The organism is Nakamurella multipartita DSM 44233 (assembly GCF_000024365.1).
GTDB lineage: Bacteria > Actinomycetota > Actinomycetes > Mycobacteriales > Nakamurellaceae > Nakamurella > Nakamurella multipartita.
Map to the genome: position 1 here is coordinate 4,757,069 of NC_013235.1, position 112,610 is coordinate 4,869,678.

A 112,610-nucleotide genomic window follows, 5' to 3' on the forward strand; every position below is an offset into this window, starting at 1 on the left:
GCCAGCTCGACGTCCGCGGCCGGGGCGGTCCAGAAACCGCCCGCCTTGGTCTCCATCGAGCGCATCGCCTTGCCCAGCGACTCGGCGAACGAGCGGCCGATGGCCATGGCCTCGCCGACCGACTTCATGGTCGTGGTCAGCGTGGGGTCGGCGCCCGGGAACTTCTCGAAGGCAAAGCGCGGGATCTTGGTGACCACGTAGTCCAGCGTCGGCTCGAACGCGGCCGGGGTGGCCCTGGTGATGTCGTTGGCGATCTCGTCCAGGGTGTAGCCGATGGCCAGCTTGGCGGCGATCTTGGCGATCGGGAAGCCGGTGGCCTTGGAGGCCAGTGCCGACGAGCGGGAGACCCGGGGGTTCATCTCGATGACGATGATCCGCCCGTTCTCCGGGTTGACCGCGAACTGGATGTTGCAGCCGCCGGTGGCCACGCCGACCGCGCGCAGGATGGCCAGGCCCAGGTCACGCATCCGCTGATACTCGCGGTCGGTCAGCGTCATCGACGGGGCGACGGTGATCGAGTCACCGGTGTGCACGCCCATCGGGTCCAGGTTCTCGATGGAGCAGACGACGACCGCGTTGTCGTGGCCGTCGCGCATCAGCTCCAGCTCGAACTCCTTCCAGCCCAGCACGCTCTCCTCGATCAGCACCGAGGCGTGCACGTTCTGGTTGCCGTCCCCGGGACCGAAGGAGGCCTGCGAGGCGGCCAGCCCGCCGCCCGCGATCCGCTCGACATCGGCGTCGGTGTAGGCCATCCCGGAACCCAGGCCGCCCATGGTGAAGGACGGCCGGACGACCACCGGCAGGCCGAGCTCGGCGACCGCGGCCCGGACCTCGTCCATCGTGTGGCAGACCGCGGAGCGCGGCACGTCGCCGCCGACGGCCCGGACCACGTCCTTGAAGATCTGCCGGTCCTCACCCCGGTTGATGGCCGGGATGTCGGCGCCGATCAGCTCGACCCCGTACTTGTCCAGCACGCCCCGCTCGTCCAGCGCGATCGCGGTGTTCAGCGCGGTCTGCCCGCCCAGGGTGGCCAGCACGGCGTCGATCCGGTGCCCGCGGGCCTGCTGGTCGGCCAGCAGCTTTTCCACGAACTCGGCGTTGATCGGCTCGATGTAGGTGGCGTCGGCGAACTCCGGATCGGTCATGATCGTGGCCGGATTGGAGTTGATCAGTGAGACCCGGATGCCCTCCTCCCGCAGCACCCGGCAGGCCTGGGTGCCCGAGTAGTCGAACTCGCAGGCCTGCCCGATGACGATCGGGCCGGAGCCGATCACCAGGACGTGATTGATGTCGGTACGGCGAGGCATCAGGCAGAAACCTTCCCAGTGGCGGACTTCGTGCTCGCGGCTGGGCCGGCCGCCGCTCCGGTGGCCATCAGCTCGACGAACCGGTCGAACAGGTAGCCGGCGTCGTGCGGGCCGGCTGCCGCCTCCGGATGGAACTGCACCGAGAAGGCCTGCCGATCAAGGCATTCCAACCCCTCGACGACGCCGTCGTTCAGGCAGCTGAAGGCGACCTGGACCCGGCCGAACTCGGTGTCGCTGACCCGGTCGATCGGCGCGTCCACCGCGAAGCCGTGGTTGTGCGCGGTGACCAGCACCCGGCCGGTCGCGTGGTCGCGCACCGGCTGGTTGATGCCGCGGTGCCCGAACTTGAGCTTGAACGTGCCGAAACCCAGGGCCCGGCCCAGGATCTGGTTGCCGAAGCAGATGCCGAACAGCGGGATCCCGGCGGTCAGGACGTCCCGGGTCAGCGCGACCATGGCGTCGGCGGTGGCCGGGTCGCCCGGGCCGTTGGACAGGAACACCCCGTCCACGCCGAGCGCGCGGATCTGCTCGATGGTGGTGGTCGCGGGCAGCACGTGCGTGCGGATGCCGCGCGCGGCCAGCATTCTCGGCGTGTTCGCCTTGATGCCCAGGTCGATCGCGGCGACCGCGAAGCGCTCGGTCCCGTCGGCCGGGATGACGTGGCCCGCCTCGGTGCTGACCTCGCCGGTCAGGTCGGCGCCGGCCATCGACGGCTGGGCCCGCACCTGCTCGAGCATGGCCGCCACCGTCAGCTCCGGGGTGCCGACCTGGTCACCGGCGAAGATGCCGCAGCGCATGGCGCCCGCGGTGCGCAGCCGGCGGGTGAGCGCCCGGGTGTCCACCCCGGCGATGCCGACGATGCCCTGCCGGGCCATCTCTTCCGGCAGCGAGGAGGTCGCGCGCCAGTTCGACGGCCGCGGGGCCAGGTCGCGGACCACGAACCCGGCCACCCAGATGGCGCCGGACTCGTCGTCGGACACCCCGTACCCGGCGCCGTCGGCCGATCCGGAGCCGGCCACCCAGCCGGTGTTGCCGATCTGCGGTGCGGTGGCCACCACGACCTGGCGGCGGTAGGACGGGTCGGTCAGCGTCTCCTGGTAGCCGGTCATCCCGGTGGTGAACACCGCCTCGCCGAAGGCGGTCCCCGACGCGCCGAAACCCTCGCCGTGGTAGACGGTGCCGTCTTCCAGGACCAGTACGGCCGGTGCGCTCATGTGGTCGCCTCCTCGCTCTTGCCGGGGTTGCCGGCCAGCAGATCCTTGGCCGCGACCAGGAACTCGGCCTGGCTGTCGCGGTCGTCGGCCCGCAGGCCGCTGTCCAGTTCGCTGGACCCGAGCCGCCAGCGGATGATCAGGATGCCGTCGGCCTGGGCCATCACCTTGCCGGCGATGCCGGGCGCGGTGGTGACCTCGATCAGGTCCTGGACGGGCACGAAGATCGGGTCGGCGCCGTCCCGGTCGATCAGGATGCCGTCGTCGGTCAGCCGGACCAGGGCGTCGGCCCGCACGCCCAGCCCGCGGGCGACGATCCGGTCCTGCCAGTGGCCGGCGGTCGTGGTCGAGACGTACAGCCCGGTCAGCGGCGGGGTCCGCACCTCGCCGAGCGTGTTGGGCACGGTCGGCAGCTCGGGCAGGCTGGACTGCCGCCCGCCGCGGTGCCGCCAGCCGACCCACATGCCCCAGGCGGCCAGCACGCAGACCAGGGCCAGACCCACGACCCACAGGGTGCGTTCCATCAGCTCTCCGCTCCCAGGGCCACGCCGGCCGACGCGGTCCGCCGGCCCCGCAGGTAGGTGGCGACGACCCGGCCGGGCAGCTCCATCCCCTCGAAGGGGGTGTTGCGGGACAGCGAGGCGAAGTCCGCGCCGCGCACCGTCCAGCTCGCCTGCGGGTCCAGGAGCACCAGGTTGGCCGGCTCGCCGGCGGCGATCGGCCGGCCCTGGTCGGTCAGGCCGCCGATCCGGGCCGGCGCCTCGGCCATCACCCGGGCCACCCCGCGCCAGTCCAGCAGGCCGGTGCGGACCATCGTGGCGATGACCACCGAGAGCGCGGTCTGCAGCCCGAGCATGCCGGGACTGGCGTTGTCCCACTCGGTTTCCTTGTCCTGGCTGGCGTGCGGGGCGTGGTCGGTGGCCACGATGTCGATCACGCCGGTGGCCAGCCCCGTCCGCAGAGCGCGCACGTCGGCCTCGGTCCGCAGCGGCGGGTTCACCTTGAACACCGGGTCGTAGCCCTGCGCCCGCTCGTCGGTGAGCAGCAGGTGGTGCGGGGTCACCTCGGCGGTGACGTTCGTGCCGCGCTTCTTGGCCGCGGCCACCACCTCCACACTGCCCGCGGTGGACAGGTGGCACACGTGCAGCCGGGAGCCGACGTGGTCGGTGAGCAGGCAGTCGCGGGCGATGATCGCCTCTTCGGCCACCGCCGGCCAGCCGGTCAGACCGAGCCGGGCGGACACCTCCCCCTCGTGCATCTGCGCGCCCTGGGTCAGACGCGGTTCCTGCGCGTGCTGGGCGATCACCCCGCCGAACGCCTTGACGTACTCCAGGGCCCGGCGCATCAGCAGCGGGTCGGAGACGCAGTCACCGTCGTCGGAGAACACCCGCACCCGCGCCGCCGAGGTGGCCATCGCGGCCAGCTCGGCCAGCTTCTGGCCCTTGCGGCCGACGGTGACCGCGCCGATCGGGTGCACGTCGACCAGTCCGGTCTGCTCGCCGAGCCGCAGCACCTGCTCGACGACCCCGGCGGTGTCCGCGGTCGGGTCGGTGTTGGGCATGGCGAACACCGCGGTGTAGCCGCCGAGCGCGGCCGCGGCCGACCCGGTGGCCACCGTCTCGGCGTCCTCCCGGCCCGGCTCGCGCAGGTGGGTGTGCAGGTCGACCAGGCCGGGCAGCACGACCAGCCCGGCCGCGTCCACCACCTCGGCGTCCCGGGCCCGCGGGTCGGCGGCGGCGTCGGCCCCGACGGCGGCGATCACCCCGTCCACCACCAGGATGTCGGCGGGCTGTTCCCCGTACGGGGCCCCACCGGTGATCAACACGCTCACAGCGCCGCCCTCCCGGGGCACCTCGCAGGCTCGGTCGCCCCGAGGGCGCCGCTCCTGTGCCTATGGTTCGCTCGGCCAGCCTCGCTCACAATCCACCATCCATCTCGCCGGAGAGCAGCAGATACAGCACGGCCATCCGCACGGTCACCCCGTTGGCGACCTGCTCGACGATCACCGAGTTGACCCCGTCGGCCACGCCCGGGGTGATCTCCATGCCCCGGTTCATCGGGCCGGGGTGCATGACGATTGCGTCGTCGGCCAGCAGCGCGCGGCGCCGTTCGTCCAGCCCGTACCCGCGGCTGTACTCGCGCTCGGTCGGGAAGAACGCGCCGCTCATCCGCTCCCGCTGCACCCGCAGCATCATCACGGCATCGGCCCCGGTCAGCGCGCCGTCCAGGTCGTAGGACACCTGCGCGGGCCAGGCGTCCACCCCGACCGGGACCAGGGTGGGCGGCGCAACCAGGGTGACCTGCGCGCCCAGGGTGGACAGCAGCAGCACGTTGGACCGGGCCACCCGCGAGTGCAGCACGTCGCCGACCACCACGATCCGCCGGCCGTCCAGCCGGCCCAGGTGCCGGCGCAGGGTGAAGGCGTCCAGCAACGCCTGGGTGGGGTGCTCGTGGGTGCCGTCGCCGGCGTTGATCACGTGCCCGTCCACCCAGCCGGAGAGCTGCTGCGGCGCCCCGGAGGCCGAGTGCCGGCAGACGACGGCGTCGGCGCCCATGGCCTGCAGGGTCCAGGCGGTGTCCTTGAGCGACTCGCCCTTGGACACCGACGAACCCTTGGCCGAGAAGTTGATGACGTCGGCGGACAGGCGCTTGGCGGCCAGCTCGAACGAGATCCGGGTCCGGGTGGAGTCCTCGAAGAACAGGTTGACCACGGTGCGCCCGCGCAGGGTGGGCAGCTTGCGCACCTCCCGGCCGGCCATCGCCTGGTCGATCCGCTCGGCGGTGTCCAGGATCAGCTCGGCCGAGCCGCGGGTCAGGTCGCCGGCCGAGAGCAGGTGCCGCGGCATGGTCGGCACGACGGGCTCGTTCGACCCGGTCGGGGCGGCCGCCGCGCCCGGCGCCCCGGTCGGGGCGGTCGAGGTCGGGGTCGGGCGAGCGGTGGGCACGTGCGCAGCGGTCGTCGTCATGACGTCCCTTCCCCGGGCAGTCCGGTGATCTCCTCGCGGGTGGGCACGGCGCGGGCCAGCTCGACGCTGTCCAGCCCGTCGATCTCGACCAGGTGCACAGCAACGTCGTCGCCGAAGGCGGTCGGGATGTTCTTGCCCACGTAGTCGGCCCGGATCGGCAGCTGCCGGTGGCCGCGGTCGACCAGGACGGCGAGCTGCACGACCGCCGGCCGGCCGTGATCGCGCAGCGCGTCCAGGGCGGCCCGGATGGTGCGCCCGGAGTACAGGACGTCGTCGACCAGGACGACGGTGGCGTTGTCCAGCCCGCCGGCCGGGATCCGCGTCTCCTCCAGCGCCCGGGGCGGGCGGCGGCGCAGGTCGTCGCGGTAGAGAGTGATGTCCAGGGAACCGACCGGGATCGGGCGGCCGGTGAAGGCGGTGAGCCGGTCGGCCAGGCGCTTGGCCAGGTGGACCCCGCGGGTCGGGATGCCGAGCAGGACGATGGGCTGCTCGCCGTTGCGTTCGAGGATCTGGTGGGCGATCCGGTCGATGGTCCGGGCGATCTGGGCGCCGCCCAGAATCTCGGTGAGGATCTCGGGTGCGCCGGCCACGGGCTGGGCCACCGACTGGGCCACGGACCGAGCGCTGGACGTGCTGGCCTGAGCAGGACGCGCGTGCACCTGGTGCAGACCTCCTTTCCCGCCTCACTGGACGGTCCTTAAAGGGTGGTCGACGGGCAATGCTACCAACGGATTCCGGGGCGCCCGAGCCATCGCGCAACGGTGCCGAGGAATCCGGACGAACGGGATGTCACTGGCATGCTGGACGTGAGTGCGACTACTCTGCGTATACACTTCCAAGTTGCGTCACCGTACTCGCACCATCCAGCTTCAGGGAGCCGTCAATGACCCAGGACTACGCCCACGCCCTGGGCGCCCGTTTGCGCGCGATCCGGGCCCAGCAGGGCCTGAGCCTGCACGGGGTCGAGGAGAAGTCAGAGGGTCGTTGGAAGGCCGTCGTGGTCGGCTCCTACGAGCGGGGCGACCGGGCCGTCACCGTGGCCAAGTTGGCCGAACTGGCGGAGTTCTACGGGGTGCCGGTGGCCGAACTGCTGCCCGACGCGCGGGCCACCCGGCGCGGCGCGCCGAGCCCCAAGCTGGTCATCGACCTGCAGCGGCTGGCCGAACTGCCCACCCATCAGGCGGGCCCGCTGGCCCGGTACGCGGCCGCCATCCAGTCCCAGCGCGGCGACTACAACGGCAAGGTGCTGACCATCAGGTCCGAGGATTTGCGATCACTGGCCGTGATCTATGACATGACCGCGGAGGACCTGACCGACCAGTTGGTCTCCTGGGGCGTGCTGCCGGCCGGCACCGAGCTGAGCGACTGAGTCCGGCCGTCGGACCTGACCCGGCCGCGTGGCCCGGCCGGGTCAGGCGCCGCGCAGCTGCGGCGTGATCGCCGCGATCTGCCCGAGCACCCCGTTGACGAAGCGCGGCGAATCGTCGGTGGACAGGATCTTGGCCGAGTCCACCGCCTCGTTGACCACGACCGCCGGCGGCACCTCGGTGGAGTAGAGCAACTCGTAGACCGCGATCCGCAGGATCGCCCGGTCCACCGCCGGCATCCGATCGACGGTCCAGCCGCGGGAATGTTCGGCCAGCAGCGTGTCCACCCGGTCCTGGTGCTCGACGAAGCCGCGCACCAGGCCCTCGGCGTAGTCGCCGATCGGCGTCCAGGAATGCCGGTCCGGGCCGGTCGGCTCCTCCATCCGCTCGCTCAGGACGACCAGCGGGTCGACTCCACGGGCCTCGGCGGCGAACAGCACGTCGAGGGCGCGCTTGCGGGACTTGCTGCGGGCTGACATCAGGCGATCAGATCTCAGCTGTTGACGCGGCCGAGGTACCGGCCGTCGCGGGTGTCGACCTTGATCTTGTCGCCGGTGTTGAGGAACAGCGGCACCGCGATCTCCGCCCCGGTCTCCAGAGTGGCCGGCTTGGTACCGCCGGTCGACCGGTCGCCCTGCAGGCCCGGGTCGGTGTGCGAGACGACGAGCTCGACCGAGGCCGGCAGCTCGACGTAGAGCACCACGCCCTCGTTCTGCGCGATCAGCGCTTCCTGGTTCTCCAGCAGGTAGTCGGCGGCGGAGCCCACCGTCGCGGCCGGGATGTGGATCTGGTCGTAGGTGTCGCCGTCCATGAAGACGTACTCGGAGCCGTCCTTGTACAGGTAGGTCATGTCCCGCTTGTCCACGGTCGCGGTCTCGACCTTGACGCCGGCGTTGAAAGTCTTGTCCACGACCTTGCCGGAGAGCACGTTCTTCAGGGTGGTCCGCACGAACGCCGGCCCCTTGCCCGGCTTGACGTGCTGGAACTCGGTGATGGTCCACAGCTGGCCCTCGAGGTTGAGGACGAGCCCGTTCTTGAAATCACTGGTGCTGGCCATAGTGCGGGTGCTGCGCCTTTCGCTGTTCGACCGATCCTCGGCAGACCGGGCCGGGCCCGGTTCGGCGGCTCAGAGCACGCCGAGATCCTTGGAGGTCTGGGTGAGGACGTGATACCCGTCGGGGCGGATCACGCCACTGTCCTCGATGCGCACCCCGCCCCGCCCCGGCAGGTACACCCCGGGCTCGACGGTCACGCACATGTCGGAGGCCATGATACTGGCCGCACCGCGAGCCAGAGCCGGTGCTTCGTGGATCTGCAGGCCGACCCCGTGCCCCAGGCCGTGGGCGAACTGCGGTCCGTACCCGGCGTCCTCGATGACGCCGCGGGACGCCGCGTCCACCGCGTCGCCGCTGGCCCCGATCACGCAGGCCGCGCGGCCGGCCGCCTGGGCCGCGTGCACCAGGTCGTAGATCTCCCGCTGCCAGGCCTGCGGCTCGCCCAGCACGAAGGTGCGGGTCATGTCCGAGTGGTAGCAGTCGACCTCGGCGCCGAAATCCAGCTTGACGAAGTCGCCGCGCTGCAGGACCGCGGTGGTGGGCCGGTGGTGCGGGATGGCGCTGTGCGGGCCGGCGGCCACGATCGTCTCGAAGGCCGGGTCCTGCGCCCCGAGCTCGCGCATCCGCTGGTCCAGCTCCAGGCCGACCGCCCGTTCGGTGCGGCCCGGGCGCAGGCCGCCGGCCGCGATCAGGTCGGCCAGGGCCTGGTCGGCGACCTGGCAGGCCCGGCTCAGGGCGTCGATCTCGGTCGGGTCCTTGATCACCCGGGCCGCCTCGACCACGTCCAGCGTGGTGCGCAGGCTGACCGGCCGGGGCCGCTCGCGGGCCACCGCCGCGAGCACGTCGTAGGCCGCGACCGGGAGCGAGCGGGCCTCGAAACCGACGCTGCCGGCCGGCGCGCCCCGCAGCAGGGCCACGTCACAGGGCCGGGCGATCAGCCGGGGCAGGTCGGGCACCTGCTCCTGCGATTGCAGGGTGTACCGGCCGTCGGTGCAGAACCGGGTGCGCGGATCGGCCTCATCGGTGGTCCGTTCCGTGTGGCCGTGCGCCTGCTCGGGCTCCTCGTCGTCCGCCGCGACCAGCAGCAGCGCGGCGTTGGAGCCGGTGAAGCCGGTCAGGTAGCGCACGTTGATCAGGTCGGTGACCAGCAGGGCGTCGATGCCGTCGGCGACGAGCGCGGCGCGGACGGTGGACCGGCGGGTGCGGTGCAAGGACGTCACGAGCGTCGATGGTAGGCCGACCGCGGCCGGCACGGCCCGGCCCGGGCCGCTCTTCTGGCAACTCTTGACAAGCTTGCGCAAGCTTGTCATTGTTTGTCAGTCACCGCACTGCGGCGGTGACCGCGAACTCCAGGAGGTGGCCCCATGGCGGCAACCCTCACCGATGTGGCGAAGCGGGCCGGCGTGGCCCTGTCCACCGCGTCCCGCGCCTTTTCCGACCCCGATCGGCTCGGGCCGGCAACGTTGCGCAAGATTCTGGCCGTCGCCCAGGACCTCGGTTACCAGGCCCCGGCCGCCCGGCTGGTCGACCCCGCCACCGACGACGACACCACCACCGTGGCCGTGGTCGTGCCCGACATCGGCAACCCGGTGTTCGCCGCGTTCGTCAAGGCGGCCCAGTCGCAGGGCTGGTTCCGCCGGCAGACCGTCGTGCTGGCCGACACCGACCTGAACCCCGACCGCGAGCGGGACGTGCTCAGCCACCTGCGGGACAAGGTCGACGGCATCATCATCAGCTCGCCGCGGCTGGAGGCCGAGCAGATCCTGGCCCTGTGCCCGCGCATCCCGGTGGTGCTGGTGAACCGGCAGACCCCGGGCACCGACTGCGTCATCGCCGATGCGACCGACGGCCTGCGGCAGACCATCGACTACCTGCGCGCACTGGGCCACCACCGCATCGCCTACGTGCAGGGCTCGCCACAGTCCTGGTCCAACGACCATCGCGTCACCCTGGTCCGCGAGTTGACCGCCGAGGCCGGGATGGACCTGCAGGTCCTGGGCTGGCAGGCGGAGACCGTGGCCGGCGGCACGGCCGCCGCGGCCAGCGTGGTGGCCACCGGAGCCTCCGCCGTCATCACCCACAACGACCTGATGGCCCTGGGCGTGATGGCCGGCGCCCGCGCCCTGGGCGTGCGGGTGCCGGAGGACCTGAGCGTGGTGGGCATCGACGACATCCCGGTGGCCGCGATCACCCACCCCAGCCTGACCAGCGTGTCGGTGCCGATGGCCCGCATGGGGGTGGCGGCGATGGAATCGCTCGAGCGCAATCTCGTCGAGCGGCAGACCCCGCGCCTGGTGCGGATGCCCACCCAGCTCGTCGTCCGCCAGTCCACCGGTCCGGCCGCCACCGCCGCGGCCACCAGCACGGGAGCCTCCGCATGAACCCCGACCTGAACGTGGTCGTCCTGGACGACAACATCGCCCGCTTCCGCGACGATTTCGAGTCCCGGCTGCCGGCCGGCGCCCACGCGAGCTTCCCCGACCGGACCGACGAGACGGCCGTGCAGGATTCGCTGCGCGACGCGCACGTGCTGGTCAGCGCGGCCTTCACCGCCGACACCGCGGCCATGGCCAAGGATTTGCTGCTGCTGCTGGTGCCCGGGGCCGGCCTGAACGGGGTCGACCGGGCCGCGCTGCCGGCGGATGTGCCGGTCTGCAACACCTTCCACCACGAGGATTCGATCGCCGAGTACGTGGTGGCGGCCAGCGTGCTGCTGCGCCGCGGCTTCCTGACCCAGGACGCCGCGCTGCGCACCGGCCGGTGGCACAGCCCGGTGTACCGGCCCGAGCTGCCGTACTCCCGCGCCCTGGTCGGCGCGACCGTCGGCTTCGTCGGCTTCGGCCACATCGGGCAACGCACCTGGGAGCTGTTCCGGGCATTCCGGGCGCGCGGGGTGGCCGTCACCCGGCGCGGCGACATCGACGCGGCCGCCGCCGGTCTGGAGTGGTCGGGCACCATCGCCGACCTGGACGACCTGCTCGCCGCCGCCGACGTGGTCGTGCTGTCCGCCCCGCTCACCCCGCAGACCACCGGCCTGATCGGCGCGGCCCAGCTGGCCGCGATGAAGACCGACGCGATCCTGGTCAACGTCGGCCGCGGCCCGCTGGTCGATGCCGCGTCCCTGGCGAACGCGTTGCGGGACAACGCCATCGGTGGCGCCGCGATCGACGTGTGGTGGACCTACCCGACCTCGGGCGACACCGCCGCGCCCACCGAATACCCGTTGCCGGAGTCGGCCAACGTGCTGATGACGCCGCATTCGTCCGGCCTGTCCGAGCAGACCTTCGCCGGCCGGATCGCCGACATGACCGACAACATCGCACGGCTGGCCGTCGGCCGGCCCCTGCTGAACGTGGTCGGCTGATGGCCGACAAGATCATCGCCGCGGACGTCGTCGTCACCAGTCCGGGTCGCAACTTCGTCACCCTGAAGATCACCACCGCGGACGGCGTCGTCGGCTACGGCGACGCCACCCTCAACGGCCGCGAACTGTCGGTGGCCAGCTACCTGCGCGACCACGTCGCCCCGCTGCTGGTCGGCCGCGACCCGGCCCGCATCGAGGACGCCTGGCAGTACCTGTACCGCGGCGTGTACTGGCGCCGCGGACCGGTCACCATGGCCGCGATCGGCGCGGTCGACGTGGCCCTGTGGGACATCAAGGGCCAGGTCACCGGAGTGCCGGTGTACCAGCTGCTGGGCGGCTCGGTCCGCGACCGCATCCTGTCCTACACCCACGCCACCGGCTGGGACGTCCCGGCCCTGCTGGAGAGCATCGATGCCCAGCTGGCCCGTGGGTTTCAGGCCGTCCGGGCACAGACGGGGGTGCCCGGACTCGACATCGTGTACGGGGTGACCCGCAGCGGGGCGGCTTACGAGCCGGCCGGCCGCGGGGCCGCCCCGACCGAGGAGATCTGGGACACCGACGCGTACCTGCGGTACGCCCCCACCGCCCTGGCCGCCGCCCGCGACCACGTCGGCCCGGACGTCAAGCTGCTGCACGACGCGCACCACCGGCTCACCCCGAACCAGGCCGCCCGGTTGGGCCGGGCCCTGGAGCCGGTCGACCTGTTCTGGCTGGAGGACGTCACGCCGGCGGAGAACCAGGAGGTGCTGCGCCGGGTCCGGGCGGCGACCACCGTGCCGCTGGCCATCGGCGAGGTGTTCACCACGGTGTGGGAGTTCCAGACGCTGATCACCGAGCAACTCATCGACTTCGTCCGGGCGGCGGTCTCGCACGCCGGCGGGATCAGCCCGCTGCGCCGCATCGCCGCGCTGGCCGACGTGTGGCAGATCCGGCTGGCCCCGCACGGCCCGTCGGACGTCTCGCCGATCAGCCTGGGCGCCAGCACCCATCTGGGCCTGGCCACGCCGAACTTCGCGATCCAGGAGTACATGGGCTATTCGGACCTGGTGCACGAGGTGTTCCCGCACGCCTGGACCTACGCCGACGGGCACCTGCACCCGGGCGAGCAGCCCGGCATCGGCGTCCGGCTCGACGAGAAGCTCGCCGCGCGTTTCCCCTACCAACCTGCCTACCTGCCGGTCGCCCGCCGGCGGGACGGCTCGATGACGGACTGGTGAGGACCATGACGCTCCCCCGGCTGACCGCCGCCAGCACACCCCCGGCCGCGCTGATGCACCACCGCGGCCCGCTCGAGACCGGCATCGTGCACCTGGGTCTGGGCAACTTCCACCGCGCCCACCAGGCCGTCTACACCGCCGCCGCGCTGGCCGCCCAGGACGGGCCCTGGGGCATCGCCGGCGTGGCCAGCCGCTCGGCGCGCATCGCGGATTCGTTGCGCGAGCAGGACTTCCGTTACGGCACCGTGCAGATCTCGCCGGCCGGAACCACCGTCGAGGTCCCCGCCGTGCACACCGCCGCACTCGTGGCGGCGACCCAGCCCGACGCGGTGCTGGACGCGATCGCCGCCCCCGGCACCAGGATCGTCACCCTGACCGTCACCGAGCACGGCTACACCTACTCCCCGGTCACCCACCGCCTCGACCTGGACCACCCCGGCGTGCGCGGCGACCTGGCCGGGGCCCCGCCGAGCACCACCATCGGGCAGATCGCCCGCGGCCTGCAGCGCCGGGTGCGCGCCGGCGGCGCGCCCATCACCGTGCTGTCCTGCGACAACCTGACCGCCAACGGCGAGCACACCGGCCGGCTGGTCCGGGAGTTCGTCGCCGCCCTGCCGGCCGCCGAAAGTGCCGAGCTGAGCTCCTACCTCGACACCGCCGTGCGGTTCCCGAACTGCATGGTCGATCGGATCGTGCCGGCGACCACCGACCGGTACCGCCAGGACGTCGCCCGCGCCCTGGGCGTGCGCGACGAGATCCCGGTCCCGGCCGAGCCGTTCACCATGTGGGTGCTGGAGGACGACTTCATCGCCGGCCGGCCCGCCTGGGAGCACGGGGGCGCCGTCTTCAGCGACGACGTCGAGGCCTACGAGCTGCTCAAGCTGCGCCTGCTGAACGGAACCCATTCCCTGATCGCCTATCTCGGCGCCCTGGACGAGCGCGCGATCATCCCCGACGCGGTCGCCCAGCCGTTCGTCGAGCAGGCCGCCCGCAGCGTGCTGGTCGAGGACTACCTGCCCTCGGTCCGGGTCCCGGCCGACGTCGACCTGGACGGCTACGTCGCCCAGCTGTTCCAGCGGTGGTCGAACACCGCGCTGGGCCACGGCACCCACCAGGTCGGCTCCGACGGTTCGGTCAAACTCGCCCAGCGGATCCCGGAACCGGCCCGGCTGCACCTGGACCGGGGCCGGATGCCGCACCACCTGGCCCTGACCGTGGCCGCCTACCTGCAGTGCATCGCCCCGCCGGCCGGGTTCGAGCCGGGCCGCTACGCCGCCGCGATGAGCGATCCGGCCCGCCCCGCACTGGCCGACCTGGCCGCGGCCCAGCCGGCGCCGCAGCCGTTCGTGCAGGCGGTACTGGACACCGGCCTGCTCGGCACCGACCTGGCCGGCCACCGGGAATTCGTCGACCGGGTCGCCGAGTTCCGCACGATCCTGACCACCCACGGGTCGTCCGCCGCGGCGGCCGAGGCCGCGTCGGCCGGGCTGGCCGTCTCCGCCTGACCGGCCACGAAACAAAGGGGTTTCCGCCATGACCAGCACCACCCTGCCGACCAGCACGCCCACCGGACCGGTTTCCGCCCCGGCTCCCCGGCCGACCACCACCCGGGCCGCCGTGCTGCACGGCGCCGGTGACCTGCGCACCACCGAGCTGCCGATCCCCGCTCTGGGACCGGACGACGTCCTGATCCAGGTGGCCGCGGTCGGGGTGTGCGGATCGGACATGCACTACTTCGCGCACGGCCGCAACGGCACCAATGTGTTGCGCCAGCCGACCGTGCTGGGGCACGAGGCCGCCGGCACCGTGGTCGCCGCCGGCGCCGCCGCCCCGGTCGCGGTCGGCACGGCGGTGGCGGTCGAGCCTGCCGTCGGCTGCGGCACCTGCCGCACCTGCCGGGAGGGCGACTACAACGTGTGCCCGACCGGACGGTGCTTCGGCTCCCCGCCCACCCACGGGGTGATGACCCAGTACCTGCTGGCCCCGGCCCGGGCCGTGCACCCGCTGCCCGACCAGATCGACCTGGTCACCGGCGCCCTGATCGAACCCCTGGCCGTCGCGGTCTGGGCCGTGCGGCGGGCCCAGGTGGGCCTGGGCCACCGGGTGCTGGTCACCGGAGCCGGCCCGATCGGCCTGCTGGTCGCCCAGGTGGCCCGGGCCGCCGGCGCCGCTGAGGTCACCGTGACCGACGTCAACGACGACCGGCTGGCCGTCGCCGCCGCCCTGGGCGCCACCCACACCCGCAACACCCGCACCGCCCCGCTGGTCGAGGAACCCACCTACGACCGGGTGCTGGACTGCACCGGGGTGCCGGCGGTGGTGTGGTCGGCCATCCGCACGGTGCGGCCGCACGGCCGGGTCACCGTCGTCGGTCAGGCGGCGCCCACCGTCGACGGCCTGCCGCTGGGCTACCTGCAGCGCTACGAGATCGACCTGGTCACCGCCTTCCGCTACGCCCACGCCTTCCCCACCGCGATCGCCCTGGCCGCCTCCGGCGCGGTCGACATCACCCGCCTGATCACCGGCCGCTTCCCGCTCGACCAGGCCGCTCTGGCCGTGCAGGCCCCCGGCACCGATCCCCGGCACCTCAAGGTCCTGGTCCTGCCCCAGTCCTGAACAGCGAGTCCTGAACCGCCCGTCCTGACGGCCCCGCACCGCCCGCCGGCCTCCGCCGGCTCCCCGCACTCCCATCCCGGCCTCTGCGCATCCGAATGCGCCTGTCCCCGAAGGATTCCCATGACCGAGATCGCACCCCGGGTCGGCAAGCCCGGCGAAGTGGCGCACGCCGATCCCAAGAACGTCCGGCGGGCCGCCTGGGCCGGCCTGGTCGGCACCGCCCTGGAGCAGTACGACTTCATCATCTACGGCACCGCCTCCGCGCTGATCTTCAGCAAGCTGTTCTTCCCGAGCATCTCGCCGGTCGCCGGGATGATCGCCGCGTTCTCGGCCTACGCGATCGGCTTCCTGGCCCGCCCGCTGGGCGGCCTGTTCTTCTCCCACTTCGGGGAGCGGTACGGCCGCAAGTGGGTGCTGGTCAGCACCCTGTTCCTGATGGGCGCGGCCACCTTCCTGATCGGCTGCCTGCCCACCTACGAGACGGCCGGGGTGCTGGCCCCGATCCTGCTGGTGCTGCTGCGCTTCCTGCAGGGCTTCGGCGCCGGCGCCGAGCAGGCCGGTGGCGCCACCCTGCTCACCGAGACCGCACCGCTGGGCAAGCGCGGCCGGCTGGCCTCGTTCGTCATGGTCGGCGCCGCATTCGGCACCGTGCTGGGCGCCCTGGCCTGGGTGCTCGCGCAGCTGCTGCCGGACGACGTCCTGCTGTCCTGGGGCTGGCGAATGATCTTCTGGGCCAGCCTGTTCGTCACCGTGGGCGCCTGGATCATCCGGATGAAGATGGCCGAGAGCCCGATCTTCGTCGAGCTGAAGAAGTCGGTCGACGTCGAGCACGCGGCCCCGCTGAAGGAGGTCGCCAAGCACGGCACCAAGAACGTGCTCAAGGTCATCTTCATGAACTGGGGCATCAGCACGCAGTCCTACACCTACCAGGTCTTCATGGCCTCCTACCTGATCACCTTCGTCGGGGTGGACAAGCATTTCGTGCCCAACGTGCTGCTCTACGGCGCGCTGTTCGGCTCGGCCGCGGCCTACCTGATGGGTCTGCTGTCGGACCGGTTCGGCCGCCGGCGGATGTTCCTGGTGCTGGCCGGCGCGGCCATCCTGATCCAGTTCCCGGCGTTCATGGCGGTCAACACCGGCTCGCACTTCTGGATCATCGTGGTGATGGCGCTGGGCTTCATCACGGCCGCCCAGGGCATCACCGCGGTCACCATGAGCTTCTTCCCGGAGATGTTCGGCGCCCGCTACCGCTACGCCGGGGTCACCCTGGGCCGCGAGTTCTCCTCGATCATCGGCGGCGGCATCGCCCCGTTGGTCGCCGCCGGCCTGATGGCCTGGTTCTTCAACTCCTGGATCCCGGTCGCCGGCTACATGGTGCTGACCATGGTGGTCAGCTTCCTGGTCGCCCGCACCGTCCCCGAGACGGTCAACCGCGACCTGCAGATCCTGACCGACGCCCGGCCCGGCGAGGCCCGCCCGGGCCTGACCGCGGCGAACGACGCGGCCGCCAGCCGGGTCGCCGCCTGAACCACACCCGTCCGGATCCGAAACATCAAGGAGGAAAAATGGTCTCGTCGTCGAACCCGTCGGTGGTGACCTTCGGCGAGACCATGGTCCGCCTGTCGTTGCCCGGCCACGCCCACCCCGCCCTGGGGGCGCCCGCGCTGGGCATCGGCGGCGCCGAATCGAACGTGGCCATCGCCGCCGCCCGCCTCGGGGTGGACAGCACCTGGCTCAGCGTGCTCGGGGATGACGACTTCGGCGACCTGGTCGAGCGCGAGATCCGCGGCCAGGGTGTGCGTGTCCTCGCCCGCCGGGACCCGGTCGCCCCGACCGGCCTGCTGGTCAAGGAGTTTCGGGGCGGGTGGCCGTCCCGGGTGCGCTATTACCGGGCCGGTAGCGCGGCCGCCGGGATGACCGCGGCCGACGTCGACGACACGGCCGCCGCGGCGATCGCGGCCGCCGGGGTGCTGCACCTGACCGGGATCACCCCGGCCTTGGGTCCCGGGCCGACCGCCGCCGCCCATCGGGCGATCGAGATCGCCCGCGCGGCCGGCGTTCTGGTCTCCGTCGACGTCAACTACCGGTCGTCGCTGTGGTCCGCCGACCGGGCCCGCCCGGCCCTGCTGGCGCTCATCCGGCGGGCCGACGTGCTGTTCGCTGGGTCCGACGAGGCCGCCCTGATCCTGGACCGGCCCGAACCGGTCGACGACATCTTCCGCGCGGCAGCCGATCTCGCCGCCGAGCTGACCCGGCTCGGCCCCGGCCAGGTGGTGCTCAAGCTCGGCCGGCACGGCGCGCTGGCCCGGCGGGACGGTGCCATCGACGAGGTGCCGGCCTACCCAGTGACCGTCGTCGACACCGTCGGCGCCGGCGACGCCTTCGTCGGGGCCTACCTGGCCACGCTGGTCCGCGGGCAGGACGTCAAGGCGTGTCTGGACGCCGGGGCCCGGATGGGCGCGCTGGTCTGTGCGGCCCCCGGTGACTGGGAGGGCGTCCTGGACTGGCCCGGCTCGTTCGGCCCCCCTCCCGACCCCGACCGGCCCGACCTCGGCCGCGCCGCCCATCCCCACGCCGACGACGTGCGGCGCTGACCCGAGAGGGACCCTGATGAGCACTCTCACCGAGCCGGCGGCCACCCGGCCGTCGCTGCTGACCCGGTGCCCGGTGGTGCCGGTCGTCGTGCTGGACACCGCCGACCAGGCCCGCCCGCTGGCCGCGGCGCTGCTGGCCGGCGGCATCGACGTCATCGAGGTGACGCTGCGCACCCCGGCCGGGCTGGCCGGCATCACGGCGATCGCCGACCTCCCCGGCCTGCACGTCGGCGCCGGATCGGTCCTCACGGCCACCCAGGTGGATCAGGTCGTGGACGCCGGCGCCCGGTTCGTGGTCAGCCCGGGCCTGTCCGCGGCCGTCGTCGAGCGGGCCCATGAGCGGGGCGTGCCCGCGCTGCCCGGGATCGCCACCGCCTCGGACCTGATGGCCGCGGTCGCTCTCGGCCTGGACGAGGTCAAGATCTTCCCGGCCGGGTTGCTGGGCGGCCCGGCCATGATCACGGCGCTGGCCGCCCCGTTCCCGCAGCTGCGGTTCATGCCCTCGGGCGGAGTGTCGGCGGCCACGATGACCGATTACCTGTCCCTGCCGATGGTGCCGGCGGTCAGCGGCAGCTGGATGGTCGATCGGGAACTGCTGCGCCGCAACCGGTTCGACGAGGTCACCCGGCTGTCGGCGGCCGCGATCAGCCAGGCTCGGTGAGCGCGGCCAGCTGGCCCTGCAACAGCTGCGCCACCCGCGGCCCGTCCGGGCACCGGGTGGCGTCGGCCACGACCGTGATGGTCAGCCGGCCGGCGTAGCTCAGCACCGAGAACGCGACCCCGACGTTGCCGCTGATCGGCGCCACCGGGATCAACTCGAGCACCCGAAGCGAGCCGATCGTCAGCGGCCGGCTCGGGCCGCGGACGTTGGTGACGAACGTGTTCACCAGCCGTTGGTGCTCGATGAACGGCCCGAAGGCACCGACGGCGGCCAGCAGCCGGACGAACGGGCTCCACAGCACGGTGGAGGCGCCCGGCATCGCGGTCTTGCGCGCCCGGGTCACCGCGACCACCACCGGCAGCCGGTCGCCCGGCGCCCCGGCCAGCGGCACGCTCACCGGCAGCACTCCGACCCGGTTACCCAGCTCACCGGTGCCGGCGCGGACCCGGGCGGAGATCGGTACCGATACGACCAGCCGGTCCAGCACCTCCCCGCGCTCGGCCAGCGCGGCGCCCAGCGCCCCGGTCACCGCGGTGAGCACCACGTCGTTGACAGTGCCGCCGGCCGCCCGGGCGGCGGTGACGACCGCGGCCAGGTCGGCCTGGGCCACCGCCAGCGTCCGGTGCGGCCCGCCGACGTCGACCGGACCGGCGTTGATGCTGCACCGCGGCGCGGTTTGCAGGCCGTTGCCCAGCAGTTCGGCAGCGGCCGCCCGCAGCCGGCTCAGCCCAGGCGGTCCGCGCCGGGCCGGATCCGGCGCGGACGGCGCCGGTGCCGGTCCGTCCACCAGCGCGGCCAGCACGGCCAACCCGGCCAGGCCGTCGGCGAGCACGTGATGCAGCACGATCACCAACGCGGATCGCCCGCCGGCCAGACCGCTGACCAGGGTGACCCGCCAGGGCGGCCGGGCCAGGCTCAGCCGCTGCGGCACGATCCGGGCGGCCACGGCCAGCAGCGCGGACCGATCCCCCGGCTCCGGACAGGGCACCTCGTCGACCTGCCGGGCCAGGTCCACGTCCGGCACCGGCACCCAGACCGGCCGGCCGCGAGGCCGCCGGATCAACCGTTGCCGCAACCGAGGGACCGCCGCCAATCGCGCGGCCAGCACGGCACGGACCGTGGCCAGCGTCGGCGCGCCGTCGAGCACGATGACCGCGGCGAACTGCATCCGCGCTCCGGCCGCTTCGGCGTCGAGCTGCATCATGTCCTGCGCCGTGATCGGCTGCGGCTGCGCCTGGGCCATGTGTCGATGATGGCCGGGCTGGGCACTGGTCTCCCAGGGCCGAACGACCCGTCGGGCGCGCCGCACCTCGTACGCTCGAATCGCCCGTTCGATCCGCTCACTCGATCAGCTCACTCGATCAGCTCGGAGGCACCACCATGGCCGACCCACGCGTCCTGCTTGTCCTGACCAGCCACGACGACCTCGGCGGGGTCCGCAAGACCGGCTACTACGTCGGTGAGGCGGCCCACCCGTGGAAGGAGTTCATCGACGCCGGTTTCGACGTGGACCTGGCCTCCATCGCCGGTGGCACCCCGCCGCAGGACGGCTACGACGAGTCCGACGACGTCCAGCGGGCGTTCCTGGCCGACTCCAAGGTCAGCGCTCAGCTCGCCGACACCGCTCGGCTCGATGACGTCGACCCCGAGGCCTACGACGCGGTGCTGCTGGTCGGTGGCCACGGCACCATGTGGGACTTCCCGTCCAGCACGGCGTTGGCCGCGGTCGGCCGCGACATCTACGAGTCCGGCGGCGTGCTCGCCGCGGTCTGTCACGGCCCGTCCGGCCTGGTCAACATGAAGCTGGCCGACGGCACCCCGTTGATCGCCGGCAAGACCGTGGCCGGCTTCACCAACGAGGAGGAGGCGGCCGTCGGCCTCACCGAGGCCGTGCCGTTCCTGCTCGCCGACAAGCTCACCGAGCAGGGCGCCACCCACGTCCCGGCGCCGGCCTGGTCCGAGCACGTCGAGGTGGACGGCCGGCTGGTCACCGGGCAGAACCCGCAGTCGGCCGCCGCCGTCGGCCGCGAGGTGGTCAAGCTGCTCAAGGGCTGACCCCGTCCGCCCGGCGGTACCGTGGCCCGGTGCCCGTCGACCCGTTCTGGACCTCCGCCTTTCTCGACTTCGCCCCCGGTTCGTTCGAGGCGGGGGTGCGCTTCTGGGCGGACGTGACCGGCTACGCCCTCTCGCCCGCCCGCGGCGAGCACGACGAGTTCGCCTCGCTGACCGCGTCGGAGGGCGACGAGTACCTCAAGGTGCAGCGCCTGGACGACGGTCCCGGCCGGGTGCACCTGGACCTGCACGTCGCCGATCCGGACGCCGCCGCCCGGTTGGCCGTCGAGCTGGGCGCCACGCTCGTGCACGCCTCCCCGCACGGCTATGTGGTGCTGACCTCTCCCGCCGGCGTGACGTTCTGCCTGGTCAGCCACCCGGGCCGGCTTCGGCCCCGGCCCGCCGGCTGGGACACCCACACCTCGCTGATCGACCAGCTGACCCTGGACGTGCGGGCGGCCGACGCCGACCGGGAGACCGCATTCTGGTCCGAGCTCACCGGTTGGCCGCCCTCCCCGTCGACCGCACCGTTCCGACCGCTGCGGCGACCGGCCGGGATGCCCTTGCGGCTGATGGTGCAGGCCGTCGAGGACGACCGGTCACCCGCTACCGCCCACCTCGACCTGGCCTGTGACGACCGGTCCGCGGAGACCGAACGGCACCAGGTGCTCGGCGCGGCCGTGCGCCGGGTCGACAAGCACTTCACCGTGCTCACCGATCCCACCGGCGCGGCCTACTGCATCACCGATCGCGATCCGGTCACCGGTCGGCTAGCACCCTGACCGGCCCGGGCCCACCCCCCGGCGCCGAGTGTGCAGAAACCGCCCCTATTTCCGAGAATGAGGGCGGTTTCTGCACACTCGACGCGGTTCGGGGGCGGTTCGGGCGGCGGCTCAGCCCAGGTCGATCGTCGAGGACCGCCGCCCCTGCCCGGCGATCACCGAGTAGGCGGCGGCTAGCAGCGACGGGTCCGGGCCGACCAGCCGGGCCGGCTTGGCCAGGCCGTCGAGCACCACGAAGCGCAGCGTGCCGGCGCGGGTCTTCTTGTCCGAGCCCATGATCCGCACCAGCTCGCCCAGCGCGTCCGGGTCGTAGGTGGTGGGCAGGCCCAGGGTGTGCAGCACGGTCAGGTGCCGGTCCGCCGTCTCGTCGTCGAGCCGGCCGGCCGCCCGGGCCAGCTCCGCCGCGAAGACCAGGCCGACCGAGACCGCGGCTCCGTGCCGCCACCGGTAGCGTTCCCGCTTCTCGATCGCATGCGCGAGAGTGTGGCCGTAGTTGAGGATCTCGCGCAGCTCGGACTCGCGCAGATCGGCCGCCACGACGGCCGCCTTGACCGCGACGGAGCGCTGCACCAGCTCGGCCAGCACCGGCGACGAGGGGTCGGACGCCGCCTCGGGGTCGGCCTCGATGAGCCGCAGGATCTCCGGGTCGGCGATGAAGCCGCACTTGACCACCTCGGCCAGCCCGGCCACCAGCTCGTGCCTGGGCAGCGTCTCCAGGGTGGCCAGGTCGCAGATCACCGCGCTGGGCTCGTAGAACGAGCCGACCATGTTCTTGCCGGCGTCGGTGTTGATGCCGGTCTTGCCGCCGACCGCGGCGTCCACCATGCCCAGCAGCGTGGTCGGCACCTGGATCAACGGCACCCCGCGCATCCAGGTGGCGGCGGCGAACCCGGCCAGGTCGGTGACCGATCCCCCGCCCAGCCCGATGACGACGTCGCGGCGGTCCAGCCCGATCTGCCCGAAGACGTTCCAGCAGAACCCCAGCACGGTCAGGTTCTTGGCGTCCTCGGCGTCGGGCACCTCGAGCAGCTGCGCGTCCAGGCCGCCGTCGCGCAACGCGTCCCGCACGGTCTCGGCGGTCAGCAGCAGGGTGTGCGGGTGGACCAGGGCCGCGCGGGTGGCTCCGGTGGCCTTGGCCGCGGCCACCAGCTCGTCCAGCAGGCCCCGCCCGATGGTCACGTCGTACGGCGCCCCCGAGGGGACCGGCACGATCACGGGTGCGCTCACGACAGCTTCAGCTCCTGGATGATGACCGCGGCGACCTGCTCGACGGTCAGCTCGTCGGTGGCCACCTCCAGGGTCGCCACCTCCCGGTACAGGTGCAGCCGGGCGTCCAGCAGCGCCTTGTAGGTGGCCCGCGGGTTCACCCCGGTCAGCAGCGGGCGGTTGGTGGCCAGCCCGGTGCGCCGCACCCCGGTGGGCATGGTGACCGACAGGAACACCACGGTCTGGTCCTTGAGCAACACCCGGGTCGACTCGGCCAGCACGGACCCGCCGCCCAGCGACAGCACCCCGTCGTGCTCGGTCAGGGCGGCGGCCACGGCCGCCCGCTCCATCGCCCGGAACACCGGCTCGCCGTCGGTGAGGAAGATGTCCGGGATCGGGCGCCCGGCGGAGGTCTCGATGTCCTTGTCGGTGTCCCGCAGCTGCCGGCCGGTGAGCCGGGCCAGGGCCGCGCCGACGGAGGTCTTGCCGGACCCGGGCGGGCCGACCAGCACCACGATCGGCCGCACCTCCCCCGCTGGGCTCCCCGGGGCGGTCACCGGTCCGCCGCGGCCGGAGCCGCCGGCCGGGTCGCCGCGATCGCGGCCAGGTAGGACTGCACGTTGCGGACCGTCTCGGCCACCGAGTCGCCACCGAACTTCTCGGTGACCGCGTCGGCGACGACCAGCGCGACCATCGCCTCGGCGACCACCCCGGCGGCCGGCACGGCACACACGTCGCTGCGCTGATGGATGGCCTGCGCGCGTTCCCCGGTGGACACGTCGACGGTGGCCAGCGCCCGGGGCACGGTGGAGATCGGCTTCATCGCCGCCCGCACCCGCAGCACCTCACCGTTGGTCATGCCGCCCTCGATGCCACCCGCGCGGTTGGACCGGCGGGAGACGCCGTTCTCGGTCGGGTCGATCTCGTCGTGCGCGGCGCTGCCCCGGCGACGGGCGGTCAGGAAGCCGTCACCGACCTCGACCCCCTTGATCGCCTGGATGCTCATCAGCGAACCGGCCAGCCGGGCGTCGAGCTTGCGGTCGGCGTGCACGAACGAGCCCAGGCCCGGCGGCAACCCGTAGACCAGCACCTCGACGACACCGCCCAGGGTGTCGCCGTCGGCCTTGGCCGCCTCGATCTCGGCGACCATCCGTTCGGTGGACTGCGCGTCGTAGGCGCGCACCGGCGATTCATCGATGGCGTCACGGTCGGCCGGCGTGGGCAGCGGACCGGCAACGGCCTGCGCCTCACCGATGGACACCACGTGCGAGACGACCTCGGCGCCCAGCACCGCGCGCAGGTACTGCTGGGCGACCGTGCCCAGGGCGACCCGGGCCGCGGTCTCGCGGGCCGAGGCCCGTTCCAGGATCGGCCGGGCGTCGGCGAAGCCGTACTTCTGCATGCCGGCCAGGTCGGCGTGGCCGGGACGGGGCCGGGTCAGCGGGGCGTTGCGGGCCAGCCCGGCCAGCACGTCCTCGTCGATCGGATCGGCCGACATGATCTGTTCCCACTTGGGCCATTCGGTGTTGCCCACCTCGATGGCCACCGGTCCGCCGAGGCTGAGCCCGTGCCGGATGCCGCCCAGGATCGAGACTTTGTCCTGCTCGAACTTCATCCGGGCACCGCGGCCATAGCCGAGGCGGCGCCGGGCCAGTTGGGTGGCGATGTCCGAGGACGTCACCGGCACCCCGGCCGGGAGCCCTTCGAGGACAGCCACCAGGGCGGGGCCATGGGATTCACCTGCGGTCAGCCAGCGCAACACGGGCGCCATCCTCCCACGAGCGCCGACCTGCTCGGCCCACCCACCGCCCCGGGGCCCGAGGCCGGGCCGCCGGCCACTAGTCCTCGGCGTCCGGGGGCGCCAGGATCGCCAGGTCGTCCAGGGCGGGCACGAAGTAATAGGCGCCGGTCAGCGGGGTCGTGTACCGGGTCAATTCGTCGCGCAGACCACCGCGCACGCCGGCCATGCTTTCGAGCATGTCGGCCAGCGGCGTCCGGCGGTTGCAGAAGCCGACGAACATGGTGCCGTGCTCGCGGGCGTCGCCGAAGGCGGTGTTGCGCCGGAAGATCTTGCCGAAGTCGTCCTGGTCGGTGCGGGCCGCGTGCGAGGTCTCCGGGCGATCGGTCAGCTCGACGCTGTCCGGCTTGGTCCGGCCGATCGCCTGCTCCTGGTCGGCCACCGGCAACGCGTTCCAGCGCGCGGCCTCGTGCCGCCACTTCTGCACCAGCAGCACCGAGCCGCCCCCGCCGGGCCGGCCGAACGGCACCAGGACCCGGCGGGCCGCCTCCGACAGGTGCGGGTTCTCGGTGCCGTCGATGAACCCGGTCAGGTCCCGGTCGCGGTGATAGGTCCAGCCGGATACCTCATCGGTCACCGTGGCCAGGCCGGCCAGCGCCTCGATGACGGCGGTGACGGTGTCGAAGACGACGTCGCGCGAGCCCCCGGCCGTCCACAGGAAGAGGTCGCGTTGGGTGGCCGGCATGGTGAAGCCGTCGGGCCCGGTGACCGGCGCGGTGAAACCGGTGAGCCCGGCCGGGGCGTGGCCGGGCAGGACCGATTCCCACAGCTCCGGGCGAAAGCCCACCACCAGGTTGACTCCGCCCATGGTGGTCCGCGGCTCGCTCAACCCGGCCACGACGGCCACCGCCTGCCGCGGGTCCGCTCCCGGCTCCAGGGTCAGCTCCAGGTAGGAATGGGCGTGCGTGCCCAGGGCGAAGATGCCGGTCTGCGGGGTGGTCATCGGCTCACTCGGTTCACGGACTCGATCGGGGCACGGCGCTGCGGCCAGGGGCGGGGACGGCGGCGCGGTGGCGGCGGGGACCGGGGAATCGTACGCAGGACCCCGCCGCCAGGGCGGTCAGTGGGCGGCTTCCCAGGCCGCATAGGCGTCGTGCACGACCCGGATGGCGTCGTCCACGTCGTCGGTGACGTGCAGCAGGTTCAGGTCGGGGGGTGAGATGTTGCCGGCCTCGGCCACCGAGGTGCGGATCCACTCGGCCAGGCCGCCCCAGTACTCCGACCCGAACAGCACCACCGGGAACTTGGTGACCTTCTTGGTCTGCACCAGGGTCAGCGCCTCGAACAGCTCGTCCAGGGTGCCGAACCCGCCGGGCAGGCAGATGTAGGCCTGCGAGTACTTGACGAACATCGTCTTGCGGGCGAAGAAGTAGCGAAAGTTGATGCCCAGATCGACATACCGGTTGAGCCCCTGCTCGAACGGCAGCTCGATGCCCAGCCCGACCGACAGGCCGCCGGCCTTCTTGGCGCCCTTGTTCGCGGCCTCCATGATCCCGGGGCCGCCGCCGGTGATGACGGCGAAGCCCTCCTCGGCCAGCGCGGCGCCGATCTCCTCGGCCTTCTGGTAGTACTTCGTGCCCCGTTTGGTGCGGGCGCTGCCGAACACCGACACCGCCCGGGGCAACCCGGCCAGCGCGCCGAACCCCTCGACGAACTCCGCCTGGATGCGCAGGACCCGCCAGGGGTCGGTATGCACCCAGTCGCTGGGCCCGCGCGAATCCAGCAGACGCTGGTCGGTGGTGCTGGTGGTCTGGTATCGCTGGTCGCCCCGCAGCCGGACCGGTCCCTTGAACCTCTCCGGTTCCTGGCCGTCCGGCGTGGGCGCCGGTGGATCCTCGAATTCAGTCACCCGTGCCACAGTAGTGACGCCCCGCGTCCGTCGCGGGCGCCCCGCCCACCGGCGGTGATCGTTGGCCCCCGGTTCACCGGTGCGTCACCGCCCGCCCGCCGCACCGTCCGCCCGGCCGGCCCGGTCAGCCGGCCAGGAACCGCCGCAACACGTCGGTCATCTCGCGGATCTGGCTCATGCTGACGTGCTCCTCGCGGGTGTGCGCCAGGGACGGGTCGCCGGGTCCGTAGTTGACCGCCGGGATGCCCAGCGCGGCGAACCGGGCGACGTCGGTCCAGCCGAACTTGGCCTGGGCCCGGCCGCCGGCGGCGACGACGAACTCGGCGGCGGCCGGCGCCGACAGACCTGGCAGGGCCCCCGCGGCCACGTCCAGCACGGTCACCTCGAACTCGGGGAACAGCTCGACCAGGGTGGTGGCCGCCTCGTCCGGGCTGCGGTCGGGCGCGAACCGGAAATTGACCCGGACCGTGCACTCGTCGGGGATGACGTTGCCGGCCACACCGCCGGTGATGCCGACCGCGTTCAGGCCCTCCCGGTACTGGCAGCCGTCGATGTCCACGATGCGGGCGTCCCAGGCGGCGAGCCGGTCCATCACGACACCGGTCTTGTGGATGGCGTTGTCGCCCAGCCACGACCGGGCCGAGTGGGACCGGCGACCGCGGACCGTCACGGTCGCGGACAGCGTGCCCTGGCAGCCGGCCTCGACGTTGCCGTTGGTCGGCTCGGCCAGGATGGCCAGGTCGGCGGCCAGCCACTGCGGCTGCTCGGCCTGGATCCGGGTCAGGCCGTTGCGGTCGTACTCGATCTCCTCGCACTCGTAGAACACGAAGGTCAGATCGCGGGCCGGGTCCGGCAGCGTGGCCGCCAGGTGCAGCAGCATCGCGTCGCCGGACTTCATGTCCGTGGTCCCGCAGCCGTGCAGGATGTCGCCGTCCCGCCGGGAAGGCACGTTGTCGGCGATCGGCACCGTGTCCAGGTGGCCGGCCAGCATGATCCGGGTCGGCCGGCCCAGGTCGGTCCGGGCCAGCACGCTGTTGCCGAGCCGCTGCACCTGCAGGTGCGGCAGCGCCCGCAACGCGGCCTCGACGGCGTCGGCGATCGGCCCCTCGGTGCCGGACACCGACGGGATGTCGACCAGGGTCGCGGTCAGCTGGGCCGGGTCGGACCGAAGGTCCAAGCGGGCGGCGGGCACGGTCGGGGTGGAGGCGGGGACGGACACATCCGGCACAGTACCGTCGGGGTTGATGCGTAAGTCCGTGAAGTACAGCCTGATCATCGGCGTCGTGATCGTCCTGCTCGCGGTGGCGATCACGGCCGGGGTGGTGCTCTGGCGCCAGAACGACGCCGCCGGCGGCGCCGAGTGCACCGTCCCCGGGGTGAGCGTCGACGGGGCGTCCTCGCCGGCCGTCGAGCTGACGGTGGCCCAGCTGCACCACGCCTCCACCATCAACGCGGTCGGGCTGTCCCGCGGCATCTCCGAGCGCGGCCGGATCATCGCGGTGGCCACCGCCTACCAGGAATCCAGCCTGCGCAACCGGGACGACGGGGATCGGGATTCGGTCGGCCTGTTCCAGCAGCGGCCCTCGCAGGGGTGGGGCACCAAGGAGCAGATCCTGGACCCGATCTACGCGGCCGGGAAGTTCTACGACGCGTTGCTCGAGGTCGACGGCTGGCCGTCCCTGCCGCTGACCGAGGCCGCGCAGAAGGTGCAGCAGTCGGCCCATCCGGATGCCTACGCCAAGTGGGAGCCGCAGGCCACGACGCTGGTGCGCAGCCTGTCCGGGGCCAGTCCGTTGGCGCTGAACTGCGCCGCCGGCGGCCGCCGGCCCACCGCGCTGGCCCCCGACCGCACGGCCCCGCCCGGTACCGAGGACGCCTCGCCCCAGCTGACCGCGGCGCTGGCCGCGGCCGCGGCCGAACTGGGCGGCATCACCGTGCGCGAGGTCGACGACGAGGGCCGCACCGCCAGCGTGGCGATCGCGCTGACCGGGTTGCCCGACGACCAGGCCGGGCGGGCCCTGGCGGCCTGGGCCGTCGCCCACGCCACCGGCATGGGCATCTCCGACGTCAGCGTCGACCAGCAGACCTGGACCGACCACGCCTGGCACTCCGACGACCAGGCCCAGCCGGCCGGCGTCGTCGAGATCACCGTCGCTCCCTGACCTCGGGCCGCTCACGGCGCCACCCGCGCCAACTCCAGGCGCAATCGGTGCACCCACGGCTCGGGCGAGCGCAGCTCCGGCCAGGACCATCGCACCAGCCGCCAGCCGGCCGCCCGCACGGCCAGCTCGGTCTCCTCCGGCCCCGAGCCAGTGCCGGCGCTGGAATCGGGGGCTTGCTCGAGGAACTCACCCACCACCCGGTGGCCGGCGAACCGGAAGGCGAACACGCCGACCGGCCGACCGCGCTGGTCCGGCACCGGCACGGCCAGGTCCGCGACGGCAAACCCCCACCGGTGCAGCAGCACCCGGCTGAACGATTCGCCGGGCCCGCGGCTGCGGGGGTCGGCGAAGGCCAGCACCGCCCCGGCCCGCCGCCGGCCGGGAACCCGATCCCGGCGGGCCAGTTGGTCCTGCAGGGAGCGGCGGGTGACCAGGCCGCGGCGCAGGGCCGCGTCGGCCACCACCACCGCATGGTCGAACGGCAGGCTCAGGGCGCAGTCCACGACCGTCCGTTCGGGGGAGGTGACCCGCACCCCGCCCAGATCGACCACCTCGGCCGGCTCCAGCGCCGCCCGATGGACCCGCACGGGGGCGCCCGGCCGGGCCCGGCCCGGCTCCCACCGGGTGACGTGCAGCGGCGGAATCTCGCTGTGACCGAAGGGCAGTCCGTGCACGATCGCGGCCGAGACGTGGCTGACCACCGGTTCCCCGGCCAGGCAGGCGATCACGGTCGTCAACCGCGCCCGGTGGCGGCTCGCCGGGTCCAGTCGCACCGGTCCCTCGCCCCGCAGGTACAGGCCCGGCAGCAACGCGACCAGCTCACCCCGTTCGCGGGCCCGGCGGATCTGGCCGTCCGACAGGCCCCGATCCAGCAGCGCCGTCCGGCTCACGATCTCGCCGTCGTCCTCGGTGCGATGGGTCATCCGGTCACGGTGGTCCCGGCCGGGCCGCCGGGCAACGGGGCCGGCGCAAATGTGGACAACTGGCCGGTCGATCGCCACCGGGAGCCGGCAACCCACCCAGTTGTCCACCGATATCGGGCACCGCCTTGACAGCGGCGGATCGGGCCGCTCAGGATGCGTGACCAGCCGGCCGGACCGAACCCGGTTCGCCGGCCGATAGGCTCCTGCCCATGACCGCTGCACCCGCGATCTCCGATTCGAATCCCCAGCCGAGCACCGTCCAGGGCGGCGCCTTCGGCACCGGCCTGGCCACCGTGACCGCCGACGGCACCGTGCTGGACGTCTGGTACCCGGCTCCCGGCCTGCTCGTCACCGAGCCCGGCGCGCCCCTGACCGAGCAGCCCGAGCTCCGGTTGGCCGAGCGGACCGACGACCTGCGGGACGTCACGCTGCAGGTCGTGCAGACCCGGATCGCCTCGCTGGCCGACGCGCCGACCGACACCGCCGACGCCTACCTGCGGCTGCACCTGCTCTCGGCCCGGCTGGTCCGGCCCCGCACCATCAACCTGGACGGCATCTTCGCCGTCCTGCCGAACAACGCGTGGACCTCGCTGGGCCCGGTGCCGCCGGAGGACGTCGAACGCGTCCGGCTCCGGGCACTGGAGGCCGGGCTGCGGCTGTCGGTGTTCGGGGTGGACAAGTTCCCGCGGATGACCGACTACGTGGTGCCCGCCGGCGTGCGGATCGCCCACGCGGACCGGGTGCGGCTGGGCGCCCACCTGGCCGCCGGGACCACCGTCATGCACGAGGGTTTCTGCAACTTCAACGCCGGCACCATCGGCACCTCGATGGTCGAGGGACGGATCTCGCAGGGCGTGCTGGTCGGCGACGGCAGCGACGTCGGCGGCGGCGCGTCGATCATGGGCACCCTGTCCGGCGGCGGCAAGGAGCAGGTCACCATCGGTGCGCACTGCCTGCTCGGCGCGAACTCCGGGGTCGGCATCTCCCTGGGCGACGAGTGCGTGGTCGAGGCCGGGCTCTACCTGACCGCGGGCACCAAGCTCACCCTGATCGCCGAGGGCGAGCAGCGGACGGTCAAGGCCCGGGAGCTCTCCGGCGCGTCCGGCCTGCTGTTCCGGCGCAACTCGCTGACCGGTGGCGTCGAGGCCGTGCCGCGGGCGGGGTCCTGGGGCGGGCTCAACGCCAGCCTGCACGCCCAGTAGTGGCCGGGTCCCGATCGGGCCGTCCGGCGGGTCAGGGCCGTGGTCCCGCCGCCGTGCGCGATAATTCCTCGGTGCCTCCCCGAACTCGCGCAGTGCCGCGGCCGGCACCGATCGTGCACCAGGACATGTTCACCGACGCCGCGCTGCACGACAGCCCCAAGCGAAACGGCAAGGGCCGGGCCAAGAAGGGGCCGGCCAAGGCCGCCACCGCGAACCCGCCGCCCGCCCCGCCGGCCGATGCTACGGCGCCGGCCCTCGGCGACGGTGGCACCGACCTGGACGGTCTGGAGCATCCGGTCACCGCGCCCCCGCCCCGGCCGGCGCCCCGCCGCCCGGGCCTGATCCCGACCGAGATCGCCGACTCGATCGGACCGGTGCTGGGCAAGGCGGTCGCCGACATCAAGGCGCACGAGGACGGCAGCCGCCGCGGCGGCGACATCGAGGACGTGCACAAGATGCGGGTCGCCACCCGCCGGGTGCGCGCCTACCTCAAAGCCGCCCGACCGGCGCTGGACCGGGTGGCCACCGACCGGCTGCGCAACGATGTGCGCGAGCTGGCCGGCACCCTGGGCGTCATCCGCGATCACGACGTGATGATCGACCGGCTGCACCAGGAGGCCGCGCTGCTCGGCGACCCCGACACCGGCGCCCTGGAACACCTGATCAGCCGGCTGGAGACCGAACGCATCGCCGGCCGGGACCGGCTGGTCACCGAGCTGGACGACCCGTCCTACCAGGCCCTGCTCACCGAACTGCAGGAGGCGGCCGCCCAGCCGCCCGTCGCCGATCCCTGGGCCGACCTGCACGAGCTGGCCGCCGGCGAATGGCGCACCCTGCGCAAGGCCCGCACCAAGCTGCACCGGACCTTCGGCAAGAACCCGCCCAACGACGAGCTGCACGAGCTGCGGATCTACGGCAAGCGCTCCCGCTACGCGGCCGAGTTGCTGCCCAGCAAGGGCGACATCAGCGCGTTCCTGGAGGCCCTGGCCGGGCTGCAGGAGGTGCTGGGCGACCATCAGGACGCCTGCGTGCTGGAGGATCGGCTGCGGGAGCTGGTCGACGAGGTCGGCGATCCACACGCCGGCATCGCCGCCGGCCGGGTGATCCAGGGCTGCCGCGAACGTCGGGTGGCCGCCCGCGCCGCCTACCCGGCGGCCTGGAAGCGCGCCGAAGAGGCCGCCCGCAAAGCCTTCCCGGACTGACCTGGCTCATCCTGGGGCAACCGCGCCCGGCGCGGGCCCACCTTGCGTCGACTGGCCTCACCCGCACCGCTGGACCGCGTTCGGCGGTGCGTTTGAGGCAAGTCGGCGGCCGGACCAGGGCTCGGGTGCGGACCTCCCGTACGGCGTGGGGCCGGGTTAGCGGCGGCCGCGACGCTCCAGGCGCTCGGCAACGGCGGCGACGTGGTCGTCCGGCGCGGTCAGCGCGACCCGGACGTGGTTCATCCCGGCGTGCCCGTAGACGGTGCCCGGGCCGACCAGGATGCCGCGCTCGGCGAACCAGTCGACGGTGCGCATCGCCGGCTCGCCCCGGGTGCACCACAGGTACAGGCCGGCCTCGGAGGCGACCTGGAAGCCGGCCCGGTCCAGCGCCTCGCGCAGGATCTCCCGGCGGTGCCCGTAACGGCTGCGCTGGGCCAGCACGTGCGCGTCGTCGTCCAACGCGGCCTGCGCGGCGGCCTGCACGGGGGCCGGCACCATCGCCCCGAGATGCCGACGCGCGGCGACCAGCGAGGCGACGATGGTCGGGTCACCGGAGACGAAACCGGCCCGGTAGCCGGCCATGTTGGACCGTTTGGACAGCGAGTGCACCGCGAGCAGACCGGTGTGGTCTCCCCCGCTGACCTCCGGGTGCAGGATCGAGACCGGCGTGGACTCCCAGCCCAGGTCGATGTAGCACTCGTCGGAGGCGACGACGGTGCCCCGGGAGCGGGCCCAGGCCACGACCTTGGCCAGGTGCTCGACCGGCAGGACCTTGCCGGTCGGATTGGACGGCGAGTTCAGCCACAGCAGGGCGACCCGCTCCGGTCCGAGTGCGGTGAGCGAGTCGGACCGCAGCACGGTGGCGCCGGCCATGATGGCGCCGATCTCGTACGTCGGGTAGGCCAGTTCCGGGATGACCACGGTGTCGCCGGAGCGCAGGCCCAACAGGGTGGGCAGGGCGGCGACGAACTCCTTGGACCCGATGGTCGGCATCACGTCGGCCGGGTCCAGCCCGCTCACCCCGTGCGCCCGCTCCAGCCAGCCGGTGTAGGCCGTGCGGACGGCGGCCGTGCCGTGCACGGTGGGGTACCCGGGAGCCTCGGAGCCGTCGGCCAATGCTCGCCGGATCGGCAGCGGGACCCGGTCCACCGGGGTGCCGATCGACAGGTCGACCATGCCGTCCGGATGCTCGGCGGCCCGTCGGCGGGCCGGCAACAAGCTGTCCCAGGGGAACTCGGGCAGCCGGTTGACCGGGGCCGGCTGGCGCAGACCCGAGGACGTGCTTGATGCGGCGGACGACGCCGAGCCGGCGGCCGGGCGATCGTCCGACCCGCTCAGTGGTCCTCCCCCATGGGCGGCAGGGCCGCGACCATCGGATCGTCCTTGGCCACCTTGCCGGTCTTGGACGCGCCGCCGGGCGAGCCCAGGTCGTCGAAGAAGTCCACGTTGGCCCGGGTGTAGTCGGCCCACTCGGCGGGGACGTCGTCCTCGTAGAAGATGGCCTCGACCGGACAGACCGGTTCGCACGCGCCGCAGTCCACGCACTCGTCCGGGTGGATGTACAACATCCGGCCGCCCTCGTAGATGCAGTCGACCGGACACTCCTCGACGCAGGCGCGGTCAAGCACGTCGACACAGGGCTCGGCGATCACATAGGTCACTTCGGTTCTCCAGCTCAGTCTCAGCGGGCGCGGTAGCCGCCGATGGGCACCGACAAGTATCACCCCCGCACGGGCGTGCCATGTACGCGGCCGGGCTCGACGCGCGGCCTTACCGCGGGCGGGCGGGCGGTTCGTCCGGTTCAACCGATCCCGACCCGGCGCCGGTCGGCGGCGCGGGGGCGTCCGGTCCGGCTCGCCGGGCGGCGTAGCGGGCCTGGGTGCGATCGGCCCACAGCAGCGTGAGCGTGGCCGCCCCGGCCAGCGAGCCGAGCCCCAGCAGCACCATCACCCGCCACTGCCCCTGCACCACGCTCACCGCCTGCGTGGGCATCATCGGATTGCGCAGCAGGACCAGCCAGACCGACACCAGGAACCACGACGCCACCGGCAGCGCGGCGGCGACCAACGACCCGGTCAGGGCGTAGGCCGCCCGTGGACCCAGGATCATCGCGGCCACCCCGAGCAGGGCGCTCACCGGCATCGGCACGGCGCCCAGATGCCAGGGCAGGAACGCCACCCCGACCACCGCCGTCCAGCCGGCCAGCAGTGTGATCAAGGCCACCAGCACCCAGTCGATCAGCTCGCCGCGGCGCACCGACCGCGCTGATCCAAGTGCCGGATCCGCGCCGGATTTGTCGGTTTCAACCGTCCTTGGATCAGCGCGGTGATCCGGGGCGCCCGGCGTCACCGGTCCAGGTCCAGCCCGGCGGCCACGTCGGCCGGCACCGTCCAGTCCGGCCCGACCGGGACCGGCGAGCCGGCCAGCACCCGGAAGTACTCGGCCGCGGGCAGCGGCTGGGCAATCCGATTGGACAGGGCGAACACCTCGCCGGGCAGCAGCTCGACCTGGGTGGCGTGCGCGGCCAGCGCGGCGCGACGCCGCGCGGCGGCCGCGGTGACGGGCACGGCCACCGCGACCGAGTCGTCGGCCGCCAGGAACCCGACCTCGTCGGCCGCCGCGGCCAGATACCCGGGCGGGGTCGTCAGCGCTGCGAAATCGGCCTGGGTGACCGTCCGGGGGCGGATCACCGCCAGCACCCGGGGCACCGGCCAGGCGGCCAACGGCAGCGCGGCCAGCACGACCTGATGCACGGCCACGTGGTCGGGATGGCCGTAGCCGCCGTCCTCGTCGTAGGTGAGCAGCACATGTGGGCGGACCCGGTCGATCTCCCGGGCCAGCGCCCGGGCCGCCCGATCATGGTCGGGGCCGCCGCGCTGCGCCCGGATGAACGCCCGCGGATGCTCGGCCGACGGTGTGCCGGCCATGCCGGAGTCCCGGAACGCGCCCAGCCCACCGAGCATGACCCGTTCCCGCACGCCCAGCGCCGCGCCGGCGGCCGCCAGCTCGGTCAGCCGGTACCCGCCGAGCTGGTCGGCCCGGGCGGCGATCAGGCCCTGCAGCTCGTCGCCGATCACCTCCCCCTCCTCGCCGAGGGTGGCGGTGACCAGAGTGACCTCGGCACCGGCCAGGGCCGCCCCGGCCAGCGTGCCGGCCATGGTCAGCGACTCGTCGTCGGGATGCGCGTGGACGGCAAGCAGGCGGGCAGGCACGTCGGCAACGTACACGCGGGACCCCGTCCGGGCGGGCAGGGCGTGCGGTCAGGCCGCCGATCCGGCGACGTGCCGAGCCGCATTCGCCGTCTCCGCCGCCGGGTCGGTCACCGGGAAGTGGCAGGCCACCAAATGCCCGGACCCGTGGTCGACCGGCAGCGGTTCCTCGGCGGCGCAGATCTCCTGAGCCTTCCAACAGCGGGTGCGGAACCGGCAGCCGGAAGGCGGATTGAGCGGGCTCGGCACGTCCCCGGTCAGCATGATGCGCTCGCGGACCCGCTCGGAGTTCGGGTCGGCCTCGGGCGCCGCGGACAGCAGCGCCACCGTGTACGGGTGGGTCGGCCGCTGGTAGACGTCGTCGCGCGACCCGGTCTCCACGATCTTGCCCAGGTACATCACCGCGATCCGGTCCGAGATGTGCCGGACGATCGACAGATCGTGCGCGACGAAGAAGTAGGCCAGGCCCAGGGTGTCCTGCAGGTCCTCCAGCAGGTTGACCACCCCGGCCTGCACCGAGACGTCCAGCGCGGAGACCGGCTCGTCCAGGATCAGCACGTCCGGCTCCAGCGCGAGGGCTCGGGCAATGCCGATGCGCTGCCGCTGGCCGCCGGAGAACTCATGCGGGTAGCGGTTGCCGTGCTCGGGCGACAGGCCGACCAACCGCAGCAGCTCACCCACCCGGGCCAGGCCGTCCTTGCTCCACATCCCGTGAATCTTGTAGGCCTCGGCGATGATGTCGTTGACCGGCATCTTGGGGTTCAGCGAGGCGTACGGGTCCTGAAAGACGATCTGCAGATCGCGCCGGACGACGCGCAGCTCCTCCGCGCCCATCGTGGTCAGTTCCTTGCCGCGAAAGCGCACCGAGCCGGACGTCGGCTTGTGCAGCTGCAGGATGGCCCGACCGGTGGTCGACTTGCCGCACCCGGATTCGCCGACCACACCCAGCGTTTCGCCGGCATCCAGGTGCAGCGACACCGACGAGACGGCCTGCACCTTGCCGACCACCCGGCGGATCACGCCGCCGCCCTTGATCGGAAATTCCTTGACCAGGTCGGTGACCTGCAGCAGGTGCTCGTCGGCCGGGGCGGCCGCCGGCGGGGTCGTGCTCATCGCCGGGCCTCGCTCTCGGTGTGGAAGAACGCCGTGGCATCGGGCGCCGCCGCCAACTGATCCCAGTGATGGCAGGCCGCGTCGTGATCCTCGGTGTCGGTCGGGGCCAGGGTGGGCTCGACCTCATGGCAGACATCGGTGGCCAGCGGGCACCGCGGCGAGAACGGGCACCCGGTCGGCAGGTTGATCAGGGACGGCGGCGCGCCGGTAATCGGTCGTAGCCGTCCGGTGTCCCCGGCCGTCGGGATCGATCCGAGAAGCCCGGCGGTGTAGGGCATCCGGGGGTGGTAGAAGACGGTGTCGGTGGCCCCGAGCTCGACCGGACGTCCGGCATACATCACCAGCGTGCGATGGGTCATGCCGGCGACGACACCCAGGTCGTGGGTGATCAGGATGATCGCCGCGTTGAACGCGTCCTTGACCTCCATCAGCTTTTCCAGGATCTGCGCCTGCACGGTGACGTCCAGCGCGGTGGTCGGCTCGTCGGCGATGATCACGTCGGGATTGTTGATGACGGCCATGGCGATCATCGCCCGCTGCCGCATGCCGCCGGAGAACTCGTGCGGGTAGGAGTTGAGCCGCTCCTTGGGCTGCGGGATGCCGACCAGCGCGAGCATCTCCTCCGCCCGGGCCATCGCGTTCTTCTTGGACATCATCTCGTGCGACAGCACGGCCTCGGCGAGCTGGAACCCGATGGTGTAGACGGGGTTCATCGCCGTCATCGGGTCCTGGAAGATCATCGCGATCTTGCGCCCGCGCAGCGAGCGCTGCTGCGCCTTGCTCATCGAGAGCACGTCCTGCCCCCGGAAGGAGATCGTGCCGGTGATCCGCGCGCTCTTGGGCAGCAGCCCCATCACCGCCATGGACGAGACCGACTTGCCGGAGCCGGACTCGCCGACGATGCCGAGCACCTCCCGCTCGTGCAGCCGGTAGGAGACCCCGCGGACGGCCTGGACCAGCCCGTCGTCGGTCGGGAACCCGACCGTCAGGTTGTCCACCCGGAGCACCTCGGTCGAGCCGACCTCACCCAGATGGGCGGCATGCCGGGGTTGGACCTCGGCCCCGGTCGAGGGTTCGTAGACCTCGTACAGCTCGGGCGCCTCGAGGGCGGCCGGGCCGTACAGGCTGCCACCGGGCGTCTGGTTCGGCGGGGTGGTCGGAGGAACGGTCATCAGGCACGCACCCGGTTCTGCCGCGGGTCGAACGCATCCCGCAAGCCGTCGCCGATGAAGTTGATGGACAAGGCGATGATGATGATGAACAGGCCGGGCCACCAGAACAGCCACGGCCGGGTGGCGAACGCATTCTGGTAGGTCGAGACCAGCAGGCCCAGGGAGGTGTCCGGCGCACGGACGCCGAAACCAAGGTAGGACAGCGAGGTCTCCAGCAGGATCGCGGTCGCGATGGCCAGCGTGGCGGCCACCGTGATCACCCCGACCGTGTTCGGCAGAATGTGCTTGAAGATGATCCGCCGGGGCTTGGCGCCCAGGGCCCGGGCCGCCTCGACGAATTCCTTCTCCCGCAACGAGAGGAACTCGCCGCGGACCAGGCGGGCCAGCGAGGTCCACAGCACGCAGCCCAGCACGATGGCCAGCACCAGCGGACCCGAGCCACCGAACCGCTGGCCCAGCACCGCGGCGATCACCAGCACCGGGATGGTGATCATGACGTCGGTGAAGCGCATCAGCGTGCCCTCGACCCAGCGGCCGTAGTAGCCGGAGATCGCCCCGATGGCCACGCCGATGACCGTGCTCACGATACCGACGACGAACGCGATCATGATCGAGATCTGGGCCCCGCGCATGGTCAGGGCGAAGTAGTCGCGACCCAGGTCGTCCTGGCCGAACGGGTGCAGGCCGATATGGAACCCCTCGCCGCCCAGGAATGTCGGCAGCAGGCTGAGCGTGGGGGCGCCTCGATTCACCACCACCCCGGGTGTCGTGTAGTCGTAGATCCACCAGCCCGGGATGCCGGCGATGCCGATCGAGGTGAAGGCCAGCAGAATCACCAGGATCAGCAGGGTCAGCGAAATCATCGCGGCCTTGTGCCGGAAGAATCGGCGCCGGACCAGCTGCCCCTGGGTGCGGGCCACGATCGCCATGCCCTGCGCGGCCGTGCCGGTGGCGTCCGGCTTGCGCGGCGGTGTGGGCGGAACCGGGGAGGAAACGGGTTCGGAGGCCGGTACCGGCTCGTCGACCGGCTTGGAATCGGTGCTGCTCATGAGAGTCGAATCCTTGGATCGAGGAACCCGTAGGCGATGTCGGCGCACATGTTGGCCAGCACGATCGCGATCCCGGTGACCAGGAAGAAGCCCATCACCGCGTTCGCATCGGGAATCTTGAGCGCGTCGTTGAAGTACTTGCCCATGCCGGACCAGCCGAACACCGTCTCAGTGATGATCGCGCCGCCGATCAGGCCGCCGATATCCAGCGCCACGATGGTCGTGATCGGAATCATTGCGTTGCGGAAACCGTGCCGCACCACCACAGTTCGCTCGGTCAGCCCCTTGGCTCGGGCGGTCCGGATGTAGTCCGCATTCATCACCTCGAGCATCGAGGAGCGGGTGTACCGGGTGTAGGACGCGATCGAGATGAGCACGATCGCCACGGTCGGCAGAATCAGGTGACCCAGCTGATCGAGCGTGGTCTCCCAGAAGTCACCCTGGAAGTTCGGGGTGGTCGCGCCGATGGTCGCGATGACCACGCCGTTCACCTTCGCCGAGTAGGCCGGCACGGCGTCCAACAGGTGGCTGGTGAACACCAGCAGGGAGCACCCGAAGGCAGTCAGCATCGAGGCGCGGATCGCCTGCGAGCGCCACAGCCCGCCCACTCCGGCGCCGATCGCCGCTCCGATCACCAGGGCCAGCACGAGCAGGCCGAGCAGCAACGTCAGGCTCGGGTCGGCCAGCAGCGAGTCCAGCGCGAAATAGCTGATCACGCCGACCAGGGCGGTGATTCCGGTCGACAGCAACACCAGGCGCGAGCGCAGACCGGAGATCAGGGCGGTCGAGGCCAGCGCGGTCAGGGCCGACATGATGATCATCAGCACCGGCCCGATGCCCGGCGCGGCGAACCAGTCGGTCACGCTCAGGCCGATCATGATCACCGCCACGACAGCGGCCCCGATGGCGGCCGAAAGCAACCGCTGGCGACGGTCGCCGCCGACGATGCCGGCCGCCAGCAGACCGGCCACCACCGCGCTGACCACGATCACCCAGGGTGGGATCGATGGATCCTGCAGCCAGCTGTTGAACTTGATCGCCAGGAACTGCTTCATCAGCACGGCGATCCAGAAGACCGGGAGCGAGAAGAACAGGAAGGCCAGGAAGGTGACCGAGTAGTCCAGGCCGGAGTACTGGCGCAGGGCGGTGACCATGCCGACGGCCACGCCCAGCACGACGGCGATGACCAGGGCGAAGACCACCAGGCGCAGCGTTGAGCCGATCGCCACGGTCAGGCCACCGATCACCGGTGCCCCGGTGGCCGTGTTGCCCAGGTCGCAGTTGCCCACGAAGCAGCCCAGGGCCCCGCCCAGCCAGGCGAAATACCGCGGGATGACGGGGACGTCCAGGCTCAGGTTCCGGGTCATCGCGGCGATCTTGACCGCCTTGCCCGGGTCGGTCGACTCGTACAGCGAGGACCGGGGATCCCCGGCGTTGGCCACCAGCACGTACACGATGAACGTGGCGGCCAGTAGGACCAGGATTGATATCAGGAATCGCCTGACGATGAACGATGCCACGGTGTGCCTCCTACCCGTCGGCGTCGGGCGTGGTGGGCCGCGGCGGCCGGCGCACCACTATCCGGGAACGACGACGGGCCGGGAGAGTCGGGACTCTCCCGGCCCGTCGCGAGTTCGGCGTCGGGATCAGTGTGATCCCTGGACCGAGGTCGTGCCAATCAGGACGATCGACCGGTCATCGGCCCATCGTCCGGTCGGGCGGCGGGCCGCCCGACCGACGAAATCATCAGCCGGTGCGCGCCCAGTCCTGCATGTTCCAGGTGGCCTGGGTCTGCGTGGCGTTGAGCACCGGACCTTCGATGTTCGACTTCATGGCCACCACTCCCGGGAAGGTGAAGATCGGGAAGGAGTAGTAGTTGGCCGCCAGCCGCTGGTCGACCGTGGTCAACAGCGGAAGGGCCTTCGAGGTATCGGTCAGCGTGGCCAGGCTGTTGAGGGCCTGGTCCATCTGCGCGTCGTTCCAGCCGGAGTAGTTCTGGCCACCGGTGGACAGGTACTCCGAGGGGATCGAGCCCAGCAGACCCGAGCCGGCCCACGCGAACAGCGCGATGTCGTAGTCACCGGCGGACAGGGTCGGCCCGAACTTGTCGCTGGACAGCGGCACGTCCTGGATGTTGAAGCCCACCGGGTCGCAGCTGGCCTTGAGCAACGCGACCTCGTTGGTCCGCCGCGGGTTCGGATCGATGTGGATGACCCGGATGGTCTTGCCCTGCGCCTCGCCGGAGGCCGCGTACGCCGCCTTGGCGCCTTCGATGTCGACATCGGCGTAGTTGGCGAAGCCCGAGGCCTGCGAGATCTGGTCGTAGCCGGGCTGGAAGTCCATCAGCATCAGCGAGTTCAGCAACTTGGCGTCCGGGTTCGACGGCACGATCAGGTTGTCCACGATCTGCTGCCGGGGGGCGCACTTGAACAGGGCCTCGCGCAGCTTCTCGTTGGCGAAGCCGTTCTTGACCGAGAGGTCCATGTGCTCGTAGGTGAACTGCGAGCCGTAGTCGGCCTTCACCGCGTTGCCCAGGTTGTTCAGGGCGGCGTTGACGTCCGGGTTCGGCTGCGGCTCGATCACGTCGACCTCACCGGAGGCCAGCGCGGAGACCTGCTGGTCCTGCGAGATGTACCGGATCACGACCGTGTCGGTCTTGGCCGGCGTGCCCCACCACTTGTCGTTCTTCTTCAGGGTCACCGACTGACCCGGATCCCAGGCGGCCACGTAGTACGGGCCGGCCGAGGGAATGGTGGTCGCGTCCGGCAGGCCCTTGGCCTTGTCCAGGGTCCAGCCGGTGTTCCAGAAGTCCGCAACCTTGGTCAGGGTGGCGACGTCGTCGGTCTCGACCGCCTTGACCAGGCCAGCGGTGTCGATGCCGGCCGCCTTGGCCGCCACGTGCGCCGGCAGGATGCTGGAGCCGGCCGAGGTACCGATCGCGACCTGCCAGTCCACGAACGGCTTGTCGTAGGTCAGCGTGACCGACTTGTCACCATCGGCACAGGTCGGCTTCTGGGTCTGGTCGATGCCCGAGGTGGAGGCGGTATCGAAGATGTAAGCCGGCTCGGCCGGGATCGTCCCCGGCTGGTTGATGGTGCCGTCCTTGTTGTAGCGGCCCGAGTTGGCCGCCCAGGCCAGCAGGAAGTCCGCACAGCCGACGGGCTGACCGTCCGACCAGACGGCCTTGTCGTTGAAGGTGTACTTGACGGTCAGCGGGCTGTCCGAGAGCTTCTCGATGGTCCCGTACTCGTCGTCCATCTGCACGGTGCCGGTGTTGTCGACGAAGGAGAACCCACGCAGGACCTGGTTGAGCACCACCTGGTTGGCCGTGGCGTTGCCCGAGCTGGAGCCGGAGTTGTAGTCGTACCACTCCTGCTCCTGCGCGTAGGTGATCGTCCCGGAGTCCCCCGAGGTGCCACCGCCGGCCGCAGAACTGCCCGACGCGCTGGTGGCGCCCGACGTTGCGCTCGTCGTGCTGGAGCTACTGCTGCTGCTCCCACACGCTGCGACCACCACCATGGTGGCTGCGGCGAGCGCGGTGATGGCCACCGCCCGAGTTCTCCTCATTGACATTCCTCCTTGTGGAACGACTGTCGACTTCGGCCGGCCAGCTCAACCGGACCGCACCCGAGCCCGCGCGGACATCACGCAGCGTCAGATTCCACGACTCTACGAGCGGACCGTTCGGCGAGATGGTGAACCTGGCGAATCGTGACCCAAGGGTGATCGGCGGTTCCACCCAGGCTCGGGGAAGTGCTGCGCGGCCAAGTACCCCGCCGACGGACAGGCAAAACACGCGCTGACCTGACCCACCATGGGCTTCTTGCTGTCGCCCTGGTTTTCGACGGGAAATACTGCGACCGCGGGCGAGCGTATCACGAGTGGTTAGCAACCGTTAACGGATCCGACCGGGCCGCCACCATCGAGTGAGGCCGGCGCGTCAGGGCGACGGCCACGACGCCAGACCGGCCAGCGGGCCGGTCCAGGACCAGCCCGGGTGGGTGGTGTCGAGCACCGGCTGCAGGGCCGGCGACACCGCGAACACCGCCTGCGGCTGGACCACCGGCAGCACCGGCAGCTGCGCCCACAGCGCCGGGTCGGCGGCGGCGGCCGACCCGGAGCCGGTCAGCGCGTCGGTCAACTTCTGCTGGGTCCCGGCCTGGCAGTAGCCGGACAGGTTGCCGGTCCGCACGGCCGCGCCGTCGGCGCCGTCTGCGCCGGCCTCGCCGGTCGGCTCGGTGGTCGGCTCGGTGGTCGGCACCGTCGTCGGCCCGGTCGTCCCCCCCGACGCCCGGGGGGTCGTGGTGACCACGCTGCCCAGACCCCGCGGGTCGGTCCGGGGGCAGCCGAACGCCGTGGCGGCCGCCGCATCGTCCTGCGGACCGCGTGGCAGGTTGACCAGGGCGAGATCGAGATCGCCGGTGGCGACGGTGTTCTCGATCAGGTCGGGGGCGGCGTCGGGCAGCAGGTCGACCTCGATGCCGACCGCCCCGAGCTGGTCGCGGATCTGCCGCGCGGCGGCCGCCATCCGGGGCTGACCGCTCGGATAGCCCAGGGTCAGCCGCAGGACCTCGCCCTGCCGGGCGACGTACAGACCGTTGCGCGTATATCCCGCGGCCGCCAGGTCGTCGGCCGCCGCGGCCGCGTCGTCGGTGACGATCGGCGGGCTCGAATCGGTGGCGTCCTCGACCGGCAACGCGACCTGGGAGGCGACCGGGCGACCCCCGTCGGGCCAGCCGGCGGTCAGCTCTGCGGAGAGCTGATCGAGGTTCAGGCCGGCGGCGATCGCCGTCCGCACCGACCGGTCGGCGGTGGGCCCACGCTGGGTGTTGAGCACCAGTTGGATCGAGGACGGGGTGGCCACCGTGGTCCGCCGGTCCGCGGGCACCTGGTCGAGCAGGTCCTGGGCGGTACGCGCGTCAGGGGCGAACCACAACGCCTGCACGTCGCCCCGGTTGAACGCGGCGAGCAGGTCCGACGGCCGGCCCAGCCGCAGCACCACCGCGGCCGGCCCCGGCGGCGTGGCCCAGTACTTGTCGTTGCGGGCCAGGGTGATCTGGCCGGTCACCGCGTCGTAGGAGCTCATCCGGTACCGGTTGGCCGACAGCGGCAGATCGCTGTCCAGGGCGGAGGACCAGCCGCCCGGCGAGTCCTTGAGCAGGTGGCTGGGCAGCAACGGGGAGAACAGGGTCCGCCACTGCGGGAACGGCTGGGAGAACTCGACCTCGACCGTCTTGCCGGCGTCCCGGGATCGAATCGCGCTGATCAACCGGTAGCCGGCCGAGCCGACCGTGCCCGGTTGTGCCAGCAGCTGGTCGCGCAGGTAGGAGAAGTCCTCGGCGGTGATCGGGGTGCCGTCGGACCAGGACGCCTTGCGGTCGAGCAGGTAGGTGACCGTGAACGGCTCCAACGAGGTGACCGCGACCCAGTCCACGACGTCAGCGGCGGTGCCGATCGACCCGTCCGGGGCCATCACGAACGCCGACGGCAACACCAGCGAGGCCACCGCCTGGGCCGCCGGCGAGTAGTCGGCGATCGCGTAAGGGTTGAACCCGGTGATCGATCCGGCGGTGCCGTCCAGGCCGACGACCAGCGTGCCGGGGGCCGGCGGGGTGCTCGACACCGAGGACCCGCCGGTCGGCGCGATCGGCGCGGGCAGGTTCGGCGGCGTGCAGGCGGTCAGCAGCACCGCCGCCAGCACGAACAGGATCAGCCGGACCCTGTTGCCGCGCGTCGTCGTCACCGGCCCCACGGGCTCACCCTACGGACAGCCCCGTCGACCCGGCCTCACCCGTCACTCCCGCGCCCGAGCCGGCTCAGCTGGCGGGGACCTTGTTCCGGGACCGGGTCTTGGCCCGGTCGGTGGCGGCCAGCACGACCTTGCGGATCCGGGCCCCCTTGGGGGTGACCTCGACGCACTCGTCGTCGGCGCAGAACTCCAGTGCCTGCTCCAGCGAGAGCGACCGCGGCGGCACCAGGTGGACGAGCTCGTCGCCGCTGGACTGCCGCATGTTGGTGAGCTTCTTTTCCTTGGTGATGTTGACGTCCATGTCGTCGGCGCGCGAATTCTCACCGACGATCATCCCCTCGTAGACCTCGGTGGTCGGCGGGATCAGCATGGTGCCGCGCTCCTGCAGCGCGAACATCGCGAACGGGGTGGCCTTGCCGGCCCGGTCGGCGACCAGCGAGCCGGTCGGCCGGCCGCGCAGCGCCCCGGCCCACGGTCCGTAGCCGTCGAAGATCGCCGAGGCGATGCCGGTGCCGCGGGTGTCGGTCAGGAACTCGGTCCGGAAGCCGATCAGCCCGCGGGAGGGCACGTGGAACTCCATGCGGACCCAGCCGGTGCCGTGGTTGGTCATGCCTTCCATCCGGCCCTTGCGGACGGCAAGCAACTGGGTGACTGCTCCCAGGTACTCCTCGGGCACGTCGATGGTGAGCCGTTCGTAGGGCTCGTGCACCTTGCCGTCGACGGTCTTGGTGACCACCTGCGGCTTACCGATGGTCAGCTCGAAGCCCTCCCGGCGCATCGTCTCGACCAGAATGGCCAGCGCCAGCTCGCCGCGGCCCTGCACCTCCCAGGTGTCGGGACGCTCGGTGTTGAGCACGCGAACGGAGACGTTGCCGACCAGTTCGGCATCCAGGCGGTTCTTCACCTGGCGCGCGGTCAGCTTGGTGCCGCCGTCCCGGCCGGCCAGCGGAGAGGTGTTGATGCCGACGGTCATCGAGATGGCCGGCTCGTCGACGGTGATCGGGGGCAGCGCGACCGGGTTCTCCGGGTCGGCCAGGGTCTCGCCGATGGTGATGTCGGCCATGCCGGCCACCGCGATCAGGTCGCCGGCGTAGGCGGATTCGACCGGGATCCGGTCCAGCGCCTCGGTGATCAGCAGCTCGGTGATCTTGGTGCGGGCGACGGTGCCGTCGGCCTTCATCCAGGCCACCTGCTGGCCCTTGGTGATGACGCCCTCGATGACCCGGCACATGCCGATCCGGCCCAGGAACGGCGAGGCGTCGATGTTGGTGACCTGCGCCTGCAGCGGGGCGCCCGGGGTGTACTTGGGCGCCGGGATGGTCGCCAGCAGGGTGTCGAACAGCGGGTCGAGGTTCTCGTGGTCGGGCATCTCGCCGTTGGCCGGCTTGTTCAGCGAGGCCCGGCCGGCCCGGGAGGCGCAGTAGACGATCGGGAACTCGATCTGCTCGTCGGTCGCGTCCAGGTCGATGAACAGCGCGTAGGTCTCGTCGACGACCTCGTCGATGCGGGAGTCCGGGCGGTCGGTCTTGTTGACCACCAGCACCACCGGCAGGTGCGCCTGCAACGCCTTGCGCAGCACGAACCGGGTCTGCGGCAGCGGCCCCTCGGAGGCGTCGACGAGCAGCACGACCCCGTCCACCATCATCAGCGCGCGCTCGACCTCACCGCCGAAGTCGGCGTGGCCGGGGGTGTCGACGATGTTGATGACCATGTCCCCGCGCCGCACGGCGGTGTTCTTGGCCAGAATGGTGATGCCCTTTTCCCGCTCCAGGTCGTTGGAGTCCATCACCCGGTCGGTGTGCGCCGACCCGATCCGGAACGCCCCGGACTGCCAGAGCATGGCATCGACCAGCGTGGTCTTGCCGTGGTCGACGTGCGCCACAATGGCGACGTTGCGCAGATCACTGCGGATGGACAGTTCCGTGGACAGGTCCGAGGTCACGACGGTCGAGCTCCTTCGATTCGGTACAGCCTCCTTCGAGCGGGGTCCGTCGATCGGGGCAACGGTCGAGTCTACGGCCCGCCGGCGACCAGCCGGGGCGTTAAGGTCCGATCATGGCCAGCAACACATCGCCGGACTTCCCCGTCGGACCGGACGGACTGCCCGATCTGCCCCTGCGTGTCCTGGAAGAGGACGAGAACATCCCCCCGCGCCCGGGGGAGGAACTGGCCGATCTGGAGCGCACCGATCCCGGCCCCCGTCCCACACCCCCGAAATGATCATGGCGTTCTCTGCTCGACTCGCCGACGACACGCCGGCAGCCGAGCAGAGAACGCCATGATCAACTTCAGCTCAGGGGGACCTACAGCACCTTGGACAGGAAGTCCCGGGTCCGCGGGTGCTGCGGGTTGGCGATGACCTCCTTGGGGGCGCCCGATTCGACGACGACGCCCTGATCCATGAACGTCAGGGTGTCCCCGACCTCGCGGGCGAAGCCGATCTCGTGAGTCACCACGATCATCGTCATGCCGCCGGCGGCCAGGTCACGCATGACGTCGAGCACCTCGCCGACCAGCTCGGGATCCAGCGCGGATGTCGGCTCGTCGAACAGCATCAGCTGCGGATGCATGGCCAGCGCCCGGGCGATGGCTACCCGTTGCTGCTGCCCGCCGGAGAGCTGGGAGGGGTAGTGGTCGCTGCGGTCCCCCAGCCCGACCCGATCGAGCAGGGTCAGTGCCTCGTCCTTGGCCTGCTTCCGGTTGCGACCCAGCACCTGCACCGGGGCCTCCATGACGTTGCGCAGCGCGGTCATGTGCGGGAACAGGTTGAACCGCTGGAACACCATGCCGATGTCCCGACGGCGTTGGGCGACCTCGCCGTCCTTGAGCTCGTAGAGCTTGTCGCCCTTCTGCCGGTAGCCGACCAGATGGCCGTTCACCGACAGCCGGCCGCCGTCGATCTTCTCCAGGTGATTGATGCACCGTAGGAAGGTCGACTTGCCCGAGCCCGACGGCCCGAGCAGGCACGCGACCTCCCCCGGCATGACCTGCATGTCGATGCCCTTGAGCACCTCCAGGCTGCCGAACCGCTTGTGCACCTGTTCGGCCACCACCAGCGGCACGGCGCTGTCCGCGGCCACCTGTTCCGTGGTCATGACGGCCCCTCCCGACGCGCCTGCAGGTTCGCCTTCTGTTTGGCTCGGCCGACCGGCGACGTGCCCCGCCCGAACCGCTTCTCCAGGAAGTACTGGCCCACCGACATCACCGAGGTGAAGACCAGGTACCAGATCGAGGCCACCACCAGCAGCGGGATCTGCTTGTAGTTGCTGCCGTAGATCAGCTGGACGGTCCCGAACAGCTCGAGAATCGCGGCCACCGACAGCAGTGAGGTGGTCTTGAGCATCGAGATGGTCTCGTTACCGGTCGGCGGGACGATGATCCGCATCGCCTGCGGCAGCACGATCCGGCGCATCACCTTGAGCCGGGTCATGCCCAGGGCCTCGGCCGCCTCGGTCTGCCCTGAGTCCACCGAGGAGATGCCGGCCCGGACGATCTCGGCCATGTATGCGGCCTCGTTCAGCCCGAGCGCGAGCAGCCCGCCGACCAGCACCGGGATCAGCTCGGTGGTGTTGAAGTACAGGAACTGTGGCCCGAACGGGATGCCCAGGCTGATGTACTTGTAGAGCTGGCCCAGGAACACCCAGAAGATGATCTGGACCAGCACCGGGGTTCCGCGGAAGAACCAGATGTAGATCCACGCCACCCCGTTGACGATCGGATTGGGTGACAGGCGCATCACGGCCAGAATCACCCCGAGCACGATGCCGATCACCATCGCGGCGACCGTCACCCACACGGTCAGCCACAGGCCCCGCAGCACCTGGGGCGAGAACAGGTACTGCCAGACCGTCGGCCAGTCCCAGGCCGGGTTGGTGAGCAGGCTGTTGACCAGCATGGCCGCCAGCACCAGCAGCACGACGGCCGAGACCCACCGCCACGGGTGCCGCTGCGGAATGGCCTTGATCGGGACGGGCGCGTCACGGGGTGGGACCGTGGGGTCCTCGGTGGTGGTCACGGCCGGGCGGTCAGTAGATCGCGCCGTTGATCTGCGAGGTGGTGACGGCCCCGCCCGTCAGACCCCAGTTGTCCAGGATCTTGGTGTAGGCACCGGTGTCGATCAGGTGCTGCATCGCGGCCTGGATGGCCGGGGTCAGCTCCGCCGGCTCCTTCGGGATGGCGATGCCGTAGGGCGCGGCGCCCTCGTCGCCGCCGACCTTCTGGAACCGGTCCCCGGTGACCTTCACGGCGTAGTCGACGACCGGCGAGTCGGCCATGTAGGCGTCGATCCGGCCGGCCACCAGTGCCGCATTCACGTCGGTCTGCTTCGGGAAGCCCTGCGCCACCGGCGGCTCCTTACCCGCGTCCTGGCACGCCTTGACCACGGAGCCCTCGACGGTCGCGTCGGTCAGCTGGTCCAGCTGGGTGGTGCCGTTCTGCGCGCCGACCGGCAGCCCGCACAGGTCGGTCGCCGACTGGATGTTCTTCGGGTTGCCGGCCGGCACCATGATCGAGGTGCCCGCGGTGAAGTAGGTGACGAAGTTGACCGACTGCTCGCGTTCCTTGGTGTCGGTGAACGAGGAGATGCCGACGTCGTAGCGGCCCGCGTTCAGGCCCGCGATGATGCCGTCGAAGCTGGCCGGCTCGACGGTGACGGTCAGCCCCAGCACCTGGCCCACCGCGTTGATCAGGTCGATGTCCATGCCCACGGGGGTGTTCGAGCCCTCGGGCAGGAATTCGTTGGGCGGGTATGTCGGGTCGGTCGCCACGATGATCGTGCCGGACTGCTTGAACTTGTCCGGCAGCATCGCGTTGAGCGAGTCAACCTTGGCCAGGTTCAGGTTCAGCGGGGTGGGGACGCTCTCGGCTTCAGCTCCGGACGTGGCGGCTCCGGACGACGCGGCCGACCCGGCCGACGAGGCCGCGGTGGTGCTTCCGGGGGGCGTGGTACTGGCTCCGCAGGCCGCCGTGGCCAGCACGATTGCCAGCGCGGCACCGCCGGCGAGCATAGGACGTACGCGGAACTTCTCGAAGAACGACAAGATCTACTCCTGACGAGCGGCGGACCCGGCCTTGTGAGCGGCCGTTGACATGACCGCATCGTGCCACGCCTGACTCGATCGGCGTATTCCAACTTGGTTAATCGTGACCGCGAGCGGCCAACGCCGTGCGCAGATGCGGCAGCAGCTCGTCGTCCGCGTCCAGCCAGTCCGGTTCGTCGAGTTCGTCGGCGGTCAACCAGCGCACCTGGTCGTGTTCGGTGGGCTCGATCGGGCGCGTCGGATCGAGCAGGCGCGCCCGCAGGCAGCGCAGCACCCGGCGCGGCCCGAGCGCGACATCCGGGCCGATCTGCTCGCCGACCTCGACCTCGACGCCCAGTTCCTCCCGCAGCTCGCGGGTCAGGGCGGCCGCGTCGGATTCGCCCGGATCGACCTTGCCGCCCGGCAGCTCCCACCGGCCGGCCAGCGAGGCCGGGGCGCTGCGGCGGGCGGCGAGTACCCGGCCGCCAGCGACGATCGCACCGGCCACCACCACCTGGACCTCGTCGGCGGCCAACGCGGCGATGCCCAGCAGGGTCTGCTCGCCGCGCAGCACCCGGCGACGCAGGTTCGGCCAGGCCAGCAGGAACCGGGCCCGTCGGGATCCGGGCTGCAGGTCCACGTCGACGGTGACCAGGGCGCCGGCCGGGGTGTCGGCCACGAACAGCCGGATCGTGGCGGCGCCCACTGGCCCGCTCGGACCGGTCAGCCGCAGCAACGGCGGGATCAGCCGGGAGTCGTCCTGCGCCACGGGGTCCAGGTCGACCACGACGGTGAACGATCCGGTTCGCGGCCCGGTGATCGCGATGCGGTCGCCGTCGGCGAGCGGCGCGAACGACGCGCCGTCCCGGCCAGTGACCTGGGCGCGGGCGCCGAGCGCGCGGGCCGTCCGGGTCCAGATGTCGGATCGGGCCAGGATCGCGCAGACCTGTTCCACCGGCGCGTCGATGAGCATCGTGGCGCGCAGCGGGATCACGACCGCACAGCCTATGACGGGTGGTCTCCGGCCGGGCCAACCACGGGCCCAACACCGGACGACACGCGGGCGAACGGCGGACGAACGGCGCAGCACGCTCCGGCCGGGAGCGTCGACCACCCCTAATAGGTCGACGATCCCGGCCGGATCAATTCCCCGACGCGTGCGACGCGGAAGCCGACCAGCGGCTCGAGAGGAGAGCGGACAGGACGTCCCTTCGCCGGCATGACCCGGATCAGGTACGACGGTCCGGGACTGGCGCGTCCCGCTCTCAGCCCGGCGCACCGGACTCCCGTGTCGATTCCATCGTAGTTGGCCGAGCGGACCGGGCCACCATCGAGCATCGCCGGGGCGGATCAGGCCGAGCGGGTCGACTCCGTGTCCGGCGGGGTGACGGGATCGGAGGAGTTCGGCCCGCTCGGCGCCGTCGTCCGGATGGCCAGCACCCCGAGCACGACCAGCGTGATGACGCCGAGCAACGGGTAGACCACGCCCAGGGCGGACTGCCAGCCCGGGCGCGACGCGGGCTGGTCGATGTACTGCAGGGCGATCAGCAGGCTGACCACATAACTGCAGGTGGCGATGAACCAGACGATGGCCAGGCCGCGGACCGCCGGCACCCGCTGCCGGGGGCCGAACAGGCACCACAGCAGCAGTGGCAACACCCAGACCCAGTGGTGCGACCAGGAGATGGGCGAGATCAGCAGCCCGGTGATCTGTACGGCCAGCAACCCCGCGGTCCGGTCGCCGACCCGCAGGCACGCCCACGCCGCCCACAGGCCCAGCGCCGCCGCGAGCACGGCGGTCACCAGCCACAGCGTGGTCAGGTCCTGGCCGGCGAGCCGGGCGATCGCCCCGCGCAGCGACTGGTTGATGGCCGACCACACCGGGCCGGTCCGGGCCGGGTCGAACATCAGCGCGGTGAAGAACCGGACCGTCTCCGAGGGCACCAGCGCCAGCCCGAGCAACACGGTGCCGGCGAAGAAGACGACCGACCAGGCGACGGCCGACCACCGGCGCTGCAGCAGGTAGTACAGCCCGGTGATGGCCGGGGTCAGCTTCACCCCGGCGGCCAGCCCAACCGACGCGCCGGCCAACCATTCCTTGCTGGCCACCGCCCCGGCGAGCAGCAGCGCGCACAGGAACAGGTTGATCTGGCCGTAGTTGAAAGTGGTGCGCACCGGTTCCAGCCACAGGCCCAACGCGGTGATGGTGACGACGATCCCGCGGACATGCTCCAGCGGCTGCGGCGCCTTGGGTCCGGCCCGGCCCAGCAGCCGCAGGGTGGCGTAGGCGATCAGGCCGATCGCGCCGAACGAGGCCGCCTGCCAGAGCACCCGCAGGACGGTCCACGGCAGCCAGGTCATCGGCGTGAAGATGATCGCCGAAAAGGTGGGGTAGGTGAACGGCAGATGCAGCGGCTCGGAGAAGAAGTCGTAGAGCGTGCCGTCGGTCAGGTGCTGTGCGCCCTCCAGGTAGACCTTCAGGTCGACCATGGCGAAGGCGTCACTACCGGCCAGCGTGACCAGCACGTGCAGCACGATGGTGACGGCGAGCAGGGCCCAGGGGGCCCAGGACGAGGCCACGAATCGCCGCATCGCAGCCAGCACGCCTGACCTCCGGACGCGGCCGCGTCGGGGTGCCGGAACCCCGGCGTCCCCACGACACCGGCGGCGGTGGCCGCCCGCTGATCCTAGGGGCCGCCCCGGCCCGCGCGGATCATCTACGCCGGCACGGCTCAACTCGTCGACTCGCGTCCCTACCGTCACATTCGGTGCTGGTTCATCCGCGCTGATCGATCCGCGCTGATCGATCCGCGCGGTCGCCCACAGGTCGGTCCGGTCGACGGAGGCGGACCACAGCTTCCGGACAATTCAGCCCTGGGCGCACGGGCCGCCACGGCCCGGGGGCCGGGCGTAGCCTCGCGGCCAGGACTGGATCACCCGGAGGTCGTGATGGCTCGAGGACGGCTCAAGGTCGCCGACAACGCTCTGCCGGACCGGATCGTCATCCCCGACCTGGACGCCGTCATCGTCGCCGGAGCGTTGCACCAGGCCGACCTGATCGGCTTCCGGCTGGTGATCGCCGATCCGCCGGCCGATCTGCGCACCCTGCAGGCCTCGGCCCGCTGGGTGGTCGCGGCCCAGGAACCCGAGGCGGGAGCCGTCCGGTTCCGCGGGGACACCGTCGTGGTGACGCTGCGCCGGGACGGCGGCGACGGCGCCGGCGACCGGGAACCCCGCCAGCCACTGCCGCCCCGCCTGTCCGACCGGCCGCCGCTGGGTGAGGAACCACCCACCCCGCTGGAACGGGCGCTGCCCCCGCTCGGCCGGACCCGGGACGAACTCGGGCAGGACGCCACCGTGCTCCGCTTCGAGCGGCCCTCCGCCGGCCACTGACCCCGCTGCCCGCCGGGCCCGTGGGGCGACCGGCGGGGGCCCGGTGATGTCAGCCGCGTCGGCGCGCCACCAGCTGATCGACCAGGGTGGCCGCGGCCACCACCGTGACCAGTCCGGCGTAACCCAAGGTGGTCGGGGCCAGCCCGACGACGGCGATCAGGATCCCGGCGAGCACCGCCGGGATGCTGAAGGCCAGGTAACTGACGATGAAGATGGCCGAGATGAGTCCCGCACGCTCGTGATCGCTGGCCAGCTGGCTCACCGACCGGAACGCGCCGAGGAACGCCGGGCCGAACCCGGCGCCGGCCACCACCGTCCCGACCACGAACACCGGCCAGGACACCGTCACCACGGACAGCGCGACGGCGCCGGCGCCGGCCACCAGCAGCCCAGTGCCCAGGCTGGTCATGAACTGCGGGGTCCGGTTTCGGAGCAGGGTGGAGGCCAGCGCCGCCGCTCCGGCGAACGAGCCCAGGACCAGCCCGACGACCGCATGGTTGCCCTGATCGAAGACGGTGGCCAGCAGCGACCCGCCCACCGAGAGCATCAGCCCACCCAGCATCCAGGTCGAGACGAGGGTGGGGGTGCTGCGCAGGAACGCACGGCGGGCGGCGACGGGAACCGACACCCGGGGCCGCAGCGCGGCCCACGCACCCGGCCGGCGACCGACCGTCTCCGGCAGCAACGCGGTGCCGGCGGCCAGCAACAGGAAGGCGATCACGAAGATCTCGAAGATCAATCTGGTCGGCTGCGGGCCGTACTGCAGCAGCAGACCGGCCAGCAGCGCGCCGACGCCGAGACCGCCGGTGGCGGCGACGCTGTTGACCAGCGAGCCCAGCCGGGAGCCGTCGGCGGGCTGCAGGTCGAGCAGGTAGGCCCCGAGCACGCCGACCGCCGCACCGGTGGCCAGTCCCTGGACGATCCGGGCGACGACCAGCGCGCTCACGCCGTCGGCGCCGAGGAAGACGGCCATCGCCGCGGCCTGCACGATCAGGGCGACGGCCAGGACCGGACGCCGACCGACGTAGTCCGACAGCCGGCCGACGGTGAGCAGGCTCAGCAGCAGGGCGAGAACGTAGACGGCGAAGATCGCGGTCAGGGTGGCCGAGGAGAATCCGAACGCGGCTTGGTAGACCGGATAGAGCGGGCTCGGCGCGCTGGAGGCGGCCAGCAGAGTGGTGACGGTCGCGGCCACCACCCAGAAGCCCGCAGTCCGCGACAGGGTGGGGACCGCGCCGGAAAGGCCGGTGCGCTCCCCCACTCGCTGTGATGTGGCCGGCAATCCTGTCATTGTGGCTCCGATCCGCTTACTGTTCGAGTTGTATCGAACGGTTGCAACCGCGCCATCCCGATGATTGTTCCAAGAAAGTCGAACTGTTATGTCCACCGCCGCGCGGGCCCTGCCCCACCCGGATCTGGTCGACGTCGACCTGCCGCAGGTGCTGTTCGCTCTGAGCGACCCGACCCGGCTGCACCTGGTCCGGGAACTCGACGCCCAGGGACCGCTGTCGGTCGCCCAGTGCCAGGCGGCCGGAGGCGACGTCCCCAAGTCGACGTTCTCGCACCACCTGCGCACCCTGCGCGAGGCCGGGCTGATCTGGAGCATTCCGGACGGCCGGCGGCGGACCATCGAACTGCGCCGGGACGACGTCGACCATCGCTTCCCCGGGCTGCTGGCCGCGGTGCTGGCCACCGGCCGGGGCGGCGCGACCGCGCCGGATCTTCCCGACTTGACGCCTGCGCCGTCGCGCTCGGCGAGTACGGTGCGAGCGACCAGCTGACAGGCCGACCTACCTACCCTCCGGACCCTAAGCTCACGGCGAGAAATTGCGTCGCCGGGGCGACCAGACGCTCCCTTCCCTCGACGGCGGGGCCCAGCGCCGGCCCGGTCACCAGCTCTTGACTCGTCGCCTGCGTCCCGGAATCTCGACGGCGCTGCGGTCATCAGCGGCTCCTACGATGCCCGGGTGACCGGATACGAGTACGACTTGGGCCGCTACCACCGGGAGATCGGCACGGACAGCGCGGAGGCGGCGGCCTGGTTCGACCGCGGATTGATCTGGTCCTATGCCTTCAACCACGAGGAAGCGGTGGTCTGCTTTGAACGCGCCGCGGCCGCCCACCCGGCCTGCGCCATGGCGCAGTGGGGCATCGCCTACGCCCTCGGGCCGAATTACAACAAGCCGTGGGAGTTTTTCGACGAGGACGACCTGGACCGCACCCTCGTGCGCACCCACCGAGCGGTGCAGCGGGCCCAGGAGCTGGCCGGGCGGGCCCTCCCGGTGGAGCGCGCCCTGATCGGCGCCCTGGCTCACCGGTATCCCGATGCCCACCTCGGCCCCGACCCGGCGGCCCCCACCGCGGTGTGGAACGCCGACTACGCCCAGGCGATGTCTCTGGTCTATCGGGACTTCGCCGACGATCCGGACGTCGCCGCTCTCTACGCCGATGCGCTGATGAACCTGACCCCGTGGCAGCTGTGGGACCTGCGCACCGGTGAGCCGGCTCCGGGATCCCGCGCCGACGAGGCCCAGCTCGTGCTCGACCGGGCCCTGGCCCGGCCCGACGGGTGGCAGCATCCGGGCCTGCTGCACCTGCACATTCACCTGGTGGAGATGTCAGCGACGCCCGAGCGCGGGCTGGCGCTGGCCGACCTGCTCCCCGACCTGGTGCCCGACGCCGGGCACCTGCAGCACATGCCGTCCCATCTGCAGGTGCTGTGCGGGGACTACCGGGGCGCGATCACCGCGAACAGCCGCGGCATCGCGGCCGACGCGAAGTTCCTGGCCAGATCGGGCCCGATGAACTTCTACACGCTGTATCGCGCCCACAACCATCACTTCCGCATCTACGCCGCCATGCTGTCGGGCCGGTCCCGGGTCGCCCTGGAGACCGCCGAACAATTGGAGCAGTGCATTCCAACGGAGCTGCTGCGGGTTCCGTCCCCACCCATGGCCGACTGGCTCGAGGGATTCCTGGCCATGCGGGTGCACGTGCTGATCCGGTTCGGTCGGTGGCCGGACATCCTGGCCCTCCCACTGCCGGACGACCGGGATCTGTATTGCGTGACGACCGCGATGACGCACTACGCCCGGGGCGTCGCCCTCGCCGCCACCGGGCACGTCGAGCGGGCCGGAGTCGAGAGAGTCCGCATGCAGGCGGCGGTCGCCCGGGTGCCGCCCGAGCGCATGCTGTTCAACAACACCTGCCGCGACATCCTGGGCGTAGCCTCCTCCCTGCTGGACGGCGAGATCAACTACCGGGCGGGTCATCTCGATCAAGCGTTCGCCGACCTGCGCCGGGCGATCGACCTGGAGGATGCCCTGCCCTTCGATGAGCCCTGGGGATGGATGCAGCCGACCCGGCACGCCTACGGCGCGCTGCTGCTCGAGCAGGGCCACGTGGCCCGGGCCCTGGATGTCTACACCGCCGACCTCGGCATCGACGACACCCTGCCGCGCGCCCTGCAGCACCCCGGCAACGTCTGGAGTTTGCACGGCCTGCACGAATGTCTGACCCGGCTCGGCCGGGACGCCGAGGCCCGGCTCGTCGCCCACCAGCTGCGCCTGGCCGCCGCGGTGGCCGACGTGCCGATCCAGGCTTCCTGCTTCTGCCGGCTGTCCACGGTGGAGCCGCTCCGCCAGGAGCCCGCGGATCTCGAGTCCCCCGGACGCGACAGCGGCTCGGAGCGGTCCGACCACGGGTGCTGCAGCCCATCGTGATCACTGCGGCACCGACCGCCGTGGCCGATCGCACAACCGCCCTGAGCGTCGCGAGGAGTGCTGCGGCGCAGGCTGATCGGTGCCACCATGCCGGGACGATGATCAGCTGGCCGTGGAGAGCCGCCGCGTTGACACCTCGGCGAGAGGCTGGCTACAGTCCCCATCGGTGACCAGACGCAGCGTCAAGCCCTGACTTGCTGCTCGGCAACCCTCACGTCGCAAGACCGGGTGCCCCAGGTGATCACTCGATCCGGTCCTCCGGATCAGCACGACGACCCTCGGGTCGACACCGACGGAGAGCATCGTGAACGCAGCGCAGGTGGGCCCGACCTTCCGGGCGACCAAGCGCCGGCACGTTGATCTGGCCCTGGTCGCCAGTTCCGGCTGTCGTCTCTGACGTTCAGCCCCCATCCTCCGCAGCGACGCATCGACCCACCGGATGTCCCGACCCGGCGCCGGTCGGCTCCTGTCGCACCCCTGTCGACCTGAAGGTGCCCCATGACAACCATTACCCAGACCCGCACGGCCACCGCCACATCCCCCGCCGAGACTTCGACACTTCCCCCGATCAGCCGACTCTCCCGCCGGTTGAGCGAACCTCGGGGGTTCGGCGACCAGACGCTGATCGTTCCCCGGCCCGACGCGATCCGGCTGCTGGGCGGCATTCCCGCACCGGAGGCGCTGCCGGTGCCCGACATCGCCCGTGTCTCAACAGAACTCTGGACCGATCCGGCGGCCGCGACTGCGGCGCTGCAGTACTCGTCGGCGACCGGCTTCACCGGCCTGCGGGAGTGGATCGCCCGGCGTGAGGGCGTCGATCCGGCGCGGGTCGTCATCACTAACGGGGGCCTGCACGGGCTGTCGCTGGCCGTGCTGACCGTGGTCGAGCGCGGCGCCACGGTCGCCGTCGACGACCCGATCTTCCCGCTGTTCCTGCGGGTGCTGGAACTGGCCACCGATGCGGTGCTGCCCATCCCGGTGGACGGTGACGGGCTGGACGTCGAGGCCCTGGCCGCGCGGCTGGCCGCCGGAGAGCGGATCGGCGCCGTCTACACCGTCCCCGACTTCCACAACCCGTCCCAGGGCACGCTGACCACCGACGGCCGGCGCGCGCTGGTCGCCCTGGCCGAGCAGTACGGGTTCTACCTGCTGATCGACAACCCCTACCGGGAGCTCCGTTTCGCCGGCGACGACCAGGGTCTGCGGCCGTTCCACGAGTCCGACCGGGCGATCGTGGTGAACACGTTCACCAAGACCCTCGGTCCGGGGTGGCGGGTCGGCTGGCTGGTCCTGCCCGAGCAGCTGGTGCCCCCCGTCATCCGGTTGCGCAACCGGCTCGACGGCCACTCCTCCACGGTCACCCAGACGCTCATCGAGCACCTGGTGCTGACCGACGACGGCTGGTTCGACCGGGTGCTGGCACCGGCCCGCGCGCTCTACGCGGAACGGGCTTTCGCGCTCGTCGACGCGCTCGAGGCGGAGCTGCCGGGGGCGTTCCGGACCGTCCGCCCGGAGGGCGGGTTGTTCCTGTGGCCGCGGCTGACCGATGACCGCGTCGATGCCGCCGCCCTGGCCGACCGGGCGGCCGCCCACGGCGTGCTCTACCAGCAAGGTGAGTTCTTCGCCTCCGGACCGGATCGGTGGGAGGCCTCCCGGCACCTGCGGTTGGCCTATGGCGATCGCACCCCCGAGGAGTTGCGCGAAGCCGTGCGCAGACTGGCCGCGGCCTTCTAGCGTGGAGGGGGTCAGTAGCCAGTGGGCCAGTGGCCAGTGGGTCGTCGTGGGTACAGTCCCCTGACGGTCGTGGCCGACCGATGGCCCGGCAGCGGTGGAGGTGGTCCGGATGGCCCAGGTGCCCTGGTCCGCGGGTCGGTGGACGCACGCGCCGGCCGCCGTGGTCGAGCGCGACGGCGACCTGCTGGTCACGGCCGTCGAGGGCAGTGACGCCTGGCGGGTGGCGTCCTACGGGTTCGTCCACGACAGCGAACACGCCCTGGTCGTGCCGTTCGCCAACGGTTCGGCCATGGAGGTGGAATTCACCGCCGTCTTCCGCGAACAGTTCGATCAGGCCGGCCTTTTCGTCTCCGTCTCGGAGCAGCGGTGGATCAAGGCCGGGCTCGAGTATGCCGACGGCGCGGTTCAGCTCGGGGCGGTGGTGACCGACGGTGTCTCGGATTGGTCGTTGGCCCCGGTCCCGGACTGGGCCGACCGGCGCGTCACCGTCCGCGCCAGCCGTGACGGCGATGCCATCACCCTGCGGGCCGGGGTGAGCGGCGGGCCGCCACAGCTGGTCCGGCTCATTCCGTTCCCGCCGGACCTGGCGGCCGCGGCCGGACCGTTCGTCTGCGCACCCACGCGGGCCGGCCTGCAGGTGCCGCTGCACAGCTGGCGGGTGACCGAGCCGGACGACGGGCTGCACCCGTGACCGCCGCCGATGCGGACGGCCGGCAGGTGCTCGAACAGTTGCGGGTGCGGCTGACGGCCGAGCTGGAGGCGCACCACCGGGCGCTGCTGGAGATCCGGCGGCTGCGCGCCGACCGATCGGATGACGACGAGCACGACCCCGAAGGCTCGCCACTGTCCGGTGAGTGGTTCCGGATCGACGGCATGCACCGGGCGGCCCAGCAGCGCGTGCGCGATGTCGACGAGGCCCTGGCTGCCCTCGACGCCGGGCGCTACGGCATCTGTGAACGCTGCGGCTGCGCCATTGCCGCCGGGCGGCTGGCGGCGCTGCCCACCGCGACCCGTTGTGTGTCCTGTGCCGGCCGGCGGTGACCGGCCGGTTCCCTCGCTCCGGCTCAGGCGGCCGGGCGCCAGCCCAGGGCCGGCCCCAGCCTGGTGGCGATATCGGTGAGGATCTGCACGTAGTCGGCCGGTTCGAACGAGAACGGCAGGGCGAAGGCCACCTCGTCGACCTCCCGGAAACCGGCGTGCGCGAACAGCTGCTCGGCGATCTGGGCACTGCTGCCGATCAGATCCCGGGCGAACAGCATGCCGCGGGGGCCCTGCGGGCCGGCTGTCCTCGGCGTCCGCGCCTGCACGTACGCCTCGTACTTGGCCCGCTGCTCGGCGGTCGCCGAATCGGTCGGGATGACGACCAGGCCCTGGGACACCCGCGCGGACGGCCCGGCCGGGTGGGCCGCCCGGAAGGCCACGATCTGCTCGCGCTGGATCTCGGCAAAGTCGGTGGCACCTCCGGGTTCGGCGAAGACCACGCTGCTGGACAGCAGGTTCATCACGTGCTCACCCGCCCACCGGGCCGAGCGCAAACTGCCCGCCCCGTACCACATCCGGGCCCGCAGTCCGGGTGAGTACGGCTGCACCCGGTCGGAGAACTCCTCGAAACCCTGCCGGCCGGCAAAGGTGGACGCGGTGCGGCCCTCGACGAACGCCAACAGCCGCTCCACCCGGGTGTAGCTGAAATCCTCGACCTCGGCGGTGTCCGGGTACAGGGCCGCCTTCAGGTGCTCGTACTGCATCGGGGGCCCGACGCTGATGCCCGGGTTGATGCGCCCACCGGAGAGCAGATCCACCGTGGCCAGATCTTCGGCCAGCCGCAACGGGTTCTCCCAGCCCAGTGGCGTCACCGCCGTGCCCAGCTCGATCTGGCTGGTGCGCTGACCGGCTGCGGCCATCATCGCGATCGGCGAGGAGATGCCGTACTGCAGATGCCGATGGCGCAGCCACGCGCTGTCGAACCCCAGTTGCTCACCGAGCTCGATGACCTCCAGGGTGGCCCGGTGCCCGGCCGCCGGATCGGCCGGGTCGAACAGACCGATGGTCAGAAATCCCAGACGGCGCAGGGGTTGACCGGGGACCGGCACGGTTGTCTCCTCTTGACGGTCAGGACTCGGGAATCAGCACCAGTTTGCCGCGAACGTGCCCGCTCTGGCTGATCTGGTGCGCTTCGGCGGCCCGGCTGAACGGGAACGTCTGCACCTTGATCACCAGCGCGCCGTTCTCCAGCAGCGCGGCGGTCTCCGCCAGCGCCTGCCCGGCGGTGGCCGCGCGTCCCGTGGTGAGCTGGATGCCCGAGTCACCGGCGTCGAACCGGGCGATCGTGACCACCTGAGCCGGTTCGCGGACCAGGCTCAGCAGGTCGGCCACCGGGGTCTTGCCGGCGACGTCGAACACCGCGTCGACCCCGTCGGGGGCCACGGCCCGGACGCGATCGGCCACGCCCGCGCCGTACTCGACGGCGGTGGCGCCGATCTCGCGCAGGTAGTCCTGATTGTCCGGCCCGGCCGTGGCGATCACGGTCGCCCCGCGGGCCACCGCGATCTGCACCGCGACCGCACCGACGCCGCCTGCCCCGCCGTCGACGAGCACGGTGCTGCCCGCGGTCACACCGACCAGGTCGAAGGCCCGGATGGACGTCTCGGCCGCCACCCCCGCGGCCGCGGCGACGGCCCAGTCGACCGACGCGGGCTTGCGCGCGTAGACCTCGAGCAGAGCCTGGTCGGCCGCCGTCGCCGATCCCAGCCCGAAGACATCGTCGCCGACCGCGACATCGTCGACGCCTTCCCCGATCTCGTCGACCACGCCGGAGGCGTCGAAGCCGACGATCCCGGGGCTGGTCAACGGCTTGCCCTGGGCCATGTACCCGGCCCGCAGCTTCCAGTCCAACGGATTCACGCTGGAGGCCCGCACCTGGACCCGCACCTGGCCGGGACCCGGATGCACCTCGGGCGCCTGTCCGACGCCGAGCACCTCGGGACCGCCGTATTCCTGGAACTGAACCGCACGCATGGGGTTTCCTTTCTCGGGAGGCCCGAACGGCCACCGATCAGACGCCTGGACCGGCGCCGAGCCAGTGACAGCGGCAACGCATCTCTCGATGGGATATTCCCGGCCCGTCCCCCAAGTGCCCGGGCCGCGCGCACCGGGGTCGAGCGGGCTGACAGGATCGGACGATGGGCACCATCGACTTCGCGCCGTCCGAGCGGTCCCGGCTCGGCATCGAATGGGAGATCGCCTGCGTCGACCGGCGCAGCGGGGAGCTGTCCCCGGCGGCACCGGAACTGCTGTCCCGGCTCGGCCCGGCGAGCGCCTTTCCCCACGTGACCGGCGAGCTGTTGACCAACACGGTCGAGATCGTCAGCGCGCCGCACCGCCGGGCCGGCGATGCGGTGGACGATCTGACCCGGATGGTCGACACGGTCTATCACCTGGCCGAACCGCTGGGCGTGCAGCTGATCTCCTCGGGGACCCACCCGTTCAGCCAGTGGTTCCAGCAGCAGGTGACCCCCGGAAACGACCGGTACGCCACGCTGATCGACCGCACGCGCTGGTGGGGCCGGCAGATGATGATCTGGGGTGTCCACGTGCACGTCGCGGTGGACGATCGGGACAAGGTGCTGCCGATCATCGACGGGCTGCTGACCTACCTGCCGCACTTCCAGGCGTTGAGCGCGTCCAGCCCGTTCTGGTCCGGCGAGACCACCGGGTACGCCTCCAACCGGGCGCTGATGTTCCAGCAACTGCCGACCGCGGGCCTGCCCCCGCAGCTTGCCGACTGGGCGCAGTACGAGTCACTGGTCGACGACCTCACGCATACCGGCGTCATCGACGTGCTGTCCGAGCTGCGCTGGGACATCCGACCGTCGCCAAAATGGGGCACGATCGAGGTACGCACGTTCGACGGCATCTCCACGGCCCGCGAGATCGGTGCGATCGCCGCGCTCACCCAATGCCTGGTCGAGTACTTTTCCCGGGAACTCGACGCCGGGCGGACCGTGCCCACCCTGCAGCCCTGGTTCGTCCGGGAGAACAAGTGGCGGGCGGCCCGCTACGGCATGGACGCGATCATCATCCAGAACGCGGCCGGCGACGAGCGTCTGGTCACCGAGGACCTGCACGAACTGGTGCCGCGCCTGGAGCCGGTCGCGGCCGACCTGGGCTGCCCCCAGGAACTGCAGGACATCCTGCAGATCGCGGACCACGGCGCCAGCTACCAGCGCCAGCTCCGCGTCGCCCAGGCCCATCACGGCAGCCTCAAGGCCGTGGCCTCCTCGCTGGTCCGTGAGCTCCGGGAGGGGCGGCCGACCACGCACTAGGACGCTCCTGAATTATCCGTATGTCGGCCCCTGTTGATCTTGTGGGTTCGGGATGATCTTGGTGTGCAGGGTCGGTCGCGGGATCAGCGTGAGTTGTTGGATGCCGAGTCGGTAGTCGGTGGGCTGCTCAAGCCGGGCAGCGTGTTCGCGTTTCTGGCCGCGCACCGTCGGGAGGTGTTCCCGGACGGCATGTTCGCGGATCTGTTTCCGTCGGGTCGGGGCCGCCCGTCAGTGCCGGCCGACGTGATGGCGTCGGTGATTGTGCTGCAGGCTCTGCACGGCCTGTCCGACGCGGACACGGTGGACTCGGTGACGTTCGATCTGCGGTGGAAGGCAGCGTGCGGGTTACCGGTGACCGCTGCGGCGTTCCATGCCACGACATTGACGTACTGGCGGCGTCGGCTGGCCGCTTCGCAGTCGCCGAACCGGATCTTCGACGCGGTCCGCCAGGTCGTGGACCAGACCGGGGTGCTGGCTGGAAAGAGCAGGCGAGCGTTGGATTCCACGATCCTGGACGACGCGGTCGCCACCCAGGACACGGTCACCCAGTTGATCGCGGCGATCCGCCGGGTCCGCCGCGAGGTACCCGGCGCCGCCGAGGTCGTCGGCGAGCACTGCTCGGCTCACGACTATGACGACCCGGGCAAACCGGCGATCGCCTGGAACGATCAGCAGGCCCGCGAGGCCCTTGTCGATGCGCTGGTCACCGACGCGCATCGGGTGCTGGGACACCTGCCCGACCAGGAGCTCGGACCGAAGGCGGCGGACGCGGTCGCCCTCTTGGCGTTGGTCGCCGGGCAGGACGTGGAACCGGTCGAGGGCTCGGACGGCACCGACGGACGGTGGCGGATCGCGCAGCGGGTCGCCCCGGACCGGGTGATCTCCACCGTGGACCCGGAGGCGCGGCACGCCCACAAGACCGTCCACCGGCGGCAGGACGGGTTCAAGGCACACATCGCGGTCGAACCCGACACCGGTCTGGTCACCGCCTGCGCGGTGACCATGGCCAGCGGACGCGGCAACAGCGACGCCGAGGTTGGACCCACCTTGCTGGCACAGGAGACCGAAAAGCTGCACGTGCTGGCCGATTCGGCGTACGGATCGGGATCCGCGCGGGCCGAACTGGACCATGCCGGGCACATCGCGTTGATCAAGCCGTTCCCGCTGCGGTCGGCCGTGCCGGGCGGGTTCACCCTGGACGACTTCACCGTCGACCCCGAGGCCAGGACGGCCACCTGCCCGAACGGGGTGACCCGGTCGATCACCGCGCAATGGTCCGTCACCTTCGGAGCGGCTTGCCGCGGCTGCCCGCTCCGGGCCCAATGCACGACCAGCGACGCCGGTCGATCGCTGAAGCTGACCGAGTACGAAAGCCTGCTCAGGGCGGCCCGTCGACAAGCGGAAACCGAGGACTTCCAACAGGTCTACCGACGGCACCGGCCGATGGTCGAACGATCGATCTCCTGGCTGGTCCGCGGCAACCGCAAAGTCCGCTACCGCGGCGTCGCCAAGAACGACCACTGGTGGCACCACCGCGCCGCTGCGATCAACCTCAGGCGAATGCTCACCCTCGGGCTGACGCGGGTGAGCGGGACGTGGACCATTGCACCGGCCTGACCGGCCGGCACGAGACCTCACCGGGCCGTGAGCAACGGCCCGTCCCTCCGATCAGTCAGGAGAATCATCCAGGGCCGGGCGACGACTCAGGACCACGCCTGACAGCCCGATCACGCGCGAACGCTCCCACTGTCCCAAAGCGAACTCCCGAACCCACAAGTGACCGTTATTCAGGAGCGTCCTAGCCGGCCGGGCGGCGGCGGTCGACCGCCGCCGCCCACTCGACGGTCGCCCGGATCGGCCCGATCAGCGCCGAAGAGCCTTGCGGGCCAACCAGTTGCCCACGAACTGGGCGACCTGGACCAGGATGATGATGGTGATGACCGCGATCCAGGTGACCACCCAGTTGAAGCGCTGGTAGCCGAAGGTGATCGCGAAATTGCCCAGACCGCCCCCGCCGACCGCGCCGGCCACGGCGGTCATGTCGACCACCGCCACGAACGCGAACGTGTACCCCAGGATCAACGGCCCGAGTGCCTCGGGTATCAGCAGGGTGACGATGATCCGCATCGGGCTCGCCCCCATCGCCCGCGCCGCCTCGATCACGCCCGGGTCGATGCTGACCAGGTTCTGCTCGACGATGCGCGAGATGCCGAAGGAGGCGGCCAGGGTCAGCGGGAAGATCGCGGCCGCGGTGCCGATGGTCGTGCCCATCGCCAACAGGGTCAGCGGGCCGACCGCGGTGATGAAAATGATGAACGGGATCGGCCGCACGAAGTTCACGATGACGTTGAGAATCGTGGAGGCCGGCCCGCTTTGCAGCAGTCCGCCCTTGCGCGTGGTGTACAGCAGGATGCCGATCACCAACCCGAAGAACCCGCCGACCACCATCGTGACGGTCACCATCACCAGCGTCTGACCGATCGAGCTCAAGAAGACCGGCCACAACGTGCTCCAGTCGGTGCTCATGCCACGTCCTCCACCACGGTCACCGCACGCAGATCGGCCACCGTCCGGTCGACCGAGTCCGGCGAGCCGACCAGCTCGAGGGTGATCTTGCCGAACGAACCGTCGTGCAGGGAGGTGATGCCGCCGAAGACGAAATCGAACTCCAGGTCGCTGACCCGGGCCCGGTGGGCCAGGACCCGCCCGATGCGGTCGTCGTTGGTCACGTCGACCAGCACGAGCCGGCCCTGATGCCGCTGCTTGAGCCGCTCGACGTCCACCCCGTCCGGCCGGTCCCGCAAGGCGGATTCGACGAACTTACGGGTGGTGTCGGCCTGGGGCCGGGAGAAGACTTCATACACCGATCCGACCTCGATCAGCCGGCCCCGGTCCAGCACCGCGACCCGGTTGGCAATGCTGCGCACGACGTCCATCTCGTGCGTGATGACCACCACGGTCACTCCGAGTTCGGAGTTGACCCGCTGCAGCAGACGCAGCACGTCCTCGGTGGTCTCCGGGTCCAGCGCGCTGGTCGACTCGTCGGCCAGCAGGATGGACGGGTTGGTGGCCAGGGCCCGCGCGATCCCCACCCGTTGCTTCTGCCCTCCGGACAGCTGATCGGGATAGCTCCAGGCCTTGTCCAGCAGCCCGACGAAGTTGAGCAGCTCGGTGACCCGAGCCTTCTGCTTGTCCTTGGGCCATTTGGCGATCTTCAGTGGGTAGGCGATGTTCCCGTAGACGTGGCGCGACCGCATCAGATTGAACTGCTGGAAGATCATCCCCATCCGGGAGCGGACCTGACGCAGCTCCCGCTCGGACAGGGTGGTGATGTCGGTGCCCTCGATGACGATGTGACCGGCGGTCGCCGACTCCAGGGCGTTGATCATCCGCACCAGGGTGCTCTTGCCCGCCCCCGAGCCGCCGATGATCGCGAAGATGTCCCCGGCCTGGATGTCCAGCGTGACCCCGCGCAGGGCGCTGACGGCATCCGGTCCCTGCCCGAAAGTCTTGCTCACGTCCTGGAACTGAATCAGCGGTGCCACGGTGTCTCCATCGGTGCGGGGTCTGTCGGGGCTGGACGGGGCCCCGGCCGGGGCACCCTCGGCGCCGGTGCTCACTTGCTGTCGCGGACCGTCTGCTCCAGACCGGTCAGGATGGTCTGCAGGTCGGTCTGCGGGCGATCGACGATCACCGCGGTGCCCTGGGAGGCGTTCACCACCGCCGCAGTCACCGCCGGATCGTGGTACAGCTCGACGATCGTGCGGTAGGTCGGGTTGTCCTGGTCCGCGGCCCGCGCCACGAAGGCGTTGATGTAGGGCTCGGCGGCCGGCTTGGACGGGTCGTCGTTGTAGAGCGCCTGGGACGGATCGAGCTTGGCGTCCAGGGCGAAATTGTTGTTGACGATGGCCGCATCGACCGAGGACAACGAGGTGACCGTCTGCTGCGCATCGACCGGCACGACCGTGACCTTCGAGGCGGCGGTATCGATGTCGGCCGGGGTGGACAGCACGGTGCCGCCGCCCTTGAGCGAGATCAACCCGGCCTGCTGCAACACCAGCAGCGCCCGCGCCTGGTTGGTCGGATCGTTGGGGATGGCGACCTGCCCGGCCTGCGGGATCTGCTCCAGCGCGGTATGCCGGGTCGAGTACAGCCCCAGGGGCACGACGACCGTCGAGCCGATCGGGGTGAGCGTCTGATCGGCCGAGACGTTGTAGTTGGCCAGGTAGAGCAGATGCTGGAACAGGTTCAGATCCAGCTGGCCCTGCGCCAGCGCCGGATTGGCCTGCGTGTAGTCACCGAAATTGACTGTCTGCAGATCGATTCCCTTGTCGGCGGCCAGTTTGATCAGGATGGGCCAGTAGTCGGCACTGGCCTCGGTGGTCCCGACCTTGACCACGACCTTGTCCTCATCCGAGCGGGTGAGAGTGACGATCAGGACGGTGGCGGCGACGGCCAGGGCCACCACGGCGGCCACGACACCGACGATCAACCCGGTGCGGGACTTCTTGCGTTCGGGCAGGGCCGCGGGGGTACCGGTGGGTTCGGATCCGGAGGTCATGGGTCTGTTCCTTGACTGCAGAGCGACGACATCGCCGCATGAGGGTGAATGAAGACAGACCGTGCTTCCTCGGCGACGCGCGAATCTGGGAAATGACGGGCCGGTAGTGCTCGGACCACCGCATCGAGACGCGAATGTCGCGTCAGATCAGGCAATTCCGTCCGCGGACGGCAGGCTCGAGCGAGCCGGTTGGGCCGATCAACAGCCCGGACACAGCCCCCCGGGCAGGGTGGTGTGCGCGAACAGAACGGTCGGGACGAGCTGCGGACATGCGGCAGCCCTATCGCTGCGATCTGTCCGGTTCGTCAACACCGCTCCAACGTAGAGCGATACCTCCGGCATGGTCAAACGACCGGGGCAAACCCCGTGGTGTCGTTGCTCACCGACACTGTGTCCGGGATCATCGACCGACTCATGGTGGCCCCGCCGGGGATGGATTGACCCTGCGCCGGTTGATCCGCTACCTTTCTTGAAAGGTCATGAGTCCCAGCATCGAGCTCCGGCTAGCTGGGCGGCAACCCTCCTCCGCGGTGGGGTGCTCCGGATGAAGACCTGGCGGGGCCGAACGGCTCCCGCAAGCGCGGGCTCGCTCATCACGAGTCCACCGGACGAGGGACTGACGAGGTGAGGACCATCATGAACGTTGCGCCCACCGAGTTCTCGTGTCCACCCGCGTCGGCCGCCTGGTTCTGCCGGCGTCATGTGGATCTGCAGCGCGTCGCCAGCGCGCTGTGTCCCGGTTGCTGACCACTCCTGCCGCGGTGATCGCTGCCCCGACCCGGTATCGGGCGGGCGGTCTGTCGCCGTCTCGCACCGGCTGATCGACACCTTCGTCCGAGCCGGCATTTTCCGCCTGCGTACGCCGCCGCGCACTTCTTCCCGGGGCCGCCGCGGTCCGCTTGGCGTGCCCATTTCCGTTGACCAGCAACAACTGTCGTCCTCGTACTACCACCCGCCCGCCAGAAAGGCCCCCGATGACCAGACGCCCGCTCCTGCGGCGCCTCGCCACCGCCACCGCACCGATCGCCGCCGTCGGCGCCGCCCTGCTGCTCGCGGCGTGCTCCGGCTCGACCACCTCCCCGTCGACCAGCTCCCCGTCGGCCACGTCAGCCGGCGCCGTCTCCAGCGGCTCGGTGTCGGCGGCCGCCGACTCCCTCGACCTGTCCGGCGTCACCCTGCGGATCGGCGAAACCGGTTACAAGCAGCAACAACTCCTGCTGGAGAAGGCGGGCCTGGCGGACACGCCCTACACCACCGACTTCAGCCTGTTCCAGGGCGGCAACCTGCAACTCGAGGCGCTGGGGGCCGGCGCCATCGACCTGGCCAGTGCCAGCGAGATCCCGCCGATCTTCGCCGCCCAGTCGGGTGGCCCCGGCTCCCTGGCGATCGTCGCCGTCCGCCAGGGCAACACGCTGACCCAGGAGGTCGTGGTTCCCGAAGGGAGTTCGATCACCGACGCCGCCGGCCTCAAGGGCAAGAAGGTCGCCTACGTCCAGAACACCACGGCGCACTACTTCCTGTACAAGGCCCTGGAACAGGCCGGCCTGAGCTGGAGTGACATCGAAGCGGTCCCCCTGTCCACCAGCGACGGGCTGGCCGCCCTGCTGTCCGGCCAGGTGGATGCGCTGGCGTCCTACGGCAACGCCATCATCTCGGCCCACGCCAAGGGCGCCAGCACCATCGTCGACGCCCGGGACATCCTGTCCGGCAATTTCGTCTACGTCTCGACGCCGACGGTGATCGACGATCCGGCCAAGCATGCGGCCATCGCGGACTACTTCTCCCGGCTGCAACGGGCCTTCAACTGGGCCCGGGCCAACCCGGACACATGGGCCGCGGTCGTCGCCGAGCAGACCAAGCAACCGGTCGAGCAGGCGCTGAGCACCTTCACCGACGGTGAGGCGCAACGTCCGAGCAAGTTCGTGCCGACCTCGGCCGAGGCGATCGCCTCCCAGCAGGACGTGCTCGACACCTTCGTCAAGGCAGGCATTCTCACCACCGGCTTCAGCATCGGCGACTACTGGAGCACCTCGTTCGACGCCGACCTGACCGCGATCGAGGGCGAGTATGTCGGCGGCTGACGTCAGCGCCGGCGCGTTGCCGGCCGCGCGGGCACGGGCCCCGCGGCCGGTCGCTCCGGACAACGGTGTGCTCCCCACCGGCCCGAGCGAGCACCCGATCCCGGTCACCGTCATCACCGGTCGGTCAACCCGAGCGGGCCGCCCGCGGGCCCGCCGGGCGCGGGTGCCCCGATGGGTGATCAAGTCCATCAGCCCACTGCTGTTGATCCTGCTCTGGTACGTGCTCAGCGCCGTGGGCTGGTTGTCGGCGAATACGTTGGCCTCCCCGCAACGGGTGGTGGTCAAGGCCGGTGAGTTGCTGCGCACGGGCGAGCTGCAGGAGGCCATCGTGGCCTCGGCCCAGCGCGTCGGGCTCGGGTTGTTCTTCGGCGTCACCGCCGCTCTGGTCGCCGCGCTCATCGCCGGGCTGTTCAAGGTCGGCGAGGACATCATCGACGCCCCCATCCAGATGCTGCGGACCGTGCCCGTTGTGGGCCTCATCCCGTTGCTGATCATCTGGTTCGGCATCGGCGACCAGCCCAAGCTCATCCTGATCGCCCTGGGCGTCTTCTTCCCGCTCTACCTAAACCTGTTCGCCGGGATCCGCGGGACCGACCCGGCGCTGATCGAGGCCGGCCGCACCCTGGGCCTGCGCAAGCTCGGCCTCATCCGGCACGTCATCCTGCCGGCCGCGGTGCCCAGCGGCCTGGTCGGCCTGCGGTACTCGATCGGCGTGTCCTGGTTGATCCTCGTTTTCGCCGAGACCATCAACGCCACCACCGGTATCGGCTTCCTGGTGAACACCGCTCGCGAATTCTTCGAGACCGACACCATCGTGCTGTGCCTGGTGTTGTACGCGCTCCTGGGCCTGTTGGCCGACCTGATCGTCCGCGGACTGGAAAGGGTGTTGCTGGCATGGCGACCGTCGTTCACCGGGACCTGACTTGCTCCCCCGCCGTTCCGGCGGACGCCGCGCCCTTCGCGGTCCGGGTCCGGGGGCTGACCAAGCGGTTCGGGGACCGCGCCGTCATCTCCGACCTCGACCTGGACATCGCCCCGGGCGAGTTCGTCGTGCTGCTGGGGGCCAGCGGGTGCGGCAAGAGCACGCTGCTGCGGATCCTGGCCGACCTGGACCGGGACCTGGACGGGCGCGTGGAAGTCGCCACCCGCCGCGCGGTCTCCTTCCAGTCACCCCGGCTCATGCCGTGGAAGAAGGTCTGGCGCAACGTCGTGCTGGGGTTACCGGGCCGGCCCGACCGGGCGCGGGCCGAGGCGGCGCTGGCCGAGGTGAACATGACGCACCGCAGCGATGTGTGGCCCAAGGTGCTCTCCGGCGGCGAGGCCCAGCGGGCGTCGCTGGCCCGGGCACTGGTCCGGGAACCGGACCTGCTGCTGCTGGACGAGCCGTTCTCGGCGCTGGACGCCCTGACCCGGCTGACCGCGCAGGCATTGGTCGCCGACCTGTGGACCCTGCACGGGTGTGCGGTGCTGCTGGTCACCCATGACGTCGAGGAGGCCATCAAGCTGGCCGATCGGGTACTGGTCATGCGGGACGGCGTCATCGCCCACCAGGCCGTGGTCGAACAGGAGCGGCCCCGCGAGGTCGCCGACCCCCGGTTCGTCAGCCTGCGCGCCGAGCTGCTGGCCCACCTCGGCGTCCAGGAGCACGGATGACCGCCGACCTCCTCGCCCCGGGCCGCATCGACCTGCGGGACCGGCTGCGCACCGTGCTGAACCCGGACGAGATCACCTGGCAGGACGACGCCCTCGAGGCGGCCGCGGTCGACCGGTCCGGGCTGCGGCTGCCCGGTCGCCCGCTGGCCCTGGTCACCCCCGGCTCCGTCGACGGCGTGCGCGCGGTGCTGCGACTCGCCCAGGCGGCCGGGGTCACCGTCGTGCCGCGGGGTGGGGGCAGCGGCCTGTCCGGCGCCGCCGCCGTCCCCGACGGCGCCGTGGTGCTGTCCACCACCCGGCTCGACCGCATCCTTGAGATCGATCCGGCGGACGGGGTCGCCGTCGTGCAACCGGGGGTGATCGTGGCCGACCTGGACGCCGCGGCCGCCGAGCACGGTCTGCTGTATCCGCCGGACCCGGCCAGCCACCGGATCGCGACGGTGGGCGGCACCATCGCCACCAACGCCGGCGGCCTGCGCTGCGTGAAATACGGCGTCACCCGCGACAGCGTGCTCGGTCTGACCGTCGTGCTGGCCGACGGTTCCCTGCTGCGGACCGGCGGACGGACCTTGAAGGGGGTGGTCGGGTACGACCTGACCGGCCTGTTCGTCGGCGCCGAGGGCACCTTGGGGGTGGTGGTCGAGGCGATCGTCAAGCTCTGGCCGCGCCCGATCCACACGCGGACCGCGGTCGCCTTCTTCGACTCCGCCGAACTGGCCGCGGCCGCGGTGACCACCGTCGCCGCCACCGGGGCCCGGCCCAGCGCCCTGGAGCTTATGGATACCGGTGCCCTGCGGGCCATCGACCGGGCGCAGCACACCGACCTGGCCGGGCGCGGCTCGGCCCTGCTCATCGCGCAGACCGACGGTTTCGGAGCCGACGCCGAGATCACCGCCGTCGCAGACGCTCTCACCCGAGCCGGGGGGCGCACCGAGCTGCCCGACCAGGCCGCCGCCGAGCGCTACCTGTGGTTGCGCCGGCATGGCCGCGGCGTCCCCGCGGACGAATGGGTGATCGGGGAAGACGTCGCCGTCCCTCGCTCGGCCCTGCCGGCCGCCGTCCGCGCCATCGAGGACATCGCCGGGCGGCACGGTCTGGACAGTGCACTGGTCGCCCATATCGGCGACGGAAACCTGCATCCCGTCCTCACCACCCCGAAGTCGTCGACGGATCAGGGGGTGGCGCCGACGAGGCTGCACCGGGCGGCCGACGAGCTGGTCCGGACCGCGCTCGCCCTGGGCGGCACCATCACCGGGGAACATGGCGTCGGAATTGCCAAGCGGCCCTGGCTGGCGGCCGAGCTCGCCGAAGACAGCCTGGCCCGGCAGCGCCGGATCAAGGCGATCTTCGACCCGACCGGCATCCTCAACCCGCACACCTGGCTGGCGCAGGCCGGCGCCCCGGGTCGCTCGGTTCCGGACCGAGACGTCTCAGAGCTGTTTGACGAGAACATCTCTCGTCCGTAGAGTGAAGGCACGGTCATGAGTTCCAGCGTCAAGCCCCGGCTTGCTGGGCGGCAACCCTCCTACCGCGGTGGGGTGCTCCGGGTGACGACACGGCGACGAGCGAATGCGCTCGACGCAAGCGCGGGTTCGGCCGGCCGAACCCCGAGGACGACAGGCGGGGACATGAGCCGATACACGACAACGATCGAGCTGAGCCGTCGCGCCGCGGTGGGCACCCCCTTCCGGACGGCGTCGTACGGCACGTCGACGCAACGCCGGCACGTCGACCAGGGCCGGCTGTCCAGCGGGCTGTGTTGATCCGGGTCTGATCCAGCGCTGTCGTCCCTGCGTCGATCCAGACGCGGACCCGGCCCCGGTACCGATCCGGGTCCGGCGCGCACGCTCCACCGTTGATCACCCGCTCATCCAGGGTGTCCGCGGCCTTCCGTTTCGGGACCACCCGATCGGCGGGCCGCCGTCCCCCGCATCAGGCTCTGTCGACCCCTTTCCGAGGATCCCGTGACCACCACTCCCGTACGCCGGCACGACCAGGCGAACCCGGCCCCAGCACATCCGAGCGGCGGGGGCGTCCCGCCGAGCACCGGCCCCGTCGCCACCCTCGACGTCGACCCGGCCTCGCTCACCGTGATCAAGGCCAGGCATCCCTGGCGCTGGGTGGGCGCCGCGATCGGACTGATCCTGCTGGCCCAGTTCGTCAACGGTCTGATCACCAACCCGGGGTGGGACTGGCCCACCTTTGCCCGCTACATCACGGCTCCGGTCGTCCTGCAGGCCGTGTGGCTGACGATCCAACTGACCCTGTACGGCACGGTCCTCGGCTTTGCCCTCGGCATCGCGATCGCCGCCGGTCGACTGTCCAAGAATCCGGTGCTGCAGACGATCTCGTGGACCTACGTGTGGGCGTTCCGGTCGATCCCGCTGATCGTCCAGCTGTTGTTCTGGTAACATCGCCTACCTCTACCAGAGTGTGTCGATCGGCGTGCCCTTCGGGCCCTCGTTCGTCACCTTCGACGTGAACTCGACCATCAGCGGGATCGCCGCCGCCGTGATCGGGCTGGGCTTGCACCAGGCCGCCTATTCGGCCGAGATCATCCGCGCCGGCATCCTGTCGGTCGACGCCGGTCAGCTGGAAGCCGCTGCCGCCCTGGGCATTCCGCGACGCCGCCAGTTCTTCAAGATCGTGCTCCCGCAGGCGATGCGCGGCATCCTGCCCAACGCGGCGAACGAGGTGATCAGCCTGTTCAAGGGCACCTCGATCGTCTCCACGATGGCGATCGCCGAGCTCTTCTACCAGGTGCAGGTCATCTACGGGCGCAACGGACGGGTGGTCCCGTTGCTGATGGTGGCCACCGTCTGGTACATCCTGATGACCACGGTGCTGTCCATCGTCCAGTACTACGTCGAGCGGCACTACGCCAAGGGCGCCGTGCGCACCATGCCGCTGACGCCGCTGCAGAAGGTGCGCCGACGTGTCGCCCTGCTGTCCGCGCAGGCCCGCCAGTCCTCGACGATCGGGGCCGGGCGATGAGCCTGCGCCTGGGCGAACCGGCCCACCCGAGCACCTCCCCGGCTCCGGCGGCTCCCGGCACCGTCATCGGCGATCCGGCGTTTGCCGTCGAGGTACTGGGCGTCCACAAGTCTTTCGGTGCGCTGCACGTCCTGGATGGGGTCGACCTGCGGGTCCGGCGCGGTGAGGTCACGGTCATCCTCGGTCCGTCCGGGTCCGGCAAGTCCACCCTGCTCCGGGCGATCAACCACCTGGAGAAGGTGGACAAGGGTCTGATCCTGGTCGATTCCGAACCGATCGGCTACCGCCGCAAGGGCACCCGGCTGCACGAGCTGAGCGAGCGGGAGATCCTGCACCAGCGGGCCAAGGTCGGCTTCGTCTTTCAGAACTTCAACCTGTTCCCCCACCTGACGGTGCTGGAGAACGTGATCGAGGCGCCCCGCAGCGCCCAGCGCCGCCGGCGGGACGACGTCGTGGCCCAGGCCCGATCGTTGCTGGCCGCGGTCGGCGTCGCCGACAAGGCCGACGCCTACCCACGGCAACTCTCCGGTGGGCAGCAGCAGCGGGTGGCGATCGCCCGGGCCCTGGCCCTGAACCCCGCGGTCATCCTGTTCGACGAACCCACCTCGGCCCTGGATCCGGAGCTGGTCGGCGAGGTGCTCGAGGCCATCCGGGCGCTCGCCGGCCAGGGGCGCACGCTGATCATCGTCACCCACGAGATCGGTTTCGCCCGTGAGGTCGCCGACTCGGTGGTGTTCATGGACGCCGGCGTCATCGTCGAGCACGGCACCCCGTCCCAGGTCCTGGACCATCCCCGCCACGAACGAACCCGCGCCTTCCTGTCCAAGGTGCTCTGACCGACCACGCGCCACCCGACCGGGCTTCCCCCGGCCGGGACCACCATCGAAAGGAACCACCCACCATGTCATCCCGTCTGCGACGCGGCTTCGTCCTGACTTCGGCGCTGATCGCCGCGGCCCTGGCGGTCAGCGCCTGCGGCGGCTCCACCGGCGACACCGCAAGCACCACGAGCGGTGCCGCCGCGCCCGCGAGTGCCGGTTCGGTGTCGGCGGCCGCAGCCGACGCGGTCGAGTTCAATCTCGGCCCGGACCAGAACCGGGTCACCACCGCCAAGGTCGATGCGATTGCGGCCAAGGTTCCGCAGGAGATCCGGGACCGCGGCACCATCAAGGTCACCGGCTCGGCCGGCACCGCGCCGCCGCTACGTTTCTACGCCACCGACGACACCACCCTGATCGGTTCCGAGGTCGACTTCGCGTACCTGTTCGCCGACGTGCTCGGGCTGCGGGTGGACCTGTCCGCAGCGGACTGGTCGCAGAACTTCGTCCGGGTCGATTCGGGTGAGGTGGACGCCTTCATCTCCAACGTGACGGTGACCGAGGAACGCAAGGAGAAGTACGACTTCGCCACCTACCGGCTGGACACCCTCGCCCTGGAGACCCGGATCGACGATCCCTGGACGGTCACCGACCGCAAGGATCTGGCCGGCAAGGTGATCGCCGTCGGGTCGGGCACCAACCAGGAAAAGATCCTGGTCGACTGGAACGAGCAGAACATCGCCGAGGGACTGGCGCCCATCGACATCAAGTACTTCCAGAACTCCACCGACTACTACCTGGCCCTGTCCTCGGGACGGATCGAGGGCTACTTCGGGCCCAACCCGACCGCGCAGTACCACGCGGCCAGCACCGGCGAGACCAAGGTGATCGGCACCTTCTCGGGGGCCGGCGAGGCCCTGCAGGGTGAGATCGCGGTGCTGACGCTCAAGGGCAACGGGTTGGCCGAAGCCTTCACCGAGGCGATCAACCACACCATCGAGAACGGGACCTACCAGCAGGTTCTCGATCGGTGGAATCTGGCCAGCGAGGGCGTCGCCCGCTCCGAGCTCGACCCGCGCGGGTTGCCCAAGCCGACCAGCTGAGCCCCCGACCCGATCCGCCCGGCCGTCAGCACCAGGTGACCGGCAGTCAGCACCATGTGAAAGGAGGGACGAGAAGATGTCTCGCACTCCCCCTATGAGCGTGGCCGTCATCGGCGGCGGGGCGATCGGCTCGGCCGCCGCCTGGCAGCTGGCGGCCCGCGGGCATCGGGTCGTGCTGGTCGAACAGTTCGGCCCCGGTCATGTGCGGGGCGCCTCGCACGGCAGTTCCCGGATCTTTCGCTACTCCTACCCGTCGGCGCTCTACATCGAACTAGCCCGGCGGGCCGGCCGGCTCTGGCGACGTCTGGAACGTCTGCACGGGCAACGGTTCTACGCCCGGACCGGATCGGTCGACCACGGCAATCCGGCGGCGGTGCAGCGGCTGGCCCGGTCGTTGCACCAGGCCGGGATCGAGCATTCCGTGCTCACCCCCGGGGAGGCCGAACTGCAGTGGCCCGGCCTGCGCTTCGACGGCATGGTGCTGCACCATCCCGACTCGGGGCGACTGCACGCCGATCAGGCGGTCGCCGCGCTCCAGCGGTGCGCCCAGGTCGAGGGCGCCGAGATCCGTTTCCACACCTCGGCGACCGGGGTTCGGGTCAGTCCCTCCGGGGTTCGAGTGCTGTCCGCGTCCGGGTCGATCCGCGTCGACCAGGTCGTCGTCGCGGCGGGCGCCTGGACCTGCGACATCCTGGAATCGCTGCCCACGCTGAGCCGGTCCCTGCCGGCGCTGGTGACCACCCAGGAGCAACCGGCGCACTTCGCGCCGCGGCAGACGCCGGTCGGCTGGCCCAGTTTCCTGCACCACCCGGGCGGGCAGTACCTGGGCCCGGCCGTGTACGGCCTGGCCGCCCCGGACGGGGTGAAGGTCGGCGAGCACGGCACCGGGCCACGCGTCACCCCGCAGCACCGCGACTTCCGGCCCGATCCGGACGGTGTGGGGCGGCTGCAGCAGTACGCCCAGCAATGGCTGCCCGGGGTCGATCCGACCCTGGTCGAGGCCACCACCTGCCTGTACACGTCCACCCCCGACGGGCACTTCGTCATCGACCGCCGCGGGCCGATCACCGTGGCGGCCGGGTTCTCCGGGCACGGCTTCAAGTTCGCGCCGGCCATCGGCGAACTGATCGCCGGCCTGGTGGCCGAGCAGGGTCGCTCCCCCACCCTCTTCCGGCTTGGACCTCGTGTATCAGAACCGGTTTCGGCCGGACGCCGCTGACGTTGCCGATCGCCCCCACCTCGTGACCCGATTCCTGGAGCATTCCATGTCCACCGTTTTGAGCATTTCCGGAAGCCCGCAGCCGGTGTCGAGCACCCATGCCCTGCTGACCCACGTGAACCGGCGGATCGCCGGGGCCGGCCACACCGTCACCATCCTGCCGGTGCGCACCCTGCCCGCCGCTCCCCTGCTCGTCGGTGACCTCACCCATCCGGCCATCATCGAGGCGATCGCCGCGGTCCGGGCCGCGGACGCCCTGGTGGTGGCCACCCCGGTGTACCAGTCGGCCTACTCCGGTCTGCTCAAGGTGTTTCTCGATCTGCTGCCGCAGTTCGCGTTGCGCGGCAAGACCGTGCTGCCACTGGCCACCGGAGGTTCCAGCGCCCACGTGCTGGCCGTCGACTACGCGCTGCGCCCGGTCCTGTCGGCGCTGGGGGCCGCCCACGTGACCCCGGGCTGGTTCGTCCCGTCCGCCCATATCCGGGTCTTCCCCGACGGCGGGGTGCTGCTCGATGCCGCCTCGCTGGCCCCGATCGCCCAGGTGACCGACGAGTTCCTGGCCACGATCGCGACCGCACGCGCCGGTTCGCTTCCGCTGCGGGTGGACGCGGCCGCCGGGCCTCGGGTCCGTCCGGTCGCCGGCGCCGACGACCTGGCCGTGCACCGGGTGGACCCGAGCGATCCCCGGCTGCGTCCGCTGCTGACCGACCTGGTCGTGGAGTACGGCACCCGGTACGGACGCGAGTCGGCGAACACCGAGCTCACCGAGGTGGCGGCCAGCGACTTCGCCGAGCCCGACGGCACCTTCCTGCTGCTGGTGGAGAACGGCGAGACCGTCGCCGGCGGTGCGCTGCGCCGGTACGACCACGACACGGCCGAGGTCAAGCGGGTGTGGACGGCCCACGGGCACCGGCGGCGTGGGCTGGCCCGCCGCGTGATGGCCGAGCTGGAGGCCGCCGCGCACCAGCTGGGGTACCGGCGGATCCATCTGACCACCGGCCCCCGCCAACCGGAGGCCCGCCAGCTGTACCTGGCGACCGGCTACACCCCGCGGTTCGACCTCACCGCCGACCCGGAGTCGATCGGTCCGCTGCCGTTCGGCAAGGAACTGGTGCCCGGAGCCGGGCTCGCCCCCTGGCCCGCCCCGCGCGCAGCCAGCCCGGTGGCACCCCGGAAGGACCGGCCGCTCACCCGTCAGCCCGACTACGCGCTGGGGCCTGAGGACCGGCGACAGGTGCATTCGCGGGCCGTGAACGGCATTCCGGCATGACTGCCCCCGCCGGCCGCGCCAGCGTGGTCTTCGTCGGCGGCGGTCCCCGCACGGTGGGTCTTCTCGAGCGCATCGCCGCCAACGCTCCGGCCCTGTTCCGCGGCCGCCTGGACCTGCACGTCGTCGATCCCTTCCCGGCCGGGGGTGGCCGGATCTGGCGCGGCGACCAGTCCGAGCTGCTCTGGATGAATTCCATGGCCCGCGACGTCACGGTGTTCACCGACGACTCGGTGACGTGCGCCGGGCCGATCGTGCCGGGTCCGGCCCTGCACGAGTGGATCATCGGGCCGGGCCGCGCCGTGCTCGACGCGGCCGGGCTGGGTGAACCGGCGCAGCGGTTGCAGCCGGACGACTTTCCGTCCCGGCGCCTGCAGTCGCACTACCTGCGCTGGGCTTTCGAGCGGGCCGTGGCCGCCCTGCCGGACGGGATCACGCTGGTGGAGCATCGCAGCCGGGCAGTGGCGGTCGAGGGCGGCGAGCACGATCAGCAGGTCCGGCTGGCCGACGGGCAGCAGTTGCGCGCCGACATTCTGGTGCTGGCGCAGGGATTCCTGGATCGGGACCCGACGCCGGAGGAACGGCGACTGTCGGCCGCCGCCGAACGGCACGACCTGACCTACGTGCCACCCGGTTACACCGCCGACCTGGACCTGTCCGCCGTGCGTCCGGGCGAGCCCGTCCTGGTCCGTGGTTTCGGCCTGGCCTTCATCGATCTGATGGTGCTGCTGACCCAGGGCCGCGGCGGCCGCTTTGACGATGCGCCGGACGGGACCGGGCCGCTGGTGTACCGGCCCAGCGGCCGGGAGCCGGTCCTGCACGTCGGTTCCCGGCGCGGCGTGCCCTACCACGCGAAGATCAGCTACGCGGTGCCCGGATCGATTCCGGTGCCCCCGACCTATCTCACGGTCGAGGCCGTCACCGGCGCCGCCGCCGCGGCCGGGTCCGACGGCGGGCCGGTGGACTTCCGGTCGGTGGTCTGGCCGCTGATCGCCAAAGAGCTGACCGCCGCCCACTACCGGCGACTGGTCCACGCCCACCCTGAGCGCGTGCTCGGCCCCTGGAACGAGTTTCGCGATCTGCTGGACTCGGCCAGCGTGACCGGCGACGCCTTCGCCCGCGCGGTGGAACAGCTGGTGCCCAAGCGCGAGGACCGCTTCGACCTGCCGATCATCGACCGACCGCTGTCCGGTCATCACTTCGGGTCGTCCGCCGATCTGACCGGTACCGTCATCGAGTACGTCCAGAACGATCTGCGGCGGCGGGCCGATCCCGCCTACTCCGCCGACGCGGCCGTCTTCGACGCGCTGTTGACCGTTTACGGCGTCCTGAACATCCTGATCACCCGGGGCCTGATCGCCCCCGCCGACCGGATCCGATACGTGGAAGGGGATTTCCACAGCTTCTTCTCCTTCCTGGCCAGCGGGCCGCCACCGCGGCGACTGGCCGAACTGCTCGCCCTGCACCGGGCCGGCGTGGTCCGATTCGCCGGTCCCGAGCTGCAGGTCGACCTCGAAGGGGGTCACTTCGTGGGCCGCTCGCCGGCCGTCCCGGGGGCCATCCGGACCCGCGCCCTGATCGACGCCCGATTGCCCCGCCCGGACGTCCGGGCGGCCGCCGACCCGTTGATCCGCGGGCTGCTGGCCGACGGCGAACTGGCCGTCGAGGACCTGACCGGCGCCGGAGGTCGCGGTCCGGACGGCGGTCAACTGCTGGCCGACGAACTGGCCCGGGCGGTCCGGGCCGACCGGACGGTCCACCCGCGGCGATTCCTGCTCGGCCCTTCGGTCTCCGGGTCGGCCGGATCGGCCGGGTTCTCCCGACCGGGCTTCAACGGGCCCGGGCTGCGGCAGAACGACGCGGTCGCCCGGCACCTGTTGACCGAGCTGACCCGGCCGACCGTCGCCGGGGGGTCCGCCAGCCGCCCGCAGCCCCGGCCTCGTGCCTATGGGGCCACGACATCATCTCTGTCCGTTGCGTTCTCGCACGCACCGCATCCTGCAAAGGAGAGTTCTCATGCCCGTTGAGTTCCTGGGAATTGCCGGCACCAACCCGGCCAGCGAGGTCACCGCCCGGCGCGGCGGCATTCTCGACCTGGATTACACCCGCCGGCTGGCCCGCGCCCACGAGGATCACGGCTGGGATCGGATCCTGTTCGCGTATCACTCGGGCTCGCCCGATCCGGCTCAGGTGGCCGCCTACGTGGCCGGGCACACCGATCGCCTCACACTCGTGGTGGCCCACCGGCCGAATGTCTCGGCCCCCACCTACGCGGCCAAGACCCTGGCCACCCTGGACCACCTGTCCGGCGGTCGGGCCGAGGTGCACTTCATCACCGGCGGATCGACCGCGGACCAGGCCGCCGAGGGCGACCACCTGGACAAGGACAGCCGCTACGAGCGCACCCGCGAGTACATCGCGATCGTCAAACAGGCCTGGACAGCCACCGATGCCGTCGACTTCGCCGGCCGGCACTACGACATCCGCGGATACCGGCCCGACATCCGGCCGGTCCAGCAGCCCCGGCCCCGGGTCTCCTTCGGCGGTTCCTCGGCCGCGGCCTACCGGGTCGGCGCCGCCGAGGCCGACGTCTACGCCCTGTGGGGTGAGCCACTGGCCGGGACCCGCCAGCAGATCGCCTCGATCGAGTCGGCCGCCGCGCAGGCCGGGCGGCCCCGACCGCAGCTGCAGATCGCCTTCCGGCCGATCATCGCGCCCACCGAGGACCTGGCCTGGGCCAAGGCCGAATCGATCCTGAACCGGATCTCGGCCACCGCGGCCGGGAGCATCGCGCCGACCTTCCGGACCGGAACCCCGGAGAACGCCGGCTCCCAGCGCCTGCTCGCGGCCGCGGCGGGCACCGACCGGCACGACCGGGCTCTGTGGACCGCCCCCACCCGGCTCACAGGCGGGGCCGGTAACTCCACCGCCCTGGTCGGCACCCCGGAGACGGTGGCCGCCGCCCTGCTGAACTACTACGACCTGGGCATCACCCTGCTGTCCGCCCGCGGCTACGACATCGCCGACGACGCGATCGATTTCGGTCGCTACGTGATCCCGCTGGTGCGCGCGGAGGTGGCCCGCCGGGATGCGGCCGCCGCCCGGGCCACCGCGACTACCGACCTGCGCGCACCGGCCCTGGCCGGAACGCGTTGACGGCGAACCCTCCTCGACAGGAAGAACCGACATGAGCCCGACGTAGCGCCCCTGACCGGCGATTCGGCCGCGAACCTGATCGCCGGCCCCGCACGCACCGCCACCGACGACCTCACGGCGGGCTGGACCCACTGGCACGACGCCCGCGAGCAGGAGCTGCGGACCGAACACGGGTGGCTGTCCATCACCGCCTTCCACTGGCTGCCCGATCGACCGGCCACCCTGCCCGGACTGCCGGGCCAGTGGCACAGCGCCGACGGGTGGTCGCACCTGACGGCGACCCGGCGCGACGGTCTGGAGCACGCCGACGGTCCGGCCGCCGGCACGCCCGTGCAGGGCTCGATCGCGGCTCGGGTCGATGAGGCCGGTTCGCGATTCTGGGTTCGGCACGGTGCGCGGATCGTCGAGCTGGTGCGCCGCGGCGGCCGGGACGCCATCCGGGTGCGCGACCCGAAAGCACCGGAAAGGCTGGGTTTTCGGAGTGTTCCGACCTTCCCGGTGGACCCGGCCTGGGTCCGCACCGGTCGCTTCACGCCCTTGGCCGAGCCCCGCTCGGTCACGGTCGAGACCGCCCGTCCCGACCTGCGCCAGCAGGTCACCGCGGTGGGCACGGTCGAGGTCGACATCGAGGGCACCCGGCATCGGCTGACCGCCACGGCCGGACCGCGTGGCCGGCTGACCCTGTCGTTCACCGACCCGACGAACGGCCGGCACACCGCACCGTGGCGGGTCGTCACCCTCGACCCGGCGGCCGACGACGGCACGATCGTCGTGGATTTCAACCGGACCGTGAACCTGCCGTTCGCCTTCACCCAGTTCGGCACCTGCCCGGCCCCCGTCCCCGGCAATCACCTGCCGGTGGCCATCAACGCCGGCGAACGGGCACCGCACCGGGTGACCGGCCCGCTCGCGACGCTGGCCTGGTGAGCCGGGTGAGCGAGATCAGGATCGTCACCGTGGTCGGCAACCCGAAGGCGGGTTCCCGGACGCTGACCGCCGCCAGCACGCTGGCCTCCGGGGTGGCCGAGCGACTGCGCGAGGTGGGCGAGTTCGACCCGGTGGTGGCCGAACCGATCGACCTGGCCGTGATCGCCGACGGGCTGCTCGCTCCGTGGCGGCTGTCCCCCGCCGCCGCGAACGCGGTCGACAGCGCCCGCTCGGCGGCGGTGCTCGTGCTGGCCACGCCGACCTACAAGGCCAGCTATACGGGACTGCTCAAACTGTTCCTGGACACCCTCCCGGCCGGTTCGCTGGCCACCGCGGCGGTGCTGCCGCTCACCGTGGCGGGTGGCCCCGGCCACCGGCAGCTCGCCGACCTGCAGCTGCGACCCGTGCTGAGCGAGCTCGGCGCGGCCGTGCCGACCCCGAGCCTGCTGCTCGAGGAGGCCCAGTTGGCCGCGCTGCCCCCGATCGTCGAGGACTTCCTCGACCGGCACGCCGCCGTGCTCACGGCCACCGTCGCCGCCCTGCGCCGCCCCGCCCGCACCGCAGTGACCGCCCGCACCGCAGTGACGCACGAACTGAAAGGCAGCCTGTCGTGACCCACCTGCATCTGGCCATCGCCCTGGACGGCGCCGGCTGGCACCCCGCGGCCTGGCGGGAGCCGGGCGCCCGGCCGGGCGACCTGTTCACCGCCGGCTACTGGGTCGACCTGGCTCGCTCCGCCGAGCGCGGGCTGGTCGACCTGATCACCATCGAGGACTCGTTCGGCCTGCAGTCCAGCGACGTCCGCGGGCCCGACGGGCGCAACGGCCGGGTCCGCGGACGGCTGGATGCGGTGCAGATCGCCGCCCGGGTCGCGCCGGCCACCCGGTACGTCGGCCTGGTACCGACCGCGCTGGTCACCCACACCGAGCCGTTCCACCTGGCCAAGGCGATCGCCACCCTCGACTACGTCAGCCACGGCCGCGCCGGCGTGCGGGCCCAGATCTCGCCGCGCGCGGTGGACAGCGACCTCGTCGGCCGCCGGTACATCCCGGAGTTCGATCGGACCGGGCCGATCACCGGTGAGGCGGCGGAACTGCTGGACGAGCTGTTCACCGAGGCCTGGGACTACGTCGAGGTGTTGCGCCGGCTCTGGGACAGCTGGGAGGACGACGCCGAGATCCGCGACGCCGTCACCGGCCGGTTCATCGACCGCAACCGGCTGCACGCCATCGACTTCACCGGTGACTTCTTCTCCGTCAAGGGCCCCTCGATCACTCCCCGCCCGCCGCAGGGCCAGCCGCTGGTGACCGCCCTCGCGCACGCCGCCCCGGATCTTCGCGAGCTGCCGATCCGGTTCGCCGCCGGACAGGCCGACCTCGTCTGGCTGACCCCGCACGACCGCGCCCAGGCGCAGGGCCTGGTCGAGGCCGTGCACCTGGCCCGGCAGCAGTCCGCGGCCGGGTCGGCCCCGGTGCACACGTTCGCCGACCTGGTGGTGTTCCTGGACCGGCCCGGTGAGTCCGGGGCCGACCGCAAGGAGCGGCTGGATACCCTCGACGGCCGCGAATACCGTTCGGACGCAGGGGTATTCACCGGGTCTGCGGCGGAACTGGCGGACCTGCTGGTCGACTGGCAGCAGGCCGGAATCACCGGGTTCCGGCTGCGTCCGGGCGTCCTGCCCGACGATCTGGACCTGATCGTCGAGGCGCTGACCCCGGAACTGCAGGCCCGCGGTCGGCTCCGCCGGAACCACGAGGCGAGCACCCTGCGCGGCCTGCTGGGCCTGCCCCGCCCGGAGAACCGTTACGCCACCACCCGTCAGGGAGTCAACGCATGAGCACCGACCGACCCCGCAAGCAGATCCATCTGGCCGCCCACTTCCCCGGGGTCAACAACACCACCGTGTGGAGCGATCCCCGATCCGGCAGCCACATCGAGTTCGACTCGTTCGTGCGGTTCGCGCGCATCGCCGAGCGGGCCAAGTTCGACTTCCTGTTCCTGGCCGAAGGTCTGCGGCTGCGCGAGCAGGGTGGCCAGATCTACGACCTGGATGTGGTCGGCCGCCCGGACACCTTCACGGTGTTGGCCGCGCTGGCCGGGGTCACCGAGCGGCTCGGCCTGACCGGCACCATCAACTCCACCTTCAACGAGCCGTACGAGGTGGCCCGCCAGTTCGCCACGTTGGACCATCTGTCCGACGGTCGGGCCGCGTGGAACGTGGTGACGTCGTGGGACGCGTTCACCGGGGAGAACTTCCGGCGAGGCGGCTTCCTGCCGCAGGAACGGCGGTACGAGCGGGCCCGCGCCTTCCTGGACGCCGCGACGCAGTTGTTCGACTCCTGGGACGGGGTGCGGGTCGAGCCCGACCGGGCCGCCGGGCGCTTCCTGGCCGGACTGGACGAGCGGGACGCCGCGCCGACTCCCGGCGCGTTCGCGGTGCGCGACGACGACTTCGACATCGAAGGTCATTTCAACGTGCCGACCAGCCCCCAGGGCCGGCCCGTGATCTTCCAGGCGGGCGACTCGGACGCCGGCCGGGAGTTTGCCGCGGCCAGCGCCGACGCCATCTTCTCCATGCACGGCACGCTGGCGGCCGGGCAGGCGTTCTACGCCGACGTGAAGAGCCGGCTGGCTCGCTACGGTCGCCGGCCGGAGGACCTGCTGGTGCTGCCGGCGGCCACGTTCGTGCTCGGCGACACGGCCGAGCAGGCCCACGAACAGGCCGCCCTGATCCGCCGCCAGCAGGTCAGCGGAGCGACGGCGATCGCGTTCGCCGAGCAGCTGTGGAACCGTGACCTGTCCGGCTACGACCCGGACGGCCCGCTGCCCGACGTCGATCCGGATCCCGGGGAGCACACCATCTCCCGCGGCCGGGCCTCCGTCCGGCACTTCCGCGATCGGATCGCCGTCGCCGCCCAATGGCGCGAGCTGGCCGCCGCCAAGGGACTCTCGTTGCGGGAGGTGGTCATCGAGGTCACCGCGCGGCAAACCTTCGTGGGCACGGCGCAGTCCGTGGCCGACGACATCGACCGGTACGTCCAGGCCGATGCCAGCGACGGATTCATCCTGGTGCCGCATATCACCCCGGACGGGCTGGCCGACTTCGCCGACACGGTGGTGCCGATCCTGCAGGAACGCGGGGTCTTTCGCACCGAGTACACCGGCACCACCCTGCGCGATCACCTCGGGCTGACCCGCCCGACCCCGGGGTCCCGCCGACCCACCCGGTTCGGACGGGTGGCGTCATGACGGTCGCTGCGGCGGTGGATCTTTCCCGCCCCGATCCGGGGCTGGGTGATCCGGATCTGGACCGGGTGGTGTGGGCCTCGCTGACCTCGGGGCACCATGCCCGATTGACCCAGCGTCGCGGTGATGCCGCCCGATACCACCCGGACGTCGCCCCGTTCGTCGGGCTGGCCGACCCGGCCGACCCACGAGGCTGGGCCGATGTCGCGGCGCTCGTCGGGCCGGGGGCCACGGTCGCGGTCTCCGGGGCGGGCGTGGTCCCGCCCGCCGATTGGGCGGTCACCCTGATCGGCCGGGGTGTGCAGCTGGTCGACGTCACGCTGGACAAGCAGCCGGACCCGGAGGCGGTTCGCCTGGGCCCGGACGACGTGCCGCAGATCCTGGATCTGGTGGCCCGCACCGAACCCGGCCCGTTCCGGCCGCGGACCATCGAACTGGGCACCTACCTGGGCATCAAGCACGACGGGCGGCTGGTGGCCCTGGCCGGGGAACGGCTGCACCCGCAGGGCTGGACCGAGATCAGCGCGGTGTGCACCGATCCGGCCTACCGCGGGCGGGGGCTGGCCAGCCGGCTGGTGTCCGCGGTGGGCGCCGGCATCGCCGATCGCGGCGACCGGGTGCTGCTGCACGCCCTGGCCACCAACCCGGCGGTGAGCCTGTATCAGCAGTTGGGCTTCCGGCTGCGGGCCGTCACCGAGTTCCGTTCGGTGACGGTGCCGGGCTGACCGCGCACGGTCCTCGGGGCCGGCCGGTCAGCCGCTGCCGCTGGCCGGCTGCGGCCGCCGCAGCCGGATGTCGTTGCAGGCCTCGCACACCGAGGCGGGGATCACCCCGAGCGCCTGCAGCCGGCCGAAGATGATGCAGCCCAGGCAGATCGCGAACACCGACTCCAGGAAGGCGGCGACGGTGATCAGCCCGACCAGCACCCAGGCCGCGGTCGGCGCGCCCAGGTAGTAGGCGACCAACGCCGCCGTCGACAGGGTGGCGCCGATGGCCTGGGCGAACCGCTTCGGCGGGCCCGGGACCAGCCTGGCCGGACCCAGCCGCGGCGCGATGACCCGGCTGGCCAGCACCGCGAACGGCGAGACCCGCGGTCCGAACGCCACCCGCAGCCAGAACCCGATCGCCAGCGCCCAGAGCAGCCACGGCGTGCGGAACACCAGCACCGCGACGGTCAGCAGCACCACCAGGCCGCCGACCGACCGGGCCACCTTCTCGTTCACCGGGTTCGGAAACCGGAACACCTCGGCGACCGACCGAGCTCTTACCAGAGCCATTGCACTGCACCTTCCTTCGTGACTGATCAGGCCAACACCGCCGCGGGCGAACCGCTTCCGGGCGGTGACCGAGGTCACCGCCCGGAAGCGCTCAGTGCACTTCGCGCAACGATCCGTTGGTGACGTCGTAGACGAACCCGCGGACCGAGTCCTTGACCGGGATCGAGGTGTCGGCGCGGATCCGGCCGATGCTCTGCCGCACGTCCGCGTCCAGGTCGGTGAACGCCTCGGCCGCCCAGGCCGGCTTGACCCCGGTCTCCTGCTCGATCCCCCGCCGGAACTCGTCGTCGGTGAAGGTGAGCATGCCGCAATCGGTGTGGTGGATCAGGATGATCTCGGTGGTGCCCAGCAGGCGCTGGCTGATGGCCAGCGAGCGCAGTTCGTCCTGGGTCACCACCCCGCCGGCGTTGCGGATGACGTGCGCGTCGCCCTCGGTCAGGCCGAGCAGCCCGTAGACGTTGAGCCGGGCATCCATGCAGGCCAGGACGGCCACGCCGCGCCCGGGCGGCAGCGGCAGGTCGCCCTTGTCGAAGGTGTCGGCGTAGCGGGCAGCGTTGGCCAGGAGTTCATCGGTGACGGACATGGGTGGACCTCTCGGGAGGGTGGACGGCGGGGCGCGACCCGGCCCCGCCGGGTGGGCGGACGGCACGCAGGGCTCGGGACCGGACCCGAGCCGGGTCAGCGACAGACGGCCGAGCAGACCAGCATCTGGTCGACGGCCCGCCGGCGCACCAGCACGCGAGCGGGATCGCTCAGCGCACGCGCATCACCGGACATACCGCCGACTGTCGTCACCGTCGGCGAGGATGTCAAGCCCGGGTGGGTGAATCGAGCAGCCCGATCGGATCAGTGAACGGCAGGCCATGGGCCGCGGCCACCGGGGCATTGGTCAGCTGGCCGCCCAGGGTGCTCACGCCGCGGGCCAGGACCGGGTCGGCCGCCACCGCACCGCGCACGCCCAGCGTCGCCACGGTCACCAGGTAGGGCAACGTGGCCGAGGTCAGGGCCAGGGTCGAGGTCCGCGCCACGGCTCCGGGGATGTTGGCCACGCAGTAGTGCACGACGCCCTCGTCGACGTAGGTCGGATCGGAATGGGTGGTCGCCCGGCTGGTCTCGAAACAACCGCCCTGATCGATGGCGATGTCCACGGCGACGCTGCCCGGCCGCATGCTGGCGATCATCGACCGGGTGACCAGCTTCGGTGCCTTCGCGCCGGGCACCAGGACCGCGCCGATCAGCACGTCGGAGTCGGCGATGTAGGCGGCCATCCGGGCCCGGTTCGGGGTGACCAGGTCGACCCGGCCGCCGAAGATGTCCGACAGGTAGGCCAACCGGGTCGGGTTGGTGTCGAAGACCCGGACGATGCCGCGCATGCCGATGGCGATCTTGGTCGCCTCGGTGCCGGCGACCCCCCCGCCGATGATGGTGATCTTGGCCGCCGGGGTGCCGGGAACCCCGCCGATCAGGATGCCGGCCCCGCCGGACGGGCTCTCCAGGTGATGGGCGGCCGCCTGCACGGCCAGCCGACCGGCGACCTCACTCATCGGGGCCAGCAGCGGCAGCCGGCCGTCCGGGGTCTGCACGGTCTCGTACGCGATCGAGTCGATCCGGCGGTCCAGCAGGAACTCGGTCAGGCCGCGATCGGCCGCCAGGTGCAGGTAGGTGAACAGCTGCTGGCCCGCGCGGAACCGGTGGTACTCGGCCGGGATCGGCTCCTTGACCTTGACGATCAGGTCGGCCCCGGCGAACACCTCGTCCGCGGTGGCCACGATCCGCGCCCCGGCCTGGGCGAACTCGGCGTCGGAGAAGCGGGACCCGGCGCCCGCCCCGGCCTGCACCAGCACGGTGTGACCGGTGTGGGCCAGCTCGTACACGCCGTCGGGCTGCATGGCGACCCGGTTCTCGTTGTCCTTGATCTCGGCCGGCACTCCCACGACCAGGGCGGACATGGCGGCTCCCTCGGGCTCGGGGCGACCGCGAGGTCAGCTGCTCCCGCGGTTGAGCCAAGGGTACGGTCCGCGCATCCCCGCCGCCCGGCACGAAGACGGCCCTATCGGGCCACCACCCGGGCGTCGGGGAAGACCAGCGGCTCCCAGACCGGGGCCGGCCGCCGCCCGTGACCGGGGTCGATGCCGACGATCCGGCGCTCGCCGACCGTCGTCGTGGTGTGCCGCAGTACCGGGTCCGGCGTGAACCGGCCGACCCGGTCGGGCAGCCCGAGCGCACGGCCGGTGGACCAGTCGACCAGGCTGCTGTGCCCGTGCACCTGGTGGAAAGGCATCTGCAGAGCAGCCTCCCGCCAGGACGGGATGAGCTCGTCCGGCGCCGAGGCCCACATCGGCCCGGCGGACAGGTCGATGGATTCGGTGACCATGACCCCCGGCCGGAACAGCCACTTCTCGTGCAGGTTGCCGATCAACCGGTTCAGCCCCCGCGCCGCCGTCACGCCGTCGTCCGGCAGGCCCAGGAAGTGCCGCCAGAATCCCTGGGTGAGCCCGGCGTGGGTGATCAACCAGGCCGCCGCGTCGCCGGGCACCTGCACCGCGGCGGCGACCCGCAGCCGCTGGGTGCCCCACCACCGGTTGATCACCTCGCGAGACGGGCCGGGCAGCCGTTCGGGCCAGTGGAACTGCGGCAACCCCAGATAGAGCGCCTCATGATTGCCCGTCAGCTGGACCCACTGGTCGGGCTGCTCGGTCATCACCCGGTCGACCAGGTCGATCACCCCGGCCGAATCCGGGCCCCGGTGCATCAGATCGCCCACCTGCACCACCGTCAGGTCGGCCGGCAGCGTCAGGGTGCCCGGGTCGGCCCCCAGTGCCACCAACCCGGCGGCCAGGGCGTCCCGCTGGCCCCCGACGTCACCGAAGACGGCGACCCGACCCGGCCGGGCCTCCGGTGGCGTTGACATCGGCCCAGTGCATCACAGCTACCGGCCCGACCTGCGCAAACGCAGCCCGACTCACTCACCCGGCGCGCCGGGTGGGTCAGGGCCACGATGGCCAGATGCAGAAGATGTCGTTGACCGCGTTGGCCCGCGAGCAGCTCGATCTGGCCCGATCGGCCAGCAGCGGCCGCAGCGCCAGGACGGTCTGGGGCGGCCACGAGCATGTGCTGCGGCAGACGGTGATCGCGCTGACCGCGGGGGCGGCCCTGTCCGAGCACGAGAACCCCGGGGAGGCCACGATCGCGGTGCTCGAGGGCCGGGTGCGGATGGACGCCGGCGGCCATCAGTGGCAGGGCCGAGCCGGCGATCTGTTGCTGGTGCCCCCGTCCCGGCATGCGCTGACCGCCCTGGAGGATGCGGTCGTTCTGCTCACGGTGGCCAAACCGGACCGCGCCTGACGGACCCGGGCTTCCCTCGGGCGGGATCGGCCTGGTAGAAGGGAAGGATGACTGCGCGCCCCCTCCTGCTCGTCAGCCGTCGGGCTGTCGATTTCGGGCGCGTCACTTCCGCCGCCTGTCCGGTTCGCTGACGGTCTGCGGCATCGGCGCCGCCACCATCTCCGGGAACGTCCCCCGCGTTCCGACCTGATGCTGACGGCTTGACGGCATTTCAGTGTGGAACGCGGGCATCCGCCGTCGCCCCTCCCTGTCTTTTGGAGCCCGCCCCCATGCCCACACTCTTGCTCATCGCCGTGGTCGGTTTCGTCGCCCAACTCGTCGACGGCAGCCTCGGCATGGCCTACGGCGTCACCACGACGACGCTGCTGCTGGCCATCGGCACCAACCCGGCGGCCGCGTCGGCCACCGTGCATCTCGCCGAGATCGGCACCACTCTGGTCTCCGGCGCCTCTCACTGGAAGTTCGGCAACGTCGACTGGAAGGTCGTCGCCAAGATCGGCGTCCCCGGGGCCATCGGCGCGTTCGCCGGTGCCACCGTCCTGTCCACCATCTCCACCGAGATCGCGGCGCCGGTGATGGCCCTGATCCTGCTCACCCTCGGCGTCTACATCCTGGTGCGCTTCACCACCTTCGGGCTGCCCAAGGGCAACCTGGGCAAGCCGCTGCGCAAGCGGTTCCTGGGCCCGCTGGGCCTGTTCGCCGGGTTCGTCGACGCCACCGGCGGCGGCGGGTGGGGGCCGGTGGGCACGCCGGCGCTGCTGGCCAGCGGGCGGATCGAGCCGCGCAAGGTGATCGGCTCCATCGACACCAGCGAGTTCCTGGTCGCGGTGGCGGCCAGCCTGGGCTTTCTGTTCAGCCTGGGCTCGCAGGGCATCGACTGGTCCTGGGCCGCCGCGATCCTGCTCGGCGGGGTAGTGGCCGCACCGGTCGCCGCCTACCTGGTGCGGCACGTGCCGCCGCGGCTGCTGGGCTCGCTGGTCGGCGGCATGATCATCCTGACCAACACCCGCAGCCTGCTGCGCAGCGACTGGATCGACGCGCCCACCTCGGTGCAGTGGCTGATCTACGGGCCGATCGTGCTCATCTGGATCGCCGCGATCGCCTACTCGGTGCACCAGTACCTCAAGGGCAAGGCCCAGGAGTCGGCGGACGCGTTGCACCACGAGTTCGCCGCCCGGGAGGCGGCCCTGGTCGGCGCCGAGCAGCCGATCGGTCAGGCCGGCAGGTAGGTCCGCCGCACCGCGGGCCAGGTGCGGGCGAACCCGGTGTGCAGCGGCAGGTCGGCCACGGCCTCCGGCCGGACCCAGCGCAGTTCCGCACTCTCCGCGTTGGCCCGCAGGGTGACCCGGGCCAGCGACATGGCCACCACCGTCACGTACTCCCAGCCGTCGTGATCGTCGTGCCAGAGCCCGACCACCTCGACGTCGGCGGCCACGATGCCCGCCTCCTCGGCCGCCTCCCGCAGCGCCCCCTGGGCCGGCGTCTCGTGCGAGTCGCGGGCGCCGCCCGGGATTGCCCAGGTGTCGCCGTCGCTGGTCCACGCGGCCCGGTGCTGCAACAGGATCTCGGTCGACCCGCCGCGGGTGCGGGTGAGCAGCAGGCCGGCCGCCCCGAACCGACCCCAATGCCGGTGCCCGAGACCGCACCGGGCCCAGCCGTTGCCGTCGCCCTGCATCGCCCCGCCTCCGGCCCCGGTCTCGCGCCGGCTCGGTGCGCGGCTGCCCGCCACGGTAAACGGCCCGTTGCGCGCGAGGCGACGGAACCCGCCCGGCCGACTATTCTGGGGGGTGAGCCGGTCAAACAGCGCGCCGGTTTCTGCGATGTGTGCGTGACGGAGCGTGTTCATGAAGGTGAACCGGCCCGCGGAGCGCGCCTCGTTCGGTTCGTTCGTGCTCGACGCCGGGTCCGCCCGGTTCGTCGGCTCCGACGAGTTGGCGCTGGTGCTTGGCTTCGCCCCGGGTGATGTGGTGCTGACGCCGGCCGTGGTGCTGGCCCACCTGCATCCGGACGATCGGCTGGAATGGCAGGCCGGTCTGCAGCGATGCCTGGCCACCGGGCGACCCGTGGTGGTCAACCACCTGCTGCTGACCGCGGAGGCCGAGCCGCGCCCCGCGATGACGACGCTGACCGCGCTGACCGAGCAGGACCGGGTGCGAGCGGTCACCGGTGTGATCACCGACCTGAGCGACCGCGTCCGGCGGGCGACCGAGGCCGAGATCCGCCAGGCGGTCCGGGCGGCGGCCGCGACCCGCAGCGAGATCGACCAGGCCAAGGGCATCGTGATGGCCGCCTTCGACGTCGACGCCGACCAGGCGTTTGCCCTGCTCAAGTGGCACTCCTCGCAGAGCAACCGCAAGCTGCGGGACCTGGCCACCGGGATGATCGAGGGCTTGGCAGCGGCCAACTCCGCGTTGCCACTGCGGCGGCGGCTGTCCACCGTCTTCACCGACATGGGTTGCCCGGCGCCCTCCACCAAGGGCTGGACCGTGCCGGTCACCGACATCGGCCTGCCGCCCACGTCGGGGCTGATCCCGACCGCGTTGCTCCCGGGCATCCTGACCCGGGCCGCGCACGACGCATCGGTTGCCATCACCGTCGCCGACGTCACCGCACCGGACCAGCCGCTGGTCTACGCCAACCCGGCCTTCGAACGCCTGACCGGTTACGCCGCGGCCGAGGTGCTGGGCCGCAACTGCCGCTTCCTGCAGGCCGAGTCCGGCGATCCGCACGAGCGGTCGGCGATTCGCTCGGCGATCGCCAACGGCGACGCGGTCACCACCCTGATCCGCAACTTCCGCCAGGACGGGCACGCCTTCTGGAACGAGTTCCACCTGTCCCCCGTGCGCAACGGGGCCGGCCGGGTCACCCATTACATCGGCTACCAGCTCGACGTCACCGAGCGGGTCGAGCGCGATCAGCAGTTGGAGCAGCTGGCGTCGTAGGCGGGCTGACGTCGTCCCCGCCTCCGGTCAGACGTTGAAGCGGAACTCCACCATGTTGCCGCGCCGAACAACGTCACGATGATGGCGCGATGTACTCGTGCTGCAGATCGGTCACCCGAGCAATGTGGTCGAAGTCATGGTCCGCTGCCAGCACCGTCGCATTGTTCACCAACGCGTACCCCGCGATGAGAATGTCGAGCGGCCCAGCCGCACGAACCAGCCCCGCATTCCACAGTGCGCTTTGGATATCGAGAACCACGGACTCGTCCGGCGCGCGCTCAAGCGGAAACCCCAGGGAGATCCGCTCGCGATAGCGCGCGTGCTCCTGCGGGCCACGGGCGCTATGGCAGAACTCGAGCACCTGGGGCGGGCAGGTCACGAAGAGGTCGGCCGGCGCTCGCTCAATACGCCGCAGTCTCGCCACCATTCCCGGGTCCAACAGAATCGCCCTGGCCCAGACGGAGTTGTCGACCAGGTAGTCAGTCACGAACGATGATGGGGTACGAGGCGACAGGAGCGCCCAACTCGTTCGGCAGATCGGTCAGCTCCAGGATGCCGTCGATCATGGCTCCCCTCTGCTTCGAGGCGATGAGCCGGCGCAATGCGAGGTCGATGACAGCCCGGTTCGAGCGCTCGCCGGTGAGCGCCCTGGCGCGCTCGATCAACTGCGGGTCCAGGTCGACGCTGGTGACGGCCACGACACTCCTCCCGAACACTATATTTCCAACTATATAGCATCGCGCGCGGCGGGATACGATCAACGTCGAAGCCGGTCTTGAGCTCGACGAAAATCAGCCGGCCCCGCGATGACCGTGTCAGATCCCCCATGTCCGGCCGTGAGACGTTGAAGCGGAACTCCCAAGATCAATCGACTGGTCGTTCGGGCGCTCGACGCCATGCTCTCCGTGACGATCGCGCAGGAACGGGGATCGCCCGGGGCCAGGGCTGATCTTCCGAGAGAAAAGACCTACGGTGAAGGCGCTCCAAGGGTTGCTCGCCAAGCGCAACGAGTGCGCGCATCCCGGCAACTACGAGCCCAGCATCAATGACACGCTCGGCTACCTCGACGAGATGATGAAGCGGATAGAGGCCCTCCCGAAGTAGTCCAACCGGCACTTGCGCGGTTGCCGAAGGGCCTTGCCGCCTGGTGCCTTCGACCCGCCCTGCGAGCATGACGCCGTGGCCGCGCGCGCACCTGGGCAGGTGGCCAGGTGGCCGCGCTGCTACACGTTGAACCGGAACTCCACCACGTCGCCGTCGGCCATGACGTAGTCCTTGCCTTCCATCCGGACCCGGCCGCCCGCCTTGGCGGCGGCCATCGACCCGGCGGCGATCAGGTCGTCGAAGGAGACGATCTCGGCCTTGATGAAGCCCCGTTCGAAGTCGGTGTGGATGACGCCGGCGGCCTGCGGGGCGGTGTCGCCCTTGTGGATGGTCCAGGCGCGGGCCTCCTTGGGCCCGGCGGTCAGGTAGGTCTGCAGGCCCAGGGTGTGGAACCCGGCCCGGGCCAGCGCGTGCAGCCCCGGTTCGGACTGGCCGACCGACTCGAGCAGTTCCCGGGCCGACTCCTCGTCCAGCTCCAGCAGCTCGTGCTCGACCTTGGCGTCCAGGAACACGGCGTCGGCCGGGGCGACGGCGGCCAGCAGCTCGGCCCGCTTGGCCTCGTCGGTGAGCACCGCCTCGTCGGCGTTGAACACGTACAGGAACGGCTTGGCCGTCATCAGCGACAGTTCCTTGAGCAGGGTCAGGTCGACCCGCTTCCCGGCGGCGAACAGCGTGCTGCCGGCGTTGAGCACCTCGTTGGCCATCTTGGCCGCGGCCAGCACCGGCGCCCGGTCCTTGGCGTTGCGGGCCTCCTTCTCCAGCCGCGGGATCGCCTTCTCCAGGGTCTGCAGGTCGGCCAGGATCAGCTCGGTATTGATCGTCTCGATGTCCGAAAGCGGGTCGACCCGGCCGTCCACGTGCACCACGTCGTCGTCGGCGAAAACCCGGACGACCTGGCAGATCGCGTCGGCCTCGCGGATGTTGGCCAGGAACTTGTTGCCCAGCCCGGCGCCCTCGCTGGCCCCCTTGACGATGCCGGCGATGTCCACGAACGACACCACGGCCGGCACCGTCTTGGCCGACCCGAAGACCTCGGCCAGCCGGTCCAGCCGCGGATCCGGGATCGGCACCACGCCGATGTTGGGTTCGATGGTCGCGAACGGGTAGTTGGCGGCCAGCACGTTGGCCTTGGTCAGCGCGTTGAACACGGTGGACTTGCCCACGTTGGGCAGGCCGACGATGCCGAGGGTCAGACTCACGAGGCGTCAGTCTACGGACGATGCGCGGCCTGCTCGCCGCGTGCGGCCCGGGTGCCGGTCGCCGCCGCCGGCGGCTTGCGCGGGCTCACGGTGTCGCAGACCGCCACGATCACCTCGATCGCCAGGATGAGGCCCAGCAGGCCGACGGTGGATCGGAACGGCTCGAACGTGATGCCGGCGAACCACACGAGCCCGGCCATGACCGCGACGGCGATCACGGCGGCCAACCCGGTGCGGCCCACGTCCAGCCAGCTCGCCCGCATCTGGTCGATCCCGTACTTGCGCACCGGGGCCGGCCCGCCGGCGAACCGGTGGGCGAACCGAACGTCCGCCCAGCGGATCATGGCGTGCCCGTAGGCGACGGAGAAGCCGAGATAGATCGCCGCCAGCGCGTGCGCGGGGCCCGGCTCGGCCCCCGAGCGCAGGTGCAGCGCGGTGGCCACCAGCAACACCAGGTCCAGCACCGGCGCCAGCACCAGCAGGCCCGCACCCAGCGCCGGCCGGCGGAGCAGGTATCGCGCGGCCAGACCGGCCACGATCGCCAGCCAGAACCCGATCTCGCAGGCGAGGATCACCGAATAGATCATGAAGGTCTCCTTGTCAGCACGACTGTGCTGCTTAAACTAGCACAGTCGTGCTGCCATACAATGGCTGTGTGCCCCGACTCATCGACCACGACCGGCGACGCGAGGATCTGGCGCAGGCGCTGTGGCGGGTGGTCACCACCAAGGGGATCGGCGCCGTGTCCATTCGCGAGGTGGCCGCCGAGGCCGGCGTCTCCGCCGGGTCGTTGCGGCACCTGTTCCCCACCCGTGACCAACTGGTGATCGCGGCCGCCGAGCAGATGCTGCGCAACGTCGAGCGCCGGATCATGGCCCTGCCCCGGGACGTGCCGCCGGTCGAGTTCGCCGAATGCGCTCTGGCCCAGGCGCTTCCCCTGGACCCGGAGCGGCGGACCGAGTTCGCGGTCAATCTCGCGCTGGTGGCCGAGGAACCGGCCGTCCCGGCGCTGGCCGGCATCCGGCGGGAGACCTACGACGGGCTGCGCCAGCTCTGCCGGGCGGTGGTCGACGCGCTGCGACCCGCGAGCCCGGACCACCGCGATCGCCGCAGCGCGGAGGAGGCCGACGAAGCGGCCCGCCGGCTGCACGTGCTGATCGACGGGCTGGCCTTTCACCTCTTCCAGGGCGGGGACGACGGTGACTGGACGAGGCAGACCCTGCGGGGCGAGCTCGCGGCGATCGCGGCGCCCCGCGCGTGACCGCGGCGCAGGTCAGGCCGGTCGGCGCAGCACCGTGACGGCCCAGTCGGCCGCCGGGGTCCACGGGTCCAGGTGCCAGGTCGCGAACCGGTGCTCCACCGCCAGTCCCACCGCCTCCGCGTCGGTGGCCAGCGCGGTCACGGTGTAGTCGCGGTCGGTGGCGAACCCGGTCACCAGACGACCGCCGGGCCGCAGCAGCCCGCCGAGCACCGCCAGCACGTCCCGTTCGGTGCCCGGGGCCAGGTAGACCATCACGTTGCCGGGCAGCGCGACGAGGTCGAACCCGGTCGGCTGCCCGGCCGCGGCCAGCGCCTGCGGCGCGGCGAGCAGATCGCCGACCAGGAACGGCGGTCCGGGATAGCGCCGGCGGGCGATCTCGATCAACCCGGCATCGCGGTCGAGGCCGACCACCCGGTGCCCCATCCGGTGCAGGGCGGCGGCCACCCGCCCGGTGCCGCAACCGCCGTCCAGGATCGTCGACCCGCGGTCGGCCATCATGTCCAGGAAGCGGGCCTCGCCCTCCAGGTCGTTGCCCTCGGCGACCTGGCGGTTGAAGCGGTTGACGTACCAGTCCCACTTGTCGCCGACCACAGTCAGCTCCCAGCGGGTCGGCGGCGTGGACGGATCGGTCACCGGCGCATGATGACACGAGTGAGCGCTCCCCTGCCCGACCCCGTCGTCGTCGACCTGCCCGTGGCCGGCCCGTTCGCCGCCGACCGGCTGCTGGCCTTCCTGAGCCGGGAGTCGGTGCCGGGCGTCGAGTACGTCCGGGAGCGGGAGTACGCCCGGAGCCTGCGCCTGGGGTCGGGGGACGACGCCGAGGTGGGCACGATCCGGCTGCACCTGCCCGGTCCCGGTGACCCGCCGACGGTCCGCGCCGTCGTGCGGTTCGCCGCCCGGATCGACGAGGCCGTCGCCCGCTGCCGGCACCTGCTGGACCTGGACACCGACGGGTCGGCGGTCGACCGGGTGCTGCGGGCCGACCCGGGCCTGGCCGCGTCGGTGCAGCGGTGTCCGGGGCTGCGGGTACCCGGTCCGGCCGAGCCGGCCGAGACCGTGGTGCGGACGATCCTGGGCCAGCAGGTGTCGGTGGCCGGCGCCCGCACCGCGGCGACCCGGCTGGTCGCACTGGCCGACGACCGGTTGCCCGAACCGGTCGACGGGCTGACCCACCTGTTCCCGGAGCCGGCCCGCATCGCCGCGCTCGGACCCACCGCGTTCGTCGGCCCCCGGATCCGGGCCCAGGCCGTCGTCACCGCCGCTGCCGCGATCGCCGGCGGCACCCTGCGCCTGGACCGCACCGACGCGCACGCCCGCGGCGTGCTGCTGGCCATGCCCGGCATCGGGCCCTGGACCGCGGACTACCTGTCCATGCGCGTCTTCGGCGATCCCGACGTGCTGCTGGTCGACGACCTGGCGATCCGCCGCGGCGCGGGCGCCCTCGGGCTGCCGGATCAGCCCCGGGAGCTGGCCGCCCGCGGCCTGGACTGGCGGCCTTTCCGCTCCTACGCCGGCATGCACCTGTGGGCCGCCTCCGGCTGATCGGGCGTCCTCCGGCCGGCCGGGCTGATCAAAGCCGCGCCGGCAGGCGTGGATCGACGCCTTCACGCGGAGATGATCAGCGAACCGGCGACGAGGCGGGCACCAACGCACGCTCGGCCAACTAGACTCACGAACCGTGACGAGCACTCCGGACGGCAACCAGTCGGACAGCACGAACCCGGGCGAGGAGCACCGCTCCGCCGGTGAGGAGCTGGAGTGGATCGGCGCCGAGGTCGAGGCGCGGCCCAAGGTTCAGTTCTGGATCTGGATCGGCATCGCCGCGATCCTGGTGATCGCGCTGATCTTCATCATCGTCACCGCCCTTTAGGGCGTATCGACACCGCCCTTGAGGGCGTATCGACACCGCCCTGTAGGGCGTATCCACCCCGCCCTCGAGGGCTCAGGCGGGCATGACCGCCAGGGCCTGCAGATAACGCTGCACCACCAGTTCGGCCAGCGCGGTGCCCAACGGCAGGGCCACCTCCGCGTCCACCGCGCGGGCCTTCTGCGCGATCTGGTCCAGCAGGAGACCGGGCGCCAGGAACAGGGGCACCACCGCGATCCGGCGGCCGGCCGTGGTCGCCCGGGCCAGCACATCCGCCGCCGACGGGTCGCCGACGGTGCCGAAGCCCGCCCACACCGGCCCCACCCGGCGTTCGCTCCAGCGCCGGGCCAGATCGTGCACGGCCTCGTTGGCGGCGTCCCGGCTGGAGCCCACGGCATACAACAGGATGGCCTCGTGCGCGGAGATGTGCGCTCGGGCGGCAGAATCCTCCAGCGCGGACAGCACCTCTTCGCCCATGCCCAGGATGCCGGCCAGCCGCAGCGCCACCCCGGTGGCCTGCTGGGCGTTGCCCACCGCGGTCGGCACGTCGACGGTCGCGTGGAAGGCGTCGGTGAACAGCAGCGGCACCACGATTGCCTCGTCGAACCCGGCTCGGGCCCTGGCCGCCGCAATGGCCCCGTCCAGGTCGGGCTCGCTCAGGTCCAGGAAGGCCGGGATCGCCCGGAGCCCGGGCCGCAGCGCTTCCGCGGCCCGCATCAGATCCCCGATCATCACCGCGGCCCGGGGGTCGCGACTGCCGTGGGCCAGTCCGATCAGCGGCGGGAGGGGGCGCTCGGTCACCTGGTCAGGCTATGACGAGGGGGTGGGCCCGGCGACCCGGACCCACCCCCATGCGCACGATCAGCGGTTGCCGGTCAGCCCGCGGGCATCCAGGATGGCCCGCTCGAGCGGCCGGAACATGATCAGCTCGACCCCGACGCCGACCACGAAGATCAGGATCAGACCCGCGTAGAGCAGCGGCGCGTCGGACAGGTCGCGGCCCTGGTTCATCAGCTGGCCCAGGCCGAAGCCGAGCTTGGACGAGGTCACGATCAGCTCGGCGGCCATCAGCGACCGCCAGGAGAACGCCCAACCCTGACGCAGGCCGGCCAGGAAGCCGGGCAATGCGGCCGGCAGCAGCACGTGCCGGGCCTGGCCCCACCAGCCCAGGCCGAGCACCTTGCCCACCCGGGTGTACAGCGGCGGGACCTGGTCGATGCCGGCGGTCAGGCCGTTGGCGATGGAGGGCACCGCCCCCAGCAGCACGACCATGTAGATCATGGCCGGGCTGATCTGGAACCACAGGATGGCCAGCGGCACCCAGGCCACCGACGGCATCGACTGCAGGCCCGAGAGCAGCGGCCCGAAGGACAGCCGGATCCACTTGAACCGGGCCACCAGCAGGCCGATCGGCACGGCGATGACGATCGCCATCGCAAAGCCGATCAGGCCCCGGGACAGGCTGGTCCAGATGGTCTGCCAGGCCTGCCCGCCCTGCAGCAGGCGGACCAGCTCGTCACCGACCGCGGCCGGCGAGGGCAGCATCACCTCGGGCTTGACGCCCAGCAGGTAGACGATCTCCCAAATGATCAGCACGAGGACCAGGGCCAGCAGGGGCGGCACGATGGAGGTGCCCAGCCGGCGCCACCAGGGTTCGCGGTGCCGCTCCGGTTCCTCCAGCGCGTCCAGCCCGGCGCCGACGGCCGCGGTGTCCTCGCGTTCGACCTCTTCCTTGGTGATGACCGAATCGTCAAGCGCGGGCATGATCGGCGTCCTTCACCAGCTGGCGGGGCAACCCGGTGGCCACCGCGGCCGACTGGGCATGGCTGGCGATCTCCTCGCGCAGCCGCAGCGTGATCTCGGCGGCCAGCGCCCCCACCGCCGGGTGCTCGATGGTGCGGGGACCGCGGATGTTGATCTCCCACTCGCCGACGACCCGACCCGGGCGGGAGGACAGCAGCACGACCCGCTGACCGAGCCGCACTGCCTCGCGCACGTTGTGGGTGACGAAGACGATGCTGTTGCCGGTCTCCTTCCACACCCTGGTCAGCTCGTCGTGCATGACGTCGCGGGTGATGGCGTCCAGCGCGGCGAACGGCTCGTCCATCAGCAGCACGTCGCTGTTCTGGCCCAGCGCGCGGGCCAGGGCGACCCGCTGCCGCTGGCCGCCGGACAGCTCGTGCACCCGGCGGTCGGAGTGTCCGGACAGCCGCACCAGATCCAGCAGCTCCTCGATCCGGTTCTTGCGCTGGGCCCGCGGCACCCCCGAGTACTTCAGGGCCAGCGAGATGTTCTGCCCGGCGGTCAGCCACGGGAACAGGGCCGACTCCTGGAACATCAGCGCCGGTCGCCCGGTGCTGGTGACGGTGCCCGAGGTGGGGGTGTCCAGGTGGCTGATCAGGTTCAGCAGCGTGGACTTCCCGCACCCCGAGGCACCCAGCAGGCAGACGAACTCGCCGCGGCCCACGGACAGGCTGATGTCGTCCAGCGCCTTGACCGACCCGTGCCGGCCGCGGAAGACCTTGCTGACGTGGTCGATGCTGACGGCCGCACCGGCGTCGGCGGCCTTCTCGGCCAGCAGCGGCACCACGCGGGGGTCGTCCTCGTGGTAGGCGACTTCGGACTCGTCGACGAGTGTCGTCATGATGTCTCCTCTACTCCTGGCCGAGACCGGCCGCGCTGACCGGCTTCTCGCCCTGCTCGGCGAGGACGGCATTGAGCTGCCGCAGGTCGTAGATGCCCTTGAGATCGGGCACCTCGGACAGGGTGCCGGCGGCGACGCCGTTCTCGGCGATCGTGTTCAGCGTCCCGGCCAGCGGATCCCAGGTCGGTTCGATGTTGGCGAACGCCGCGGTGATGGTGGCGTCCTGCAGGGGCTTTCCGGTCAGCTCACCCAGCGCCTTGTTCAGGGCGGTCTGCGATCCGGCGGGATCGGCTTCGATCGCCTTGATCTCGGTGATTTCGCCACCGATCAGCGCCTTGATCGTGTCCGGGTGATCCTCCAGGAACTGCCGGGAGGAGATCAGGATGGTGGTCTGGAACTTCTCGTCCGGCCACAGGGTCTTCTCGTCGACCAGCACCTTGCCGTTGGCCTCGAGGGCCAGGCGGGACGCCCACGGCTCGGGCAGCCAGGCGCCGGCGATCTCCCCGCTCTTGAACAGATCGAGGGTCTGCGAGTTCTCCTGGTTGACGATGTCGACGTCGTCGCCACCGGTCGTCTGCACCTTCAGGCCGTTGTCCAGCAACCACTTGCGCAGGGCGACGTCCTGGGTGCCACCCAGCTGCGGGGTGGCCACCGTCTTGCCCTTGAGGTCGGCGGCCGAGTTGATGTCGGGCGAGACGACGAGGGCGGCACCGTTGTCGGTCGCGCCGGCGACGATCCGGATGGAGTCACCGTTGGACTTGACGAAGGAGTTGATGGCCGGGTTGGGGCCGATGAAGGTGGCGTCGATGGCGCCGGAGAGCAGGGCCTCGATCGCGGCCGGGCCGGCATTGAAAGTACTGGTCTCGAGCTTGGTGTCGCCCAGCGCGGACTGGAAGGTGCCGTTGGCGACGCCGAGCACGGCGGCGGCGTGCGTGACGTTCGGGAAGTACCCCAGGCGCAGGGTGTCGGCGGCGGTGCCGGCCGGCGCCGCGGAGCCAGCGGCCGAGCCGGAAGCGGCGGCCTGGGCAGTGGTTTCAGAGGCGGTGGAGGAGGAGCCGCAGGCGGTGACCAGCAGCAGGGCGGCCACGGCCCCACCGAGCAGGGCGACGGGTTTGACGCGGGCGAAACGAAGACGACTGGCAGACACGATGGTTCCTTCGGGCATGCTCCCGGTCACGGACCGGGGGTGTGGGCGTTGCTGGGACTGAGCGGGTAGGCGCGGCCGGTACAGGCCGGCTGGGGACATCGCTCCAGATCGATCACGTATTCCTGACAGCTCATGACAGCCAGTCCTCCTCGGTCTCGGCGGCGGGGGCAGCGGGGGTGGTGGTCTCGGGATGCAGGGCGGCCAACCGGTCGCCGACCATGCCGGCGGCCAGCGTGGTGCCGTCGGCCGGGTCGATGATCAGCAGCGAACCGACGGCGCCGCCGGGCCGATAGGCCTCGACCGGCACGGCATCGGCGGTGCGGATGGTCACCTGGGCGATGTCGTTGAGGGCCAACGACTCCGGCGCCGGCCCGTAGGTCAGCGAGTCGATGTCCAGCAGGTGGTCCAGCGAGGTGACCAGCGCCCGGGTCGAGGTCGCGCCGTACCGCAACAGGGTGCGGGCACCCGGCTTGAGCGGCTTGTCGGCCAGCTGGGTGACCGTTGCGGTGAACTCGACGACCGGGGTCGGGGCATCCTGCACCCCGGCGATCAGGTCGCCGCGGGACAGGTCGACATCGTCGGAGAGCAGCAGCGTGACCGAATCACCCTTGGTGGCCGACGGCCGGGGGCCGTCCGCGGTGTCGATCCCGGTGACGGTCGAGCGTCGCCCGGAGGGCAGCACGACGACCTCGTCGCCCGGGCGGACCGTGCCGGCCCCGACCCGGCCGGCGTAGCCGCGGTAGTCGGGCAGCTCGTCCGAGCGCGGCCGGATGACGTACTGCACCGGGAACCGCAGGGCCTCGTCCGTGTCGGCGGCCAGGTCGACCGTCTCCAGATGCTCCAGCACGCTGGGCCCGTCGTACCAGTCGATCCGCTCCGAGCGGGTGACGACGTTGTCGCCGTTGAGCGCCGAGATCGGGATGGAGGTGATCTCGTGGATGCCCAGACCCTTGGCGTAGGCGGAGAACTCACCGGCGATGGCGTCGAACACGCCCTGGTCGTAGTCGACCAAGTCGATCTTGTTGACGGCCAGCAGCAGGTGCGGCACCCCCAGCAGCGCGGCCACCGCGGCGTGCCGGCGGGTCTGCGCGACGACCCCGGTGCGGGCGTCGGTCAGGATCACCACCAGGTCGGCGGTGGATGCCCCGGTCACCGTGTTGCGGGTGTACTGCACGTGCCCGGGGGTGTCGGCCAGGATGAAGGTCCGGGTCGGGGTGGCGAAGTAGCGGTAGGCCACGTCGATGGTGATGCCCTGCTCGCGCTCGGCCCGCAGGCCGTCCACCAGCAGGGACAGATCGACGGTCTCCAGGCCACGAGCCTGCGAGGTGCGCTCCACCGCGTCGAGCTGATCGGAGAGCACCGACTTGGAGTCGTGCAGCAGCCGGCCGACCAGGGTCGACTTGCCGTCGTCGACCGAGCCGGCGGTGGCGAACCGCAGCAGCCCGCGGGCGTGTGAGAGCTCCTGCGCCAATTCGTGCGCTTCGCTGGCGGTATCGACCCCGGCGGCGCCCGCACCGACCACCTCGGTGACCGCAGCGCTGTCGTTCACAACCGTGCTCACTAGAAGTATCCCTCGCGCTTGCGGTCCTCCATGGCGGCCTCACCGAGCTTGTCGTCGGCCCGGGTGGCGCCGCGCTCGGTAATCCGGGTGGCGATGATCTCCTCGATGACCGCCTGGACGTCGGTGGCCTGCGAATCGACGGCGCCGGTGCAGGACATGTCGCCGACGGTGCGGTACCGAACCCAGCGGCGCTGCAGGGTCTCCCCCTTGGCCGGGCCGCCCCACTCACCGGGGGTCAGCCACATGCCGTTGCGCGAGAAGACCTCTCGCTGGTGGGCGTAGTAGATCTCGGGCAGGTCGATGCCCTCGGCCTCGATGTAGTTCCAGACGTCCAGCTCGGTCCAGTTGGACAGCGGGAACACCCGGACGTGCTCGCCCGGCGCGTGCTTGCCGTTGTACAGGCCCCACAGCTCGGGCCGCTGCTTGCGCGGATCCCAGCCGCCGAAGGCGTCCCGCAGCGAGAAGATCCGCTCCTTGGCCCGGGCCCGTTCCTCGTCGCGGCGGGCGCCCCCGATCACCGCGTCGTACTTCTCGGCGACGATGGTGTCGACCAACGGCACCGTCTGCAGCGGGTTGCGGGTGCCGTCGGGACGCTCGCTGAGCCGACCGTCGTCGATCCAGTCCTGCACCTTGGCCACGGCCAGCCGCAGGCCGCCCTCGGCGACCACCCGGTCCCGGAAGGCCAGTACCTCGGGGAAGTTGTGCCCGGTGTCCACGTGCAGCAGCGAGAACGGCAGCGGCGCCGGGTGGAACGCCTTACGGGCCAGGTGCAGCACGAGCACCGAGTCCTTGCCGGCGGAGAACAGGATGACCGGCTTGTCGAACTGCCCGGCCACCTCCCGCAGGATGTGGATGGACTCGGACTCCAGCGCCCGCAGGTGCGGGCTGGCGACCCGCCGGGTGGCCAGGCCGTCGGCGGTGGCCGTCATGCCAGTCCTCTTTCGGTCAGCAGGTCCAGCAGCAGAGCGATCGAGCGGGCCTGGTCGACGGTCGAGGTGTCGATCCGCAGGTCCGGGTCGGCCGGAATCTCGTAGGGGTCGTCGACCCCGGTCATCGAGCTAATCTCACCGCGATAGGCCTTGGCGTACAGGCCCTTCACGTCCCGATCGGCGCAGACCTCGACCGGCGTGGACAGGTGCACCTGCAGCAGCGGGGTGCCCCGGTCGGCGTGATGTGCGCGGACCCGGTCCCGGGCGTCGGCGTAGGGGGCGATCACCGGCACCAGCACCAGCACGCCGTGCCGGGCCAGCAGCTCGGCCACGAAACCGATGCGGGTGACCTGGGTGTCGCGGTCGGCCTTGCTGAAGCCCAGGCCGGCGGACAGGTGCGTGCGCACCTCGTCGCCGTCCAGCAGTTCGGTCTCGACGCCCCGGGCGGCCAGCACCTCGATCAGCGCGCGGGCCAGCGTCGTCTTGCCCGCGCTGGGCAGGCCGGTCAGCCACAGGGTGGCGCCCGGCCGGGTTCGGTTCCCGGCCGCGGCCCCGCCTTCGGCGAGAGTCTGAGTTGTCGTCATGTATTGATCCCACATTCGGTCTTGGTGAGTCCGGCCCAGCGGCCGGCCCGAGAGTCCTGGCCCGGCAACACGCGCCGGGTACAGGGCTCGCAGCCGATCGACGGGTACTCGTCGGACAGCAAAGGATTGACCAAAACGTTGTTGCGCTCGATGTAGTGGGCGACATCGTCGTCGGACCACGCGGCCAGGGGGGCGATGCGGACCTTTCCGCGTTTGGCGTCGAACTGCACGACCGGGGTGTTCGCCCGGGTGACGGCTTCGGAGCGCCGCATCCCGGTGGCCCAGGCCTCGTACCCGCGCAGCGCCTTGTTCAGCGGCGCCACCTTGCGCAAAGCACAGCACAGGTCCGGATCCCGCGCGAACAGATCCTTGCCGTGTTCGGCGTCCTGCTCGGCCACGGTCTGCAGCGGCAACAGCCGGCGCAGGGTCACCGGGTACACCGCCTCGATCGCGTCGGCCGTGCCGATCGTCTCGATGAAGTGGTACCCGGTGTCCAGGAACAGCACGTCGATCCCGGGCACGACGACGGACGCCAGGTGGACGAGCACGTTGTCCTGCATCGACCCGGCCACCGCGAACCCCGGGCCGAACTCGTCGGCCGCCCACCGCAGGATCTCCTGCGCCGACGCGTCGGCCAACTCGCGAGCCCCGCGCTCGGCGATCACCTCCAGCTCGGCGGGCGTCCGCAGCGCCGCGATCGTCATGATCCGCTCCCCTGCGTCGCCGGGGCACCGGAGGACCGACCGGTCAGCCCGATGAACTTGACCGAGAACACCCGCAGGCAATCCCGGCAGCTCCAGGCCCCGTGGCCGGATTCGTCCGGCCACAGGTTCGTCTCCCCGCAGTACGGGCAGTACTGGGCCGGGGCGCGGTTCTCGCTCATCAGCGCAACGCTTCTTCGTCGGCGCGGGCCACCCACTGGGCGAACCGTTCGCCCTCGTGCCGCTGCGCGTCGAAGGACTTCACGACCCGCTCGATGTAGTCGGGCACGTCGTCACCGGTGATCTTGTGGCCGCGAACCTTGCGACCGAAGCCGGCGTCCAGCCCCAGGCCGCCGCCCAGATGCACCTGGAAGCCCTCGACCTGCTCGCCGGCGTCGTTGGTGACGATCATTCCCTTGAGGCCGATATCGGCGATCTGGGTACGGGCGCACGCGTTCGGGCAGCCGTTGATGTTGATGGTGATCGCCGGCAGCTGCGCGGCCTGCTCGCCGAACCGGTTCTCCAACTCGTCGACCAGGGCGATTCCGCGGGCCTTGGTGTCGACGATGGCCAGCTTGCAGAACTCCAGGCCGGTGCAGGCCATCATGTTGCGCCGGAAGGTGGACGGGGTGACCGAGAGACCGAGCTCGTCCAACCCGGCAACCAGGGAATCGACCTGGTCGGGCTCGACGTCCAGGATGACCAGGCCCTGGTCGGTGGTCATCCGGATGCGATCGCTGCCGTGCGCCGCCACCAGGTCGGCCAGCTTGATCAGCAGGGTGCCGGTGACCCGGCCGACCGTCGGGTTGACCCCGACGTAGAGCCGGCCGTCGTTCTGCGGGTGCACGCCGACGTGGTCGCGGGGGCCGTCGTAATCGACCGGCGCCGGGCCGTCGATCAGCGGGCGCTTGAGGTACTCGGATTCGAGAACCTCACGGAACTTTTCCACGCCCCAGTCGGCGACCAGGAACTTCAGCCGGGCCCGGTTCCGCAGCCGGCGGTACCCGTAGTCGCGGAAGATGGAGATGACCCCGGCCCACACGTCGGGCACCTCGTCCAGCGGCACCCAGGCGCCCAGCCGCTGCCCGAGCATCGGGTTGGTGGACAGGCCGCCGCCCACCCACAGGTCGAAGCCCGGTCCGCGCTCGGGATGCACGACGCCGACGAAGGCGATGTCGTGGATCTCGTGGGCCACGTCGTGCCGCGGCGATCCGGAGATGGCCGTCTTGAACTTGCGGGGCAGGTTGGAGAACTCCTCGCTGCCGATGTAGCGACGCAGGATCTCGTGCACGGCGGGGGTGCCGTCGATGATCTCGTCGGCGGCCACCCCGGCCAGCGGGGAGCCCAGGATCACCCGGGGCACGTCGCCGCAGGCCTCCGCGGTGGTCAGGCCGACCCCTTCGATGGCCTCCCAGATGTCGGGCACGTCCTGCACCTGCACCCAGTGCAGCTGGATGTTCTGCCGGTCGGTCAGGTCGGCGGTGTCCCGGGCGTACTTCGCGGAGACCTCACCGACGGTGCGCAGCGCGTCGACCGAGAGCTGTCCGCCGTCGATGCGCACCCGCATCATGAAGTACTTGTCCTCGAGCTCCTCGGGCTCCAGGACCGCGGTGCGGCCACCGTCGATGCCCGGGGCGCGCTGGGTGTACAGGCCCCACCAGCGGAAACGCCCCCGCAGGTCGGCCGGGTCGATGTCGTCGAAGCCGGTGTGCCGGTAGCGGTTCTCGATCCGGGCCCGCACGTGCAGCCCGTCGTCGTCCTTCTTCATCCGCTCGTTGGGGTTCAGCGGCTCGCGGTAGCCCAACGCCCACTGCCCCTGACCACCGGGACGGCCGTGCCGGGCTCCCCGGGCCGGGGCGGGTCGACGCGCGGGTCGATCGGCCGCCGGTTGCGCGGTGGCGTCGACCGGTCGCGATCCGTGATCGACCGAGGTCTCGGTGGCAGGCTGTGCGGTGGGCATCTGGATCCTTGGCGGAGTAGCCGGTGCCGTCCGGCCGGACACGACGAGTGCGCTGGTGGGCGACCGCGGGCCGAGCAGACAGCCCGGCGCAGTGAGCGGCGGCGGGTGTCAGGCGGCGAGGCAACAGGCAGCGCTGGCGACGCGCACGAGGTCAACCTCGCGGCGGCACACCAAAGGCACTCCCTGGACAGACATAGGCCGAATCATACCGTGGTTCGCCCCGTTCCCGGATCGGCCGAACGAGGGCGATCGTCGGGTGCCGTTCTCGCTGTCCGTATGCTCGCCCGCGATCCGGACGGACGACCCCGCCGGGGCGACCGAGTGTGCGAGGTTCCACGGAAGGACCAGGCGTGACGATCCTGGAAAAAATCGGCCGAGCGCTGGCCGACGAACCGGCGACCGTGGTCGTCGAACCGCCCGGTGTCGGCCACGGCTTCTGGGCCGGCGGCCCCAGCGTCGTGCACACCGACGGGCGCTTTCACCTGGCCTATCGGCTGCGCCGGCCGGTCGATCAGGGACGCGGCTACGCCAACGTGGTCGCCACCTCCGACGACGGGATCCACTTCACCACGGTGGCCACCCTGCCCGTGGAGATGTTCGCCAGCGCCTCGCTGGAACGGCCGGCCCTGATCCGCCGACCCGACGGTGGTTGGCGGATCTATGTGAGCTGTTCCACATTCGGCTCCAAGCACTGGTGGGTGGAGGCGGTCGACACCGCGCCCGGCGGGGACATCGCCGACCTGGCTGCGGGCACCCGCACGGTGGTGCTGGCCGGCGACGCAACCTCGGCCTGGAAGGACGTCGTGGTCACCCGGGAGGGCGCCGCCTGGCAGATGTGGGCCTGCGAACACCTGCTCGACCAGGGTGACGACGAGGCCGACCGGATGCGGTCGGTCTATCTGACCAGCACCGACGGTCTGACCTGGACGCCGCAGCGGATCGCGCTGGCGCCCACCCCGGGCCGCTGGGACGGCCGGGGGGTGCGCATCACCAGCGTCTGGCGCTCCGGTGATCAGTGGCTGGCCAGCTACGACGGCCGGGCCAGCGCCGCCGAGAACTGGTTCGAACGGACCGGCTTGGCCGTCGGGGCGAGCCCGGCGGAGTTCGCGCCGGTGGCCGGACCGATCGACCGCGACGGCCACACCCTGCGCTACGTCACGCTGGCCCAGCTGCCGGCCGGCCTGCAGGTGTACTTCGAGGCCCAACGCCCGGACGGGTCCAACGACCTGCGGACGGTGTTCGTCCCGGCCTGACACCATTGTTCTGAATCGATCTTTGCCGGGCGCGTACGGTCGAGACTGTTTGTGCACAGCCGCACCACGTGAAGTCCGGAAAGGTCAATTCATGCCCGAAACAGTCGCGGTTCCCACCGTCGAACTCAACAATGGCGTCAGCATCCCCCAGCTCGGCTTCGGGGTTTTCCAGGTCAAACCGGACGAGACGGCCGCCACCGTCACCGCCGCCCTGGACGCCGGTTACCGGCACATCGACACCGCGCAGATGTACGGCAACGAGAAGCAGGTGGGCGAGGCCATCACCGCCTACGACATCGACCCGGCCGAGGTCTTCGTCACCAGCAAGCTCAACAACGGCTTCCACGCCTACGACGACGCCCTGCGCGCCTTCGACCAGAGCCTGGCCGACCTGCAGCGCGAGCAGATCGACCTGTTCCTGATCCACTGGCCGCTGCCCGAGGTCGGGTTCGACGACGCCTGGCGCGCGCTGGAGAAGGTCTACGCGGACGGGCGGGCGCGGGCCATCGGCGTCTCCAACTTCCAGCCGCATCACCTCCGCCGGCTGCACGAGGAGTTCACGGTGCCGCCGGCGGTGAACCAGATCGAGGTGCACCCGTACCTGACCCAGACCGAGCTGCTGGCGTTCGACGCCGAGCACCAGATCGCCACCGAGGCCTGGTCGCCGATCGCCCAGGGACTGGTGCTGACCGACCCGGTGATCGTCGACGTCGCTGAGCGGTACCAGCGGACGCCGGCCCAGGTCGTGCTGCGCTGGCACATCCAGCTGGGCAACATCGTCTTCCCGAAGTCGACCTCGCCGGCGCGGATGGCCGAGAACTTCGCCATCTTCGACTTCGAGCTGGATCAGACCGACCTGGCGCTGATCTCCGCGCTCAACCGGGACGAGCGCACCGGCCCCAACCCGGACGAGTTCAACTGGATTCCCGGGCAGCCCCGCTGACCGCCTGATCGGCCGCCCGGCCCGGACCCGATGGGGCCGGGCCGGGCCGGCCGGTGTCCGCCGGCGTCAGGTCCGTTCGGTGAAGGCGCCCCGTCCCTTGTCGTTGAGCCAGTCCGAATGGTCGACGCCGGTCAGCTGCGACAGCAGCGCATTGTCCGTCCGGAAATAGGGCAACAACTGCCGGCGCTGTTCCACCGGCAGCGACGGTCGCCGGTGATGTCCGCGCTGCAACACCGCCAGCAGCGGCTTTTCGACCTGCCGCCACACCTGCGGCGGCAGGTGCGCGCCGGCGGCCGCCCCGACCCGGAAGCCCTTTTGCACGGCACGGTTGATCGCGGTGTCGGGCACCCAGTCCTTGACGTTGGCGCCCGGAATGGTGGTCACCACGCCGGTGCGCACCCCGAGGAACTCGCAGATCCGGTCCAGGACCTGGGCGGTGTCGTCGATGAGCTGCCGGTAGCGCAGCACGAACACCTGCTCGCGCGGGAACACCGAGTACAGGTGCTCGAGCTGCTGGCCGTAGAGCCCGGTCTCCAAATACCGCCAGAATGGGGCGTAGCCGGCTTCGATCCGGGATCGCTCCAGCTGGCAGGCGGTGAGGAAGTCGGCCTCGGGCTCGAGACCGTCGCACCACAGGTGCACCCAGTTGGAATAGGCCCGATCGATCGGGTCGCGCACGACCGCGATCATCTTGACCTCGGGGATCAGCGCGTGGATCCGCCGGTGCGCGGCCGTGTCCCACAGGTAGAACGGCGTCGACTCGCCGCGCAACACGCCGGCTGGAGCGGCCTGGAACAACCGCTCGTAGGCGGACCGGTCCCAGATCCACTCCTGGGCGCTGTGCGCGTCGCCCGGGCCCTTCTGGTGCGCCGGGTCCGGCGGCCGTTCGTCGCAGAGGAAGAATTTCGGTTCCTTGGGTGTGGACAGGAACAGGTCTGGGTGCGGCACCAACGCGTCGTGCAGTGCGGTCGAGCCACACTTGGGCGAGCCGATGATCAGGAAGTCAGGAAGAGCCATCTGGGGTTCACTCCGATGCCGGCGGCAGAAATCGGTACGGGAGCACGCGGCGGTGCGTACCTGCGGGAGATCAGCGAGAAAGACTGTCGACGACGGTGCCGACGGCCCGGACAACCACTCGGCACACGTCTCCGAGGAGCGGGTCGAATCACGGCGGCGACCAGGCGGCGGTGCCCGAGCGGGCCCGGACCGCGGCGGATCAGGAACAGGCGGCGCTGGCGACGCGCACGAGGTCGATCTCGCGGCGACGCACCAACCGCAGACCCGTGCCCGTCATGGTCGGGAAGATTAGTGCATGACGACGGGGGTGCGCGCGGCACCGGAGCCGACCCGGCCGGTCGCGGCCCGGCGTCCGGGCACTGTCGGAGTCCCCGGGCATCATCACGGCCATGGACACATCCGGCTTGCTCCTGGGCGCGCTGCTGCTGGCGGTCGGTGCCGCGATCGGCTTCGTCGTCGGGCTGAGCGTGGGTCGAGCCCACCCACGGGATCAGCGCTCGGCGGCGGAGCTGGACGCGTTGCTGGCGCCGGCCTCCGACGCGATGCAGCGGGTGGAGCAGCACCTGCACGAGGTGGAACGGGATCGCGCCGCCGCCTACGCGGGCCTGCGCGAGCAGGTGTCGGCCCTGCATCTGACGTCCGCCGATCTCAACCGGCACACCCGGGCCCTGGCCGGGGCGCTCAGCGCGCCGCAGGTGCGGGGGCGATGGGGAGAGATGCAGTTGCAGCGGGTGGTCGAGCTGGCCGGGATGGTCGAGCACTGCGACTTCGACACCCAGGTCGGCGTGCGCTCGGACGATCCGGAGGCGGCCGGCGTCCGCCCGGACATGATCATCCGGTTGGCCGGGGGACGCCAGATCCCGGTCGATGCCAAGGTCCCCTTCGCCTCCTACCTGGAGGCGGCCGAATGCACCGACGAGCGGCGGCGGTCCGCACTGCTGGCCGCGCACTCCCGCGCGCTGCGCAGCCATGTGGACGCGTTGGCGGCCAAGGCCTACTGGCGGCACTTCCAGCCGGCCCCCGAGTTCGTCGTGCTGTTCGTACCGGGTGAGCCGTTGCTGGACGCCGCCTTGGCCGTCGACCCGGGTCTGGCCGACTACGCCTTCGCCCGCAACGTCGTCATGGCCACCCCGACGTCGCTGATCGGCCTGCTGCGCACGGTCGCGCACGTCTGGCGGCAGGAGCGGTTGTCGGCCTCGGCAGCCCAGGTGCACGAGCTGGGTCGGGATCTGCACCGCCGCCTGGCCACCCTGGCCGGGCACCTGACCACCCTGGGCGCCAGCCTGGATAAGGCGGTGCGCGCCTACAACGGCACGGTGCGCTCGCTGGAGTCGCGGGTCCTGGTCTCGGCCCGCAAGCTGGCCGATCTGGGGGTCACCGGGGAGGAGCTACCCAGTCCGGCCCAGGTCGAGACCACCACGTTGGTGCCCCAGGAGGCGGCCTACGCTCGCGCCGCGGACCCGCTGGACGCGGCCGCCGAGTTCCAGGCGCAGGCCGCCGTGCAGCGGGAGGCGGCCGAGGCGGCGTATGCCGCGCGTGTGCACACATCCCCTTTACCGATCCGGGACGCTACCGTTGACCGGTGACGACGAATACTGCGACCCGACCACGGCTGGCCGACGCCTCGGTGGTGTCGTCGGTTCGCGGTTGGCCGTCCTGGGCGGTCATCGTGCTGGCCCTGCTGTGCACCCTGGCCGGCGCCGCGATCGACGGGCTGACCACCGGGACGCTGGCGTGGGGGCTGCGCATCGGCTTCTATCTGGGTGTGGTGGGCGCGGCCCTGCTGGTCCGCCGCGGCTCGATCTTCACCGCCATGGTGCAGCCGCCGCTGGTGCT

The 112,610-nt window shown here is 71.4% G+C and carries 111 protein-coding genes, 1 pseudogene and 4 riboswitches (2 of these 116 running past the window's edge); of the genes and pseudogenes, 52 read left to right on the forward strand and 60 right to left on the reverse strand.

Annotation, left to right across the window (positions count from 1 at the left end):
* The 6 genes from carB to pyrR form a co-directional block, all read right to left on the reverse strand.
* A protein-coding gene (carB, locus tag NAMU_RS21215) for a carbamoyl-phosphate synthase large subunit (protein ID WP_015749388.1) crosses the window boundary here: on the reverse strand, positions 1-1,307 show its 5' portion. It extends 2,068 nt beyond the left edge of the window; only the first 1,307 of its 3,375 coding nucleotides appear in the window; it begins with the start codon at positions 1,305-1,307; its stop codon lies off the left edge, out of view.
* Positions 1,307-2,521, reverse strand: a complete 1,215-nt coding sequence (carA, locus tag NAMU_RS21220) for a glutamine-hydrolyzing carbamoyl-phosphate synthase small subunit (protein WP_015749389.1) — start codon at positions 2,519-2,521, stop codon at positions 1,307-1,309. The genes carB and carA overlap by 1 nt, the downstream gene beginning before the upstream one ends.
* The gene (locus tag NAMU_RS21225) at positions 2,518-3,042 is read right to left on the reverse strand and encodes a PH-like domain-containing protein (RefSeq protein WP_015749390.1); all 525 of its coding nucleotides are present in this window, start codon (positions 3,040-3,042) and stop codon (positions 2,518-2,520) included. Before NAMU_RS21225 ends, carA begins: the two co-directional genes overlap by 4 nt.
* On the reverse strand, positions 3,042-4,349 hold the full coding sequence (locus tag NAMU_RS21230; protein ID WP_015749391.1) for a dihydroorotase: 1,308 nt from the start codon (positions 4,347-4,349) through the stop codon (positions 3,042-3,044). Before NAMU_RS21230 ends, NAMU_RS21225 begins: the two co-directional genes overlap by 1 nt.
* Before the next feature lie 85 nt (positions 4,350-4,434).
* Positions 4,435-5,364 carry an aspartate carbamoyltransferase catalytic subunit gene (locus NAMU_RS21235; protein ID WP_041371224.1) on the reverse strand — a complete coding sequence of 310 codons (930 nt, stop codon included), beginning with the start codon at positions 5,362-5,364 and terminating at the stop codon, positions 4,435-4,437.
* Positions 5,365-5,480: 116 nt separating this feature from the next.
* Positions 5,481-6,086 carry a bifunctional pyr operon transcriptional regulator/uracil phosphoribosyltransferase PyrR gene (pyrR, locus tag NAMU_RS21240; protein ID WP_052308230.1) on the reverse strand — a complete coding sequence of 202 codons (606 nt, stop codon included), beginning with the start codon at positions 6,084-6,086 and terminating at the stop codon, positions 5,481-5,483.
* A gap of 281 nt (positions 6,087-6,367) precedes the next feature.
* Here pyrR and bldD point away from each other — a divergent pair, with 281 nt between their 5' ends.
* Positions 6,368-6,853 (forward strand): transcriptional regulator BldD, encoded by a 486-nt coding sequence (gene bldD / locus NAMU_RS21245; RefSeq protein ID WP_015749394.1) that lies wholly within the window; start codon positions 6,368-6,370, stop codon positions 6,851-6,853.
* A 42-nt stretch (positions 6,854-6,895) separates the two neighbouring features.
* On the opposite strand, the gene nusB is transcribed toward bldD, so the two are convergent.
* The 3 genes from nusB to NAMU_RS21260 form a co-directional block, all read right to left on the reverse strand.
* A complete protein-coding gene (nusB, locus tag NAMU_RS21250) occupies positions 6,896-7,330 on the reverse strand; it encodes a transcription antitermination factor NusB (RefSeq protein WP_015749395.1) in 435 nt (144 codons plus the stop codon).
* Between the two features lie 14 nt (positions 7,331-7,344).
* Positions 7,345-7,908, reverse strand: a complete 564-nt coding sequence (efp, locus tag NAMU_RS21255; RefSeq protein ID WP_015749396.1) for an elongation factor P — start codon at positions 7,906-7,908, stop codon at positions 7,345-7,347.
* Positions 7,909-7,977: 69 nt separating this feature from the next.
* Positions 7,978-9,126, reverse strand: coding sequence for a M24 family metallopeptidase (locus NAMU_RS21260; protein WP_041369257.1), 1,149 nt, complete (start codon positions 9,124-9,126; stop codon positions 7,978-7,980).
* Positions 9,127-9,270: 144 nt separating this feature from the next.
* Here NAMU_RS21260 and NAMU_RS21265 point away from each other — a divergent pair, with 144 nt between their 5' ends.
* From NAMU_RS21265 to NAMU_RS21300, 8 genes are all read left to right on the forward strand, one after another.
* Positions 9,271-10,287, forward strand: coding sequence for a LacI family DNA-binding transcriptional regulator (locus NAMU_RS21265; RefSeq protein ID WP_015749398.1), 1,017 nt, complete (start codon positions 9,271-9,273; stop codon positions 10,285-10,287).
* Positions 10,284-11,270, forward strand: coding sequence for a 2-hydroxyacid dehydrogenase (locus tag NAMU_RS21270; RefSeq protein WP_015749399.1), 987 nt, complete (start codon positions 10,284-10,286; stop codon positions 11,268-11,270). Before NAMU_RS21265 ends, NAMU_RS21270 begins: the two co-directional genes overlap by 4 nt.
* A complete protein-coding gene (gene manD / locus NAMU_RS21275; RefSeq protein ID WP_015749400.1) occupies positions 11,270-12,487 on the forward strand; it encodes a D-mannonate dehydratase ManD in 1,218 nt (405 codons plus the stop codon). The genes NAMU_RS21270 and manD overlap by 1 nt, the downstream gene beginning before the upstream one ends.
* A 5-nt stretch (positions 12,488-12,492) precedes the next feature.
* Positions 12,493-13,992 (forward strand): mannitol dehydrogenase family protein, encoded by a 1,500-nt coding sequence (locus NAMU_RS21280; protein WP_015749401.1) that lies wholly within the window; start codon positions 12,493-12,495, stop codon positions 13,990-13,992.
* Positions 13,993-14,020: 28 nt separating this feature from the next.
* The gene (locus NAMU_RS21285) at positions 14,021-15,103 is read left to right on the forward strand and encodes an NAD(P)-dependent alcohol dehydrogenase (RefSeq protein ID WP_015749402.1); all 1,083 of its coding nucleotides are present in this window, start codon (positions 14,021-14,023) and stop codon (positions 15,101-15,103) included.
* Positions 15,104-15,223: 120 nt separating this feature from the next.
* Positions 15,224-16,630: an MFS transporter gene (locus NAMU_RS21290; protein WP_015749403.1), complete on the forward strand. Its 1,407-nt coding sequence runs from the start codon at positions 15,224-15,226 to the stop codon at positions 16,628-16,630.
* A gap of 38 nt (positions 16,631-16,668) precedes the next feature.
* Positions 16,669-17,697: a sugar kinase gene (locus NAMU_RS21295; RefSeq protein ID WP_015749404.1), complete on the forward strand. Its 1,029-nt coding sequence runs from the start codon at positions 16,669-16,671 to the stop codon at positions 17,695-17,697.
* Between the two features lie 16 nt (positions 17,698-17,713).
* Positions 17,714-18,358: a bifunctional 4-hydroxy-2-oxoglutarate aldolase/2-dehydro-3-deoxy-phosphogluconate aldolase gene (locus tag NAMU_RS21300; RefSeq protein WP_015749405.1), complete on the forward strand. Its 645-nt coding sequence runs from the start codon at positions 17,714-17,716 to the stop codon at positions 18,356-18,358.
* On the opposite strand, the gene NAMU_RS21305 is transcribed toward NAMU_RS21300, so the two are convergent.
* Positions 18,342-19,601, reverse strand: a complete 1,260-nt coding sequence (locus NAMU_RS21305; RefSeq protein ID WP_015749406.1) for a wax ester/triacylglycerol synthase domain-containing protein — start codon at positions 19,599-19,601, stop codon at positions 18,342-18,344. The two genes, NAMU_RS21300 and NAMU_RS21305, sit on opposite strands and share 17 nt — an antisense overlap.
* Positions 19,602-19,738: 137 nt before the next feature.
* On the opposite strand from NAMU_RS21305, the gene NAMU_RS21310 reads away from it, so the two are divergent.
* Positions 19,739-20,413 carry a type 1 glutamine amidotransferase domain-containing protein gene (locus NAMU_RS21310; RefSeq protein ID WP_015749407.1) on the forward strand — a complete coding sequence of 225 codons (675 nt, stop codon included), beginning with the start codon at positions 19,739-19,741 and terminating at the stop codon, positions 20,411-20,413.
* 29 nt (positions 20,414-20,442) lie between these two features.
* Positions 20,443-21,192 carry a VOC family protein gene (locus NAMU_RS21315; protein WP_015749408.1) on the forward strand — a complete coding sequence of 250 codons (750 nt, stop codon included), beginning with the start codon at positions 20,443-20,445 and terminating at the stop codon, positions 21,190-21,192.
* Between the two features lie 111 nt (positions 21,193-21,303).
* Here NAMU_RS21315 and aroB read toward each other — a convergent pair whose 3' ends face one another.
* The 6 genes from aroB to dapE form a co-directional block, all read right to left on the reverse strand.
* Complete coding sequence (gene aroB / locus NAMU_RS21320) at positions 21,304-22,419, reverse strand: 3-dehydroquinate synthase (protein WP_015749409.1); 1,116 nt, start codon at positions 22,417-22,419, stop codon at positions 21,304-21,306.
* Positions 22,416-22,925 carry a shikimate kinase gene (locus NAMU_RS21325; protein WP_041369259.1) on the reverse strand — a complete coding sequence of 170 codons (510 nt, stop codon included), beginning with the start codon at positions 22,923-22,925 and terminating at the stop codon, positions 22,416-22,418. Before NAMU_RS21325 ends, aroB begins: the two co-directional genes overlap by 4 nt.
* A gap of 26 nt (positions 22,926-22,951) precedes the next feature.
* Positions 22,952-24,160, reverse strand: a complete 1,209-nt coding sequence (gene aroC, locus NAMU_RS21330; protein ID WP_015749411.1) for a chorismate synthase — start codon at positions 24,158-24,160, stop codon at positions 22,952-22,954.
* Positions 24,161-24,236: 76 nt separating this feature from the next.
* Complete coding sequence (locus NAMU_RS21335) at positions 24,237-25,139, reverse strand: Dyp-type peroxidase (RefSeq protein WP_015749412.1); 903 nt, start codon at positions 25,137-25,139, stop codon at positions 24,237-24,239.
* 117 nt (positions 25,140-25,256) lie between these two features.
* A complete protein-coding gene (locus NAMU_RS21340; protein ID WP_015749413.1) occupies positions 25,257-26,045 on the reverse strand; it encodes an LOG family protein in 789 nt (262 codons plus the stop codon).
* A 124-nt stretch (positions 26,046-26,169) separates the two neighbouring features.
* On the reverse strand, positions 26,170-27,237 hold the full coding sequence (gene dapE / locus NAMU_RS21345) for a succinyl-diaminopimelate desuccinylase (protein ID WP_041371230.1): 1,068 nt from the start codon (positions 27,235-27,237) through the stop codon (positions 26,170-26,172).
* A gap of 52 nt (positions 27,238-27,289) precedes the next feature.
* Here dapE and NAMU_RS21350 point away from each other — a divergent pair, with 52 nt between their 5' ends.
* Positions 27,290-28,207, forward strand: coding sequence for a hypothetical protein (locus tag NAMU_RS21350; RefSeq protein WP_015749415.1), 918 nt, complete (start codon positions 27,290-27,292; stop codon positions 28,205-28,207).
* 11 nt (positions 28,208-28,218) lie between these two features.
* Here the strand turns inward: NAMU_RS21350 and NAMU_RS21355 are convergent, their stop codons facing one another.
* Positions 28,219-29,130, reverse strand: a complete 912-nt coding sequence (locus tag NAMU_RS21355) for a type IV toxin-antitoxin system AbiEi family antitoxin domain-containing protein (RefSeq protein WP_015749416.1) — start codon at positions 29,128-29,130, stop codon at positions 28,219-28,221.
* A 209-nt stretch (positions 29,131-29,339) separates the two neighbouring features.
* Between NAMU_RS21355 and dapD the strand changes: the two genes are divergently transcribed.
* Both dapD and NAMU_RS21365 read left to right on the forward strand, forming a co-directional pair.
* Complete coding sequence (gene dapD / locus NAMU_RS21360) at positions 29,340-30,332, forward strand: 2,3,4,5-tetrahydropyridine-2,6-dicarboxylate N-succinyltransferase (RefSeq protein ID WP_015749417.1); 993 nt, start codon at positions 29,340-29,342, stop codon at positions 30,330-30,332.
* A 71-nt stretch (positions 30,333-30,403) separates the two neighbouring features.
* Positions 30,404-31,534 (forward strand): CHAD domain-containing protein, encoded by a 1,131-nt coding sequence (locus NAMU_RS21365; protein ID WP_138180384.1) that lies wholly within the window; start codon positions 30,404-30,406, stop codon positions 31,532-31,534.
* 156 nt (positions 31,535-31,690) lie between these two features.
* On the opposite strand, the gene dapC is transcribed toward NAMU_RS21365, so the two are convergent.
* The 11 genes from dapC to typA all read right to left on the reverse strand — a co-directional run bounded on the left by dapC (position 31,691) and on the right by typA (position 45,768).
* Positions 31,691-32,803 carry a succinyldiaminopimelate transaminase gene (gene dapC / locus NAMU_RS21370; RefSeq protein ID WP_041371239.1) on the reverse strand — a complete coding sequence of 371 codons (1,113 nt, stop codon included), beginning with the start codon at positions 32,801-32,803 and terminating at the stop codon, positions 31,691-31,693.
* A 65-nt stretch (positions 32,804-32,868) separates the two neighbouring features.
* Complete coding sequence (gene fdxA / locus NAMU_RS30660) at positions 32,869-33,195, reverse strand: ferredoxin (RefSeq protein WP_015749420.1); 327 nt, start codon at positions 33,193-33,195, stop codon at positions 32,869-32,871.
* Positions 33,196-33,304: 109 nt separating this feature from the next.
* A complete protein-coding gene (locus tag NAMU_RS27720) occupies positions 33,305-33,790 on the reverse strand; it encodes a hypothetical protein (protein WP_015749421.1) in 486 nt (161 codons plus the stop codon).
* Positions 33,791-33,879: 89 nt separating this feature from the next.
* Positions 33,880-34,746: an N-acetyl-1-D-myo-inositol-2-amino-2-deoxy-alpha-D-glucopyranoside deacetylase gene (mshB, locus tag NAMU_RS21385; RefSeq protein WP_086008643.1), complete on the reverse strand. Its 867-nt coding sequence runs from the start codon at positions 34,744-34,746 to the stop codon at positions 33,880-33,882.
* Positions 34,747-34,794: 48 nt separating this feature from the next.
* Positions 34,795-35,856: an ABC transporter ATP-binding protein gene (locus tag NAMU_RS21390; protein WP_015749423.1), complete on the reverse strand. Its 1,062-nt coding sequence runs from the start codon at positions 35,854-35,856 to the stop codon at positions 34,795-34,797.
* Positions 35,853-37,028 carry an ABC transporter ATP-binding protein gene (locus NAMU_RS21395; protein WP_015749424.1) on the reverse strand — a complete coding sequence of 392 codons (1,176 nt, stop codon included), beginning with the start codon at positions 37,026-37,028 and terminating at the stop codon, positions 35,853-35,855. The genes NAMU_RS21390 and NAMU_RS21395 overlap by 4 nt, the downstream gene beginning before the upstream one ends.
* A complete protein-coding gene (locus NAMU_RS21400) occupies positions 37,028-38,077 on the reverse strand; it encodes an ABC transporter permease (RefSeq protein ID WP_015749425.1) in 1,050 nt (349 codons plus the stop codon). The genes NAMU_RS21395 and NAMU_RS21400 overlap by 1 nt, the downstream gene beginning before the upstream one ends.
* Positions 38,074-39,597 (reverse strand): ABC transporter permease, encoded by a 1,524-nt coding sequence (locus NAMU_RS21405; protein ID WP_015749426.1) that lies wholly within the window; start codon positions 39,595-39,597, stop codon positions 38,074-38,076. The genes NAMU_RS21400 and NAMU_RS21405 overlap by 4 nt, the downstream gene beginning before the upstream one ends.
* Positions 39,598-39,823: 226 nt before the next feature.
* Entirely contained in the window at positions 39,824-41,644 is a 1,821-nt protein-coding gene (locus tag NAMU_RS21410; RefSeq protein ID WP_015749427.1) for an ABC transporter family substrate-binding protein, read from the reverse strand.
* 373 nt (positions 41,645-42,017) lie between these two features.
* Positions 42,018-43,820: an ABC transporter substrate-binding protein gene (locus NAMU_RS21415; protein ID WP_138180386.1), complete on the reverse strand. Its 1,803-nt coding sequence runs from the start codon at positions 43,818-43,820 to the stop codon at positions 42,018-42,020.
* Between the two features lie 73 nt (positions 43,821-43,893).
* Positions 43,894-45,768: a translational GTPase TypA gene (gene typA / locus NAMU_RS21420; protein WP_015749429.1), complete on the reverse strand. Its 1,875-nt coding sequence runs from the start codon at positions 45,766-45,768 to the stop codon at positions 43,894-43,896.
* 113 nt (positions 45,769-45,881) lie between these two features.
* Here typA and NAMU_RS30115 point away from each other — a divergent pair, with 113 nt between their 5' ends.
* Positions 45,882-46,046, forward strand: a complete 165-nt coding sequence (locus NAMU_RS30115) for a hypothetical protein (protein ID WP_015749430.1) — start codon at positions 45,882-45,884, stop codon at positions 46,044-46,046.
* A gap of 83 nt (positions 46,047-46,129) precedes the next feature.
* Here NAMU_RS30115 and NAMU_RS21425 read toward each other — a convergent pair whose 3' ends face one another.
* The 5 genes from NAMU_RS21425 to NAMU_RS21445 form a co-directional block, all read right to left on the reverse strand.
* Positions 46,130-46,921: an amino acid ABC transporter ATP-binding protein gene (locus NAMU_RS21425; protein WP_015749431.1), complete on the reverse strand. Its 792-nt coding sequence runs from the start codon at positions 46,919-46,921 to the stop codon at positions 46,130-46,132.
* A complete protein-coding gene (locus tag NAMU_RS21430) occupies positions 46,918-47,841 on the reverse strand; it encodes an amino acid ABC transporter permease (protein WP_015749432.1) in 924 nt (307 codons plus the stop codon). Before NAMU_RS21430 ends, NAMU_RS21425 begins: the two co-directional genes overlap by 4 nt.
* A 10-nt stretch (positions 47,842-47,851) precedes the next feature.
* Entirely contained in the window at positions 47,852-48,865 is a 1,014-nt protein-coding gene (locus NAMU_RS21435) for an ABC transporter substrate-binding protein (protein ID WP_015749433.1), read from the reverse strand.
* A gap of 97 nt (positions 48,866-48,962) precedes the next feature.
* On the reverse strand, positions 48,963-49,838 hold the full coding sequence (locus NAMU_RS28955; RefSeq protein WP_015749434.1) for a (deoxy)nucleoside triphosphate pyrophosphohydrolase: 876 nt from the start codon (positions 49,836-49,838) through the stop codon (positions 48,963-48,965).
* Between the two features lie 194 nt (positions 49,839-50,032).
* Positions 50,033-50,144, reverse strand: a riboswitch (TPP riboswitch).
* A gap of 50 nt (positions 50,145-50,194) precedes the next feature.
* Positions 50,195-51,448, reverse strand: coding sequence for a mannosyltransferase (locus NAMU_RS21445; RefSeq protein WP_015749435.1), 1,254 nt, complete (start codon positions 51,446-51,448; stop codon positions 50,195-50,197).
* 345 nt (positions 51,449-51,793) lie between these two features.
* On the opposite strand from NAMU_RS21445, the gene NAMU_RS21450 reads away from it, so the two are divergent.
* Positions 51,794-52,237, forward strand: a complete 444-nt coding sequence (locus NAMU_RS21450; protein WP_015749436.1) for a hypothetical protein — start codon at positions 51,794-51,796, stop codon at positions 52,235-52,237.
* A gap of 49 nt (positions 52,238-52,286) precedes the next feature.
* Here NAMU_RS21450 and NAMU_RS21455 read toward each other — a convergent pair whose 3' ends face one another.
* Positions 52,287-53,498: an MFS transporter gene (locus NAMU_RS21455; RefSeq protein WP_041369265.1), complete on the reverse strand. Its 1,212-nt coding sequence runs from the start codon at positions 53,496-53,498 to the stop codon at positions 52,287-52,289.
* 118 nt (positions 53,499-53,616) lie between these two features.
* Between NAMU_RS21455 and NAMU_RS21460 the strand changes: the two genes are divergently transcribed.
* From NAMU_RS21460 to NAMU_RS29510, 5 genes are all read left to right on the forward strand, one after another.
* A complete protein-coding gene (locus tag NAMU_RS21460; protein ID WP_015749438.1) occupies positions 53,617-54,018 on the forward strand; it encodes an ArsR/SmtB family transcription factor in 402 nt (133 codons plus the stop codon).
* 186 nt (positions 54,019-54,204) lie between these two features.
* Complete coding sequence (locus NAMU_RS21465) at positions 54,205-55,959, forward strand: hypothetical protein (protein WP_015749439.1); 1,755 nt, start codon at positions 54,205-54,207, stop codon at positions 55,957-55,959.
* Between the two features lie 165 nt (positions 55,960-56,124).
* Positions 56,125-56,234, forward strand: a riboswitch (SAM riboswitch).
* 313 nt (positions 56,235-56,547) lie between these two features.
* The gene (locus NAMU_RS21470) at positions 56,548-57,693 is read left to right on the forward strand and encodes an aminotransferase-like domain-containing protein (RefSeq protein ID WP_217180556.1); all 1,146 of its coding nucleotides are present in this window, start codon (positions 56,548-56,550) and stop codon (positions 57,691-57,693) included.
* A gap of 109 nt (positions 57,694-57,802) precedes the next feature.
* Positions 57,803-58,384, forward strand: a complete 582-nt coding sequence (locus NAMU_RS21475) for a DUF1349 domain-containing protein (protein ID WP_015749441.1) — start codon at positions 57,803-57,805, stop codon at positions 58,382-58,384.
* Entirely contained in the window at positions 58,381-58,734 is a 354-nt protein-coding gene (locus NAMU_RS29510) for a TraR/DksA family transcriptional regulator (protein ID WP_015749442.1), read from the forward strand. Before NAMU_RS21475 ends, NAMU_RS29510 begins: the two co-directional genes overlap by 4 nt.
* A gap of 23 nt (positions 58,735-58,757) precedes the next feature.
* Here the strand turns inward: NAMU_RS29510 and NAMU_RS21485 are convergent, their stop codons facing one another.
* Positions 58,758-59,783 (reverse strand): LLM class flavin-dependent oxidoreductase, encoded by a 1,026-nt coding sequence (locus NAMU_RS21485; RefSeq protein ID WP_015749443.1) that lies wholly within the window; start codon positions 59,781-59,783, stop codon positions 58,758-58,760.
* Positions 59,784-59,802: 19 nt separating this feature from the next.
* Positions 59,803-60,708, reverse strand: coding sequence for an NADP-dependent oxidoreductase (locus tag NAMU_RS21490; RefSeq protein WP_015749444.1), 906 nt, complete (start codon positions 60,706-60,708; stop codon positions 59,803-59,805).
* A 164-nt stretch (positions 60,709-60,872) separates the two neighbouring features.
* Between NAMU_RS21490 and NAMU_RS21495 the strand changes: the two genes are divergently transcribed.
* Both NAMU_RS21495 and NAMU_RS21500 read left to right on the forward strand, forming a co-directional pair.
* Positions 60,873-62,015 carry a glutamate--cysteine ligase gene (locus NAMU_RS21495; protein ID WP_015749445.1) on the forward strand — a complete coding sequence of 381 codons (1,143 nt, stop codon included), beginning with the start codon at positions 60,873-60,875 and terminating at the stop codon, positions 62,013-62,015.
* Positions 62,016-62,078: 63 nt separating this feature from the next.
* Entirely contained in the window at positions 62,079-63,632 is a 1,554-nt protein-coding gene (locus NAMU_RS21500; RefSeq protein WP_012814020.1) for an IS1182-like element ISNml3 family transposase, read from the forward strand.
* Between the two features lie 246 nt (positions 63,633-63,878).
* On the opposite strand, the gene NAMU_RS21505 is transcribed toward NAMU_RS21500, so the two are convergent.
* From NAMU_RS21505 to NAMU_RS21515, 3 genes are all read right to left on the reverse strand, one after another.
* Positions 63,879-64,541 carry a methionine ABC transporter permease gene (locus NAMU_RS21505; protein WP_015749446.1) on the reverse strand — a complete coding sequence of 221 codons (663 nt, stop codon included), beginning with the start codon at positions 64,539-64,541 and terminating at the stop codon, positions 63,879-63,881.
* The gene (locus tag NAMU_RS21510; RefSeq protein ID WP_041371252.1) at positions 64,538-65,560 is read right to left on the reverse strand and encodes a methionine ABC transporter ATP-binding protein; all 1,023 of its coding nucleotides are present in this window, start codon (positions 65,558-65,560) and stop codon (positions 64,538-64,540) included. The genes NAMU_RS21505 and NAMU_RS21510 overlap by 4 nt, the downstream gene beginning before the upstream one ends.
* Positions 65,561-65,631: 71 nt before the next feature.
* A complete protein-coding gene (locus NAMU_RS21515; protein WP_015749448.1) occupies positions 65,632-66,576 on the reverse strand; it encodes a MetQ/NlpA family ABC transporter substrate-binding protein in 945 nt (314 codons plus the stop codon).
* Between the two features lie 475 nt (positions 66,577-67,051).
* Positions 67,052-67,163, forward strand: a riboswitch (SAM riboswitch).
* Between the two features lie 49 nt (positions 67,164-67,212).
* Between NAMU_RS21515 and NAMU_RS31950 the strand changes: the two genes are divergently transcribed.
* From NAMU_RS31950 to NAMU_RS21600, 18 genes and pseudogenes are all read left to right on the forward strand, one after another.
* Positions 67,213-67,323, forward strand: a complete 111-nt coding sequence (locus NAMU_RS31950) for a putative leader peptide (RefSeq protein ID WP_407669140.1) — start codon at positions 67,213-67,215, stop codon at positions 67,321-67,323.
* A gap of 227 nt (positions 67,324-67,550) precedes the next feature.
* Positions 67,551-68,657, forward strand: coding sequence for an ABC transporter substrate-binding protein (locus NAMU_RS21520; protein ID WP_015749449.1), 1,107 nt, complete (start codon positions 67,551-67,553; stop codon positions 68,655-68,657).
* The gene (locus NAMU_RS21525; RefSeq protein ID WP_015749450.1) at positions 68,644-69,579 is read left to right on the forward strand and encodes an ABC transporter permease; all 936 of its coding nucleotides are present in this window, start codon (positions 68,644-68,646) and stop codon (positions 69,577-69,579) included. Before NAMU_RS21520 ends, NAMU_RS21525 begins: the two co-directional genes overlap by 14 nt.
* Positions 69,552-70,310, forward strand: coding sequence for an ABC transporter ATP-binding protein (locus tag NAMU_RS21530; protein WP_015749451.1), 759 nt, complete (start codon positions 69,552-69,554; stop codon positions 70,308-70,310). The genes NAMU_RS21525 and NAMU_RS21530 overlap by 28 nt, the downstream gene beginning before the upstream one ends.
* Positions 70,307-71,776 (forward strand): FAD-binding oxidoreductase, encoded by a 1,470-nt coding sequence (locus NAMU_RS21535; protein WP_015749452.1) that lies wholly within the window; start codon positions 70,307-70,309, stop codon positions 71,774-71,776. The genes NAMU_RS21530 and NAMU_RS21535 overlap by 4 nt, the downstream gene beginning before the upstream one ends.
* 11 nt (positions 71,777-71,787) lie before the next feature.
* Positions 71,788-71,903, forward strand: a riboswitch (SAM riboswitch).
* Positions 71,904-71,938: 35 nt separating this feature from the next.
* Positions 71,939-72,073 (forward strand): hypothetical protein, encoded by a 135-nt coding sequence (locus NAMU_RS31520; protein ID WP_015749453.1) that lies wholly within the window; start codon positions 71,939-71,941, stop codon positions 72,071-72,073.
* Positions 72,074-72,400: 327 nt separating this feature from the next.
* A pseudogene (locus NAMU_RS31955) lies at positions 72,401-73,304 on the forward strand (amino acid ABC transporter permease).
* Entirely contained in the window at positions 73,301-74,140 is an 840-nt protein-coding gene (locus NAMU_RS21545) for an amino acid ABC transporter ATP-binding protein (RefSeq protein WP_015749454.1), read from the forward strand. The pseudogene NAMU_RS31955 and the gene NAMU_RS21545 overlap by 4 nt, the downstream one beginning before the upstream one ends.
* Positions 74,141-74,205: 65 nt before the next feature.
* Positions 74,206-75,225, forward strand: coding sequence for an ABC transporter substrate-binding protein (locus tag NAMU_RS21550; RefSeq protein WP_015749455.1), 1,020 nt, complete (start codon positions 74,206-74,208; stop codon positions 75,223-75,225).
* A gap of 76 nt (positions 75,226-75,301) precedes the next feature.
* Positions 75,302-76,444 (forward strand): FAD-dependent oxidoreductase, encoded by a 1,143-nt coding sequence (locus tag NAMU_RS21555; RefSeq protein ID WP_015749456.1) that lies wholly within the window; start codon positions 75,302-75,304, stop codon positions 76,442-76,444.
* A 46-nt stretch (positions 76,445-76,490) separates the two neighbouring features.
* On the forward strand, positions 76,491-77,714 hold the full coding sequence (ssuE, locus tag NAMU_RS28570; protein ID WP_015749457.1) for an NADPH-dependent FMN reductase: 1,224 nt from the start codon (positions 76,491-76,493) through the stop codon (positions 77,712-77,714).
* Positions 77,711-79,738: an FAD/NAD(P)-binding protein gene (locus tag NAMU_RS21570; protein ID WP_015749458.1), complete on the forward strand. Its 2,028-nt coding sequence runs from the start codon at positions 77,711-77,713 to the stop codon at positions 79,736-79,738. The genes ssuE and NAMU_RS21570 overlap by 4 nt, the downstream gene beginning before the upstream one ends.
* Positions 79,728-80,867: an LLM class flavin-dependent oxidoreductase gene (locus NAMU_RS21575; RefSeq protein WP_015749459.1), complete on the forward strand. Its 1,140-nt coding sequence runs from the start codon at positions 79,728-79,730 to the stop codon at positions 80,865-80,867. Before NAMU_RS21570 ends, NAMU_RS21575 begins: the two co-directional genes overlap by 11 nt.
* A gap of 330 nt (positions 80,868-81,197) precedes the next feature.
* Positions 81,198-81,794, forward strand: a complete 597-nt coding sequence (locus NAMU_RS21580; protein ID WP_015749460.1) for a DUF1684 domain-containing protein — start codon at positions 81,198-81,200, stop codon at positions 81,792-81,794.
* Complete coding sequence (locus NAMU_RS21585; RefSeq protein ID WP_015749461.1) at positions 81,791-82,408, forward strand: NADPH-dependent FMN reductase; 618 nt, start codon at positions 81,791-81,793, stop codon at positions 82,406-82,408. The genes NAMU_RS21580 and NAMU_RS21585 overlap by 4 nt, the downstream gene beginning before the upstream one ends.
* On the forward strand, positions 82,405-83,631 hold the full coding sequence (locus tag NAMU_RS21590; protein WP_015749462.1) for an LLM class flavin-dependent oxidoreductase: 1,227 nt from the start codon (positions 82,405-82,407) through the stop codon (positions 83,629-83,631). The genes NAMU_RS21585 and NAMU_RS21590 overlap by 4 nt, the downstream gene beginning before the upstream one ends.
* Positions 83,628-85,043 carry an NtaA/DmoA family FMN-dependent monooxygenase gene (locus NAMU_RS21595; protein ID WP_015749463.1) on the forward strand — a complete coding sequence of 472 codons (1,416 nt, stop codon included), beginning with the start codon at positions 83,628-83,630 and terminating at the stop codon, positions 85,041-85,043. The genes NAMU_RS21590 and NAMU_RS21595 overlap by 4 nt, the downstream gene beginning before the upstream one ends.
* Positions 85,040-85,765: a GNAT family N-acetyltransferase gene (locus NAMU_RS21600; protein ID WP_015749464.1), complete on the forward strand. Its 726-nt coding sequence runs from the start codon at positions 85,040-85,042 to the stop codon at positions 85,763-85,765. Before NAMU_RS21595 ends, NAMU_RS21600 begins: the two co-directional genes overlap by 4 nt.
* Before the next feature lie 27 nt (positions 85,766-85,792).
* Here NAMU_RS21600 and NAMU_RS21605 read toward each other — a convergent pair whose 3' ends face one another.
* The 4 genes from NAMU_RS21605 to NAMU_RS21620 all read right to left on the reverse strand — a co-directional run bounded on the left by NAMU_RS21605 (position 85,793) and on the right by NAMU_RS21620 (position 89,228).
* Positions 85,793-86,317: a DUF4395 domain-containing protein gene (locus tag NAMU_RS21605; RefSeq protein WP_015749465.1), complete on the reverse strand. Its 525-nt coding sequence runs from the start codon at positions 86,315-86,317 to the stop codon at positions 85,793-85,795.
* 91 nt (positions 86,318-86,408) lie between these two features.
* Positions 86,409-86,900, reverse strand: coding sequence for a beta-class carbonic anhydrase (locus NAMU_RS21610; RefSeq protein WP_015749466.1), 492 nt, complete (start codon positions 86,898-86,900; stop codon positions 86,409-86,411).
* A 226-nt stretch (positions 86,901-87,126) separates the two neighbouring features.
* Entirely contained in the window at positions 87,127-88,266 is a 1,140-nt protein-coding gene (ald, locus tag NAMU_RS21615) for an alanine dehydrogenase (protein WP_015749467.1), read from the reverse strand.
* A 101-nt stretch (positions 88,267-88,367) separates the two neighbouring features.
* Positions 88,368-89,228: a metallophosphoesterase gene (locus NAMU_RS21620; RefSeq protein ID WP_015749468.1), complete on the reverse strand. Its 861-nt coding sequence runs from the start codon at positions 89,226-89,228 to the stop codon at positions 88,368-88,370.
* A 95-nt stretch (positions 89,229-89,323) separates the two neighbouring features.
* Between NAMU_RS21620 and NAMU_RS21625 the strand changes: the two genes are divergently transcribed.
* On the forward strand, positions 89,324-89,662 hold the full coding sequence (locus tag NAMU_RS21625) for a cupin domain-containing protein (RefSeq protein ID WP_015749469.1): 339 nt from the start codon (positions 89,324-89,326) through the stop codon (positions 89,660-89,662).
* A gap of 269 nt (positions 89,663-89,931) precedes the next feature.
* A complete protein-coding gene (locus NAMU_RS21630; protein ID WP_015749470.1) occupies positions 89,932-90,891 on the forward strand; it encodes a sulfite exporter TauE/SafE family protein in 960 nt (319 codons plus the stop codon).
* On the opposite strand, the gene NAMU_RS21635 is transcribed toward NAMU_RS21630, so the two are convergent.
* The gene (locus NAMU_RS21635) at positions 90,876-91,337 is read right to left on the reverse strand and encodes an NUDIX domain-containing protein (protein WP_015749471.1); all 462 of its coding nucleotides are present in this window, start codon (positions 91,335-91,337) and stop codon (positions 90,876-90,878) included. The genes NAMU_RS21630 and NAMU_RS21635 overlap by 16 nt on opposite strands.
* Before the next feature lie 169 nt (positions 91,338-91,506).
* On the opposite strand from NAMU_RS21635, the gene NAMU_RS21640 reads away from it, so the two are divergent.
* A complete protein-coding gene (locus tag NAMU_RS21640; RefSeq protein ID WP_015749472.1) occupies positions 91,507-92,604 on the forward strand; it encodes a GAF and ANTAR domain-containing protein in 1,098 nt (365 codons plus the stop codon).
* Positions 92,605-92,677: 73 nt separating this feature from the next.
* Here NAMU_RS21640 and NAMU_RS21645 read toward each other — a convergent pair whose 3' ends face one another.
* Together NAMU_RS21645 and NAMU_RS21650 are read right to left on the reverse strand one after the other, a co-directional pair.
* Positions 92,678-93,091 (reverse strand): PIN domain-containing protein, encoded by a 414-nt coding sequence (locus NAMU_RS21645; RefSeq protein ID WP_015749473.1) that lies wholly within the window; start codon positions 93,089-93,091, stop codon positions 92,678-92,680.
* Positions 93,084-93,302 carry a type II toxin-antitoxin system VapB family antitoxin gene (locus NAMU_RS21650; protein WP_015749474.1) on the reverse strand — a complete coding sequence of 73 codons (219 nt, stop codon included), beginning with the start codon at positions 93,300-93,302 and terminating at the stop codon, positions 93,084-93,086. Before NAMU_RS21650 ends, NAMU_RS21645 begins: the two co-directional genes overlap by 8 nt.
* Positions 93,303-93,576: 274 nt before the next feature.
* Between NAMU_RS21650 and NAMU_RS31525 the strand changes: the two genes are divergently transcribed.
* Positions 93,577-93,708, forward strand: a complete 132-nt coding sequence (locus NAMU_RS31525) for a hypothetical protein (RefSeq protein ID WP_015749475.1) — start codon at positions 93,577-93,579, stop codon at positions 93,706-93,708.
* 119 nt (positions 93,709-93,827) lie between these two features.
* On the opposite strand, the gene ychF is transcribed toward NAMU_RS31525, so the two are convergent.
* Together ychF and NAMU_RS21660 are read right to left on the reverse strand one after the other, a co-directional pair.
* Entirely contained in the window at positions 93,828-94,907 is a 1,080-nt protein-coding gene (ychF, locus tag NAMU_RS21655) for a redox-regulated ATPase YchF (protein WP_015749476.1), read from the reverse strand.
* Between the two features lie 11 nt (positions 94,908-94,918).
* The gene (locus NAMU_RS21660) at positions 94,919-95,494 is read right to left on the reverse strand and encodes a hypothetical protein (RefSeq protein ID WP_015749477.1); all 576 of its coding nucleotides are present in this window, start codon (positions 95,492-95,494) and stop codon (positions 94,919-94,921) included.
* 68 nt (positions 95,495-95,562) lie between these two features.
* On the opposite strand from NAMU_RS21660, the gene NAMU_RS21665 reads away from it, so the two are divergent.
* A complete protein-coding gene (locus NAMU_RS21665; RefSeq protein WP_015749478.1) occupies positions 95,563-96,168 on the forward strand; it encodes a TetR/AcrR family transcriptional regulator in 606 nt (201 codons plus the stop codon).
* 12 nt (positions 96,169-96,180) lie between these two features.
* On the opposite strand, the gene NAMU_RS21670 is transcribed toward NAMU_RS21665, so the two are convergent.
* Positions 96,181-96,801: a class I SAM-dependent methyltransferase gene (locus NAMU_RS21670; RefSeq protein ID WP_217180560.1), complete on the reverse strand. Its 621-nt coding sequence runs from the start codon at positions 96,799-96,801 to the stop codon at positions 96,181-96,183.
* Positions 96,802-96,819: 18 nt separating this feature from the next.
* Here NAMU_RS21670 and NAMU_RS21675 point away from each other — a divergent pair, with 18 nt between their 5' ends.
* A complete protein-coding gene (locus tag NAMU_RS21675) occupies positions 96,820-97,710 on the forward strand; it encodes a DNA-3-methyladenine glycosylase family protein (RefSeq protein ID WP_052308039.1) in 891 nt (296 codons plus the stop codon).
* A gap of 136 nt (positions 97,711-97,846) precedes the next feature.
* Entirely contained in the window at positions 97,847-98,038 is a 192-nt protein-coding gene (locus NAMU_RS21680) for a hypothetical protein (RefSeq protein ID WP_015749481.1), read from the forward strand.
* A gap of 72 nt (positions 98,039-98,110) precedes the next feature.
* On the opposite strand, the gene NAMU_RS21685 is transcribed toward NAMU_RS21680, so the two are convergent.
* From NAMU_RS21685 to NAMU_RS21730, 10 genes are all read right to left on the reverse strand, one after another.
* A complete protein-coding gene (locus tag NAMU_RS21685; protein ID WP_015749482.1) occupies positions 98,111-98,836 on the reverse strand; it encodes a sirohydrochlorin chelatase in 726 nt (241 codons plus the stop codon).
* Positions 98,837-98,896: 60 nt separating this feature from the next.
* Positions 98,897-99,799, reverse strand: a complete 903-nt coding sequence (locus tag NAMU_RS21690; RefSeq protein ID WP_015749483.1) for an ABC transporter permease — start codon at positions 99,797-99,799, stop codon at positions 98,897-98,899.
* Entirely contained in the window at positions 99,786-100,679 is an 894-nt protein-coding gene (locus tag NAMU_RS21695; protein WP_015749484.1) for an ABC transporter ATP-binding protein, read from the reverse strand. Before NAMU_RS21695 ends, NAMU_RS21690 begins: the two co-directional genes overlap by 14 nt.
* A 10-nt stretch (positions 100,680-100,689) precedes the next feature.
* Entirely contained in the window at positions 100,690-101,826 is a 1,137-nt protein-coding gene (locus NAMU_RS21700) for an ABC transporter substrate-binding protein (protein ID WP_015749485.1), read from the reverse strand.
* Between the two features lie 130 nt (positions 101,827-101,956).
* Positions 101,957-103,297, reverse strand: coding sequence for a sulfate adenylyltransferase subunit 1 (locus NAMU_RS21705; protein ID WP_052308233.1), 1,341 nt, complete (start codon positions 103,295-103,297; stop codon positions 101,957-101,959).
* An 89-nt stretch (positions 103,298-103,386) separates the two neighbouring features.
* Positions 103,387-104,316, reverse strand: a complete 930-nt coding sequence (gene cysD / locus NAMU_RS21710) for a sulfate adenylyltransferase subunit CysD (RefSeq protein ID WP_015749488.1) — start codon at positions 104,314-104,316, stop codon at positions 103,387-103,389.
* Complete coding sequence (cysC, locus tag NAMU_RS21715; RefSeq protein WP_015749489.1) at positions 104,313-104,900, reverse strand: adenylyl-sulfate kinase; 588 nt, start codon at positions 104,898-104,900, stop codon at positions 104,313-104,315. Before cysC ends, cysD begins: the two co-directional genes overlap by 4 nt.
* A complete protein-coding gene (locus NAMU_RS21720) occupies positions 104,897-105,604 on the reverse strand; it encodes a phosphoadenylyl-sulfate reductase (protein WP_015749490.1) in 708 nt (235 codons plus the stop codon). The genes cysC and NAMU_RS21720 overlap by 4 nt, the downstream gene beginning before the upstream one ends.
* Positions 105,601-105,783 carry a hypothetical protein gene (locus NAMU_RS21725; RefSeq protein WP_015749491.1) on the reverse strand — a complete coding sequence of 61 codons (183 nt, stop codon included), beginning with the start codon at positions 105,781-105,783 and terminating at the stop codon, positions 105,601-105,603. Before NAMU_RS21725 ends, NAMU_RS21720 begins: the two co-directional genes overlap by 4 nt.
* Positions 105,783-107,561, reverse strand: coding sequence for a nitrite/sulfite reductase (locus NAMU_RS21730; protein WP_015749492.1), 1,779 nt, complete (start codon positions 107,559-107,561; stop codon positions 105,783-105,785). The genes NAMU_RS21725 and NAMU_RS21730 overlap by 1 nt, the downstream gene beginning before the upstream one ends.
* 350 nt (positions 107,562-107,911) lie before the next feature.
* On the opposite strand from NAMU_RS21730, the gene NAMU_RS21735 reads away from it, so the two are divergent.
* Both NAMU_RS21735 and NAMU_RS21740 read left to right on the forward strand, forming a co-directional pair.
* The gene (locus tag NAMU_RS21735) at positions 107,912-108,814 is read left to right on the forward strand and encodes a hypothetical protein (protein ID WP_015749493.1); all 903 of its coding nucleotides are present in this window, start codon (positions 107,912-107,914) and stop codon (positions 108,812-108,814) included.
* Between the two features lie 91 nt (positions 108,815-108,905).
* On the forward strand, positions 108,906-109,757 hold the full coding sequence (locus NAMU_RS21740; RefSeq protein ID WP_015749494.1) for an aldo/keto reductase: 852 nt from the start codon (positions 108,906-108,908) through the stop codon (positions 109,755-109,757).
* 66 nt (positions 109,758-109,823) lie between these two features.
* Here NAMU_RS21740 and NAMU_RS21745 read toward each other — a convergent pair whose 3' ends face one another.
* Positions 109,824-110,774 carry a sulfotransferase domain-containing protein gene (locus NAMU_RS21745; protein WP_015749495.1) on the reverse strand — a complete coding sequence of 317 codons (951 nt, stop codon included), beginning with the start codon at positions 110,772-110,774 and terminating at the stop codon, positions 109,824-109,826.
* 389 nt (positions 110,775-111,163) lie between these two features.
* Here NAMU_RS21745 and NAMU_RS21750 point away from each other — a divergent pair, with 389 nt between their 5' ends.
* Positions 111,164-112,360, forward strand: a complete 1,197-nt coding sequence (locus NAMU_RS21750) for a DNA recombination protein RmuC (protein WP_015749496.1) — start codon at positions 111,164-111,166, stop codon at positions 112,358-112,360.
* Positions 112,357-112,610: the 5' portion of a DUF6542 domain-containing protein gene (locus NAMU_RS27725; protein ID WP_015749497.1), read on the forward strand. The gene runs 214 nt beyond the window's last position; only the first 254 of its 468 coding nucleotides appear in the window; its start codon is at positions 112,357-112,359; the stop codon falls past the right edge of the window. The genes NAMU_RS21750 and NAMU_RS27725 overlap by 4 nt, the downstream gene beginning before the upstream one ends.

Bases quoted from the DNA above. Each gene is read 5' to 3' on its own strand.
- NAMU_RS21530 (WP_015749451.1), top strand. From the start codon at position 69,552: ATGGCGACCGTCGTTCACCGGGACCTGACTTGCTCCCCCGCCGTTCCG.
- NAMU_RS31950 (WP_407669140.1), top strand. From the start codon at position 67,213: ATGAACGTTGCGCCCACCGAGTTCTCGTGTCCACCCGCGTCGGCCGCC.
- NAMU_RS21535 (WP_015749452.1), top strand. From the start codon at position 70,307: ATGACCGCCGACCTCCTCGCCCCGGGCCGCATCGACCTGCGGGACCGG.
- NAMU_RS21550 (WP_015749455.1), top strand. From the start codon at position 74,206: ATGTCATCCCGTCTGCGACGCGGCTTCGTCCTGACTTCGGCGCTGATC.
- NAMU_RS21635 (WP_015749471.1), bottom strand. From the start codon at position 91,337: ATGCAGGGCGACGGCAACGGCTGGGCCCGGTGCGGTCTCGGGCACCGG.
- NAMU_RS21450 (WP_015749436.1), top strand. From the start codon at position 51,794: ATGGCTCGAGGACGGCTCAAGGTCGCCGACAACGCTCTGCCGGACCGG.
- NAMU_RS21335 (WP_015749412.1), bottom strand. From the start codon at position 25,139: ATGACCACCCCGCAGACCGGCATCTTCGCCCTGGGCACGCACGCCCAT.
- NAMU_RS21425 (WP_015749431.1), bottom strand. From the start codon at position 46,921: ATGACCACGGAACAGGTGGCCGCGGACAGCGCCGTGCCGCTGGTGGTG.
- NAMU_RS21290 (WP_015749403.1), top strand. From the start codon at position 15,224: ATGACCGAGATCGCACCCCGGGTCGGCAAGCCCGGCGAAGTGGCGCAC.
- cysC (WP_015749489.1), bottom strand. From the start codon at position 104,900: ATGACGACAACTCAGACTCTCGCCGAAGGCGGGGCCGCGGCCGGGAAC.
- NAMU_RS21660 (WP_015749477.1), bottom strand. From the start codon at position 95,494: ATGATCTATTCGGTGATCCTCGCCTGCGAGATCGGGTTCTGGCTGGCG.
- NAMU_RS21575 (WP_015749459.1), top strand. From the start codon at position 79,728: ATGCCCGTTGAGTTCCTGGGAATTGCCGGCACCAACCCGGCCAGCGAG.
- manD (WP_015749400.1), top strand. From the start codon at position 11,270: ATGGCCGACAAGATCATCGCCGCGGACGTCGTCGTCACCAGTCCGGGT.
- NAMU_RS21740 (WP_015749494.1), top strand. From the start codon at position 108,906: ATGCCCGAAACAGTCGCGGTTCCCACCGTCGAACTCAACAATGGCGTC.
- NAMU_RS21475 (WP_015749441.1), top strand. From the start codon at position 57,803: ATGGCCCAGGTGCCCTGGTCCGCGGGTCGGTGGACGCACGCGCCGGCC.
- NAMU_RS21625 (WP_015749469.1), top strand. From the start codon at position 89,324: ATGCAGAAGATGTCGTTGACCGCGTTGGCCCGCGAGCAGCTCGATCTG.
- NAMU_RS21520 (WP_015749449.1), top strand. From the start codon at position 67,551: ATGACCAGACGCCCGCTCCTGCGGCGCCTCGCCACCGCCACCGCACCG.
- ssuE (WP_015749457.1), top strand. From the start codon at position 76,491: ATGTCCACCGTTTTGAGCATTTCCGGAAGCCCGCAGCCGGTGTCGAGC.
- NAMU_RS21390 (WP_015749423.1), bottom strand. From the start codon at position 35,856: ATGAGCACGACCCCGCCGGCGGCCGCCCCGGCCGACGAGCACCTGCTG.
- NAMU_RS21400 (WP_015749425.1), bottom strand. From the start codon at position 38,077: ATGAGCAGCACCGATTCCAAGCCGGTCGACGAGCCGGTACCGGCCTCC.
- NAMU_RS21300 (WP_015749405.1), top strand. From the start codon at position 17,714: ATGAGCACTCTCACCGAGCCGGCGGCCACCCGGCCGTCGCTGCTGACC.
- NAMU_RS21725 (WP_015749491.1), bottom strand. From the start codon at position 105,783: ATGAGCGAGAACCGCGCCCCGGCCCAGTACTGCCCGTACTGCGGGGAG.
- NAMU_RS21640 (WP_015749472.1), top strand. From the start codon at position 91,507: ATGAAGGTGAACCGGCCCGCGGAGCGCGCCTCGTTCGGTTCGTTCGTG.
- NAMU_RS21460 (WP_015749438.1), top strand. From the start codon at position 53,617: ATGTCCACCGCCGCGCGGGCCCTGCCCCACCCGGATCTGGTCGACGTC.
- NAMU_RS21225 (WP_015749390.1), bottom strand. From the start codon at position 3,042: ATGGAACGCACCCTGTGGGTCGTGGGTCTGGCCCTGGTCTGCGTGCTG.
- NAMU_RS21505 (WP_015749446.1), bottom strand. From the start codon at position 64,541: ATGAGCACCGACTGGAGCACGTTGTGGCCGGTCTTCTTGAGCTCGATC.
- bldD (WP_015749394.1), top strand. From the start codon at position 6,368: ATGACCCAGGACTACGCCCACGCCCTGGGCGCCCGTTTGCGCGCGATC.
- NAMU_RS21690 (WP_015749483.1), bottom strand. From the start codon at position 99,799: ATGCCCGCGCTTGACGATTCGGTCATCACCAAGGAAGAGGTCGAACGC.
- NAMU_RS21265 (WP_015749398.1), top strand. From the start codon at position 9,271: ATGGCGGCAACCCTCACCGATGTGGCGAAGCGGGCCGGCGTGGCCCTG.
- NAMU_RS21525 (WP_015749450.1), top strand. From the start codon at position 68,644: ATGTCGGCGGCTGACGTCAGCGCCGGCGCGTTGCCGGCCGCGCGGGCA.
- NAMU_RS21305 (WP_015749406.1), bottom strand. From the start codon at position 19,601: ATGGCCCAGGCGCAGCCGCAGCCGATCACGGCGCAGGACATGATGCAG.
- NAMU_RS21745 (WP_015749495.1), bottom strand. From the start codon at position 110,774: ATGGCTCTTCCTGACTTCCTGATCATCGGCTCGCCCAAGTGTGGCTCG.
- NAMU_RS21295 (WP_015749404.1), top strand. From the start codon at position 16,669: ATGGTCTCGTCGTCGAACCCGTCGGTGGTGACCTTCGGCGAGACCATG.
- NAMU_RS21285 (WP_015749402.1), top strand. From the start codon at position 14,021: ATGACCAGCACCACCCTGCCGACCAGCACGCCCACCGGACCGGTTTCC.
- NAMU_RS21630 (WP_015749470.1), top strand. From the start codon at position 89,932: ATGCCCACACTCTTGCTCATCGCCGTGGTCGGTTTCGTCGCCCAACTC.
- NAMU_RS21310 (WP_015749407.1), top strand. From the start codon at position 19,739: ATGGCCGACCCACGCGTCCTGCTTGTCCTGACCAGCCACGACGACCTC.
- efp (WP_015749396.1), bottom strand. From the start codon at position 7,908: ATGGCCAGCACCAGTGATTTCAAGAACGGGCTCGTCCTCAACCTCGAG.
- NAMU_RS21610 (WP_015749466.1), bottom strand. From the start codon at position 86,900: ATGTCCGTCACCGATGAACTCCTGGCCAACGCTGCCCGCTACGCCGAC.
- dapD (WP_015749417.1), top strand. From the start codon at position 29,340: ATGACCGCTGCACCCGCGATCTCCGATTCGAATCCCCAGCCGAGCACC.
- carA (WP_015749389.1), bottom strand. From the start codon at position 2,521: ATGAGCGCACCGGCCGTACTGGTCCTGGAAGACGGCACCGTCTACCAC.
- NAMU_RS21495 (WP_015749445.1), top strand. From the start codon at position 60,873: ATGGGCACCATCGACTTCGCGCCGTCCGAGCGGTCCCGGCTCGGCATC.
- nusB (WP_015749395.1), bottom strand. From the start codon at position 7,330: ATGTCAGCCCGCAGCAAGTCCCGCAAGCGCGCCCTCGACGTGCTGTTC.
- NAMU_RS21720 (WP_015749490.1), bottom strand. From the start codon at position 105,604: ATGACGATCGCGGCGCTGCGGACGCCCGCCGAGCTGGAGGTGATCGCC.
- ald (WP_015749467.1), bottom strand. From the start codon at position 88,266: ATGTCCGCCCTGGTCGTGGGAGTGCCGGCCGAGATCAAGGACAACGAG.
- NAMU_RS21395 (WP_015749424.1), bottom strand. From the start codon at position 37,028: ATGACCGTTCCTCCGACCACCCCGCCGAACCAGACGCCCGGTGGCAGC.
- NAMU_RS21280 (WP_015749401.1), top strand. From the start codon at position 12,493: ATGACGCTCCCCCGGCTGACCGCCGCCAGCACACCCCCGGCCGCGCTG.
- NAMU_RS21595 (WP_015749463.1), top strand. From the start codon at position 83,628: ATGAGCACCGACCGACCCCGCAAGCAGATCCATCTGGCCGCCCACTTC.
- NAMU_RS21555 (WP_015749456.1), top strand. From the start codon at position 75,302: ATGTCTCGCACTCCCCCTATGAGCGTGGCCGTCATCGGCGGCGGGGCG.
- NAMU_RS21410 (WP_015749427.1), bottom strand. From the start codon at position 41,644: ATGAGGAGAACTCGGGCGGTGGCCATCACCGCGCTCGCCGCAGCCACC.
- NAMU_RS21545 (WP_015749454.1), top strand. From the start codon at position 73,301: ATGAGCCTGCGCCTGGGCGAACCGGCCCACCCGAGCACCTCCCCGGCT.
- NAMU_RS21620 (WP_015749468.1), bottom strand. From the start codon at position 89,228: ATGTCAACGCCACCGGAGGCCCGGCCGGGTCGGGTCGCCGTCTTCGGT.
- NAMU_RS21750 (WP_015749496.1), top strand. From the start codon at position 111,164: ATGGACACATCCGGCTTGCTCCTGGGCGCGCTGCTGCTGGCGGTCGGT.
- NAMU_RS21570 (WP_015749458.1), top strand. From the start codon at position 77,711: ATGACTGCCCCCGCCGGCCGCGCCAGCGTGGTCTTCGTCGGCGGCGGT.
- NAMU_RS31520 (WP_015749453.1), top strand. From the start codon at position 71,939: ATGAGCCGATACACGACAACGATCGAGCTGAGCCGTCGCGCCGCGGTG.
- NAMU_RS30115 (WP_015749430.1), top strand. From the start codon at position 45,882: ATGGCCAGCAACACATCGCCGGACTTCCCCGTCGGACCGGACGGACTG.
- NAMU_RS21490 (WP_015749444.1), bottom strand. From the start codon at position 60,708: ATGCGTGCGGTTCAGTTCCAGGAATACGGCGGTCCCGAGGTGCTCGGC.
- NAMU_RS21600 (WP_015749464.1), top strand. From the start codon at position 85,040: ATGACGGTCGCTGCGGCGGTGGATCTTTCCCGCCCCGATCCGGGGCTG.
- NAMU_RS21270 (WP_015749399.1), top strand. From the start codon at position 10,284: ATGAACCCCGACCTGAACGTGGTCGTCCTGGACGACAACATCGCCCGC.
- NAMU_RS21515 (WP_015749448.1), bottom strand. From the start codon at position 66,576: ATGACCTCCGGATCCGAACCCACCGGTACCCCCGCGGCCCTGCCCGAA.
- NAMU_RS21605 (WP_015749465.1), bottom strand. From the start codon at position 86,317: ATGGCTCTGGTAAGAGCTCGGTCGGTCGCCGAGGTGTTCCGGTTTCCG.
- NAMU_RS21350 (WP_015749415.1), top strand. From the start codon at position 27,290: ATGCGTAAGTCCGTGAAGTACAGCCTGATCATCGGCGTCGTGATCGTC.
- NAMU_RS21730 (WP_015749492.1), bottom strand. From the start codon at position 107,561: ATGCCCACCGCACAGCCTGCCACCGAGACCTCGGTCGATCACGGATCG.
- NAMU_RS21355 (WP_015749416.1), bottom strand. From the start codon at position 29,130: ATGACCCATCGCACCGAGGACGACGGCGAGATCGTGAGCCGGACGGCG.
- NAMU_RS21695 (WP_015749484.1), bottom strand. From the start codon at position 100,679: ATGACGACACTCGTCGACGAGTCCGAAGTCGCCTACCACGAGGACGAC.
- cysD (WP_015749488.1), bottom strand. From the start codon at position 104,316: ATGACGGCCACCGCCGACGGCCTGGCCACCCGGCGGGTCGCCAGCCCG.
- NAMU_RS21235 (WP_041371224.1), bottom strand. From the start codon at position 5,364: ATGCCGCGGCACCTGCTCTCGGCCGGCGACCTGACCCGCGGCTCGGCC.